The following is a 115,343-nucleotide window of genomic DNA, read 5'->3' as shown; positions in this document are numbered from 1 at the left end:
CGGCTTGCAGGTTATTGGTCAAATTCCGTGATTGGCGTGTTTCTCGGTCGTAGAGAAAAATAGCCGATCGCCCCTGACGGCTAGCCGCAAATACAATATAACGACCATCTTGTGAAACGCTAGGATGATTTGCGATCGCATCAAAGGAATTTAAACCTGGCAAATCAACCAAATCACGATTTACCGTATCAAACATATAAACATCTTGGCTACCGCGTCGGTCAGTAATAAAAACAATGTATCTCCCAGAAATTTGGGGGTTTAATTCCGACGCTAAACTATTGAGACTCCGACCCCCTGGATCAAAGGGATAACTCAAAAGGCGAGGGTAGCCAAAACACCCAGTCAATAAACTTAAACAGAAAAATACAGGTATAAAAAAAACACGTTTCATATAATTAGTCATTAGTAATTAGTCAATAGTCTCACAACTCCTAACTCCTAACTCCTAACTTTCTCCCCTACGGAGGTGAACCTACGGTTGCACCGTTGGGAATATCTAACTCAATATTTGGCCCCCGGTCTAAGACTTCAATATCCCACTGACCACGAGTGGCAGTTTCAAAGACAACATAACGTCCATCTGGACTTATATTTGGTTTTCTAACCCAGCCGCGATAAATTGGTGTGACAATTTGCGACTGTTGCGTAGCGCGATCGTAAAGCGCTACCACTGGTCTACCTTGATCGCTAGTAAGATAAGAAATATAACGCCCTGTGTAGCTCAAACTTGGACTTTCGGCAATTGTCTCCTGTCGGTTTATCCCAGGTGTACCAATAAATACTTGCCTCTCCAAATCGTACACTAGTAGCTGCTGATTACCATTCCGATTAGATACAAACGCTAAAAAGCGCCCATTTCCACTCAAAGCAGGTTGCTCCTCGGTGTAGCGACTGTTAAGAGAAGTAGGCCCTATGGGAATATCGTTAGTACCACAAGATACAAGCAAACTTGTTAAACCAAAAACCAGGCTCCAATGAATTGGTCTTTGGAGCCAAAATGTAGGCGTAAATTTTTCCACCTCAACTGTTTTCCGTCGCCTCTAAACTTACTTGCACGCCAACTGTTTTAAACATCGTCATCAAAATCGGTCAAATTATCTGGTCCGTCATTTGGTTTTTCCATTGGGCTGTATGGCGCATAATCAGTTGGGATCGCATCATCATCTTCGCGCGGTCTTCGAGGAGTTGAGTCAGTGGGTGGACGACGCCTTCTCGGTCTGGAAGAAACATCATCTTCACGACTTTCGGGACGCCCAGACCCGTTATTACTACGACGAGAAGGTTTTCTGACTTCCCCACCCGAACTTTCCCAATCATCAACTTGCCTAGATGAAGAACCCCAATTTTCATCTTCAGAGCTTTCAGAAGGGCGATTCACGGGACGACCAGAAGTCCGCCGACGCGTTCTATCAGATGGAGGCTGTCTTTCACTACTGCTACTGTTGCGGCGTTCTGTGCGACGGGGGGGTTGTTCCTCGTAATAGTCATCACGAGTTGAAATCTCATCCCTGCTACCGCGAATGCGGGCACGCACTGGGCGTTCTTCCTCGTCTTCATAAGGCAGTGGATCTAAGTCTGCCTCCATCTCAGCCCCATACCTCTTGCGGTTACGGTTCATTGAATAATTTCCGCTTACCTCTCGCTCATCGTCCACAATCGGAGTGTTACGCTTTGCTTGCTGGGTAGCTATACTCCGCAGGCGAATACTTTCAACTGCAAAAAATACAGTTGTGCCCACTAAAAGCAGTTGACCAAATTGTAAAATTGGGTCAAGCCGCCATCCTTGAAAGACAAGAATGAAGCCGCAAAGCAAGCCGACTGCTGCAAAAAAGATATCTTGATCTCGTGACAATTCTGGGCGCACAGTGCGGAGAAAATACAGTGCTGCCCCAGCCACAGCCAGGAAAATTCCTAGAATACTGGCTGAGTTTGCCCCAAAATTAACCTGAGCCAGAAAACTGGCTGAGTTCAGCCCAAAATTTATCATTGCTGTTTTCCCAATATCAAATCTATGTTAGCGAGTCACAATTAAAATCACTACTCTAATTAGTCACGATATATTGAAGCTTCAAAGCCTCTAGCAAAGAAGCTCTGAAGCTATTCACCGAAAAGTAAAAATACCTATGTCTGTCATCTATAACTGCCACCAGCCGCAGTTTATGCTGCTTTTGGTGAAATAAATGTAGATAGCTGACAGACAATCGATTGTGAGAGTTAAATTAACTCTCATAAGCATTATGAACGCTGTATTTTATCTTTTTGGCTAATGAAAATTAGACCAACTGTAACGGGTATTACAACAATTGCTGTACCCCACAGCAGACTCCAAAGAAAATTTGCTAAAGAAGGCGTCATACTTCTCAACCTTTTTTTACACAGTTCATCCTAATTTTAATAGTGTATTACTTTCTTGAGAAGCCTCTAACTCGGAACTGCCAAACTTGGTAACTACTTTCACCATTTGTTGAATTAACCACGTGGGCGAGTTCACTTTTCTATTTCAGAAGGAAGTGACAGCATTTGGTTAAAATGATGATCGGAGTGCTTTACAAAGCTTAAAACTTTTTAGCGATGTCTACGATGGGCTAATCGGCGTCGCAAAATGCACATAGCCGTTGCCTAAGTTTTTTCTTTCTTTACAGATAGATAGTACCTGAAACCGATGACTGGTGTTAACCTGACTGCTTGGATTCTTGGCCCTGTGTTAGGGGTGATGACATTTTTATTTATATTTCGTATCATTCTCACTTGGTATCCGCAAGTGGATCTAAATCGTTTGCCGTTTAATTTAATAGCTTGGCCCACTGAGCCATTTTTAATCCCGTTGCGAAAGCTGGTGCAACCTATAGGCGGGGTAGACATTACACCTATTATTTGGGTTGGTATCTTTAGCCTGCTGCGAGAAATCCTACTAGGTCAACAAGGATTGCTGACTATGCTATCTCGTGTAAATTAGGTTACAGGATATAGGTTACAGGCTATAGCTTATGAACCCTGTTCCCTGTAACCTATACCCTGTAACCTTCCTACTTCCCTAACCGTTCATTTCCTGCACAAAATTTGTATAGACGTTACCCTGTAAAAACTGTGGATTTTCCATAATTTTTTGATGAAACCCAATGGTGGTAGGTAGTCCAGTGATGGCACATTCTCTCAGTGCGCGTTTCATCCGGTTAATCGCAGTGGGCCGGTCTGGTGCCCAAACAATTAACTTGCCGATCAAGGAATCGTAGTAGGGTGGGATTTGGTAATCTGTGTAAACGTGGGAATCAATCCGCACACCAGGCCCTCCAGGGGGGAGATAGCTACTGATGCGTCCAGGAGAAGGGCGAAAGTCATGGTCGGGATCTTCGGCGTTGATTCGGCATTCGATCGCATGACCTCGTAATACTACTTGCTCTTGGGTCAGCTTGAGTCTTTCTCCTTGGGCAATGCGGATTTGTTCAACAACTAAATCAATCCCCGTAATCATCTCTGTTACAGGGTGTTCTACTTGAATCCGGGTGTTCATTTCCATAAAGTAGAATTTACCGGATCTATCCAAGAGAAACTCAATAGTACCCGCCCCACTGTAGTTAATGAATTGGGCCGCTTTGACAGCAGCTTGTCCCATTTTCTCACGTAGGTCTTGGTCGAGAGCCGGACTAGGAGCTTCTTCTAACAGCTTTTGATTCCGGCGCTGAATTGAACAATCTCGTTCACCCAAGTGGATGACATTACCGTAGTTATCCGCCAAAATTTGAAATTCGATGTGGCGGGGACGTTCAATAAATTTTTCTATGTAAACGCCAGAATTCCCAAAAGCTGCTCCTGCTTCGCCTTGGGCTGCGAGAAAAAGTTTCACAAATTCGTCTTCAGAACGAACTAGGCGCATACCCCGTCCACCGCCACCTGCTGTAGCTTTGATCATCACTGGATAGCCGATATCCTTGGCGAATCCTAATCCTTCTTGCTCGGATTCTACCAATCCCTCACTACCTGGTACTGTCGGGACTCCAGCTTTTTGCATGGTTTCTTTGGCAGTGGATTTATCGCCCATCCGTCTCATAGCTTCTGGAGTTGGGCCGATAAAAGCAATATGATGGTCGGCACAGATTTCCGCAAACCGGGCATTTTCTGCCAAAAAACCATAGCCTGGATGAATGGCAGTAGCATTGCGCGTCAGTGCAGCAGCAATAATATTGGGAATATTCAAATAACTTTTACTGCTAGCAGGTTCGCCAATGCAAACCGCTTCATCAGCAAGTTGGACGTGCAGAGCATTACGGTCAACGGTGGAGTGAACCGCAACTGTGGCAATTCCCATTTCTTCACAGGCGCGGAGAATGCGAAGGGCGATTTCTCCCCGATTGGCAATTAATATTTTGTCAAACTTCATTTTTTAGTTTCGATATCATTACCAGTAGATTGACATTTTCTCTGATCCAACTTGAAACAACGCTTCCGCATTATTTCAAATTATTGCAGGAGATTCGCCACCCTGATCCTAAGCAAACTTGCATATTGCAGGCTTGCTGCCTCTACGGGTCTTACTACACTAACAACATTGCTGCTGTAAGTCTTGGCTAGACTACCAAGCTGGGCTTTTGCATAGGCGTAGCCCGTCGTAGACATCGCCTACAGCAGACGGATACGCGATCGCACCCCGCCGAATACAGTCGCTCTAGTAGCTCTAACCCTTTTCAATATCACTTGTACAACTGCTAAATTTCTGTCAGTCTGATACCGCCTTGAGAAAATTTATATTTTTGAGCAACTGAATTTAGATATCACCTTACTATAATTATTTTCTTATGCTATAGTCTATTCTTAGAGAAACCATGCGGATGTGGCGGAATTGGTATACGCGCACGCTTGAGGTGCGTGTGGCTTTGCCTTGGGAGTTCGAGTCTCCCCATCCGCATTTTTGCTTGTTTAAGCATAGGGTCAATAGTCACAGGTCAAAAAACCTTAGACTATTGACCCTTAAATATTAAGTTTGTAGTGAAGACTTTAGTCCTTTTCGGAACCACTCAGTGCTTACTACATATTAAGCATTGCCTTGTCAAAGTACTAGTTTTTTATGCTTTTATAGAAATAGGTGAAGTTTTGTAAAAAGCATTGACTATTTCTTTTCCGCCGACAAACAACCTAACACTGCCACCAGCTTGGCATCGCCTCACTCCGATTTGGCAAGGAGGGGAGGAAATAATTCAACAAAGTTTACCTCACACTCAGCTAGCACCTGCATGGCAGCTAATGCTTTTGGGTGACGGCTCTCCAACACGTCACTTAGAATTGCTCACAGGTGAGCCTGTAGAAGTAGATGTTATTGATATGTCATTGATTGGCATTGACTTGGATGCTGCTCCTGAGTTAATCCAAGCTGTCCCAGAACCGCGATTACGACGACAAGTATGGCTGCGTACCGCTTCTGGTCAAAGATTAGCCTATGCTACTTCGTGGTGGGAAGCCAGTCATGTCGATGAGTATTTACAAAACCGTTCATTACCAATTTGGGCAAGTTTAGCTCGTCTTCGCACAGAATTGTATCGAGATGTTCGAGGAATTTACTACGGTGACTCATTGGCTCTAGAGTCCGGTTTTGGTGTAGCTGGGCCTTTTTGGGGTCGCCACTACTTGTTTTGGCATCATGGGCAGCCACTGACATTAATTTATGAAGTTTTTTCACCTTATTTGACCAAATATTTGGGGGCTATGCAATTAAATTCCAAAAATCAGTAAGAAGCCATGATGTAGTCCGATCGCTATCGAGTAAAACTAAGTAGCTGAAATCATGGAATGAAATTATCAAAGGAACGTTGAATTATTGTTGCAGCGATCGCTTCTGGTAGTAGTGCCGTTAAACTAATGAGTTTTCGGTGATGGTTTGCCGTTGTTTAGTGATCGCACTGTGCCAGTTGCGTAAGTCCTCTATGATTCAACTCAAAACCCAACTCACCCTCAAAGAATTTCTCGCACTTCCCGACAAATTACACCTCAAGAAATCTTCCAACAAGCAATAATTTCCCACTGATGTTAGCAAGAAAGACACGAGGAAAGGTTTAATGAATACTGTTGTGCTAAATCTAGAACCGATTGCTCATTTAACCGATGAGCAATTTTATCAATTGTGTATTGCCAATCGTGATGTAAGCCTGGAAATGAACGCATCTGGAGAATTAATAATTGTGCCACCAGTAGGAGGAGAAAGCGGAAATCAGGAAGCTGGACTGATTGCTGATTTAGAAATTTGGAATCGTCAAGCTAAATTAGGGAAAGTTTTTAGTTCTTCAACTATCTTTATACTTCCCAACAGTGCAAAACGTTCTCCTGATGCTGCTTGGGTAAAATTGGAGCGGTGGGAAGCTTTAACACCAGAACAACGAAAAAAATTTCCGTTGTACCCGACTTTGTGATTGAACTGCGTTCGGACACAGATCGCCTTGCACCAATTCAAGAGAAAATGCAGGAATACATTAAAAATGGTCTGTGCTTGGGTTGGCTGATTAATCCTCAAGATCGCCAGGTTGAAATTTACCGACTTTTAAAAGCTGTAGAAGTTGTACAAATGCCAGCGATTGTTTCTGGAGAAGATATACTACCTGGATTTGAGTTGCAAGTATAGGTGGGCGATCGCTACCGAGCAAAGACAAGTAGCTCAAATTGGCTTGCAGCTTTGTCCAGTTAGTTATATCTGTATGTTCGCTTATTTTGAGATGGCAAGAGGCATTAATGCCTTGAGAGGAAAGCAATAGTGGTAGTGGGACTTAGACAAAAAATACCCAAAAAAGAGCTTCAAACCTATGTACAGAAAGTCTTTAACATCCTTTCGCTTAGTTTCTTGATATATCTGGGTTTGGGCTGTTTTTGAGTATTTGGTGTATTTCCCTTGCTCTACATGGGTTTGAGGCTTGTTTCTGCCTCCAAAGTGTTTAAGTCCCGATAGGACGATTTTCCAACCAAATCGCATAAAAATAGAGTTCTTAGAGCGGGGTAATACTTTAAGGTAAATTGAGAGCAATCGCTAAAACCATTACAATACCTAGAGTTTTCTGTTCTGATTGTATATAAGGGACTTCCAAATAAAAAAATATCCAACTATTTATTGTGGGGTGGGCGTCTCGCCCGCCCAGTAACCAAAAGCGGGCAAGATGCCATTGGTGTCAACTTAAGCCGAAAACTATATCGGACAGGCATTTTGCAAATCCCTCACGCCCTCATCCCCTAACCCCTTCTCCCTTGGGAGAAGGGGAATTGAATGTCTAGCTCCCTTCTCACGGATGGGAGAGGGGCTGGGGGTGAGGGCAAAACGTTGTCACCAAGCGGGTTTAGCGTTAAGTTGACACCTATGGCAAGATGCCCACCCCACAAGATTGGATAATTTATTTCTTGGAAGTCCCTAACCCTCTTCCATCACTCTTGGAGAAAGCAATCGCTGCAAGGCTTACGAGACTTAACTTTCCAGGTTTTGGCTACATTTTTGAATTTATATTAGAAAATAAAGCCTCAAACCTTCATTTAGTCATAGTTTCAGTTTTCTGCTTCGATTATTGTTTTCTGAGAGTGATGGAAAGGCGCTAATTTCTGTAACTCCGAAAAAAATGTTATATTCCCTGAATTGCTTGGAATACTTGGAATAACAGATTTACTTGTGGAAACTTTCCGACAGAGGAATTAATCTCTGGGAAACGTCCTACGAAATTCAACAAAGCGTGTTAAAAATGGTAACTGAGCCAAAAACATAGCTTTTAAAAGACTACGGAAAGTTAATTATCGAAGTACCATCAGCATCTAGGGTAGAAAAATTTAATATAATTAACTGCTCTAAAGAATGGGTAATACTGTTGGTGTACTTGACTAATCAAGCAAGTAATAAGTTTGCAAGTATAAGGTACAGGTTTCAATGGCACCGCCTCTTGTGTCTGTTCAGATGAAAAAAAATAAGAACCCGTCTCTGGTGCTGACGCTCTCGGCTGCTGGGTTATTGATTGGTGCGGGGAGTGTGGCCTACTGGTTGTTAGCTCAGAGACAAATATCTTCTAGCGATTTGCTAGTAGGTGCAAATATTATTCCTGGTGATGCCCTGTTTGCGGTTTCCTTAACAACAGATCCCCAGCAGTGGCAGAAATTGCGGCAGTTTGGGACAAAAGAAACCCAAACAGAACTGGACAAAAATTTAGTTCAGTTACGCGATCGCTTTCTGACTAATAATGGTTATGACTTCCAGAAAGATATCGCTCCTTGGGTAGGCGATGACATTGCGATCGCAATTCTTGCCCCAGCTACAGGGAATAAACCTGCACCCAAACCAGTTACCACCAATGAAGATGCTGCTAGCGATCAGCAGTCGATGGTAATGGTATTACCAGTAAAAAATTCAGAAATCGCCAAAAGCATTTTGGCACAACCCAAAACCCTTAAACAAGGCAAATGGATTGACCGTACTTATCAAGGGATCGCCATTAAACAAAGTGAGGGGCAAACGGGGCAAAACTTCTCGGCTGCATTACTAGATGGGCGTTTTGTAGTCATCACTGATAGCCCCAAAGCCACAGAACGAGCGATCGATGCTTACAAAAATAAAACATCTCTAGCCACAACTGGAGGCTTTGCGGAGAATTTCCCGAAAATTGCCAACTATCAACCCTTTGCCCAGTTTTATGTAAATGTGCCAACAGCAGCGAAAATAGCCGCAGCTTCTCCAAACCGCCCTTTACCTGCTCAAGTTTTGGCTCAACTGCAAAATAACCAAGGTTTAGCCGGGACAATAACTTTAGAGTCAGAAGGAATCCGCTTCAAGGGCGTTTCTTGGTTAAATCCTAATAGTCAACGTGTGCTGGTGGTGGAAAACAAAGCTGGGAAAATGCAAAGCCGCATACCAGCGGAAACCTTAATGATGCTGACTGGTGGTAACTTACAGAGGTTGTGGAGAGACTATGTTTTAACATCTCAAGGAAATCCTCTATCACCGATCGCACCAGAACAGATTAGAGGTGGTATAAAATCTCTTACCGATCTTGATTTAGATAAAGATTTGCTTAGTTGGATGAAAGGGGAGTTTTCGTTATCAGTAATTCCTGCTACTCCAAAAGAAGGTTCACCAAATGATTTTCGTGCGGGTTTGCTGTTCATGGTACAGACAAGCGATGCCGACGGCGGGCAAAGCCTACGCAAATCAGCTGAAACATCCATCAGTAAGCTGGATGAAGTGATGAAAAATCAATACCAGTTCCAAGTACAACCGGGGAAAGTTGCAGGTCAACCCGTTGTTAACTGGATATCACCTTATGGTACATTAACTGCCACCCACGGTTGGTTAGATGGAGATGTCGCCTTCTTGGTAGTCGGCGCTCCCATCACCGATAAAATTGTTCCCAAACCTAACTACACACTAGCTGGCACTCTTCCCTTCCAAAAAACAGTTCCTACAGAACCCAATCCGACGAATGGTCAATTTTTCTTGGACGTGGAACGAACTGTGAAAAATTTCCCTTTACCAACTCTAATTCCCAATCAACAAACTTTGCTAGATGCAACGCGCTCAATTGGGATGACATCTGCTGTCAGCGACAATCGCAGTAACCGTTACGATATTTTTATCGAACTTAAAAAAGTTACTAACGCGACTACATTGCCTAGTCCAGAAGGGAGTAAGAGTAACTCTGTTAGATAGGGGAGTGGGAAGTAGGGAAGCAGGGGAGAAGTTGCAGTAAGTTTTTCCCCTCTGCCCCTTGTACCCAATCCCCAATGCCCCATTCCCGATTCCCCTCTTAACATATAGGATCAAAACAGTCAGAATCGATATTTTAAATCATCCACGGAGAGAAGACTTTATGAATTTGGTTGTACTCCAGAACTGGCTGGACAATGCGTCCTTTGCCATATTATTCCTAACAATGCTGGTGTATTGGGGAGGAGCGGCTTTTCCGAATCTGCCTTATCTAGCCGCTTTGGGGACAGCTGGGATGGCGATCGCAAATTTGGGCATTGCTACTCTATTAGGGGCACGATGGATTGAAGCTGGTTACTTTCCCTTAAGTAATCTCTATGAATCTCTGTTTTTCTTAACTTGGGGAATTACCGCCGTCCATCTGATTGCTGAAAATAGTAGCCGTAGCCGTTTAGTAGGAGTTGCGACAGCTCCGGTGGCAATGGCGATCGCAGCTTTTGCTACTATGACACTACCATCGCAGATGCAAGCGTCAGAACCCCTAGTACCTGCCTTGAAGTCCAATTGGCTGATGATGCATGTCAGCGTCATGATGTTGAGTTATTCTGCTTTGATGGTGGGTTCGTTATTAGCGATCGCTTTCTTAATTGTCACTCGTGGTCAAAACATCCAACTACAAGGTAGTTCTGTTGGTACTGGTGGCTATCGCAGCAACGGCTACCGCTTGCACAAAGCATCTGAACTAATTTCTCAACCACCAACCCCTGCTGTCGAAAATAACGGCTTTGCCCGTTTTGAAACTAGTAGCAACGGCAACAGTAACGGTAACACTGCTGTTTTGAATTTAGTAACTACCCCTGAATCTCAAACCGTTGCATCTACTGAACCTCTTTCACCCCAACGCCTTAGTCTTGCCGAAACCCTCGACAACATCAGCTATCGGATCATCGGACTAGGATTTCCCCTGCTGACAATTGGCATCATTGCCGGTGGCGTTTGGGCTAACGAAGCCTGGGGTTCCTACTGGAGTTGGGACCCGAAAGAAACTTGGGCATTAATCACCTGGTTAGTGTTCGCCGCCTACCTTCACGCCAGAATTACTCGCGGTTGGCAAGGGCGTCGTCCCGCAATTTTAGCCTCTACCGGCTTGCTTGTGGTTTGGGTTTGCTATCTCGGTGTAAATCTTTTGGGTAAAGGTTTGCATTCTTACGGTTGGTTTTTTTAAGAACCTCACTAAGACAGTACTGAGTATTGAGTATTTTACTTTTACTCATAACTCAGGACTTAGTAAAATCCCGCGTAAAACTATGGTGAGTTAAGTATTTAAGTTGAAACGCAGAGGGGTGAAGAGTTTTTCTTTCCCCCTCTGTGCAATACACAAATTATTACGATAATAACCAAGGACTAATGACCAATGACCAATGACTAAATTATCATTTTATTTCGGATGAACTGTTATATCTCTGGAAAATATAGATTTATTGACAGGAGATTTTTATGGAAGATGGATTCGAAAGACTAAACCATGATGAAGTTGTGTCTATAGAACCAGACACTTTTAATAAGTTAAATATTGCTAAAACCTTTAAAGTCCGTGATTTGATTACAGCAATTAAAGAATATGTTGGAGCAGAAGAAACAGATGAAGTAAATTTGTATACCCAAGGATTAAATTGTGAAGTTTTACAATTTAGTACTTTGGGATGGAAAAAAGGAAAAGTTAGACTTGCTTTAGAATTTTGTCCTGATGAATCTGAGTCACCACTTGATGAAATTTTTCAAAAACTCAAACAAGTGGAAAATTAATATCCAATGAGCAAAACATCCCTGGCTTCTTAAAGAAGTCGGGGATGTTTTGCTCTCTATGTTTGCAAATAAAATTAAGATGTGCTGAATTGCTATCAAAATTCATTAATAAAATAAAGATGTACTAATAACTGAGAAACGGTAAACCTATCATGCTAAATTACGATCCATTAGCTTGTTTGCCCTCATCCGAGGAACTGCCAGACTCTGACGATACCCCTGTGGATAATGAATTACAAGATTTAATTCCCGGTTTACTCAAAGCAATACTCGCAATGGCATGGCCAGAAAGAATGGATTGGTTTTTTGGTATAGATATGGGGATTTATTATGACCCAGATTTACCGCCAATCGTGCCAGATGGATTTTTGAGTTTGGGGGTAGAGCGATTTTATGATGAAAACCTCCGTCCCAGTTATGTACTTTGGGAAGAGAAGAAACTACCGATATTAGCACTGGAAGTGGTATCTCAGACATATCGCGGTGAGTATTCGACCAAAAAAGCAGAGTATGCAAGATTAGGGTTTTTGTATTATGTGGTTTACAATCCATTTCGTCGTCGTAAGCCACGTTTAGAAGTTTACAAATTAGTTAATAATACTTATGAATTACATGATGGTAATCCCGTTTGGTTGCCAGAGATTGGTTTAGGAATTGGCATGGAACGGGGAACTTATCTAGGCATTCCGCGCGAGTGGTTGTATTGGTACGATCGTCAATGGCAAAGGCTTTTAACACCACAAGAACAGGCTCAACAAGCTGAAAGACGCGCCCAATTATTAGCAGAAAGATTGCGATCGCTCGGCATAGATCCTGATTCTCTCACCTGAATTGCTGTAAAGACTCATCAACGAAGCTCCGAGGTTCATTAATGAAGCGCAAAGGTTCATCAACGAAGCTCCGAAGTTCATTAATGGAGTTCAAAGGCTCGTCTGCGAGTATCAAAGACTCGTCCGTGAGTATGAAAAGCTCATCCAAGAGTATAAAAGACTCGTCCGTGAGTATGAAAAGCTCATCCAAGAGTATAAAAGACTCGTCCGCGAGTATCAAAGACTCATTCACGAGTATCAAAGACTCATTACAGCAATTTTCATGTACTTAAGTCCCACTCTTGCCTTCTTCTTTGCGCCTCTGCGCCTCTGCGTGAGACAAAAATCTTTCAGTAATTACGAACTTGTACTGAGCGTAGCCGAAGTATTACGAATTACGCATTACCCTATCAAGACTTGCACGCACACCTTCAGCGTATGATGACTTCAATCGCTGCAAAATCTCTAAAGCTGGTTGCAAATAGGATATCGCTTTAGTGTATTCACCCTTCTGTTCTGCCAAATATCCTAAGCACCACAGAGTCATTGCTTTGCCTTCGACATCTCCAATGCGTTCAGTTATTTCCAAAGACTGATTGAAAAGTGCGATCGCTTGATCCACATCCCCTTTGTTGGCGTAGATACCTGCCAGTTCGTGCAACGTCCCTGCTTTAGTTTGGACATTACCAATACGTTCAGTTATTTCCAAAGACTGATTGAAAAGTGCGATCGCTTGTTCCACTTCCCCTTTGTTGGCGTACATACGTCCCAGTCTGTCCAACGTCGCCGCTTTGCCTTGGACATTTCCACTGCGTTCATCAATTTCAAGGACTTGATTGTAGAGTGCGATCGCTTCATCCACTTCCCCTTTGTTGGCGTAAATCATTCCCAATTGGTGCAACGTCGCCGCTTTGCGTTGAACATCTCCAATGCGTTCAGCTATTTCCAAAGACTGATTGAAAAGTGCGATCGCTTCATCCACTTCCCCTTTGTTGGCGTAGATACCTGCCAGTTGGTGCAAATTCGCCGCTTTGCCTTGGACATATCCAATGCGTTCATCTATTTCCAAAGACTGATTGTAGAGTGCGATCGCTTCATCCACTTCCCCTTTGTTGACGTAGATATTTCCCAGTTGGTGCAAATTCTCCGCTTTGCCTTGGAAATTTCCAATGCGTTCATCAATTTCAAGGACTTGATTGAAAAGTGCGATTGCTTGCTCCTCTTCCCCTTTATCAGCGTAGATACGTGCCAGTTGGTGCAACGTCGCCGATTTGCCTAGTACATTACCAATGTGTTCATTTATTGACAAAGACTGATTGAAAAGTGCTATCGCTTCATCCACTTCCCCTTTCTTGGCGTAGATACGTGCCAGTTGGTGCAACGTCGCTGCTTTGCCTTCGACATTACCAATGCGTTCATTTATTGACAAAGACTGATTGAAAAGTGCCATCGCTTCATCTACTTCCCCTTTGGTCGCTTTTAGTATCCCAAAATGATGATAAATTGATGCTAATTCTGCTACGTCTTCTGCAGGACAAAGATTTAAAGCTTGTTGGTAATAGTTTAATGCTCGATCAACCTCACCCATTTGGTGTTCACAATAAGCAATTTGGTTGAGAACACTATAGTTTGTAGTAATTTCTAAGGTTGATTTGTACAGATGTATTGCTTCCCGAAAACGGCTTTTATTTTTCCAGTTCTCTGCTAAAGAACTGGCAATGTTCGCCGCAATTTCTTCATCCTTCCCCAACAAGCCTAAACGATGAATTTCTAACTCTTGTGCTTCCGTAGCAGCTTCCGCCTCTTCCCACCACAGGCGATACAAAATTTGTGCAGCTTGTTTATACAACTCTTCACCCTTGGGGTTTTCTGGAAACTCTAGCAACGGTGACAAAATCCGGGGAACACGATACAACCTCTCTGTGTTATTGGTGAGGGTAACTTCCAACAAACCCAAAATTTCAGCGCGTTGAATATGACTTTCCCAACTTGAGATATCCTCACAAATCGGGGAAATAGCAGCTAGAGGAACAGGTAACTCATACACCAACAACTTCCCCAGCATTTGACGCAAAGCTGGAGTTTGCTGCTTCAGCAATTCCTGTGCCAAAATATCCTCACGAAATTCCTTTTCCTTATCTGCCATCTTTTGCAGAATCATCTCAACTCCGCTCTCGGCTGACGGCGACTGCGGGGAATTTTGCAAAATCTTATCTAACCATTCCAACAGCCGAGGATTTCCATCTGCTGCTTTTTTGGCACGTTCGGGCAAATCTGGCTGAAATTGCCAACTGCCATTAAACGAATTGAGACGATTATACTTTTTAATTAAATCTGCCCCACCCAAAGCCCCCAGAGGTTCGCGGTACAGACGATGATTCAGTTCCGACAAAGTGAAATTGTAGCGACAGGTAATAATTACCTTGTGGGGAAGTTGGGAATTTTGCATCGCCTTCAGCAACGCCAGCAGTACATCCACAACTTGTGGTTGCAAGACATAAACCCCATTTCGTAATTCCAAATTAGCCTCAAAGTCATCCAGCACAAAGGCAAAGCGCTGTTCTGTGGTATTCAGTCCTTCACTGAAAAACTTGGTGAGGCGCTGCATCAAGGGTAACTTGCCATTGAGAATTTCATGCCCCCGTTCCGAGGTACATTGTTCAGCAAGGGTTTTGAGCAGTTTATCCTCATCCAGTTGCCGAAAGTTCACCAGCCTGTCATAGCCAACCATCCTTTCCAGAAGTCGCGCCGTCACAGTACTCTTACCCACACCCCCCAGTCCGTGAATTAGTACCCCTAATGAAGTGCGAATAGCTTTGAGACAACGTTGCAAAGTCCGCCGTCTCCCAACAAACTCAGAGGGTTTCGCCACCCGCACCTGTTGGGTATCGGGATCTAAAAAATGTTGGTATGCAGGTTCCGGCGCTGAGGGTGGCATATCTCCCAACACTTCCACCAACGCACCCGGACATTCTCCCTGGACATATAACCGCAACAAATGCCAGTCACGCACATTCTGTTTAAACAACTGCTGGTAAGTGCTAGCGAGTGCTTCAGCTAATTGATATCCGGCTGCCAATTTCCCGTAGAGGTGCGCGGCGGCGGCTGTGGCAGTCCGGTCTTCCACAGGCCGCCCCCAACTTAAAACCGCCCTAGCCCCTTGGGAAATTAGTGCCTCAGCCATTGAAGGGACAGCCCCTTTATCTGGTGCTTGTCCAGTCCGACACCCAGATAAAAACACCAACTTGGGAAAGCGAAACCGGAAGACTTCGGCCAGTTCTGCGGCTGTGGTTTCGTGGCGATCCCCAATTTCCGTCTCAGTAATAAAGTAAGGCGTATTCGGCTCTAAACCTGCTCCCCTCTCGAAAAGCGGGGAGGGGTTGGGGGTGGGGTTCTTTTCCGCTTCAGCAGGAGTAATTGACGCGTGTCCTGTGAGGTGAAACACATCAAAGTCATTAAAATAGCGACTCCACACCTTACCCAACTCGCTAACGCAACCGCTTTCTTCCACCCGCAAATCTAAATTAAAATCTCGCGTATCTGCCAGAATTCTCGCCTCTTCCTGTTCAAAGTCTAACTTTGGTTCCACATCTTCCGGGTCGGTTGCCATAAACAATACTCGCAATTGTCGTGCTTCCACAGAAAACCCTTCCGTTTCTTTCTCAATCCAGCGCAGAGGCAAAACCACTGGATTAACCCGCTTTACCAAAAAATCCTCACCATCATGCAGCACTTCCCAAGGTAGATGTGCCAGTTTTTGATCAGTATCAATAGCAATTACCAACCCCTCACCGCGACAGTTAGCAATTCCCCGACTCAACCACCGTCCATCCCCATCCAACCAAAAAAATAACTGCTGCCCGATTCCTGGTAAATTGGGCAGCAGTTTATAGTAATCTCGTTCGCCTTGCTTGAGTAAATCAGCAATTTCTGCCAATTTCAGGCGACGTGATTCATAGTGATTTTTTTGAGGTAGCCAATACCTGAGTTCAACTGTTTCCTGCGTACATTCCCGAAGTTGAATGCGGATAGTTTGCACTTATTTGCTGATAGATTTGAGGATTTCCGTGATTTCCTCTATAGTAGCTTCTTCGAGTAAAATCCTATTTCCAGTCTCAGGGTCAAGAATTACCACATCAAACTGCTTTCCTGGATGAGATTTATGCCATTCTTGATACCATTTGCGAATTTGTTCAGCTAAAGCCGCAACACCACCCACAATACCGATAATAGTAGCAACAGCCGCCAAAGTTCCCTCCCTTTGCGTCGGTACTTCATAGCTTCCCGATATTCCAGGAATTTCTAGCAAAGCCTCGGCTGCTGCTGGTGCGCCTTCACCCTCAATACCTACTTGAATTTCTGCCATTAAATCACCTACGAATTTATCCAAGATTCTGTATATTATCCGTTTGATTGGGGATAAGATTCCCGCTCATACACAGAGACAATTGCAAAATTATTTACTTAGTGTTGTACCAATTGTCTAAAATAAGACAACAGACCCAAACCTGGAAACCCAGATTAAATCTGACTTTCAAAAATTACGAATTACGAATTACGAATTACGAATTACGAATTAATATGTCTCTTGCTCCTTGGCGAGGTGCGATCGCTCATGCACTCCATCGCAACCGCAGCCTTGTTTATGCTCGTTACCTGCAACTAGCAACGCTACAAGCGAATGGTCGCCCAGCTAATCGTACCCTAGTCTTTCGCGGCTTTCTGGAAGATACAAACCAGCTAAGATTTATCACCGATAACCGTAGCGCCAAAGCCGACCAAATACAGCAACAACCTTGGGCAGAAATTTGCTGGTACTTCCCCAATACACGAGAACAATTCCGCATCACTGGTTGTTTGACTCTGGTAAGCGGTGATAATTCTCACGAGGATTTACAGCTAGCACGGATTGCAATGTGGCAAGAATTAAGTGATGCGGCGCGTTTACAGTTTGCTTGGCCGCATCCTGGAAAACTCAGAGTTGAAAACCCAGAAGCTTTTGCACCACCAGCACCCGAACCCGTGCAGCCAGTGCCTAATTTTTGTTTACTGCTACTCGATCCAGTGCAGGTAGATCACTTAGAATTACGTGGCGAACCACAAAATCGATGTCTTTACCACCGTAACGATCAGCAAGAGTGGTCTAGCCAAGCGATAAATCCTTAAATATTGGAATAGAGACGCGATTAATTGCGTCTCTACAGGAGTTAGGAGTTGGAAACTGCAAACCTGCATTTATGATTTTTATTCCTCACTCCTCACTCTTAACTTCTCACTTTTTAAATGCCAGCACCATCTAGAAATTGCTGGATGGTCTTATCTTTGAGGTTGCACCAGCGAGGATCGTGGGTTGGCTCATCCTCTTTCGCTGCTAAACAACCCACTAAAACAGGAGTTTTTTCTGAAGAATTGCGCTGAAGAGTTTGTATTTGTTCTTCCAACGCCTCAATGCGGTCTACTAAAGCACGAATTACTTGAGCTTCTGAATCTGGTAAGTTATTGTGTTCAAGAGGTGAAACTCTAACTCCAGAACGATACATAATGCGCCCAGGCACACCTACCACAGTACAGTCTGAAGGCACATCTCTTAAAACAACAGAACCCGCACCAATACGGACATTATTGCCAATTTGGATATTGCCCAGTACCTTCGCTCCAGCTCCGACTACGACGTTTTCACCCACAGTAGGATGGCGCTTACCACATTCTTTACCAGTACCCCCAAGGGTGACACCTTGATAAATTAGGGCATAGTCTCCCACGATCGCAGTTTCACCAATTACTACACCCATCCCGTGGTCAATAAACACACTTTGCCCAATTGTTGCACCAGGGTGGATTTCAATTCCAGTCAAAAACCGAGCCAAGTGAGAAATCAGGCGCGGAATAAAGGGAAGACCAACACTATACAGCCAGTGAGCTAGCCTATGGAATAACAGGGCTTGCAAACCAGGGTAACAAAATAAAACTTCCAACCAGTTACGGGCAGCTGGGTCACGTTCAAATATGATACGAAAGTCAGCACGCAGTATAGATAGCACGAGATAGCACCCTCGGAAAGCACAACAAGCTACTCTCCCATATTATCCTCTCAGGTGTTACACCTAAAAATTGGGAATGGGGGATTGGTGAAGAGGACAAGGGGAAAGACTTGTTGGAAGTTTTCACTCAAGTCACCTTGTCTCCTCTGCTCCCCTGCTTCTCCTAATCCCCACTCCCTACTCCCCAATTCACTGTTGCTCCACTTTCAGAGTATAATCACGCTTAACTCCAGGGTTAAATGTACCTACCCAAATCCGATACGTGCCCCTTTTCCAGTCGCGATCGCTAACACTAGCATCTTTACTTTTACCAGTGTCATCGCCGCAACGAATTGTTGTTTTATCTGGGCCTTGGATGATTAAAGTGGTGTCGTTGTTGTTGCTATCGACTTGGATTGTTAGCTGGGAAAAGTCCTTTTCCAAAACCATAATATGATCTGGTTTGGGATCGGCAAAGCCAATACAGGCTTTTTGATCGCGATCGCGGTTACTTATGGCAGACAATGAGTAAGAACCACCTGTAAACCCCTGCACTGTTCCTTCTGCTGAATTAAAGTTTGTTGATAAATTTAAAGTGGCAAAGTTTGCTGTCTGTGCTATTGCAGGGGTAGCTGTAATGGCGGTAAGTATAGCCAACAGCCAACCGCCGCGAAACTGAAGTCGGGGGCAACAGTATTTCATAGTAGCCCTCCAACAGGCTTTTAAATTAGTGATGATATATACATATTCTAGTGAAAAAATTCCAGTGAAATTTCAGTTGGTTGTGCCACATTAAAATGTGCCACAGTTGATGTTTGGGAAAGTGGACAGCTAATTGCTAGGTTGTTTCTCGATCTAGACAGCAGCATTAAATCGCGCTCGTTGATAGTGGAGCATTTTGGCAATCAAACCATTGATTAGCAAATGCTACATAAAATTCAAGTAAATATCACGAGGCAAAAAAGTACAGAAGATAAAAGAATTTTTTACCTTCTGTACTTTCAGCTTCTATGAAAATCTCACGAATTATGGAGTTTGAAGAAAACGCCACCTTTGAGTGATCGCGTGTCAGTTCCATAACTACTGACTGTGAGCGATCGCAGGTTGTTAAAAAATGGTTTACCTAAGACTTCCACTAGTTTGAGAATCGGTACTTGACGCTCTAACAAATTCTGGCTCTTTGTCCAGTCAAGATATACATAACCTTGGTTTGGTAGGGGAATTGCCGCGATACTATCTTTGAAATTAGCATTGTCAATTATGGAATTATTCTTGGTTGTGAGAATTTCATCCATCGTCTCCAAGTCAGACGCGAAAATTTCGTAATTTCCTAAAGTTGTATGCAATCCCTGTACTTTTGTTTCAATACTGAAGGATGTTCCCTCTTTAACATCACTTTTTTTTGTAGCTGTGGTTAACTCTGTCCAAGCGGAGATTTTTTGCTGATCTATAGTCAGGGGATTAATACTGAGTCCATTGGATGAGGCGATCGCATCTAAACGAGCAACACCTTTTTCCACACCCTCGGATTTTTCTACCACAAAAATCCAATGTGGGGTTGTATGCTCTTTATCAGGTAACAATCCTATGGCATATTCTCCTTGTACCCAGCTAAAAATATCCTCTGGTAAGTTTATACCCCAGCGTTTTTGAACATCCGCCAAAGGTTTTGCTAACCGAGAAACCACATCTTCCCCAGAACCATATATAGTAGCTGTGGCTTGTCTCCAGAGTTTGGCTAGATCGCTATCAGCCAAATTACTCAAATTTGAGCCGGAAATTGCTAAACCTGCGGATGCTGGAACATACTGTAATGCTCCCACAGGTTTAGATAGTGGTGCAGATGGAGGGACAATTTCCGATGAAGTCAAAAAGGTAGTTTCTGCCAGCAATCCTTTAGGATTTAACACCAAGGATATAATTTGGCTATTATAAAGTTGTTCTGGTAACTCTAAGCCTTGCCATTTTGCCACGATGGGAAGATTCAAGAAAGCTACAGCTAATACCCCTTTGAGCCGTTCTTTGGTAGCTTTTTGGTATTCGGGTGAGCTAGTTAAATTCAAATCGGGCGCTTGGACGTTATTGATAGCATCTCGTAGTACTTTCGGATCGTTGGCAAATAAGACGAAGCCTTCACCGACAACAGCACCAGCAAGCAAGTCTTGTTCTGGTTGAGAATTGTCAGAAATCAGTTTTACACCTTTATATTGTTCAACAGCTAAGGTTGCTCCGGCTAACGCTCGTTTAGAAAACAACAATTCGACAAACTCGCGGCTTTTCTCCGGTTGCTTGGTTGCTAGTGCCAACAAATACCCTGGCTGTTGTCCGTTTTCTGGATCGCGATCGATATCTAAGGTAGCGATCGCTAATGTAATTTCATCCCCTAACCAGGGTTGAATGTCTTGTTTGTAATCTATGCCACTCTTGGCGAATAAACTGGTTTTGAGTTTAGATAGTTCCTCTTCGCGCTCCAACGCCTGCAAACGGTCAGGATTTGTCAATAATGAAACCATTGCAGGGGAAAGCTTTGACACGAATATGGCTGCACCAGGCCCAGAGCTAGAAGCAATGAGGTTAGCCGGACTTTTAGCGAAAAACCAGTAAAAGCCTGCGATCGCAATTACTAGCAGGGCGATCGCCCCAGCGACGATAAAACCGATAAATGAACGTTGCCTATTCACATTAAACCTATTAAAAAAGACGGTTTACAGCCATTTAAGCAGAAAGCCTAGCAGAATTAATCAACCCCCTTGATTATGGATGCTGATGTCAAGGCAGAAATTTTCTGTCACCATAAATAGTATTAGGACTGTTTACGAAAACCTCATGACAGGGAACTCATGAATCAAATTAGTGTAGAAGAACTGGCGCAACGTCTTTCTTCTAGTGATGCAAGTATTCAGCTAGTAGATGTGCGTGAACCACAAGAATTGGCGATCGCTAGCATTGAGGGCTTTGTCAACCTACCTTTAAGTCAATTTACCGAATGGGGAGATCAAGTACCTACCCTCTTCAATCCCCAAACTGAAACCCTTGTGCTATGCCACCACGGCATCCGCTCTGCCCAAATGTGCCAGTGGTTGATTGCTCAAGGTTTTACAAATGTGCAAAATATTTCGGGTGGTATTGATGCCTATTCCCAATTAGTAGACCCTTCAATTCCCCAGTATTAGCTTCTGCTCGGATACATCATTCAGATGGAACTTACTCTTCCATCTGACTTTTGCTATGCTAAAGATAGAAGTACATCAATTTAGAGGCTTGCCGGAAAGTTTGAAATTTGCGCATCAAGTACATCTGCACAAAAAATGTTGGATTGCTCTAAATTAGAGTTCGGTAGTAGCCTCTGAAGAGAATACGTATCTAATAATACTGTTGCAAGCAGGAATTTATGCAAAAGTACGGTTAGAAAAAAGCATCGGAAGGGTACATTATAACTAGCAGCTTTTGCAAAAAAATTGAGCTACTATTTCAACCCTAATCTTAAAAAATGCTTTGTACATAAACTTTAAAAATACTTATCATAATATAGTTATATAATTTGATACCTTAATAAATTATTAATATTTTCTGTTTTCGATTAAATCCACAAATTTCTTGAGAGTTTGATTAAAATTTGCCTTCAGCAAAACATACCATAATGGAAGTTCAGTTAACAAATCGACAACAGCATATACTTTGGGCAACGGTACGTCACTACATTGCTACGGCAGAGCCAGTTGGTTCAAAGGCTTTGGTTGAGGAGTACGACCTGGGTGTAAGCTCGGCGACAATTCGCAATGTAATGGGTGTTTTAGAAAAGTCTGGATTGCTCTACCAACCACACGCTTCTGCTGGACGTGTACCTTCAGATTCAGGCTATCGCATTTATGTTGACCAGCTAATTACACCTTCTCTGCGTTCGCGCAGCGTCCCGCAGGGAAGTAGTGCTGAAACTTTAGGGCGAGAAGTAGAGGTAGCACTGCAAAAGCATCTCCAGTGGGAAGATCGGAGTTTAGAAACCCTACTACAAGGAGCTGCGCAGATTTTAGCAACCTTGAGTGGTTGCATTAGCTTGATCACAATGCCGCAAACGACTACAGCGTTATTGCGACATCTGCAATTAGTGCAAATTGAAGCCGGACGGATCATGCTGATTGTCGTAACAGATGGTTACGAGACACATTCCAAATTGATGGATTTGTCGCCAACACCAGAAGAAACACAACGAGATTCAGAGGTAATCGATCGCGAGTTACAGATTGTTTCTAACTTTTTGAATACCCACTTGCGGGGGCGAAGTCTGTTGGAATTAGCCAACCTCAACTGGAGCGAACTAGATCAAGAATTCCAACGCTACGGGGAATTTTTGAAAAACTCAGTTGCCGAATTGACTCGTCGGACTCTTGCACCGACTGCAACCCAAATTATGGTTCGGGGTGTGTCAGAAGTTTTGCGCCAGCCAGAATTTTCACAGTTACAGCAGGTACAAACGATTATCCACCTGTTGGAAGAAGAACAAGACCAACTGTGGCGATTAATATTTGAAGAACCAGAACCAGAGGATGGTGGAAAACCAAAGGTAACAGTTCGTATTGGTGCAGAAAATCCATTAGAACCGATACGTACCTGCACCTTGATTTCTTCTAACTATCGCCGAGGTTCAATACCCGTAGGAAGTGTGGGAGTTTTGGGGCCAACGCGCCTAGATTATGAAAGTGCGATCGCAGTAGTAGCATCTGCTGCTGATTACCTCTCAGAAGCTTTCAGTTATTTCAATCCTTAAATCGTGTCAGGTGATATTTTAGGGATAAGCGACTACGGGTCTAACCGAATAGACAATATAATAGCAGGCAGATAGCCCAATTTATAGCGGCAAAATCAATAATTAATACTACCAAAATCTTTCATGGTTAGAAAAATTGCCTTTGGCTTGCTGTGGCTGGGATTTGTTGTCTATGCTTTTTTCCTCGCGCCTCCTGAGCAACCTGGTACATTCGAGTTAATTAAAAACCTTTCTATTGGGCAGTGGCAAGGCGTTAACCCGTTAGTCATAGCACTATTCAACCTCATGGGCATCTGGCCTCTTATTTACAGTGCAGTAGTGTTTATTGATGGTAGAGGACAAAAAATACCTGCTTGGCTGTTTGCTACTGTCTCTTTCGGAGTTGGTGCTTTTGCCTTGTTGCCGTACTTAGCCTTTAGAGAACCAAATAATCAGTTTGTCGGTAAAAAGAATATCTTGCTCAAATTACTAGATTCTCGTGTAACTGGTTTTGTATTGACAGTAGCCACGGTTGTTCTAGTCACCTACGGTTTAAGAGGTGGAGATTGGGGCAGTTTTGTGCAAGAGTGGCAAACTAACCGCTTCATCCATGTGATGAGTTTAGATTTTTGCTTACTCTCCCTATTATTTCCCACATTGCTGGGGGATGATATGGCGCGTCGCGGTTGGAAAAATCCGCAGTTTTTCTGGTTAATAGCGTTGATACCGCTATTCGGCCCATTGGTTTATTTATCTGTGCGTCCATCTTTACCGGAAGTGGGTATAGAGTCCATATCCAAGCAGCCAGCAACGAATTGAACTAGGGATTGGGGACTGGGGACTGGGGATTAGGGAGATTTAGATGGAGATTCAGATCCGCAACCAAATTTTACTCATAAATTTTAATTATACTTTTCTTGCCCAGTCCCCAATCCCCAGTACCCATTTTTCACAATCCAAAATCTAAAGTCCCCGCTTTTTCAAAGTTTTGGGGATTTTCTGTGGGTGCGTAAATCCCAAGAGAAAGTTTTTTCTGAAAGTACTTTACAAAACGCAATAAATTATTTAAGATGTGTAACAGGTAGTCAAACCTACCTAAATTCATCTGCAAATAATCGCATTTATAAAACAATGACAACAACCTTACAACGTCGCGAAAGCGCCAACGTATGGGATCGATTCTGCGAATGGATCACCAGCACCAACAACCGGATTTACATCGGTTGGTTTGGCGTAGTAATGATTCCAACCTTGCTAGCGGCTACCGCTTGCTTCGTAATCGCCTTCATCGCTGCTCCTCCAGTAGACATTGATGGTATTCGCGAACCTGTTGCAGGTTCCTTAATCTACGGAAACAACATCATCTCTGGTGCAGTTGTTCCTTCCTCCAACGCTATCGGCTTGCACTTCTACCCAATTTGGGAAGCAGCTTCCTTAGACGAGTGGTTGTACAACGGCGGTCCTTACCAATTGGTAATTTTCCACTTCCTGATTGGCATATTCTGCTACATGGGTCGTGAATGGGAATTATCCTACCGCTTAGGTATGCGTCCTTGGATTGCGATCGCATATTCTGCTCCAGTAGCAGCAGCAAGTGCAGTATTCTTGGTATACCCCATCGGACAAGGATCATTCTCTGATGGTATGCCTTTGGGAATAAGCGGAACATTTAACTTCATGATCGTGTTCCAAGCAGAACACAACATCTTGATGCACCCCTTCCACCAATTAGGTGTAGCTGGTGTATTCGGCGGAAGTTTGTTCAGTGCAATGCACGGTTCTTTGGTTACATCTTCCTTGGTTCGTGAAACAACTGAAACCGAATCTCTTAACTACGGTTACAAATTCGGTCAAGAAGAAGAAACCTACAACATCGTTGCAGCCCACGGCTACTTCGGTCGTCTAATCTTCCAATACGCTTCTTTCAACAACAGCCGTTCACTGCACTTCTTCTTAGCAGCATGGCCTGTAATCGGAATCTGGTTTACCGCCTTGGGTGTAAGCACAATGGCGTTCAACTTGAACGGTTTCAACTTCAACCAATCAATCATTGACTCTGAAGGTCGTGTGATTGCAACTTGGGCGGATGTAATCAACCGCGCTAACCTGGGTATGGAAGTAATGCACGAGCGCAACGCTCACAACTTCCCTCTAGATTTGGCTGCTGGCGATTCCGCTCCTGTAGCTCTAACCGCTCCTGCTATCAACGGTTAATTCTGAAGTTTAGCTAAATAAGAAAGCGCCCTCTGGTAACGGAGGGCGCTTTCTTATTTGTATAGGTATAGGTTATACGTCAAACATTCCGAGTGCCAAAGCATAAAAATTAACTTTTGCACAAACTCTAGGTAAAATACATAAGCCTCATCCTTTTTCTTTAAGATCATGGGCAACACTTTTGGTCATCTATTTCGTATAACTACTTTTGGTGAATCTCACGGCGGTGGTGTGGGGGTTGTGATTGATGGTTGTCCTCCACAACTAGAAATTTCGGCAGAAGAAATTCAACTGGAATTAGATAGAAGGCGTCCAGGACAAAGTAAAATTACGACACCTCGCAAAGAAGCGGATACCTGCGAGATTTTATCAGGTGTATTTGAAGGCAAAACACTAGGAACGCCTATAGGAATTTTGGTACGGAACAAAGATGCTCGTTCGCAAGACTACGACGAGATGTCCGAAAAATATCGTCCTTCTCATGCCGATGCAACTTATGATGCAAAATATGGCATTCGTAATTGGCAAGGCGGGGGTAGATCGTCAGCGCGTGAGACAATTGGAAGAGTAGCAGCAGGTGCGATCGCTAAAAAAATTCTCCGTCAAGTTGCCAATGTTGAAGTTATCGGTTATGTCAAGCGCATCAAGGACTTGGAAGGTGTAGTCGATCCAAATACTGTCACCTTAGAACAAGTAGAAAGCAACATCGTTCGTTGTCCTGATGCTGAATGTAGCGATCGCATGATTGAATTAATTGAGCAAGTTGGTAGACAAGGTGATTCTATCGGCGGTGTCGTAGAATGTGTAGCGCGTAACGTGCCGAAAGGTTTGGGTGAACCAGTATTTGATAAATTGGAAGCTGATATCGCTAAGGGTGTGATGTCTCTCCCTGCTAGCAAAGGCTTTGAAATCGGTTCCGGTTTTGGCGGAACACTGTTAACCGGAATTGAGCATAACGACGAATATTATATTGATGAAAATGGTGAAATTCGCACTGTAACTAACCGTTCTGGTGGTATTCAGGGGGGAATTTCCAACGGGGAAAATATCATTTTACGAGTTGCATTTAAGCCGACGGCGACAATTAGAAAAGAGCAAAAAACAGTAACTCGTGAAGGTGAGGAAACGCTATTAGCTGCTAAAGGACGACACGATCCTTGTGTGCTACCGCGTGCAGTTCCAATGGTGGAGGCGATGGTGGCGCTGGTATTGTGTGACCATTTGTTACGGCATCATGGACAATGTAAGCTGTTGTAGGGATTATACTTTGACTTTCATAAAATATTTATGCTTCGAGGGTGGGTGTCTGACTCGCCCTTTTTTATCTGTATTGCTATAGTAGCGGATAACACATTTAACTACGTGCGATCGCATCTACTATCAATATGGATAAAGAGTCTCAAAATCGCTTAGAACACTTTGCTGCTTTAAAGTCCAAATACCAAGCAACTCAATATGAGGATTCATTACCCCCTAGTTTGCTGTATCTCATACTACGAAAACTTGACTTAGGAATTGAACTTCTTGACTTAGAATCTAATTGGTTGGGAGAGTCTCAGCTTGAGGAGACTTTAGAAGCTATCAAGCAAGAACAGCAATATAGATTGCAAGAATTCGGAAATCTAGAATTTGAATTTTCTAAATTAAAGTCTAAGTATAAAGCTACAAAGCATAATGGTTCCTGGCGATCTAGTCATTTGTATTTCATACTTTTGAAACTTGAATCAGGAAATTTACTCACTGATTTAGAAGTTCAATGGCTGAGAGCGACCGGTTTATATGAAACAAATCAAATTGCTCAAGAAGTAAAGCGATTTACTCAACTTAAATCTCAGTACAAAGCTAGTCAATATCAAGACTCATATCCTGATAGTTTCCTGTATCAAATACTAAAAAAGTTAGAGGTTACAGAACGTTTAAGTGATTCTGAATATCATTGGCTGATCAATAATGAACTCTTTGAAACGGCAGAAATTTTTCAACAACAAGAGTTAGTAAAAGAAAGTCACTTTGCTCAGTTAAGAGAGAAATATCAAGCGAATCTACACTCTGATTTATCATTATCCAGTCCACTATATCTAATACTCCAAAACATTGACGCTAAAAATAATTTGAGTGAGTTAGAAATTAACTGGCTGGAACAGCAAGGACTTAGCGAAACAATTGCCATTGCTCAAGAATTGCAACAAACACGAGAATTTGCTGCCTTGAGACTTAAGTATAAAGTAACTCATTATGAGGATTCATCGCCTAAGAGTCACCTGTATAAAATTCTCAAAAGGCTTGAGTTGTCCAATCAGTTAGGTGAACAGGATATTAACTTTCTCAAAAAACGCAAGCTGACTGAGATTATAGAAATTGCAAATGAAAAATACGCCTCTACCCTAAAATCTAAGATCGATTTAGGAGAACTACCTAATGAATCAGAAATTGATTGGCTGAAAAATAATAGACGTGAAGATATAATTGTTCTCGCTCAACAAAAGCACTTCGCTATTCTCAAGAGAAAATATAGATTGATATATCTTTCACTTGCGCTAGAGCCATTTTACGCGATCATGGTCAAATTAGAGAAAAAAGAACGGCTAGATCCTAAGTTGGTTTTGCAGCTTATGGAAGAGGAACTATTATCTCCTGGCGGGAAAATTGCTCTTGCATATTACAGGCTAGAAGCAGAGTTTTATGAGCAGGAATTTCACCGCACTGGAAATAAATGGGATATTCCCACCGCTAGTAGTTATTGGCGCAAAGCAGATGAACCTGAACAGGCATTAAAACTTACTAACTTAGACTTAAACCAAATCAAAGAAAGCAAGCTAAAATCAGCAATTTCAGTTACTAGAGGTGCAGCATTCAGAGATATGGGTAACTTAGCTGATGCAGAGATTTGTGCGAAAAAAGCTATGGAGTATCACCCTGATAGTCATCAACCTTATACCTTAATGGGTGCTATATGTTATGACAAAAGTGACTATCCAAAAGGAGATTATTGGTATGAACAAGCAATTAAACGCGGTGCTAAACCTGAAGATATAGATGATGAGAGAAAACGAGTAGTCAGGAGTACAAAAGATGAGAATAAACGACATGAAGCAGCAGAATATTTACTGAAAAAAGATTCACAACGATATGCTTGGGCTAAGTCTTATCTCAAAAAATCGTCAGACAATGGTAAATAAACTGGTTTGCATCACCAAACTACCAACATGACCAGATTCATCCATGACCAATTTGCCAAAGACTACCTCGAACAATTACTCACTCCTTACGGCGAAGTCCAAGCACCTAGACGAGTCGCAGGAGAAGTTAGACAGATTGATGTTTATTTCATTCCCAAACCACAACCAAGAGACATACCAGGAACACTCGGATTATTAGGTAAAATTGTCACTACCCCTTCTCTACTTGAACCCTTTCGTAACGCAGCTTCAGCTACAGAAATTTGCGATTGTCTCTTAAAATTATTAGAGGTGCGTGGCGATTTACAACGACAAGCAAATCGGAATAAAACTCGTATTCTAGAATCTGATTTACCAAAATTATGGATTCTTACCCCCATAGCATCCACATAACTCTTATCAGGATTTGGTGCTAACCCAAAAGATGACTTTTTTTAATTAAAAATTAAGAAGAATAATTTTTAATTAATTTGGGGTACAAGCCCCCACTGATTGCAATTTTTAATTAATAATTTTTAATTTTTAATTGGAGCGAAGCGACTTGACTACCTGCCTGGAATATACTTCATGCCAGAGTATTTGCGTACCGCGATAGTAACAATTCATCAGTTGCCATCTATCTCAGAAACCTTATGGCTGATAATCATCGGTAAGGGAAACGTTCAAAAGCAAGCAATTGACGAACTAGAAGCACTTACTCCTGATAATCCTTTCCGAAAAGCAGCGTTAAAATTGCTGTACAACTTGCAACAAAACTTACAAGTCACTCAAAATCAAGACGAGGAAGATAGGGAATTACTTATGCGATTAAGCTATTCCACATTTAAGTTGCAATAGTAATATTACCCTTATTCTTAATTTTTCTTCCCCATTTAATAATTAATTCTCCTTGATTTAACAGCTTATCAAGTAAATTTTTTAGTTCATCGACTGATTTAAATAACCTGTGGGCTACATATTCTTTAGCTGAATGCCATACCAATTCTACTAAATTCATATCTGGGCTATATGCCGGCAGAAAATATAGTTGAATGTTTGGCAACTCTTTCTCAATTGCCTCTATAATTACTTTCTTTTTATGGTAACTAGCGTTATCCAGAATAATTAAAATTACTGGGCCATTCTCGGAAAAATTAGATTCTAGATTTCCTGCTAAAACCCATTCTTTTTTCACAAATTCATTTAATTTTTTTAACTGCGCATAAAAAATTTCACCATTCCCTTTCTCAATGAAATAACACATTCTCTTGCTGTCGTGATATCTTACTCCTCCCATTATATTTACACGCCCGCGACTCCTCTGACCTGTTACTTTTTTACTCGAACCTTTTTTGCTCCAATTTTTACGTCTAATTACCCTGAGACTAAAACCACTCTCATCCCAAAACCAGACTTGTAACCTTTCAGGGCAAGACTTTGAAGCTTCTAGATATCCAAGCAGTTTTTCTTTAAAGACCTCTCTTTTTATCGGATCTTGCTTATCCTCTAGACTGTATTTTGCCCAAAGGTAAGCATACTTTTTTTGCTTTAATATTCTCCTGACTTGTTCTCCGCTTAACTTAATATCAGTTCTTTTGTCTAAATATGTAGCTAATCTTGCTGTTGTCCATCGTCCAAATTCATAGCCTAATTCACTTGGTTCTTTGTCAATAACTTCCATTAATAATTTAATATATTCATTTGTTGCTTTCTGGTAATTTCCTTTTCTCCTGCCATCTTTTAGACTTTCTAAATTGTCTGGATCACCATGAACACACCAATATGCTACACTTCTACATGAACAGCCTAAAAATTCACTTATCTCCTGATAAGTTTTTCCATCATTCATCAGAAGTAACATCAATATTCTCTGTATAAATTGAGAGCGATCGCTATCTTTTAAAGCTTTTTGTAAATTGTCTTTTTGAGATTGAGCTAGAAACCCTTTAGCAGGCATGATAACGCTATAGACACGGATATATCTATTTTACCATTTATGCAATTTAAATGTGGAACAGCTTAGCACCACTTTACCAACAAGACCGAGAACAGGCGATACAAGAAGGAGAACAACGGGGACTCCAAACAGGACTCCAAACAGGAATTCAGCAAGGAGAACGCTTGGTGGTGGAAAACTTGCTCAAAGTTCGCTTTGGTGACATAGATAATGAGCTTCAAGCAATTATTGAACCTTTATTATCGTTACCGCCAGAAGAGTTTACGCCTTTACTGTTGCAGTTGTCTCGTGAAGAATTAATCCATCGGTTTTGCTAGTGTTTATCACATATCCTTTAATGAGTTTTATTTTGTCATGCTAATTGCATTTATAATTGGTCTTTTTTGGTGGTTAATATACATAAATTACAATTTTTACCGATTATTCTTGCTAAGACCATGATACATTTTTAGATTACCGACTGATTAAATAAGTCAGAATCTTGTTGTTAATCTGTTGTAGCGATCGCTCAACAGTGTAAAATGTCTCAGATAGCGTTGTATTAAGCAGGCAAGGGCGATCGGTGATGTATAATATTGCAACTTAATATAAATAATTAAACATGGATTTTCTGACAGTTCTAGGATTAGCTGCCGCCACAATAACCACAATTTCTTTTTTGCCACAGATGTTTAAAACTTGGCAAACAAAATCAGCAAAAGATGTTTCTTTGGTTACGCTGATGACATTTATAAGTGGTGTTTTTTTGTGGCTAATCTATGGAATTTATTTACAATCCTTGCCAATTATTCTTGCTAACGCCATAACATTGATTTTTAACTTAATTATTCTATGGCTTAAAATTAAATATAGATAAACTTGCCTCTAACAAACACCTGTGACATCATCTGTATTTGACTCTGAACGCCTCCTTTTTATACCCACCACCCCAGACACCAACGCTATCCCCATAATCTTCGCCTTTCCCAACGAGTACAGCGTAGGTATCACTAGCCTTGGCTATCAGGTGGTGTGGGCAACCTTGGCAATGCGTGATGATGTGCAGGTTAGTCGCCTGTTTACAGATACTCGCGAACAACTCCCTAGAACGCCGGAAATTGTGGGATTTTCGATTTCGTGGGAACTGGATTATGTGAATATTTTAAATTTACTGGAATCTTTAGAAATTCCTATTCGAGGAACCTCTCGTGATGATTCTCATCCGATAATTTTTGGTGGTGGCCCAGTTCTCACTGCTAACCCCGAACCTTTTGCAGATTTTTTTGATGTCGTTTTACTGGGGGATGGCGAAACCCTGTTAGGGAATTTTATTGAGGCTTACAAAGAAGTAAGAAATGCCTCCAGACAAACTCAACTAAAAAGACTTGCACAAATACCAGGAATTTATGTACCCAGTTTGTATGAGGTGGAATATCACACAAAAGATGGTGAAGTAAAGTCTATTAAACCAATTTCTCCCGAAATTCCCGCAGTGGTGCAAAAGCAAACTTACCGGGGAAATACTCTATCGGCATCCACTGTAGTCACCGAAAAAGCCGCATGGGAAAATATTTACATGGTGGAAGTGGTGAGAAGTTGTCCAGAAATGTGCCGCTTTTGTTTGGCGAGTTATCTCACACTGCCTTTTAGAACAGCTAGTCTGGAAGATTCATTGATTCCAGCGATCGCAAAAGGTTTAGAAGTCACAAATCGGCTAGGATTATTAGGGGCTTCAGTCACTCAACATCCAGAATTTGAGACTTTGCTAGATTATATTAGTCAGCCAAAGTATGATGATGTCCGTCTCAGTATTGCTTCAGTGCGAACTAATACTGTAACAGTGCAGTTAGCAGAAACTTTGACGAAACGAGACACGCGATCGCTTACCATTGCAGTAGAGAGTGGTTCCGAGAAAATCCGCCAAATCGTCAACAAAAAGCTGCATAACGATGAAATTATTCAAGCAGCGATAAATGCCAAAGCTGGCGGATTAAAAAGCTTGAAACTCTACGGAATGGCAGGAATTCCTGGTGAAGAAGCTGAAGATTTAGAGCAAACTGTGGCGATGATGCGTAATATCAAAAAAGCTGCGCCGGGATTGCGCTTAACATACGGATGCAGTACCTTTGTACCCAAAGCACACACACCGTTTCAATGGTTTGGGGTGAATCGGCAAGCAGAAAAGCGGTTGCAGTTTTTGCAAAAACAGCTAAAACCACAGGGGATAGAATTTCGCCCAGAAAGCTATAATTGGTCGATTATACAGGCTTTGTTATCGAGAGGCGATCGCAGACTCTCCCAACTTCTCGAACTTACTCGTGACTTTGGCGATTCCTTGGGTAGCTACAAACGTGCTTTCAAGCAACTCAAAGGACAAATCCCCGACTTAGATTTCTACGTCCACGCCGAATGGTCAACAGAACAAGTATTACCCTGGAGCCACTTGCAAGGGCCTCTGCCACAGTCTACACTACTAAAGCATTTGGCTGATGCTCAGAGTTATATCAACCCATCCCCAAAAGAATTACAGCCAGTATTGGGGATTAGGGACTAGGGACTGGGGAATAGAAACTAGGAATTAAAAGTTAATACCCAATACCCAGTACCCAATACCCAGTACCCAGTACCCATGAATTGATGCAAAACACAGCTGAGTATTACTGCGCCTATTGCGGCGAACCAAACTTAACTTTTATTGATTTGAGTGCTGGAGGACAGCAATCTTACGTTGAAGATTGTCAAGTTTGTTGTAACCCAAATATTTTGTATGTGCGGGTTGATGAAGATACCCTAGATATCGAGATTGATACTGAATCCGAAAGTTGAATTTTAGGTTTTTCTTTCCATGCTGCACTTTAAACATTCCTCAATCATTAATGCCTCACCAGAAGTAGTTTGGAAATTTCACGAAAGGCCAGATATTTTGCAACTGTTGAATCCACCTTGGCAGCCAGTCCAAGTGGTTCGTCGTGAAGGAGGACTGAACGTGGGTGCTATCACCGAATTTCGCTTGTTTCTCGGGCCATTACCCTTAACTTGGTTAGCGCGTCATACCGAATGCGAACAATATCGCCTGTTTACCGACGAACAGATATCTGGCCCCTTTGAATCGTGGGTACATCGACATGAATTTGAATCAGAAAATGGCAAAACCAGATTAACTGACGCTATTTCCTTCTCTATGCCTGGTGGAGGAACTGTTGAATTTGTCAGTGGTTGGTTAGTGCAAGCGCAATTAGAAGCGATGTTTCGTTACCGCCACTATGTGACTAAACGAGAATGCGAGTAATTATGAGCATTCTCTTGTAGTAAGTGGCTCCAGATTTTGAGCTTACTAGGAGCCATACTTATTATTTTATCTTTGTTAGTTTGGATAATAAAAATCAGTAAATTTTCTAATTGACATTATAAATACTATTTCGCTAACTTCAAAGTGTTTCCTGAAAAGCTTGGAAATCTCATCCTTAGAGTTAAGGTTTAATCCTTGGTCTGAACGTTGGAGCGATCGCTTGTCAAAGATCGGTTTTTAGCCTACATTAGTTTGGGATCTCAACGGCTACAGCATCATGCAAAAATTACTCCACTTCATGCCCTACTCTTGACGCTAATTATGTTACCGCCTTTTTCCCAGACTTCGGCTGTTTAAAAAGCCCCATTTTAAAAACACTAGTTTTTATAATCACCAAAGCTATCAGTACTATGACTTACATAATCCAACCGCCATACCAAAAACAGTTGTTGGTATGGCGGTTGTATGTGTAATAATAGTTAAAGTATCTTAATATTTCTAAATATATTAAGGTGTTGGCACCATCCAATGCAAAACACTGACCACTAATAGAGTTTTCTGGCTGGTGGTTAGTGCTTTTTATGGTGACTATATTTTAGGGATTTTCACCTGAATACTAGGCGGAGTAAAAGCGTGATTCAATTAGAACAACCACCCAGTCATCAAACAAAACTGACTCCAGTAGTGAAAAGTAAATCTCAGTTTAAAGCACTTTTCATTGCTATTGTCATTGTTAGTGTATGGATCATTAGCTTGAGTTTATTACTTCCCCTTGACATCTCCAAGTTAAAACTTTGGATGCTATTGCCTAGCATCGCTTGGCAAACATTTTTATATACAGGATTATTTATTACATCTCATGATGCTATGCATGGGGTAGTGTTTCCCCACAACAGCAAAATTAATCATCTTATTGGGACATTAACCCTATCTCTTTATGGTCTTTTACCATATAAAAAATTATTGAAAAAGCATTGGTTACACCATCAAAATCCAGCAACTCAAATAGACCCAGATTTTCATAATGGTAACTACAAAAACTTCTTTGCTTGGTATTTACATTTTATGAAAGGTTACTGGAGTTGGGGACAAATAATTGCTCTTTCTATTATTTATAACTTTGCAAAACATATACTCCATATACCCAGTGATAATTTAAATTATTTCTGGGTATATCCTTCAATTTTAAGTTCATTGCAATTATTTTATTTTGGTACTTTCCTCCCACATAGTGAACCTATTGGAGGTTATATTCAGCCTCATTGTGCCCAAACGATTAACCGTCCAATTTGGTGGTCATTTATCACGTGCTATCATTTTGGCTATCACGAAGAACACCACGAGTATCCTCATATTCCTTGGTGGCAGTTACCAGAAATTTACAAAGCAAAATAGTTCTTGTTCTTCTAATAAATAAGTGGGCGTGAATAATTAAAGGTTTGTAGTCAGTGTCTCCAGCCCTTAAAATAAATCTGGGGCTGCTTACTAAGAGCAAATTTATTCTGCTTATGTCAATTAATAATTCTCGTCTTGTCACCTATAGCCCTGCTTATACAATCGTTCCCACTTACGAGTGCTTTAATCGATGTAGTTACTGCAACTTTCGCAGCGAACCGGGTAAAAGTCCCTGGATGAGTCTTTCAGATGCAGACAGTATTTTAAAACCACTTCAAAACGAAAAAGTCTGTGAAATTCTCATACTTAGTGGTGAAGTACATCCCCATTCGCCAAAGCGTCAGGCGTGGTTTGAGCGGATTTATGATTTGTGTGAATTAGCGCTTTCAATGGGATTTTTACCTCACACAAACGCGGGGCCACTGAGTTTTGAAGAAATGCAAAAGCTCAAGCGTGTAAATGTTTCGATGGGGCTGATGTTGGAACAGTTAACGCCAACATTGTTAAATAGTGTACATCGGCACGCACCGAGTAAATTACCAGAAGTTCGTTTACAACAATTGCAATGGGCGGGAGAGTTGCAAATTCCCTTTACAACTGGGTTACTGTTGGGAATTGGGGAAACGGCTGATGATTGGTGGGAAACATTGACAGCTATATCTGAACAGCATCAACGTTATCACCATATTCAAGAAGTTATCTTGCAACCTCATAGTCCAGGATATCAGCAAACCTTTGATGCACCACCTTTTGATCCTCATCATTTACCAGAAGTAATTGCTAAAGCACGTCAGATTTTACCGCCAGATATTACGATTCAAATTCCGCCCAATTTAGTTAAAGATGACCGATGGTTACTCGCTTGTATCGAAGCTGGTGCGAGAGATTTGGGTGGAATAGGGCCAAAAGATGAAGTAAATCCCGATTATCCTCATGTTCAGGAACAGGCATTGAGAGAAATTTTACAACCTGCGGGGTGGGAATTGGTAGCGCGTTTACCGATTTATCCGCAATTTGATAGTTGGTTGTCGGGAGAATTACAAACAGCGGTGAAGCGCTGGCGCAAGACTCTAACCCCAGTTTGTCTTTTGTAAGAATAAGTAAGTAGAAATTTTTCCATCTCGTAGTAGTTTTTTGCTGACGAGTATTTGAGGTGCGTTCATCCACCTTTGAACTCCGTTAACGAGTATTTGAAGTGGATGAATCCACCTCTGAACTCCGTTAACGACTATTTGAGGTGCGTTCATCCACCTCTGAACTCCGTTAACGAGTATTTGAACTGGATGAATCCTCCTCTGAACTCCGTTAACGAGTGTTTGAACTGGATGAATCCACCTCTGAACTCCGTTAATGAGTCTTTGAACTGGATTCATCTACCTCTGAACTCCGTTAACGAGTCTTTGAACTGGATTCATCTACCTCAATTCTGTATGATCTCAATTATTATGAGCATCATTGCTATATTTTTTACCTATGGTTAATAGTACTGACCTACTCGCAAACCTCTACAACGCCTTTAACCCCTTTGAACCCTTACCCGCAGGCGATCCAAAATATGTAGATTGTCAGGATGTGCGGGGAGATGCCGATATTTTGCAAGAGTTGGGAAATCGGATGCAATTGGCAAATACAAATACTTGCCAATTATATTCTGGTCATCGAGGTGCGGGGAAGTCTACAGAATTACTCAGGTTAAAGAAGTATTTAGAAAATCGGAAATTTTATGTTGTCTATTTTGCGGCTGATGAAGAGGATATCGATTCTGAAGATGCCCAATATACAGATATTCTCCTCGCCTGTACCCGCCGTTTGCTCAAAGATTTAAAAGGAATTGCTAGTCCTCGTCCAATACTCGACTGGTTGAAAGATCGTTGGGTAGATTTAAAAGATTTGGCGCTGACTCCCATAGAATTTGAGAAGATGGCTGTAGAAGTGCAGCTTGCTCAATTCGCCAAGTTGACTCGCAAATTTAAGAGCTGTTCCTGAATTACGCCAGAAGATTCGCCAGAAAATTGATCCTCACACCGTCACTTTAATTCAGGTGTTAAATGAGTTTCTGGTGGATGCAAAACAGCACTTACCTAATGGCTACAATAAACTGGCGGTAATTGTCGATAATTTAGACCGGATGGTGTTAGTCAAAGACGGGGACGGCCGCACCAACTATGAGGAAGTCTTTTTAGACCGTAGCGAACAACTCCAAGCTTTAGATTGCCATTTGATTTACACTGTCCCGATTTCAATGGTCTATTCTACCAGGGCAACAGACCTCAGAGATATCTACGGCGACCCCCAACTTTTGCCGATGATTATGGTAAATACTCTCAAGGGAGACATTTACCAGCCAGGACTGAAGAAAGTTAAGGAAGTAATTAACAAACGAGTCCGGCAAATTGCACCCGAACTATTACTAGAAACAGAAATTTTCGACAGTCCCCAAACCTTAGACAGACTTTGTTTAATGAGTGGAGGTCATGTGAGAAATTTGCTATTGTTAACTCAAGATGCTATTGGACGCACTGAAGAGTTACCTGTTTCAGAAAAGGCGGTGCGACGAGCAATTACTCAAGCCAGAGATACTTATCGCCGCGCTGTGGAAAATCATCAATGGTGTCTGTTAGCGGAAGTGTCTTGTTCTAAGCGGATTATTAATGATGACTTGTATCGGAGTTTGATGTATAACCGTTGTCTTTTAGAATACCGCTATTTAGATGATGATGGAGAGATGCAGCGTTGGTATGATATTCATCCATTGATTCAAGGAATTCCAGAATTTAAAGAAGCCGTAGCAAAACTTTCATGAACCCAAATTTAAGTGATTGGGATGATGATTTACCCCCAGAACCAGAAGAAGCTTATCAAGACTTGCTTCGCGCACTGAAGCGAAAATCAGGATTTGGTTTGTTTTTCGTCCAATGTACACCTGTGGAAGCAGACAAGTTTATCGTCAAACTTCCCCAAGAGATTCCACAGAAGAAGATTGCAGTTTTGCGCTTTGTCGAGTCGATTGATAATTTATATCAGCCAGTAGCAGAGTTTGTTAAAGACAAGCAAGTTGATATTTTACTAATTAAAGGTCTGGAATATTCTTTATACAAGTATGAAAAAAGAAGTTTTGGCGAAATTACGGAAGGACAATTTAGTAATTTAACCAGTGTTCCGCATATTTTAAATCACTTAAACCAACAGCGAGAACGCTTTAGAGATGACTTTACCATTAGCTTTGTTTTTCTTTTACGTTCATTTTCGTTAAACTATTTTATTCATCGTGCCCCAGATTTTTTTGATTGGCGTTCTGGGGTATTTGAATTACCTACAACACCAGAAGTGGTAGATGAAGAATCATCTCGCTTATTAGATGAAACAGACTACGAGGAATATTTGAAACTCAGCCCGGAAAAAAAGATAGAGAAAGTACTGGAAATTCAAGAACTGCTGACAGAAAAACATCAGATGGATAGTCGAAAGGCAAGCCTGTTACATAGACTAGGAAGACTATTAGTTACTTTTAAGGAATATGAAGCCGCTCTTATATCCTATGAGCAAGCAGTTAAAATTAGACCTGATTTTCACGTAGCTTGGAATAGCCAGGGAATTGCGTTAAGAAATTTAAGACGCTATGAAGAAGCAATTATATGCTACGACCAAGCAGTGACAATTAAACCTAAATTGTATGCAGCTTGGATCAATAGGGCCTATGCGTTAGGAAGTTTAGGACGTTATGAAGAAGCCATCGCATCCTTTGATAAGGTACTGGAAATTAAACCAGATGACCACCAAGCTTGCTATAGCCGGGGCATTGCACTACGCAGTTTAGGACGCCATGAAGAAGCCATTACATCCTTCGATAAGGTATTGAAAATTAAACTAGATGACCATCAATCTTGGATCAATAGGGGCATTGCACTAGGCAATTTAAAACGCCATGAAGAAGCAATCGCATCCTACGACCAAGCACTGAAATTTAAACCAGATTTTCACGAAGCTTGGTACAATCGCGGCAATGCGCTGCGTAATTTAGAAAGCAATGAAGAAGCAATCGCATCCTACGACCAAGCACTGAAATTTAAACCAGATTTTCACGAAGCTTGGGGCAACCGAGGCAATGCGCTGCGTAATTTAGGAAGTAATGAAGAAGCCATCGCATCCTTTGATAAGGTACTAGAAATTAAACCAGATGACCACCAAGCTTGGGGCAACCGGGGCATTGCACTACGCAGTTTAGAACGCCATGAAGAAGCAATCGCATCCTTTGATAAGGTAATAGAAATTAAACCAGATGACCACCAAGCTTGGGGAAATCGGGGTATTGCGCTAGGCAATTTAGAACGCCATGAAGAAGCTATTACATCTTTTGATAAAGTATTAGAAATTAAACCAGATGACCACCAAGCTTGGGGGAATCGGGGCATTGCGCTAGGCAATTTAGGACTCCATAAAGAAGCGATCGTATCCTATGACCAAGCACTAATAATTGAATCGGATGATTATGTAGCTTGGAATAATCGAGGTTTTTTGCTGTGTGATGAGCTGCAACGTTATGAAGAAGCTATCGCATCTTTTGAACAAGCACTGAAATTTAAACCAGATGACTACGAAGCTTGGAACGGTAAAGGTAATGCGCTATTTAACTTAGGACGCAATGAAGAAGCGATCGCATGTTTTGACCAAGCGCTAAAAATTCAATCGAACTACCACTATAGCTGGGAGAATAGAGGTTACGCTTTATACAGCTTAGTTCGTTATGATGAAGCGATCGCCAGTTTTGACAAAGTACTAGAAATACAACCAGAACACTACCAATCCTTAAATAACCGAGGCTATTTATTGCTTAAAAAATACTCTTGTGAAGGAATAATTTCTATTTATGAGAAAGGGCTGGAAATAGGGTTTTCACTTGACAATTTTAATAATCAAAAAGTGTCTGTAATATTCGATTTAGGAAGAGCTGAGGAAGCTATTTTAAATTTTGAAAAAGCTCTTAAAATTAAACCAGATTTTGAATTAGCCTGGACAAACAGAGGTTTTGCACTTTATTACTTAGGTCGATATGAAGAGGCTATAGAAAGTTACAATAAAGCTCTTGAATTTCAATATGAGGACTACGTTTGCTGGTCTAATAAAGGCTTTGCACTAATGAAGTTAGAGCGCTATGAAGAAGCTATTGCCAGTTTTGATAGAGTTATAGAGATTAAACCTGATAATCATACCGCTTGGTACAACAATGCTTCCTGTTATGCTTCACAGAACAATGTCCAATTAGCAATTGAAAATCTACAGCAGGCTATCAACATAAATCCTGACGAATATCGTGAGATGGCAAAAACTGACTCAGGTTTTGATGGTATTAGAGAAGATGAGCGCTTTCAAGTTTTAATTCAACAAAAGATGTAGCGATAGTTTTAGACAGATGAAATTAAAAGCGATGCCGATAGATTACTAAATATAAAGTTAACCCATCTTCAGGAACACAAATCAAATGTCAGAAAACGCCCAAGAGCAAAAAAAACTATCTCTTCAAGAAATTGCTAGCCTATCTTTGGCAGAACGTCACAAAATATTAGAACCTTTTATGGCCGCCACAGGCGAAGATTTTTTGAACGACCCTGAATTAACAGAATTCTCGGTTTTGGATGGTGAAGATTGGGAAACTGAGAATGACAACATAATTCATGTGGAAGAACCCGAAAGCACTCGCAGTCATGATGCTTTTTTGAACGGCTACGCAGCAGAAGACGAAGGACTTTATGACGACTGAAAATTAAATGCGATCATCGTGATAAAAATCATGTCCCAACTTAAAATTGACTATCCAGAAACTTTACCAGATGCCTTACAGCAAACGCGAGAACAGTTTGAACAAGAAGCAAAAATGGCAATGGCAGTTAAACTATTTGAAATGAAACGTATTTCTTCTGGTTTAGCTGCACAGTTAGCAGGTATAGATAGGGTAACTTTTTTACTTAATTTACACTGCTATGGTGTCGCGATGATTGATTTAACAGAAGAGGAACTTATATCTGATTTAGCGAATGCTTAAAACTAATATATTTCAATCTTACTCCCCTTCCCTTGTAGGGAAGGGGTTGGAGGTTAGGTCTCTATTGGACTCAACTAAGAACCGCCATAGCGTCAAATAAATACCCACCGCGAACAAATTCATAACGCATCCCTCAAAGGAGAGAGATAGGAGCCTAAACCCTGTTGTAAAATAGACATATAAGGATTCGGGGGGCCATTTTACTGGTCATAAACGCCTATAGAAACTATTTTTGGAAATCTCCAAGGTCTGAAGTCCAGCCAGCTGAAGCAACTACAGCGGCTGTATCACCAGCGCATACCAGGCGATCGCATCACCACGCCTGAGTTTTCCCAGCGTCTGGCAGCAATTAGCACAGAAGTCAATCAGCCTGTGTGCGCCTACATCAACCGTCGCGGACAAGTGATTCGCGTCGGGGTAGGCACACCGCGTCAAACGCAAATACCACCGATGGAATTGCCCCGTTATGGTGCAGAACGACTCAGTGGTATTCGTTGTATTGCCACCCATCTCAAGCCAGAACCGCCTAATGAAGCGGCGCTCACGGCAATGGCACTACAACGCTTAGATGCCCTAGTTGTCCTAAATATTACCGGAACGGGATTTACACGGCGGGGAGGCGGTGCAACTGGGTATGTCAAAGAAGCTTATCTAGCTCATCTGACACCCCAAGACTCTCGCACCCTGATTCCTAGTCCTGCTGCTGTCAAAGTAGAGGAAAGCCAATTCGGCTTCGCTCACTCTAAACAAATCCAATCCCCAAGTTGGAATATATCGCCACCTCTGGACTTGGACGATCTGGCAGACCAGGATTTAGTAGACTTGGTAGAAAATCTGGAAGCGGAATTCCAGCGCGAATTTATCGCCCAGGAAGTAGATGCTGACCACGATCGCGTGCTAATTGTGGGGCTGATGACCAGTGAGGTGACTCCCCTACAATTCCAAGATACCCTAGTGGAATTGGCACGTTTAGTTGATACCGCTGGGGGAGATGTATTACAGACAATACAACAAAAGCGATCGCGCGTTCATCCCCAAACTGTAGTTGGCGAAGGTAAAGTGCAAGAAATTGCCCTAACTGCCCAAACACTAGGAGTCAACCTCGTTGTCTTCGACCGCGACCTCTCACCCTCCCAAGTCCGCAACTTAGAAATGCAAATTGGTATCCGGGTGGTTGACCGCACCGAAGTAATTTTGGATATCTTTGCCCAACGCGCTCAGTCTCGTGCCGGTAAGTTGCAAGTAGAACTAGCACAGTTAGAATACATGCAACCGCGACTGGCTGGTAGAGGTCGCACCATGTCCCGATTGGGTGGTGGTATTGGGACTCGTGGCCCTGGTGAAACCAAACTGGAAACTGAACGCCGTGCCATTGGGCAGCGCATTTCTCGACTGCAAAAAGAAGTAACTCAGTTGCAAGCCCATCGTTCGCGGTTACGGCAGCGACGGCAGCATCGAGAAGTTCCTTCAGTGGCTTTAGTTGGATATACCAACGCTGGCAAGTCCACTTTGCTGAATGCTCTCACGAATGCAGAAGTTTATACAGCCGACCAGTTATTTGCCACTCTCGATCCCACTACCCGTCGCCTAGTGATTCCTTATGGCGAAACCAATGAACATCAGGAAATTCTGATTACAGATACAGTAGGGTTTATACACGAACTGCCTGCATCGTTAATGGATGCCTTCCGCGCCACCTTGGAGGAAGTCACAGAAGCTGATGCCCTACTACATTTGGTAGATTTGTCTCATCCTGCTTGGTTGCGTCATATTCGCTCAGTCAGAGAAATTTTGGCACAAATGCCAATAACTCCTGGCCCGGCGCTAGTGATTTTTAACAAGATCGATCAAGCCAATAGTGAGACACTAGCCCTAGCTAGAGAAGAATTCCCCCTCGCGGTATTTATTTCTGCGAGTCAGCGCTTGGGATTAGAAACCCTACGTCAGCGCCTTGGCCAGTTGATTCAATATGCTGTTGACTCTCGGTAAATACGGAAAATAAATTTTTGAATTAGCATTATTAATGCCGTAGTTGTCTTGACTACGGCATTAACTTTTGAAGATGAATAATATTACTACTTCAGTAAGCTTTAGCAGTTTATGCAGTTTATGTGGAATTTGCTGAATGACAATATTAGAAAATACGTGCTAGAACCATTGATTACTGGGCATTTTATATGTTTGGAATTGGAGCGCTATATTAGCCTTTCAGTATGACTTTTAATAAGTGTCCCAGCTATTAACATCATAGCAGGCAAAGTTTATGCAATCACCTTCGCAGGAGTTGGGAGAGTCTAAAGATGTCAAAGTTCAGCTTCTTTTAACTGGAGGACATCAATATACTGTTTATTTAAAATCAGATGCACCTGTACTACATAGTCTGTTAACAACAATTGTGGGTCGTGCTTATAAACAAGAGTCTGCTTCTCACACTTTATTTCAACTTCCCATAAATGAAGGTCATTCTGCTTTGTGTTTTTCAAGCGATCGCCTTGTGGGTGTAGTAACAGAACCTCCTATTTGGATACAGCAAGTAGAAGATGTGCAACTTCCATCTACTGATATTTTAAATTCTAATTATATACAAATAGATAACTTTTTATCTCAGAAAGAATATGAACGATTAATTAAATATGTGTTAGACAAAAAGTCAGATTTTTTGCCGACTAATACTTCTACCCAAGATAAAGATTATCGCCAGTCAATGGTTCTCTACTCGTTTCCCGAATTTGCTGATCTGATTATCAAGCGTATTCAGGAGATGATTCCTGATGTAATTAGCAAATTAGGGCTACCATCATTTTCGGTATCTCAAATAGAAAGTCAACTGACAGCACACAATGATGGTAATTATTACAAAATTCACAATGATAATGGCAGCCCAGAAACGGCTACAAGAGAACTCACATACGTTTATTACTTTAATCGAGAGCCAAAGCAGTTTTCTGGCGGTGAATTGCTAATTTATGACAGCAAAATTGAAAATAACTTTTATGTCAATGCAGAGTCTTTTAAGACTATTGAAGCGCGCAACAATAGTATTGTATTTTTCATCAGCCGATATATGCACGAAGTGAAGCCTGTGATTTGTCCGTCTAAAGCTTTTGCTGATAGCCGTTTTACAATCAACGGCTGGATACGTCGATAAGCGAATTTAAGCAGTTAGACAATACCTTCGGCAATTACCAGAGGGTTGAGTTAGGTAAATACACCTGACTCAACCCTCTGGTAAAATCTATGGTTGCTTAAATTAGTTCTACTTTTTGTGGAAAGCATTTTTATTGTCTCGTCCACACATAATCTTTAAAAGCTCTTATGCGATAGGCATTGAATAAGCCTACTTTGCAGTGCAAACTTTTTTCAATTTATAAAGCCAATATTAAACGGTATTTATTCTTATAGTATTTGTTGCACATGCAGTATATGGCAAAAAAAAATTAATATTTTTAGTGATAAACAAACTTGTTCATCTAAGTGTTAATACTGTCTATTCAATAATTACTTATATAAATAAACCCATAAATAAAGATATCAATAAATCTGTGAAAAACAGCAGACACTTAAAAAATATAAGGAGAAAATTGAAGTTGAAATTAACAAAAATTTCTGCATATAACGACTATTATTTAGTACATCACATCATGGCAAGAGTATTTTCTATTCGGCTAGGATCTTCTTTGATAGCGGCTGCGGGTATAGCTGTATCTACCTCTTCGTTCAACCCTGCTAATGCCGCCTCTATGAGTTTCACTGCCACTAACTTTACAGGCGATCCGCTGCAAGTTAGATACACTCTAGATGACACTGTAGCGGGTGCCGGAAATGTTCAGTTTAAAGTGGAATTTTTAACTGACTCAACCTACAAAAATATCGGCGACATACGCGGAGTCTTCTTCAACATTAAAGATAACTCGCTTCTATCTGGCCTCAAAGTCACAGGTTTGGGCGTACCCATAACGGAGACTGCATATAACACCAACGGAAAGCTTGAAAGTGTCGGTCAAGCCAATCTAAAGGGTGATAAAAATACCCACACATTTGAATATGGTGTAGAAATTGGTCACCAAGGTATAAACGGCGGTGACGACTTTCAAACAGCGACCTTTGTCCTATCTCACAGTACAGCAGCCTTAACTCTCGATCAATTTTTAAATCAAGACTTTGGCTTGCGTGTAATGAGTGTAGGACTTCCAGGTTCTAGCCGTGAGGGAAGTAGCAAACTCGCAGGTATATCACCAACATCAGCACCAGCACCAACTCCAGCGCCTGCTCCCGCACCAGCACCAGCACCAGCACCCGCACCCGCACCCGCACCAGCTCCTGCTCCCGCACCAGCTCCTGCACCCGCACCTGCTCCGGCACCAGCTCCTGCACCAGCTCCTGCTCCTGCTCCGGCACCAGCTCCGGCACCAGCTCCTGCACCAGCTCCTGCTCCGGCTCCGGCACCTGCACCTGCACCCGCACCAGCTCCGGCACCTGCACCTGCACCTGCTCCGGCACCAGCTCCTGCTCCTGCTCCGGCACCTGCACCCGCACCAGCTCCGGCACCTGCACCAGCACCAGCTCCGGCACCCGCACCAGCTCCGGCACCTGCACCCGCACCCGCGCCAGCTCCCGCGCCTTACTATCAACCTCCTGTATCTGAACCTCAACCGAGAAAAGTACCTGAACCTAGTGCAACCGCAGCATTAGGATTATTAGGCTTGGGTGTTTTCGGACTCCAGAAGAAAAACAAAAAAAATCTTTCCTAAACTTAAACCGCACAGCTAAGTTTTAGTAGGAAGGGTCTTAAATACATGGGTTTAGAGGAGCATAAGCACTTCTAAACCCATATTTGTTAGAGGTAAGAAATGCGAAATTAAAACTCGCCTAGAAAATTCCTGCTTTTTAACTAGCGCTTAGTACTCAAAAAAAGTTGAATGATAGAAACAATCTCAATACAATTACTGGTATTCCCAGCATTTAAACTGAAATATTATTAGTTTTTTAAGTCGGATAAAAAATAACAACTCTCACATATTTGGCTAGCATTAACTTTGCAGTCCATATTCACTGCTTCTGTAGATTAGGTTATGAAGGGATAAAGCAGCCACAGTCAGTGGCAAAGCTCTAAAATTAAAAAGTATTAAATCAAGTTGAGGACATCATGGCTGCAAAAGTAGAAATTTACACCTGGAGGACTTGCCCGTTTTGTGTCCGTGCCAAAAGTTTGCTGAAAAACAAGGGTGTTGAATTTATCGAATACAGTATTGATGGAGATGAAGCAGCCAGAAATAAAATGGCTCAAAGGGCAAATGGACGGCGCTCTTTACCGCAAATTTTCATCAATGATAATCATGTAGGTGGTTGTGATGATATCCATGCTTTAGACAGTCAAGGCAAGCTGGATGAGTTACTAACTTCTAGCAATAGCGTATAGATTCAGAAGGTATTGCACTAGCGACAAGCCGCTGCAAATATACACGGCAGTCGCTACAACTATAGAAAAACAACGTGCTGCCTTGTCTACGGGCTTTTTCCCGACAAAACCGATATCTGTCCACAAGACTTTACCCTCCAGTTCTACTCAGTAGTACAGATGTACATCAATTGCTAAGATCATCAAGGGATAATAATTGAATAACGATTTAATTTCTTGGTGATTGAGGTATAAAGGGTGAAACTGGCTTTTATCATTGATTCCATCCATCTACTTGACCCGTGTCATGATACCAGTGTTGCCCTAATTGAAGCAGCGCAAATTCTGGGACATGAAGTTTGGGTGACTCAGGCAAATCTGCTGAGTGTGGTGGAGGGCAAAGCTTGGGCTGTCCTACAGCGAGTCGAACTTGTACCAGTGCAGTTGGTGGAGGGACGCTGGGTAGCGGCGAATCCTTGGTATAAGTTGAGCGAATCCTTATTAACTTCTTTAGAGACAATGGACGCCGTATTTATGCGGACAGATCCACCTGTCAATGATTCCTATTTATATGCCACCTACATTCTGGATTACATTGACCAAAATAAAACCCTGGTGATTAACAGTCCCAGTGGCATCCGAGGGGCAAATGAAAAAATGTATGCCCTCCAGTTTACCAAAGCGATTCCAGAAACGATTGTCAGTGCTGATAAGCAGTTTATCCGGCAATTTGTGGAAGCAAAGGGGGCAGGGGTTCTCAAACCACTGGGTAACAAAGCTGGGGAAGGTATTTTGTTTTTGCAATCAAGCGATCGCAATTTTAACTCCATTGTTGAACTCAGTACCCTCCAAGGTAAAGTGCCAGTAATGGTACAAACCTATTTACCGGAGGCAAAAGAAGGAGATAAACGAATCATCTTGCTCAATGGCGAACCAATTGGTGCGCTCAATCGCCTCTCTAGTGGAACTGATTTTCGCAATAATATGGCAACTGGTGGTACAGTTGCTCAAACTGAAATTACCCCAAGAGAGTATGAAATTTGTACCCAACTAGCCGAACGCTTACGCCAAGACGGCTTAATTTTTGTGGGTATTGATGTTATCGGTGGCTACCTAACTGAAGTTAACGTCACTAGTCCTACCGGGATTCGTGAGATTGACCGCCTAGATGGTACTCGCCTTGGTCATCAGGTTATTCAATGGATTGAACAGACACTAAAAATTCAAAAATAATTTACATTTATTTTTTTGTTTGATGTCCTATTCCCCAGCAAACAGACTTCTTTCGGACACTTGCGTGGGCTGGTTCCCTACGCTACGTGTTTTAAGTAAATATATTTACTTGTACGGAATATGAGTTTAGTGGATCGCGAGGGGTAGATGTATTGATGTCTAGAATCGGGTGTGACGCTCTATGACTCGCTAACACTGCGCTATCGGTGATGCATCCATAGTTGGGCAGGTATTCCTATTGTTTTGTTCTGAAAGCATAGCTGGACACGCAAGCCAGTAGACTCCTGCCCAAATTCATTCTATAAAGTAGCGTTGACAAGTTTTTTTACCAATTGGCAAAATTGGGTACAGCAAAAGATTGCTTATCCCTACCCTTGGTAAAACCCTGGTGGAAGTAGCAAATTTTATACACCGTTCAGCCTGACCTGAGACTGCTAAGTTAATCTAAAATCCCAAATCTTTTAATTCCTTGGTGTACGTCGGTTTCTCAGAAAATCAGGGATATCTAATCCAGGTTTTTCCTTTGGTTCTGGAATTGGAGTTGGGGTTGGAGTTGAACTTGGAGTTGAGGTTGGGGTATTAACTGCGGGTTGCTGTGTTGTTGGACGCTTCGAGGTATTAGGTGCTACTCGAACGTTAGCCACGCTTTGTTGTACCGCAGCTTGCACTTCACCTGTAAATCCGGTGGCAATTACAGTAATTCTTACCTCTCCTTGAAGCCTGTCATCAATTACAGCCCCAAAAATAATATTGGCGTTGGGATCAACTACCTCATAGATTGCTTCTGCGGCTGCATTCACTTCATGCAAAGTCAGATCAGTACCACCCGTAATATTAAATACAACTCCTCTAGCGCCTTCAATAGAACACTCTAGTAATGGTGAAGAAATAGCTGCGATCGCAGCTTCTCTAGCTCTAGATTTTCCAGAACTAACGCCAATTCCCATCAATGCCGATCCCGCATCTGCCATAACTGCTCGGACATCAGCAAAGTCAACGTTTACTAAACCGGGGATCGTGATGATATCAGAAATACCTTGCACCCCTTGACGCAGCACATCATCTGCATAACGAAAAGCTTCTTGCACAGGCGTTTGTTCGGGGATTACTTCCAGCAGTTTGTTGTTGGGGATAATGATCAGTGTATCTACTCTACTTTTTAGTCCTTCAATACCTTGTTCCGCTTGACTGGTGCGGCGGCGTCCCTCAAAAACAAATGGACGTGTGACTACACCAACAGTGAGAGCGCCCATTTCTTTGGCCACTTCTGCCACGATTGGTGCTGCACCCGTCCCAGTACCACCCCCCATACCAGCAGTGATAAATACTAAATCTGCACCCTCTAAAGCCGTAGCAATTTCGTCCCGTGATTCCTCAGCTGCCTTTTGACCGATCGCAGGATTACCACCTGCTCCTAAACCCCGTGTTAGCTTCTGCCCAATTTGTAATCGACTTGGAGCGCCAGCTAAGGTAAGAGCTTGGGCATCAGTGTTAATTGACCAAAACTCTACCCCAGATACATCAGACTCGATCATGCGGTTAACAGCATTGCCACCGCCACCACCGACACCAATCACTTTGATGTTGGCGACCCGACCAGGAACAATCTCGCCAATTCGGCTATTTTCCGCAGAAATTTTCTTATTATCGTGATTTTGCCCGAAGTTCAGCCCAGAATTATTAAAGGGATTGGTCGAGTTAACTGCCAGAGAGAACCCTGGCTGTCCCGTAGATTGGGAATTTTTATAGTTAAGTCCTTGGTTATTATCAAGTGTCATTGGATTTGTGAAAGGGTAGATAAACGACTTTTTCAGGTGTTATTCACCTAAGAGTCAACTTTAGTTTGACAATGCCACAATATTATGGCGTTGTTCTTTATTGTTTTCACTACTGCCAAGCCTAACAGAATTGGCAGTGCGAAAATTTGCTATGGGATAAGCTTTTAACACAGCCGATCGCACAGCCAATTCTAGAGAAGTATACCTATATTTATCTAAAACTGACCTGTATAACTTCAACCAGACATTAATCTCTTCATTATTCTCAGCACCGGGCATAACTTGTAAAGACACACTACAGCGTATCTTCTCTGCCTCAATAATAATATTGTTAATAGGTTTCACCATTGGGGATGATTGCAACTTTAGACACAAAATTTACCTTCTACTTACTTATGCTTAAGTTAAACTAAGCAAGAATTTACTTGTCAGACTATACCTGATTAATTCGTTGTTTGGGTCGTCTCAATGGACACTTTGTTGGAGCAATAGTCTATCCTACAAGAACCCTCACTAGTGCGGCCAACAAATCAAGATTTCCTAAGAGATTTCGTCACCTAATAGGAATTACGGCACAGATTAGTCCAAACTTATTGCCCAAAAACAATGCTTACGCAACTTTGGGCGGATCGTTACAGATTGAAACTTCGGTAAACTGTCTTTGGAAGTGTCCTCAACAGACCAAAGCCAGAGCCTTTTTGCCTCTGCACTTGGATGGCGGCATAAACCGTTCTCATCAGTGACCTCTGTTCGCGAGTCTGAATCTGAATGAAAAGCTCAAGCAACTTTCTCTTTTTTGCACTGGGTTTAGTCAAAGAATGTATGGGCAGAAGGCGTTTTGTACGCTATAGACCATCATTAGACTGTCTGACATCTTGCACCCTACTATTAGATGTTAGGGTAACAATTGAGAGTCTGTTACTCGCAATAGAGATTTTATAATTGATCTTCTCATTTTAATTAGAAGTTAATGCCGATTTTCGGGCCATTTGCTGGAAAACTGAAAATAATAAATATATTTATCAGCATAAAGCTTCTTAATTTACTAGGAGCTATCAAAATAATAAACATACTAAATGTTTTTAGGGATTTTGGGAGTTAATTTTTGGTCTTTTTGGTTCATCTGTACTAATGGAAATTCGGGATTTTTCAGATCAATATACTCTATTTGACTGGAATTAAATTTTGTTGCTAAATGGCGCATTTGGGCGAGTACCTTAATTTGTTCAGATAACTGGGGGCCTGGAACACCGAGATGCACATTTCCTAATTCTGTTTTCAAAATTAAATTTGTTGGATTTTGGCAATCAATTTCCATCACTTTCACGGGACTTTGGCTCACAGCTTCATGGAGTTGAGTCCAGTAGAGGCAGTATTCATTTGGCGAACCAATTACTCTGAGATTGGGTAATTTTCTATTGGGATTCAGTGATGTGTATTTTTCTAAAGGCATCCAGGCCCCACTTGCATCTAGCAAGCCGATTGTTACTTTTTTGTTGCCACGTGTTTGAGTTACCGCGACAGGTATTCGTTCTTGGATTTCAATGATTAATCCAGGAGGAAATAGGCGGCGTCTGACGATCGCTTGGGCAATAGTTGGTTGTTTCTTCAAAGAATTAGCGATCGCTGACGGTTCAATCCGCCACAAAGACTGAGGGTAAGACAGCACCAACAATGACTGAGTTGTTTGATCCGACAGCAATTTATTGCCTGATTTCATCACTATTTGTTTGGGAGCCTTTAGCATCCACACCGGTTGGACTGCCACCCAGAACAATCCACCCGCCAAACCAGTAATGGCAAAGGTTCGCCAAATAGCTTGAATAATTCTCATCTGCCGCTGCCGACGCAATTTCTGACGACGCTGGGCTAGATGCGTGCGGGAAACTGATATTATGCCAGCCATTCACACCCCTTTTTGATTGCAATCTAAATTCCTTGACAAGCTCGTATCATTATTAATTTCAGTAAACACTGTTGGCATCTTTGAGCCGCTCTCCTCAAGACTTTTTTTATTTTTAGTAACACTTTACAGTAACTACACAATGATTATGGCGCTAGTCATTATTCCTATTAAAGTTTCCGGTGTCCATTTTTAACTGACTGTAGTCTTTTTGACAAGTTATTTTTGAAGATTTTTCCTTAAAGATTACAAAATATTAATTGAGAGATGTGGGATTTTGCTTGCTTGACAAATAGAATGTGAAATGATAAACAAGTATTCCTGGATCTCTGTATACCTTGCTATAATTCATACCATTCAGACTCATCAGCTATCTAAACTGAGAACAATGAAAAATTGTAGCTTTTTTTACTTACTCCCTCAGCCATATAATTTTGTGGCAGGTCAAACAGAAGGGAGAGATTGTCAAAACCTCAATAGCAGGTGTAAAAAGGACAGATATGCTTAAGACCTGACGGGTCGAATGGCACGAATAAAAGATGAAACCCTTGCCAGCTATGGATATAGGGGACAGGGTGTAGGTTCGGAAAAAATCAAAAAAAGTAAAAATAAGTGCGAACATAAATAAAGTTATTCGTCACTATACCCCACACCCTACACCCCACACCCAAAAGCTTTGTAGATAATGGGTTTGCATTATCTTAGTGCCATTCGCTATTAGGATCAATTAAATCTCTACCATACTACTGACAGTAATCTGGAAAAAAGTGCTGTCTTTTGCAAGACACTACCACCTTGTGAGTCAATCCTGTATCTACATCCTAGATAGGGATTAATTGTATAAAAAATTCAAACTAAACTGCATCTACATAAATCTCTACATACATGAAAACGACATTAAATTTGTCACGTTTTTATAAAGCATGTAACCCTAGCTACACGCTAAATATAAGTAACGTACTAGATCGGCAGTATTACATAGATTTTGCTGATGTACGTGGTTGCAAGATTGTCGAAGAATTGCAACGAACTATCATTCGGATTTCTCCTGATGAGCCAACCTGTCAGTTATTTACGGGTCATATTGGCTGCGGTAAGTCAACGGAATTGCAGCGCCTCAAGACAGAATTAGAGTTGGCAGGATTTCATGTGGTTTATTTTGAGTCCAGCCAAGACTTAGACATGGCGGATATTGATATCAGCGATATTTTGCTGAGTGTAGCCCGTCAAGTCAGTGCCAGTTTAGAAAGTATTAGCATCAAACTCAAGCCTGGTTACTTTACTAATTTGTTTAAAGAAGTAGGCGATTTTTTGCAAAGCCCCATAGAGCTTTCTGGACAAGCAGAGTTGTCCTTGGGTATTGCCAAAATTACCGCCAAAACCAAAGATAGTACCCAGATGCGGAATCAACTAAGACAATATCTAGAACCACGTACCAATAGTATTTTGCAGGCGATTAACGAAGAGATTTTAGAAAAGGCTGTTGAACAGCTAAAGCTAAGGGGTCAAAAAGGACTGGTAGTGATTGTAGATAATTTGGATCGAGTGGATATGCGTCCTTTAGCATCCGGGCGATCGCAACCAGAATATCTCTTCATTGACCGAGGCGAACAGTTACGCCGACTTAAATGCCACCTAGTTTACACAATTCCCCTAACATTAATTTTCTCCAGTGAGTATGAGACACTGAAAAATCGTCTGGGGGGAGGAATTGCACCAAAAGTACTGCCGATGGTATTAGTGCGGCAAAGAGATGGCAGTGATTACGAACCAGGAATGTCACTAGTACGCCAGTTAGTTCTAGCTAGAGCTTTTCCAGAAGTTCCTTTGAGTAGCAGACTTTTATTAATTACAGAATTATTCGATCACTCCCAAACCTTGGATCGTCTATGCCGCGTTAGTGGTGGTCACATTCGTAACTTATTGGGCTTACTTTATAGCTGCCTGCAACGGCAAGATCCGCCTTTTTCTAGAGACTGCTTAGAAGCCGTGATTAAGGACTACCGCGACGATCTGCTATTAGCTATTGATGAGTCCCAGTGGGAATTATTGTTTGAAGTAGTACAGCAGCAGAGAGTTAAAGGTGAGTCTGACTATCAGAGCTTACTAAGAAGCATGTATCTGTTTGAATATCGCGATCCTACGGGGCGCTGGTTTGGTATCAGTCCAGCCTTGGCAGAAACAGAAAAAGTTTTGGCTTGGCAACAAAACAAGTAACAGTCAATTGTCATTTGTCATTGGTCATTTGTTAGTGAACTAATGACCAATGCCCCATATCCAATACCTAATGTCTAGCCCCATATCCAATGACTAATGACAAACAGCTACGCGTCTACACCAAAGAAAATCAACATACTTTGCAAAGATTGATTAGAGCGATCGCACTTTCAGAAGGTCAATTTGCTCTGATTTTAGTTCGATGCAACTATGGGCGATTACGCGAGCAAATGTTAGAAAATATTCGCTCGATCGCTAAAGAAATTAATATCAGAGAAATCGTTCTCAATCCATCAACTGCTTCTTTACATAGCACAATAATCTCAGAACTATCTTTAGATAATCCTGCCGTCCTTACAGACTCTTTACCGTCTGCTGTAATGATTTTCGGTATTGAGTCAACTACCGACCTAGAAAACTTACTTACAGGTATCAACCAAGCACGAGATATCTATGCTGCTACTTTTCCATTTCCAGTGGTGTTGTGGCTACAAGATGAAGTAGCATCATTGCTTTCAAGATTAGCGCCTGATTTCAAAAGCTGGGCTGCAACCACTATTAAATTTGAAATGACCAAAGCAGATTTAATTGCTTTGATCTCTCAAGAGGAAGAATCTCTATTTGACAAAGTTTTAGAAGCAGGTGCTGAAACGTTTTTATCTAACGCCTTCCTAGATTTAGATCCTAAGTCACAACACCGCCACGAAATAGAATCAGCCCGTAATGATTTACTACGCCTGTATGGCGTTAAATTAACACCAGGATTAGAAGCTAGTTTAGAATTTGTGTTGGGGCGAGATAAATACGCCAACGATCAAATTAATGGTGCTTTAGCAAATTATCAAAGAAGCCTAGCATTATGGCAGCAAGAAGCAAGGAGAGTAGCAGAGTGGGAGAGTAATTCTTCTTTGCCTCTCTCATGTCCTCAACCTATGTCACCCTCATCTTTACTCAAGCAAGCAATAGTACTATTCCACCTGGGGCTTTGTTATCACCGAATGGCAGACTTATACCAGAATACTAGTAGCTATTGCGAACATGCTCTGTCGTGGTTTAAACAATGTTTGGAGCTATTGGAAGAGGTACAAAGAGAAGACTTAGTTGCTAAATTTATTTTGCCTGCTTGTGAAATGCTGCAACGCTTACAAGCCTGGGATGAATTAAAAGAATTAGCTCAAAAGTCATTACACCTACATAAAACCTATGGAACTCCCGCACAAGTTGCTCAAAATTATGGTTTTTTGGCAAATGTGGCGGCTTCAGAATCGAATTGGGTACTGGCTCATGAATTAGCAAATACAGCGCTTTCTATCTCCGAAGAAGTAACACAAGTTTCTCTGCGAGACGCTTTGCGAAGACGACGACAAGAAAGTTGGTATCTTCTCTTGCTAGCACGCACACAACGGCATTTGGGTGAGTGCGAGGAAGCTATCAATAACTTGGAATGGGCGAGGGTAGTTTGTGAGCTACAACATCAGCCATTACTGTACTTAGAGATTTTAGAGGAACTGCGATCGCTTTACTTTTTTGAGTGTCATAACTATACAGAAGCTTTTAAGCTGAAGCAAGAAAAAATTAAAATAGAACATCAGTATGGCTTTCGTGCCTTTATCGGGGCAAGTCAATTACAGCCACAACGCCCTAGAATTAACCCAGTACTAGAACCTCACAAAATACCGTTTATTCCTGAAGAAATTGCTCAAGAAATATCTGCTTCTGGACGGCAACAAGATGTCAATCGTTTAATTGAAAGAATTGCCCGCGCTGACTACAAACTCACAGTTATTTATGGGCCATCAGGTGTAGGTAAAAGTTCAATTCTTAAAGCTGGTTTAGTCCCAGCACTCAAGGGAAAAGTTATCGGTGAACGCATTCCTATACCGATTGTTTTGTCTGTTTATACTGATTGGATAACAATCTTGAGCAACAGTATCAACCAAGCACTAGCATACACAGGAATATCGGTTAATATTGACTCTACACCCACCATAATATTAGAAAGAATTCGGCTAGCATCTGAACGCAATTATACAATAGTTATTATATTAGACCAGTTTGAAGAATTTTTCTTTGTTAGTAATCCTCCTACACAAAGAATAGAATTTTATAAATTTTTTAGTGAATGTTTAAATATTTCTTATGTAAAAATTATTCTTTCATTACGAGAAGATTACTTACATCATTTATTAGAGTTTGAACGTTTGAGTCAAAAAAATAGTACTGGCTTATATGATTTAGGAGTAATTAATAAAAATATTCTTGATAAAGATATTCGTTACTATTTAGGAAAATTTTCTAGCCGAGATGCCAAAGCCATAATTCACAGTCTTACTCAACGTTCACATTATGAACTAAGTGAGGAATTAATTAACCGATTAGTTCAGGATTTGACAGGAGAACTAGACGAAGTACATCCAATTGAATTACAAATAGTCGGTGCGCAACTACAAATAGAAAACATTACGACACTTGCAGAATATAAGCTTTGTGGTGGCTCGGCAAAATTGGTGGAACGCTGGCTGGGGGAAGTTATCAAAGACTGCGGTCAAGAGAACGAAGAGTTAAGTTGGAAATTATTATTTGAGTTAACAGATGAAAAAGGGACGCGACCTTTAAAAACTAAAGCTGATTTAGCGGCTGCATTAGTTAATAATTATGATATAGACACGATATCAAGCTTTGACAAAGTTGGAGAACTGATTTTAGAAATATTGGTGGGTTCAGGCTTGGTATTGCGAGTTAGAGAAGAGTTAGGCGATCGCTACCAGTTGGTTCACGATTATTTAGTTGAACCAATTCGCCAAAAGAACAACTATGGTATGCTCGCCGAATTAGAAAAAATCAAACTTGAAAAAACTAGAGCCGAAGCAGCCCAACAACTTAGTCAAAAGCAACTCAATTCGGTATTGCAACGACGACTGCGGGAAGCGCGGATAGCAGGTGCAATCCTAGCAATTATGGGGGGAACAATAGCATCATTATGGTGGCAAGCCGACTTACAAAAAAGAGCAGCAGTCCGCCAAACTCTACGAGCTGAGCGTAGTGAAACCAACTTGCGAATTAGTGCGATCACTGCTGCTAGTGAAGCTCTGTTTGCATCTAATAAAGAATTTGATGCCCTTTTAGAAAGTTTGCGGGCTTGGAGAGGACTTAAACAAGCAGATGGAGTTCAGCCAGATACCCGAATGCGCGTGGTAACAGCCTTGCAACAAGCAGTTTATGGGGTAACTGAGGTTAACCGCCTGGAAGGGCACACTGATATCGTCTGGGGAGTGGCTTTCAGCCCAGATGGTCAGTTGATAGCATCAGGTAGCCGAGATCAGACAGTGAAACTTTGGCATCCTGACGGTACTTTACTCCAAACCCTCAAAGGTCACACTGATGCTGTTAGTTGTATAAGTTTTAGCCCTGATGGTCAAACCCTAGCCTCCGCTAGCCTCGACAAAACAGTGAGAATCTGGCGCAAAAACTCGGTTACAGGTGAATTTGACCCCAAACCATATAAAACCCTGAGAGGACATGAAGATTGGGTTTATAGCGTCGATTTTAGTCCTGATGGCGAGTTATTAGTTACTGGCAGTAAGGATAAAACTATTAAACTCTGGCGCAAAGACGGTAGCTTAGTAAAAATACTGAGAGGACATCAAGGGTGGGTTAACTGGGTAAACTTCAGTCCTGATGGTCAATTCATCGCCTCAGCTAGCGACGACAAAACAGTGAAAATCTGGCGGCGGGACGGTAGCCTCGTAACAACTTTGCAGGGACATAAGCAAGGCGTGATTGTGTCTATTTTCAGCCCAGACAGTAAATTCCTGGCATCAGCCGGTCGAGATAAGACAGTGAAACTTTGGCGGCGGGAGAGTAGCAACACTAAAGACGGTTTTGACTTTTTTCCTTACAAAACTTTACGGCAGCATAACGGTACGGTGTGGAGCTTGAGCTTTAGTTCGGATAGTAAAAAGTTAGCTTCCGCAGGCGAAGACAATACCATAAATCTTTGGAGTATCACTGGTAATTTACTCAAAACCTTCAAAGGACACAGTGATGCTGTCGTTAGCATCGCTTTTAGTCCAAAAAACAAATTGTTAGCTTCAGGAAGTTTCGACAAAAGTGTGAAACTATGGAGTTTAGATGCTCCAAGACCGTCTATGCTTCAAGGGCATCGAGATCGAGTTTTGAGCGTTGCTTGGAGTCCCGACGGTCAGATGCTAGCTTCTGGTAGTAGCGATCGCACTGTCAAACTTTGGCAACGATACACCAGCAGTGGCGAGGTCAAAACTCGACTTTACAAAACTTTGGTGGGACACACAAATAAAGTTCCTAGTGTCAGTTTTGACCCAAAAGGTGAAATGCTGGCTTCAGGAAGTTATGACAAAACTGTGAAACTTTGGCGGCTTGACGGTACTTTAATCATGACTCTCCACGGACATAGCGATAGTGTCATGAGCGTCAATTTCAGCCCTGATGGTCAGTTCTTAGCATCAGCTAGCAAAGATAAAACAGTGAAACTTTGGAACCGTGAGGGCAAGTTGCTCAAAACCTTAGTGGGACATCAGGGTTGGGTAAATAGTGTCAATTTTAGCCCTGATGGTCAGGTTTTAGCCTCTGCCAGTGACGATCAAACTGTGAAACTTTGGCGGCGGGATGGTACTTTGCTCAAAACTTTCTCACCTCATGATAGCTGGGTATTGGGTGTCAGCTTTAGTCCCACTGACGAGTTGCTGGCTTCTGCTAGCTGGGATAACACCGTGAAACTGTGGCGACGGGATGGGACGTTGTTAAAAACTTTATTAAAGGGGTACAGTGATAGCGTCAATGCCGTGACTTTCAGCCCCAATGGTGAATTACTCGCCGCCGCTAGTTGGGACAGTACAGTGAAACTCTGGAGCCGTGATGGCAAATTAATTAAAAGTCTCAATGGGCATCGCGCTCCGGTATTAAGTGTCAGTTTTAGCCCAGATGGTCAAACACTAGCATCAGCTAGTGCTGACAACACGATAATTCTGTGGAATTTACATCTTGACGATCTGCTTGTTCGTGGTTGCGATTGGCTAGGTGATTACCTTAAGCACAACCACAATCTTGAAGAGCGCGATCGCCTTCTTTGTGATGGGATAACCCGTACAAACCCTTTTTAATTACGAATTATAAATTAGGTTGAAGCCTCAATGAGCAACCGCTCTTGGTTTAGCGGTTGATGAGGCGATCGGAGTTATTAATTCAGAGCTAGAAATAAATTTCGAGCTAATCAGTCAAAGGAGCGATCGCTCTCCAACACTTCATGGCTATTTTCTTCGGGAGCCTCTTGTGGCAAATTCGCTAAAAAGGCTTGTAACCTCATCCGCTCAATATAGGGCCAGCCTCCCTCAGACTCAATATCTTTCAGCAGTGAGTAAAGTTGGCGGCGGTTAACAGGCAAACTCTCTTGAAAAACCCCATCCCGGATCTCTCGGTGTAACTGCTCTAATTGCCTCAGCAAAGCCAAAAGAGCAACAGTATCGCCTTCACAAGCTGTAGCGGCATCATACACTACAGTTGCGATCGCTTGCAGTTTACCAGACAACTTCTCTGATTCAATATTTTTGTGATCGTTCATGCCACCTTTTCCGTATAAATGAGGTCAACTCAAATTTACCGGAGATTTTTAATTTTCCCTAGTTTGTCAGTTGTCTCCCTGTTATCCCATCTCCTGACTTGCCCTAGTCAGGGGTGAATATAACTAGATTTGTATCTTTATCAAAAGCAATTGCGATCGCTCCAAAAAGAGCGTAGTAACCTTTAGCATAGGCTCTACAGAAGCTAGATGCGATCGGGACGAGACTTTCTTGGATTTTGAGAACTTTGATTTTGAGTTAAAAAAAATCGTATGATCTGGCTGATTTACCCATCTAACAATGGGCTGTATGTAGTGGCGTCACATACATGATACAAAAAGACTTGGGCGACGCCGCTTTTGCGATCAGCAAAAGCAAAGTGCGAAGCAGACACCACTGTTCGCATTTTTCAAGGCACAAGCATTTATGCTTCTCTGTGTGAGGCTTACTCATACACTCGCCCAACTCTAAACAAATGCCACCAACAGTAAAACTGCTGGTTTTTTGCTCCCCTAGTGACACACATCCAAAATGGATGCACTGTGCTACTTAGTCTGGGGTCTACACCCCAAGCTCAAGATAGCGACACGTTTAACTACGTTTAGCAGAGAAAAGTTTGAGCAGCGTCTGATAACTAGACACCCGAACACTTGCTTCAACTCTCTTAATCAGAGCAAAGCCGTGTTTGAACAAAGGTAGCTTTTCGCAGAGTAGCGGCTTCTCATTAGAGATAAAAGCTTCGATGCAGTTTTACAACTTAGATATTAATTTTTGAGATTGAGGTTGACCATGAGGTATCGCGCTTTAATTGTTGCATTCTTGGCTTTGTGCCTGGGGCTAATAACCGCTTGTAGTGATGCTCCTGCTAGCAGTAGTGGTAGAGATGTACTGACTTACGATCAAATTCGCGGCACTGGCTTGGCTAACAAATGCCCCCAACTAGCAGAAACAAGCCGTGGTTCCTTTCCCATTGATTCTAGCCAGTCTTATACCATCAAAGAACTTTGCTTGGAACCAACTAGCTTCTTCATTAAAGAAGAACCTGCTAATAAACGGCAAGAAGCAGAATTTGTTGCTGGCAAATTGTTGACCAGATACACTTCCACTATTGACCAGGTGCAAGGTAATCTGAAAGTCAACGCAGATAATAGCCTGACTTTTACGGAAACTGATGGTCTTGACTTCCAAGCCATCACTGTGCAACTTCCTGGTGGTGAACGAGTACCTTTCCTCTTCACCATCAAAAATTTGGTTGCTCAAAGCCAACCCAGCTTGACTAGTATTAACACCTCTACGGACTTTGAAGGCAGCTTTAAAGTTCCTTCCTATCGTGGTGCTGCCTTCCTAGATCCCAAAGGTCGTGGTGTAGTCAGTGGCTACGATAATGCCGTAGCTCTCCCCGCCCAAGCAGATGATGAAGAACTTACCCGCACTAACGTCAAGCGTGCTGAAAATCTCAATGGCAAGATTTCTCTGCAAATCGCTAAAATAGACAGTTCTAGCGGTGAAATTGCTGGCACTTTCGAGAGCGAACAGCCATCTGATACAGATTTAGGTGCTGGCGAACCTAAAGAAGTCAAGATTCGTGGTCTATTTTATGGACGGGTTGAATCGACTCGTGGTTAAATCCTCGAATGTAAGGCAACTGACTGGCACTCAAAACGACAATTCTGTAAGTATCAGACTTGATCGCAAAAGTTAAACTATCCACCCTCTTTAAAAAAGAGGGTAGATAGATTTCTTACAAAAATGGGGATAAAGTTAAATCTGAGTAAAATTATGGGCAAAATAGCCCTGGCAATTGGAAAAATTTTTATCCCTCAGTCTTATGGGTCACTTGATTCATCCCCTTAACCTTTTTCCTTTCATTAAAACACTATAGACTTAAGTACAAAAAAGGGTGAGATGCCCTTTTTTTATTGGTTTGCGTAAATATACATAATATTTTTCTAAATTATTAGTAGTTTTTAACTATTGGATAAATCTCAGTTGAATGAGCACGTAATTTTACTGTAAATCCAACTTTTGCTTATCAAACAAAAGCTCGACTACTGTTGTTTCGTTTTCTAAATTAACTTCATCATTAATTAATTCAAGTTAAGTACAATCTCGGTTTGATATTTAGTGATTAATTTTATATTTTATTTCTATGTGGTTCTAAAAAAGCTACAGGTCATACCAAAGATAAATAACCAACTAAATAGCGATTTCGCTCATTTAAATTTTGCTCGATTGTCAAGTAACCTATGGAGTTTTGATAGAAAGTCTTTATTATCTACCATAGTATTTGCTAGGAAATATAACGCAATATTTCCTTTGATATCGTGCGATCGCAGCTTAATTTAAAAAGCGAATAATTGATTCTTTATTTGCTCAATAAACCCGGTGCTATGCCTACCACAGTCACCAATGAACTAAAGCACGAAATTTGGCAGTTGTTGCGAGAATATCAGCAATCTCCGTCAGAAAATACCCGCAATCAACTGGTAAAACTCAATTTTGGACTTGTGAGAAAAGAAGCTCACTATTGGACAAATCAATGTCATGAAACCTACGATGATTTGCTCCAAGTTGGATGTTTGGGTTTAATCAGAGCTATTGAAAGATTTGAAATTTCCAAGGGACATGCCTTCAGTTCCTACGCTCTTCCCTATATTCGGGGTGAAATTCAACATTATCTCCGAGATAAAGGTGTCACCGTGCGAATTCCTCGGAGATGGTTAGCGCTCCAACAGCAAGCAATAGGAGTATCACGTTCTTGGCGTGAAAAACACAATCGTCAACCAACCGACTCGGAATTAGCAGCAGCACTGGAAATTTCTCCAAACGAATGGCAAGAAATCAAATTAGCATGGGTCAATCGCGCTCCCTTGAGTCTTGATGTACCAATCCAAGATGGAGAAGAAGGTTCTACCTGCTTGGGAGAATTGGTTCCAGATCCTCACTATCGCAGCTTTCAACTGGCACAAGAAGATCAACTTCGCTTACAACAAGCGTTGGTTCAGCTAGAAAAACGCACCCGCGATGTGTTGGAATGTGTGTTTTTGCAAGATTTGACCCAAAAACAAGTTGCAGAACATCTGGGCATCAGTGTAGTAACGGTTTCCCGTAGAGTCAAGAAAGGACTGGATTTGATGAAAGAGCTTATGGGTGTGGCAGAAGATTGACTGCAAACAAACAACAGACCGCAGTTATACTGGGTATGCAGTGCTAAAAATAACCCTTAAAATGTAAAAAATTAGGTTATAAAGGGAACATACTTTGCCTTTAATCCAAATTATAGGCATTGTTTATTTCCACTTTTCAATTTTCCAATGGCTTTTGAGAAAGGCTCATGGGCATAACTTCAAAAATTACAATTGCAGCTATTCTAACTTTGGCGATCGCCGGATGTGCTTCTGAAGATACACAACAAGCTATCAATCCTGTGCCAATTCCCAAAATAGCAAAAAAGTCGCCACCAGCGGCTCAATCCTTTAAGAATCCAGTGATACCGGCTAAACAGGTCTCACAAGTTAATCTTGCATCTGTTAGCTTGATTCAATCCACTAATGCTACAGAGCGGAGACGGGAACTTGTGGTATCAAAAGCTCGAAGCGATCCTTTTGCACAACTTTTCGGGCAGACTGTTCTGGGAATGTCTAAAACATCTGGAAGACCAGTTCCCGTGTTGCCTAAGCTACCTACTGCATCACTAACAGTACGAAAACTACCAACACGCAGCATCGCTTTAAATCCAAAGAAAAATAACCTTTCTTCCCTACCAAAAAAAGTCAATCCTAAAAAAGTCAATCCTACCTTGACTTCAGTGTTGCCTAAAGTTTTGCCTCAAGTTGTCCCCAACCCCACTTTAGTCTCTGTATTGCCACCACCAGCACAGCCTGATTTAGCAAGGGCAGTGGTTGTGACTGGTGTAGTTCTAATTAGTAAAGAACCACAAGCAATTATCAAAGTACCGGATGAGCCGACAAGTCGGTATGTACAGGCGGGACAGCGATTAGCAAATGGCGTACTGATTAAACGTATTGAAATGAATCAGGGCTACAACCCCATCGTGATTTTGGAACAATATGGTATTGAAGTTGCCAAAATGGTAGGGGAAGGGACTGTCAAATCAACGTCGTCAGCTGCATCTGCTACCGGCAATGCTATTTCAGTGACAACGCCCCTCCAAAATACCTTTAATGTGGGAGCTTCATAAAGATGGAGACTAAGGAAAAAGTTGAATTCGCTGGTTTGCCTTTAGCTGTTTATAGAGAAATAGCAGCTCATTTACGTCAAGTCGAAGGGGTGGAAGTGGATTTAATTCCCCAGTCATCCCAACAGTTTGATTACAATCAAAGTCAAATTGATGGCTTGAGCCTTTCGTGGACACCAAACTCTAGCTTAGAAAATCGGCAACGAGTTAACCAGATTTTGGCTTACTATCAAAATCGCTATATGAATCCTATTTGATTTTTTGATTTGTGAGAATTGCAGCCCACAGAACCCCGACTTATTAAAGAAGTTGGGGTTCTTGTTGTTCGCAAATCATTCTGAAGTTGATTCCACAAAGCAGCGATGTCTCCGACGGGCTACGCCTACGCAGTAAGCATTATTTAACATAGGTTTATAAAGAATACTGTCTAACGACCTCACAACACCCAGCAAGGTGAGGATTTCAAAAAGCAACGTTATGATAATTAATGCATTAATCGAGCTTGGGTCTAATAATAAATAAGTTGGCAGAAATTTACCTCCAGAGTACGGAGACGATTAATCGCCTCTGTACAGCAGTCAAAAGCCATTGCTCTTGAGTGTATATTTAGGTGCTGCGTCCAACCAAAATCAGCCGTTGTACAAATTTCCATAAGGATAATTCAAGTGACTAGGACTAATTCAGACTTTCTTTCTTCCAGCGATCCGGCGATCGCAGGGTTAATCAACGACGAACTACAGCGTCAACGAGATCACTTGGAGTTGATTGCTAGTGAAAACTTTACGTCTGCTGCTGTACTGGCGGCTCAAGGTTCGGTACTGACAAATAAATATGCTGAGGGTTTACCTGGCAAACGCTACTATGGCGGTTGTGAGTTTATCGACAAAATCGAGCAACTAGCGATCAATCGCGCTAAACAGATATTTGGTGCTGCTCATGCGAATGTGCAACCCCATTCTGGCGCACAAGCCAATTTTGCTGTGTTCCTGTCTCTGTTGGAACCAGGGGACAAAATTATGGGGATGGATTTGTCTCATGGGGGACATCTTACCCACGGTTCTCCTGTAAATTTCTCAGGTAAGTGGTTCCAAGTTAGTCATTACGGTGTCAGTCAACAAACAGAACAACTTGACTACGATCAAATTCGCGAGCTGGCGCTGAGGGAGCGTCCTAAGCTCTTGATTTGTGGTTATTCGGCTTATCCCCGTGTAATTGACTTTGAAAAGTTCCGTAGTATTGCTGATGAAATCGGCGCTTACTTACTTGCCGATATTGCTCACATTGCTGGTTTAGTTGCCACTGGTCTTCATCCCGATCCCATTCCTCACTGTCACGTAGTAACAACAACTACCCATAAGACTCTACGCGGGCCTAGAGGTGGTTTAATCTTGACCGGCGACGCAGAACTAGGTAAAAAGCTAGATAAATCTGTTTTTCCTGGCAGCCAAGGCGGGCCATTAGAACACGTTATTGCTGGTAAGGCAGTAGCTTTTGGAGAAGCCCTCAAGCCTGAGTTTAAAACTTATTCTGCCCAAGTGATTGAAAATGCTCGTGCTTTGGCCGAACAACTCCAAAACCGTGGTTTAAAGTTAGTATCTAACGGCACTGACAATCATTTGATATTAGTAGATTTACGCTCTGTAAGTCTAACTGGTAAGCAGGCAGATCAGCTAGTCAGTACTGTGAATATTACTGCGAACAAGAATACTATTCCCTTTGATCCGCAGTCGCCATTTGTTACCAGCGGTCTGAGGTTAGGTTCGCCAGCAATGACCACACGGGGCTTAGGAGTAGCAGAATTTACTGAGATTGCCAATATTATTAGCGATCGCTTACTTTCTCCAGATTCCGACGTAGTAACCCAAGATTGTCGGCAACGGGTAGCAGCATTGTGCGATCGCTTCCCCTTATATCCTCACCTGGAAATTCCTGTACCAGCATTAGCCTGACATGATAGTTAGGAGTTAAGAATTAGGAGTGATGAGTTTTAAATATTGAACTCCTAACTCCTAACTTCTAACTCCTAACTTTTAACTTCTAACTCCTAACTATTCCTTCTAATGAGTGCAGAAATTATTTGTGTTGGTACTGAACTATTGCTAGGAGATATCCTCAATGGCAATGCTCAATTTTTGGCGCAACAATTAGCGCAATTAGGTATTCCCCACTACTATCAAACAGTGGTTGGAGATAATCCAGAACGGTTGAAGCAAGTTATAGAAATTGCTATTTCCAGAGCGCAAATTCTCATTTTCACTGGTGGACTTGGCCCCACACCAGACGATCTAACTTGCGAAACCATCGCCGATTTTTTTAAAGTTCCATTGGTAGAACGTTCTGACATCATCGAAGACATAACCCAGAAATTCGCCCAACGTGGTCGGGTTATGTCACCAAGTAACCGCAAGCAGGCTTTGATTCCCCAAGGTGCAGAAATTCTACCCAACCCCACTGGAACAGCACCCGGCATCATTTGGCAACCTCGTCCTGAAATCACGATTTTTACCTTTCCCGGTGTTCCCAGTGAAATGCACGTGATGTGGGAAGAAACAGCTGTGCCATTTCTCAAAAGTCAAGGTTGGGGTAAAGAAATTATTTACAGTCGGAGTTTAAAGTTTTGGGGTATTGGTGAATCTGCTTTAGCGGAAAAGGTTGCTTCCTATTTAAAGTTGCCAAATCCCACAGTCGCCCCTTATGCAGGTAAAGGGGAAGTAAGATTGCGAGTTTCTGCAAAAGCAAATTCAGAAGCAGCCTCAGAAGCCCTAATTGCGCCCATTGAAAAACAACTTAAAGAAATTGCCGGACTGGATTTTTATGGCGTTAATAATGATACTCTGGCTTCCGTAGTCGGTCAGTTGTTGCGGGCATCAAAAGAAACGCTTTCAGTGGCAGAATCTTGTACAGGCGGCGGTTTAGGGCAAATGTTGACCGAGATTTCTGGGAGTTCTGATTACTTTTGGGGTGGAGTAATTTCTTATGACAATTCGGTGAAGGTTAGGCTATTGGGGGTTAACCAGGAAGATTTAGATAAATTTGGGGCGGTAAGTGCTACTGTTGCAGAGCAAATGGCTGTTGGAGTCAAAACCCGCCTTGCAACAACTTGGGGACTGAGTATTACTGGAATTGCTGGCCCAACCGGAGGGACAGATACGAAGCCAGTGGGTTTAGTTTACATTGGTTTAGCTGGGCCAAAGGATGAAGTGACAAGTTTTGAGTATCAGTTTGGTACTGTGCGAGGACGCACTCTAATTCGTCATGTGAGTGCGAATGCAGCGTTGGATAATCTGCGCCGGAAGTTGTTGACGAGGTAGCAGGTATATTATGTTATCGAACAGAATTCAGGAGTCAGGAGTCAGAATGGGCTAAACCTTAGCTATCCGCTAACAGCAATGTTTTCTGACCGAAAAAGCGGATAGCGCCGCGTTAGCGAGTCCGCGTTCGCTTTTAGCGTCTCGTAGAGAGCGTCTGAATAATCGGCGTTTTTGCACCACCACCAAATTGAAAATTGGGTAGTGCAACAATTCCTGCATCGGTCTGAATCCCCGACTTATAGCGACGCGGAAAGCGAGTCTTCTCCCTTGGCGCTAGCCTCTCTCTTTGGGAGAAGGGGAGAGGCTAGCGCCAAGGGCGAACGAGCGTCACGAGCGTCTTGATTCTGACTCCTGTTAGCGCAGCGGGGCGTAACTTATATCTTGCACCTCTACGTATGAACCCAGGTGAACTAAAAAGATGCGCGATAAAACTACCTCGTTTTTATGAGTTTTCAACGCTAAATCAAGCCTTTTAGTTTTTTACTGAGTAATAAAATTACATCAAGTTTTCTTGGTGCAAGATATGAGGTAAGCCCATTCTGACTTCTGAATTCTTCTTCAATTCTGTGATTTCTGCACCCCTTTTCCAAGGGATTTCTAATTGAAACTCAGCATTGGCTTTGTAGTAGGTGTAGCACTCATCAGATGCTGGACTGAAGAAAAAATTAGAACGCAAAGGCCCCAATCGTAAAAAGTCAGTTGCGATGGCGTAACCGCCTGCTGGAAGCGATCGCAAGTGGATTCACTCAAGGGCGATCGCTAACTTTCCTCTGGGTGCGTTAGCGTAGCTCACCGTAAGTATCGCCCATATAGAAAAACTGTAAACTGTTGAATTCGATCTTTAATTACCAGGAAATAATCTTTACTCAAAATTCAATCTATCAAAATAGTGAATTCTTTTCATAACTATTGATGCGAGAACTTCTATCTAGGGATCGATATGACTCATAAGCTAAATGAAGTAGAAATAGTATACTAAATCACATGAGATTGTATTGTATGAAATCCAATTATGTTGCAAAACAGCTTTCCACCGTAAAACGCTGGATGGCGACAACGCTGTTTTGTATGTTAGCAATCGCTTTCGTTTGGCAAGGTGCATTTTTCTCGAACACCTCAGCAATGGCTGATCCCGCAGCAACCTTGATTGCATCATCAGACGCAGGCGATCGCGCTCAAGATAAAGCCAGTAGAGATGCTGGACGAACCAAAAATTTCATTGATGATACGGCAGATAAAGTTAAGGACGCTGCCAAGAGCAATGCCAGTAAAGTTGATCAATCAACAGACAATGGTAGTTTTGTTGAGCGCAAAGCCAAGAAAGATGCCGCTACAATTCAGAAAAGAGCAAATGAAGATGCATCTCGGACTAAAGAAGCAGTAGACAACACCAAGAATGTTGTTGAACGTACTGTTGATAGCATCAAAGATGCTTTTGGTAAATAGAGATATAGATATAGCAATCCTATTGGATTTGTAAAAATCGAAAGCTTTAAATTTCCGACTTCTTTAAGAAGTCGGAAATATTGTTGTTTACGAATAATTTTGAAAAGTCTGAGGTTATGTGAATATTATTACAGCAATTTGCAGGTAGTTAAGCATTATGGTAGGGTAACACAGCTAGCTCTGCTTCACTACAGGGAATTATAGTTAAAATCTACTAATTACCCAAATATGATATTTAGATAACATAATCGAGTAGCTTTAGATACATATTTTCATAGCTATAGGAACTTGCGATCGCTGATAAAATTAGCTGTTGTCACCGCACAAGAGAAGCAACTATTGTTAAATATTTGCCAGCAATTATGCTAGATATATAGTTATAAATAAAATATTTGACTTTCTTTTGTACTAACTTAAGATGGCGAAATCGAGTAATCTGCTTAGGGAACTACCGCAAATTACTCTTAGAAAAATTGTTTTTCTATACGGACTAAAAACAATTTTTAAGTAGCATTACTTATAGCCAAATGTGTTATAACATTAACTGATTGCAATTTAATTTGACGAATTGTTAATGTATAACAAACTTTTCGCCATTAACAATTAAGAAGTTATACTTTCCACTACAACTTAGTAACAATGTAAGAGTTTGATTCTGTGGACAACCCGACCGTGGGAAAATCAAAATACCGAGACTCGAAGTTAGAGAGGAAAACCTTATAATATGCATCTGAGCGAAATCACCCATCCTAATCAGTTGCACGGTTTATCTGTTCGCCAACTGCAACAGATTGCCCGTCAGATTCGAGATAAGCATCTTCAAACAGTAGCAGTTAATGGTGGACACTTGGGTCCAGGGTTGGGTGTTGTCGAATTAACACTAGGACTTTACCAAACACTGGATTTAGATCGGGATAAAGTGATTTGGGATGTAGGACACCAGGCTTATCCCCACAAACTGCTTACAGGACGTTACGATCGCTTCCACACCCTCAGACAAAAGGACGGAGTTGCAGGCTATCTGAAACGGGGTGAAAACAAGTTTGATCACTTTGGGGCTGGACACGCTTCTACAAGTATTTCAGCAGCATTGGGCATGGCTTTAGCGCGAGACTTGAAAGGAGAAAAATTTAAAGCTGTTGCTGTGATTGGGGATGGCGCACTGACTGGGGGTATGGCTTTAGAAGCGATCAACCATGCCGGACACATGCCGAAAACTAACTTGTTGGTTGTTCTCAACGACAACGATATGTCCATATCTCGCAACGTCGGCGCGATTCCCCGCTATCTCAACAAAATGCGCCTCAGCCAACCGGTGCAATTTATTAAAGATAATCTTGAGGAACAGTTTAAGCAAATTCCCTTCGTGGGTGAATCCCTGTCACCCGAACTCGGACGCATCAAAGAAGGTATGAAGCGCTTGGCTGTTCCGAAGGTAGGTGCAGTTTTTGAAGAACTCGGCTTTACCTACATTGGGCCAGTGGATGGGCATAATCTCGAAGAATTGATTGCCACTTTCCAACAAGCACATCAGATAATAGGCCCAGTCTTGGTACACGTGGCAACAGTGAAAGGCAAAGGTTATGAAATTGCCGAACTAGATCAAGTTGGCTACCACGCCCAAAGCCCCTTCAACGTAGCAACTGGCAAAGCCATTCCTTCTAATAAACCCAAACCCCCAGCTTATGCCAAAGTCTTTTCTCACACTCTGGTAAAACTTGCCGAACAAAACCCCAAAATCGTCGGCATTACTGCGGCTATGGCAACAGGGACGGGTTTAGATAAGCTTCAAGCAAAACTGCCGCATCAATATATAGATGTCGGTATTGCGGAACAACACGCGATTACTCTAGCAGCAGGACTTGCAACTGAAGGGATGCGACCTGTAGCTGTTATTTATTCTACCTTCCTGCAACGCGCCTACGACCAAATAGTTCACGATGTCTGCATCCAAAACCTGCCAGTATTTTTCTGCTTGGATCGGGCAGGAATTGTCGGTGCTGATGGTCCCACTCACCAAGGTATGTATGACATTGCCTATCTGCGTTGCATTCCCAACATAGCAATAATGGCACCCAAAGACGAAGCAGAACTGCAAAGCATGATAGTAACTGGTGTTAACCATACCAGTGGTCCCATCGCAATGCGTTATCCTCGTGGCAATGGCTACGGTGTCCCCCTGATGGAAGAAGGTTGGGAACCTTTGGAAATCGGCAAAGGCGAGATTCTGCGTACAGGCGATGATGTGTTAATTGTTGCTTATGGCACAATGGTCTATCCAGGAATGCAAGCTGCTGAAATTCTCAGCGAACATGGCATTGAAGCAACTGTAATTAATGCCCGTTTCGTTAAGCCGTTGGATACCGAGTTGATTTTACCTTTAGCGAAGAAAATCGGCCGTGTTGTCACCTTAGAAGAAGGCTGTGTAATGGGTGGCTTTGGTAGTGCGATCGCGGAGGCTTTACTAGATGCAGATATTCTTGTTCCTGTCAAGCGATTTGGTGTACCAGATGTATTGGTAGATCATGCTGAACCCAATGAATCTAAGACAGAACTAGGTTTAACTAGTCATCAAATAGCAGAGAGAGTATTGCAAGCTTTCTTTAAGCAGCAAGTATCTGCATCTGCTGTAGTTTAGTTTACTTATCAACAGTATTATCTAAAAATAACCCCTATAACAGGGGTTATTTTTGTGAGAATATTAGCGATCGCTATTTCTACTCACTCTTCACCAATTGCAATAATTTGATAATTACATCGTTTCCTGTGTCTGGGGATTGAACATCAAATCTTTCCCCGCCTTGTTTTGTTCCAGACGCAAACAATAGCTGATTTTACGGTAGGGGCAATTCATGAATTGCCCCTATCTGGCTGGAAAAAATTTTTACTTATATAACAGATGTACGAAATATTTATAGAGTTTTAAATAATGCCCCGGATTTTTGACAATATTGATTTATCATTGCTACCGATTTTACGAGAAACCCTCAAAATCTCTTATCGGGCAGATTTTTGCGTTGGCTACTTCAACCTCAGAGGTTGGCGAAGAATTGATGATTTAATTGAACAGTATGTTGGTAGTGAAAATGCTTGTTGTCGTTTGCTAATAGGGATGCAAAGCTTACCCAGTGATGAAGTTCACGCGGCATTTTCTCTTAGTAATGGTGATGGACGGATTGACAACAGTAGCATTGTGCGGTTTAAAAAACGCATGGCGGCGGAATTTCGTCAGCAGTTGACTATCGGTGCGCCGACTAATCAGGATGAAGCGGGGTTGCGGCGGTTAAGTCATCAGCTAAAAACTCAGAAACTAATTATTAAACTGTTTTTGCGCCATTCTCTCCACGCCAAGTTATATCTTGTGCATCGCCATGACCCTAACACTCCCACAGTGGGATTCTTGGGTAGTAGTAATTTAACCCTTCCGGGACTGGCGAAACAAGGGGAGTTGAATGTTGATATTTTAGACCACGATGCGTGTAATAAACTGCAAAAGTGGTTTAGCGATCGCTGGCAAGATTACGGTTGTGTAGATATTTCTCAAGAATTGGCGGAAATTATTGATCAGAGTTGGGCTAGACAAGAACTAGTTTCGCCTTACTACATCTACCTGAAGATAGCTTACCACTTATCCCATGAAGCGATCGCCGGACTTTCAGAATTCCGCATCCCCCGCGAATTTAATAATTTATTTGATTTCCAAAAAGCTGCCGTACAGCTAGCAGCCCGTCATGTAACTAGGCGTGGTGGCGTATTAGTGGGTGATGTGGTCGGTTTGGGCAAAACTTTAGTTGGAACTGCTTTGGCGAAGATATTACAAGAAGATTGTTTTTTAGAAACACTAATTATTTGCCCAAAAAACTTAGTGTCAATGTGGCAAGAATATGTAAATAACTATCGGCTACTTGCCGAAGTTATGCCAATTAGTCAAGTACAAAATAAGTTACCAAAACTCCGCCGTTACCGAGTTGTGTTAATTGATGAAAGTCACAACTTACGGAATCGCGAAGGCAAACGTTATCGAGCAATTACAGAATATATTGCTACTAACGAAAGTAAATGTATATTATTATCAGCTACTCCTTACAATAAAAGTTATCTTGACCTTTCCGCGCAACTCCGGCTATTTGTGCCAGAAGACCAAGATTTAGGATTAAGACCAGAAGCTTTAATTAATGAACTTGGTGGCAGTTCTATAGGAGAATTAGAGTTTATTAGAAAGCATCAATGTTCTGTGCGTTCTTTAGCTGCTTTTGAGAAAAGCGAACACCCTGATGACTGGCGAGAATTGATGAAGCGTTATATGGTGCGACGCACTCGCTCTTTTATTAAAGATAATTATGCCCACACAGATGAAACAGGGCGGAAATATTTAGAATTTGCTGATGGGAGACGTTCTTATTTTCCCCAGCGTTTACCTCGCAGTCTTAAGTTTCCTTTACAAGGTTCTAACACTGACTTTTATTCTCGTCTTTACTCGGAGTTAGTAGTAGAAGTTATTAATCAACTTAATTTACCTCGCTATGGGCTAGGAAATTACGTTATTGCTAAACCCAAACTGCCACCCACAGACACAGAGCAGCGTTTTCTTAATAGCTTATTTCGTGGCGGTAGGAGGTTAATGGGTTTTTCTCGCACTAATTTATTTAAACGTTTAGAAAGTAGCGGTGTTGCTTTTATTCAATCAATTGAACGTCATATATTACGGAACTTCATTTATTTATATGCCCTAGAAAATGGGCTTGATATTCCCATTGGAACTCAGGAAGCTGAGTTATTAGATACAAGTAATAATGATGAAGATGCTGATTCTGTGGCAGCAGCTTTGTTTGATACAGAAACCGAAGAAGATGATTCTGACCTAACCCCCCAACCCCCTTCCCTACTAGAGAAGGGGGAGAATTCAAAGCCTCTCTCCTTGCAGGAGAGAGGTTTGGAGAGAGGTTTTCCAGATGAAGATGAGAAAGCATCTAAAACAGAAAAACTTTTTCGTCAAAGAGCAGAATCAATTTATCAAGAATATACAACTCGATATCAACGAAGATTTAAGTGGTTGAGGTCTACACTTTTTGATATTAAAAAACTGAAACGGGATTTGTTAGAAGATGCCAAAGCACTGATTAATATACTGCAACAGTGTGGCGAGTGGAATCCCCAAAAGGATGAAAAACTTGCAGCTTTAATTAAACTGCTAACAAAAACTCACCCTCAAGATAAAGTACTAATTTTCACTCAGTTTGCTGATACAGTCCGCTACCTTGAAGATAATTTGCAGTCGAGTCATATTACTAATGTAGCTGGGGTAACGGGACAATCTAAAGACCCCACAATAATGACGGGAAGATTTAGCCCTGTGAGTAATGGAAAACGCGAGCAAATTTCATCATCAGATGAGTTGCGTATTTTAATCGCCACAGATGTTTTGAGTGAAGGTCATAATTTGCAAGACTGTGCAATTATCGTCAATTGGGATTTACCTTGGGCAATTATTCGCTTAATTCAACGCGCCGGAAGAGTAGACCGCATTGGACAAAATGCTGATAAAATTCTTTGTTATTCTTTTTTACCAGCCGAGGGAGTAGAACGCATTATTAATTTGCGGGGACGACTCCGTAAACGACTACAAGAAAATGCGGAAGTGGTGGGAACTGATGAAGCTTTTTTTGAAGATGATGATGCACGGGTAATTCTCGACCTCTACAACGAGAAATCTGGAGTTTTAGATGGTGAAGAAGATACAGAAGTTGATTTGACTTCAGAAGCATTTCAAATTTGGAAAAAAGCCACCGATAATAATCCAGGTTTGAAAAAAACGATTGAAGAAATGCAAAATGTGGTTTATTCTACCCGCGCCCATACTCCGCAGCCTGTGCAACCAGAGGGGGTATTGCTTTATATGAAAACCACCGAGGGAAATGATTCTTTGATTTATGTTGACCGCGATGGAAATAGCGTGACTCAATCACAATTAGCGGTGCTTCGGGTAGCGGCGTGCGAAGAATCTACCCCAGCGATACCGAGAGATAAACAACATCACGAGTTAGTAAACAAGGGTGCTGAATTGATTGCTGAAGATGAGAAAAATGCCGGGGGTCAATTAGGGCGACCATCAGGTGCAAGGTTCCGCAGTTATGAACGACTAAAGAGTTATGTTCAAGAAATGAAAGGAACATTATTTGTTAGTGAAGAACTTTTAAAAGCAATTGATGAGATTTACCGTTATCCTTTGCGACAGTCAGCTATTGATAGTCTTAATCGTCAACTGAGAAGTGGCATTAATAATCAGCAGTTGGCTGAGTTAGTTGTTGCGTTACAGATGGATGACCGTTTGTGTATTGTAACTGAAGAACTAGAGAAGCGAGAACCTCAAATTATTTGTTCATTAGGATTATTTTCTAACTCGTAATTAAAGCAATAGACGCGATAAATCGCCGTCTCTACAAAGGACTAACTATTGTAGAGACGGCGATTTATCGCGTCTTTATTATCCGCAACACACCCTACAAAGGTTTAAAGATATAATTAAAATATTTTATGAGGAATTTTTATGGTTATATTATCATCTAATCTTTCTTTAACAGAGTTTCTGCAATTACCAGAAACTAAACCAGCTAGTGAATATATTGATGCAAAAATCTACCAAAAACCAATGCCGCAGGGAAAACATAGCAGAATCCAAACTCGTTTATCAACCGAGATTAATCAGGTAAGCGAACCTGAGCAAAAAGCTTTAGCATTAACTGAATTACGCTGCACATTTGGAGGACGTTCTTTAGTTCCAGATATTGCTGTATTTGAGTGGTCACGGCTTATTGTTGATGAAGATGAGGAAATTGCCAATAAGTTTGAAACTTATCCAGATTGGATAATTGAAATTTTATCACCTGACCAATTTCCTAACCGGGTGATTGATAAAATTATTTTTTGCATTAATCATGGGACAAAATTAGGTTGGTTTATTGACTCTAATGATAAATCGGTGATGGTATTTCAACCTAATAAATTGCCAGAAGTAAAATATAATAATGATAAATTGACTGTTCTTGATGTATTAACAGATTGGCAAATTACGCCAGCAGATATATTTAGTTGGTTAAAGGTTAAATAATAAAAAAATTGTAGGTTAGGTGGAGGCTTTGCGTAACCCAACATCCTGATATTTGTTGGGTTGCGCTCCGCTCCACCCAACCTACTTCTCCTAACCAATACGTATTTTTCACCCCACCCTAACCCTCCCCTTATAAAGGGGAGGGAACCGGATTTTCTTGTTTCCCCCTTTATAAGGGGGGATTAAGGGGGGTAATAATTTGATTCAAATCACTACATACCACTTTTTAAACATCCTCTAAGGCTTTTGGTAAAATCATAACTCAATCAATAAATCGATAAAAGTTACAAATATCTTTTTCTTGCAATCCTAATTCATACAATCGGCGAATCAAGCTAAATTTCCAAGCTTTACTTTTACTCCTCAACTTACGCGTTACACCCAATGGCAATAGACGCGATGAATCGCCGTCTCTACAATAATCAGCCCTTTGTAGAGACGGCAATTTATCGCGTCTTTGTTATATTACGTAAAACACCGAAATTAGAAAGCAAACTGGGGTTTGAGAAAGTAAAAGCTCATTTTGCTTGCGGAAAACACCAAAATGAGAAAGCAAACTGGAGTTTGAATAAGTCAAAGCTTATTTTGCTTGCGGAAAACACTAAAATGAGAAAGCAAACTGGGGTTTGAGAAAGTAAAAGCTTATTTTGCTTGCGGAAAACACCAAAATGAGAAAGCAAAAGCTTCTTTTGAATAAGTAAAAGCTTATTTTGAGAAAGCATTTCAGTGTTTTGAGAAACTAAACAGACATTTTTATAAAGCAATTAGGCGTTTTGATAAAGTAATCAGCAAATATACTTGACAATAAAAAATCCCGGCTGCACAAATAAACCCAACGTTTAGAAAAATTGATAATTGTTCCGTATAATTTCTCAGCCTAATTAAATGTAAAGGATTTATAAAGTATAAAAAGCATGGTAAAAATTTAACTCTTATAAACAGGGTTTCTTAAAGTCCGCCAGCGCAGACTTAATTTTTAAAGCCACAGATTTATTTTCTGAATGGCAAATTTACCATGCTTGGTTTTTATTTTCCAAGCATGGTAACTTTATGTCACTCAATTTTCAACGAACACGCGATTTACTCTCTAAGTTCAAATTTAGTGATTTATTTATAGAAGAATTAGGTTGGTCTAAACCCTCAAGACAAAAACCTGAAACCTTAAAGATTGATAACAAAACCTATAAATACCAGAAGATTGCTGAACTTTCAGGGGTTGCAATCTTTGAAGTCACCGCAGCAGATGGAAACATACCAGAAGCTAAAGTGAGAGTTGCTATTCATCAAGAAGTTACTAAACTTATAAATGAAAATCTCCTAATTTTTATTACTGAAGAACGCACGCGTAGTCTTTGGTATTGGGTGAAACGAGAAGGAAGTAAAAGCTACGTTCGTGACCATTTATATGTAAAGGGTCAACCAGGAGACTTATTTTTAAGCAAGCTTGGTTCTTTAGTTATTGATATTACTGAATTAGAGCATGGGGAACCGACTGTTGTCGAAATTGCTTATAAACTACAACGCGGTTTTGATGTTGAGCCAGTAACTAAGAAGTTTTACAAGGAATTTCAAGAGCAACACCAGAAGTTTTTGCTCTTTGTTAAAGGAATTGATAATGACACAGATAGACGTTGGTATACATCGGTAGTTCTCAATCGCCTGATGTTTGTTTATTTTCTCCAGCGTAAGGGTTTTATTGATAATAAAGATTTAAATTATCTGCAAAATAAGCTTGAGCAAAGTAAACAAAAAGCTGAAAATCATTTTTATGGTGAATTTCTCAAGGCTTTGTTTTTTGAAAGCTTTGCTAAACCTGAGTTTGAACGCGATTTATCTGTACAAGAATTGGTAGGAAAGGTTAAATATCTGAATGGTGGATTATTTCTCAAGCATCATATTGAAGAGAAATATCAAATTTCTATAGTTGATGAGGCGTTTGAGCAAGTTCTAGATTTATTTGGGCGTTATTCTTGGAATTTGGATGATACGCCGGAAGGAAAAGACGATGAGATAAATCCTGATGTCTTGGGTTATATTTTCGAGAAATATATTAATCAAAAAGCTTTTGGAGCGTATTATACTAGACCGCAGATTACAGAATATCTTTGTGATAGAACTATCCACAAGTTAATTGTAGACCGCGTGAATGATGCGCTGTCTGATAAGTATAAGCCATTTGAAGATATTAACGAACTTCTTATCAAACTGGATACAAATGTTTGTCGTCTACTAATGGATGATATTCTTCCTAATTTATCAATTCTTGACCCAGCTTGCGGTTCTGGTGCTTTTCTTGTGGCGGCGATGAAAACGCTCATCCAAGTTTATAGTGCGGTGTTCGGGACAATTAAATTGATGGATGATGGGATTCTCAAAACTAAGCTTGAAGATATAGAAAATTCCCATCCATCACTACCTTATTTTATCAAAAAGCGGATTGTTTCTGATAACCTCTATGGTATAGATATCATGGAGGAAGCAACGGAAATTGCTAAACTGCGTCTTTTCTTAGCGTTGGTTTCTTCTGCTAACGATGTGGAAGAGTTAGAGCCTTTGCCTAATATTGATTTTAATATTATGGCGGGTAATTCACTGATTGGTTTAATTAAAGTTGATGATACTGCTTTTGATGCGGTGGGAAATTCACTACAAGGAAATCTATTACAGTCTTTAGCCGCAGATAATTATAAGAAGATTTTAGAAGATAAAAATGAATATGTAAAATCATATAAACAACACGCTTTTATTCTTGGAAAAGAACAACTTAGTGGTGGGATAGATGGAAGCTTTCAAAAAACTCGCTTAGAGATGTTACGGACTCCAATTGATCAACTTAACAGGAAATCGCAAGAAAAGTTAAATCTTTTGCTGTTGGATGAGTTTAGTAAGCGTTTGGGTATCAAGTATGAAGAGGTTCAGTTAACTGGAAAATCACAGAAGCGGGTTTTGAAGGTTGAGGATATTGCAGCTTTGAAGCCGTTTCACTGGGGTTATCATTTTGACAAGGTTTTAGAACACGGTGGTTTTGATGCAATTATCACTAATCCGCCGTGGGAGATATTTAAGCCACAGGCGAAAGAGTTCTTTGCACAGCATAATGAACTGGTGACGAAGAACAAGATGGATATTAAGGATTTTGAGAAAGAACAGAATAAACTCTTACAAAATCCCATAATTGCCAGTGCTTGGTTAGAATATCAAAGTCAGTATCCTTATGTCAGCGCTTATTATCGTTCATCTGAACAGTATAAAAATCAGATTTCTGTTGTGAATGGTAAAAAAGCAGGTACGGATATTAATCTCTATAAGCTGTTTACAGAACAGTGTTTTAATCTTCTGCGTTCAGGCGGTGAGTGCGGAATTGTAATTCCTAGTGGGATTTATACGGATTTGGGGACTAAGCAATTGCGGGAGATGTTGTTTAGTCAAACTAAAGTTACTGGTTTATTCTGTCTTGAGAATCGTAAGGAAATCTTTGAAGGAGTTCATCGCAGTTTTAAAATAGTTGTCCTTACTTTTGTTAAAAATAGTACAACAACTGAGTTTCCATCTGCTTTTATGCGTTTGGATGTGCAGGAACTTCAAACTTTTCCTAGTGATAATAGCTTGCAGATTAATGTAGACATGATACGTAAACTCTCGCCTGATTCCCTATCTGTAATGGAGTTTAAGAATGAAGTAGATATCCGCATAGCTGACAAAATGCTTAAGTTCCCTTTACTAGGTGAAAAGATTGAAGGTAAGTGGAATTTGCGCTTAACCCGTGAATTTGACATGACGAATGATAGTCATTTATTTAAACAACAGCCTGTTAAAGAAAGATTACCACTTTATGAAGGCAAGATGATTCATCAGTTCACTCATCTATATGCTGAACCAAAATATTGGGTGGATGAACAAGAAGGCAGGAAAGCTTTATTGGGACGGAATGAAAGCGATACAGGTCAATATTTAGATTATCAAAGCTACCGCTTAGGGTTTAGAGCTATAGCTAGGAATACTGATGCTAGAACACTTATTATAGGAGCAATACCAAAAAATGTATTTTGTGGTAATTCAATTTTAGTTATTTCTGGAATGACTATGATATCAAGTTCTGAAATAGTTTTTGCTCAAGCTATTTTAAATTCATTTACACTTGATTTATATGCTCGGCAAATGGTATCTGCCAATATAAATATGTTTTACATTTACCAACTACCCGTACCACGTTTAACAAAAAACGATCGCAACTTCAACGATATTGTACAACGCGCCGCCAAACTCATCTGCACCACACCAGAATTTGACGAACTCGCGCAAGAAGTCGGTTTAGGTTCCCATCAACAAGGCGTTACCGACGAAGCAGAACGCGCTAAACTTCGCGCAGAACTCGATGGAATGGTAGCACATCTTTACGGCTTAACTGAAGATGAATTTAGCTACATCCTCACTACCTTTCCGATTGTTAATGCAACCGTTAAAGAAGCAGCATTGTCAGCTTATCGTAACTTTGCCCCAATGTTTGGAAACTCAAAAATAATCTCTTGTTCTTAAAGGATGTTTTAAAAGTTGCAAAGTATACTAAAAACCCCTCTCCAAACCTCTCCCCGAAACGGAGAGAGGCTTTGAAACCCCCATTCCCTTGTAGGGAAGGGGGGCTAGGGGGGTTAGGTTTCCGAGGCTTAGATGTTAGCAATAATACTTTTTAAACAACCTCTCAAAGGATGTTTGAAAATGACTTGATTACATTATAGTTTTTAAGTATATTTATTACTTCAATTTATATAGCAATCCGTGTAGGAGTTACGAACAAAAAGATCCCCGACTTCTTCAAGAAGTCGGGGATCTAAGCCTATCGGTGGAGGGCAAATCAAATAAGATTGCTATATAAAACCGATCATATTATTTGTAAGTTACCAAAATTCTTAACTTTAAATTTATAATTGGGAATTTTCTTTGCTGCAAATTAGAAATTATAATTTCTTAAGATTCTATTGAAAATTCCCCGTAGAAGTTAAATAGTATTATATGTTTCGTTAAAATGAAATTGCTGCTATAAATACAAAAATGTATTTAAATAAGGTGTAATAAATTACTATATAAATCCGGCAGCATTTACCTAGTCGTAATTTTAGAACCGTGCAAATTCATCCTGACTCCAAATTTAACCAAAACCGCGATCGCCGCGAACAGGGGTTGCAAAATTTGCTCGATCGCCTTGTCAGGTCAATAGAGCAAAATGAGTTAGTCCGGCAAACAACAAATCAACTCAGAGAATCGCTTCAGGTTGATCGGGTGGTGTTGTATTATTTTTACGGGCAGTGGGAAGGACAGGTGACTTTTGAATCTTTGAGTTCTCAAGAATTCTCAATACTGGGTTCCACTGGCCCAGATGATTGTTTTAACAACGAGTATGCTGCTTTATACTTAGCAGGACGGGTAAAAGCGATCGCTGATATTGAATTAGAGCCAATCGAGGCTTGTCACCGAGACTTTCTCCGCAGTATGCAGGTTCGCGCCAACTTGGTTGCACCAATTGTCATCCCTAGAGGATTATGGGGATTACTAGTAGCACACCACTGTCAAGGGCCTCATGATTGGTCGCCATCAGATATAGAAATGATGCAAATAGGGGCGCAAACCCTAGCAACAGATCGTAATATTCTGGAGAGCTAAAATAATTCGTAATTCGTAATTCGTAGTTAAAAGGGCGGTTAGAAACCGCGTTTACACAAGGCTTTACCCACCTCCGTGGGTTTCAAACCCTCAATTTTTTCTAGATAAGGAGAAAGAATTATGAAATTTGGTTACACGGTCATCTGGGTAGACGATGTAGTTAAAACCGTTGAGTTTTACGAAAAAGCCTTTGGTCTAGTTCGCCGTACTCTCGTGGATAAGGGACAATCTATCTGGGCGGAAATCGAAACCGGAAACACCACACTAGCTTTCTCCTCTAGTAGCGAAGCACAGAAGTTATTTCCTGGTGGTTGCCATCCCAACGACGCTACACAACCACCGACATTAATCCAAATATCATTTATTACTCCTGATGTTGGTAGCGCTTACATGAGAGCGATCGGGGCTGGTGCAAAAACACTAGATGCCCCTAAAAGCCAGCCTGGGGGACAAATGATTGCTCGTGTCCGCGATCCCAATGGTGTGCTAGTGTCGTTGGTGAGTGCCTAAGTAGCAAATTGCCTTTTAGGAGATGTCTTGATCTAGATGGGTGCTTCTAAATTTGGCTTATACTGGCCATAGGAAAACAGTACTGCCTAGATATTAAAATGCTACTTATTCCTACTGTTACCCCGATTCCCCTTGTAACTGATGCAAATGGCGTTGTTAGGATTAGCAAAACCCGCATCACTTTAGATACAGTGGTTACAGCTTTTCTTGAAGGGTCTACAGCAGAAGAGATCAGAGAACAGTACCCATCGCTTCATCTTTGGGATATCTATTTGGTGATTGGTTATTACTTACAACACCAATCCGAAGTTGATACCTACCTTCTAGAGCGTCAAAGACTTGCCACGAAAGTTCAGCAGGAAGCTGAAAAGCGTTTTAACCCTATTGGAGTGCGCGATCGCCTTTTAGCAAGACGAAACCCACAAGGGTAAATTACGATGCTGCGTTTCTTGGTTGACGAGAACTTTAACAATCAGATTATCCGTGGTATTCTGCGTCGTAACAGTAATGTTGATATTGTCCGCGTTCAGGATGTTGGATTAACTGAAGCAGACGACCCAACTGTATTAGAATGGGCAGCGCAAAACAGACGTGTGGTGCTAACTCATGATGTCGCGACGATGACAACTTTTGCTTATGAACGATTAGAAGCAGGCTTGGCAATGCCTGGGTTATTTGAGATCAGTCGTCGTGTTTCAGTTGGTTTAGCGATCGAGGAAATTTTGTTGCTAGATGAATGTAGCTTAGAAGGAGAATGGGAGGGACAAGTCCGGTTCTTGCCTTTGCGTTAACGATTGGAGGCGATTAATTTGACTGACGTTAGCGTAGCCTGTCGTCGTTGATAAGCATTCGTTTTTTGTAGTCCCCAATCTAAAATCTGAAATTTTATGGATTCCAATGCTTTGCTGTGTGCAGCGATCGCCAATCACATTACCACTAATCCTCAACAACGAATTACTTTTGCCCAATTCATGGACATGGCATTATACCACCCTGAATACGGTTACTATTCCAGCGATGCAGTCAAAATAGGCTTTAAAGATAGTGATTTTTTTACCTCTCCCAACCTTTGTTCTGACTTTGGTGAGTTACTCGCAGAACAATTTTTGCAAATGTGGGAGATTTTAGGAAAACCTGTACCCTTTTCTTTGGTAGAAATGGGAGCAGGTCAAGGATTGCTAGCTTTGCATATCCTTAAATATCATCAGCTACACTACCCAGATTTTTTTACGGCGCTAGAGTACATCATTGTTGAAAAGTCTCCAACTTTAAGACAAGAACAGCAGCAACGCTTGCAAGATTTCCCTGTGCGTTGGTGTAATTTAGAGGAGATACCACCAAATGCGATCGCAGGTTGCTTTTTCTCTAACGAGTTAGTAGATGCGTTCCCCGTGCATCAATTCATCCTAGAAACGGGAGAACTCCGAGAAATTTATGTAACCACAGATAGTAATGAGAAAGAAACCTGCTCATCATTTGTGGAAGTCACAGGGGAACCTTCAACGCCCCAACTAGCTGAATATTTAGACTTAGTGGAAATGAACTTTACCCAAAGTGCATATCCCGATGGCTACCGTAGTGAAATTAATTTAGCTGCTTTAGACTGGTTGAGTATAGTAGCAGACCGCTTGCAGCGCGGCTATGTGTTAACAATTGATTATGGCTACCCCGCCAGCCGTTACTACAATCCCAGGCGATCGCAAGGAACGTTACAGTGCTATTATCACCACCGCTTCCATGACAATCCTTATATTAATATTGGGCGACAAGATATAACTGCCCATGTTGACTTTACAGCTTTGGAACGCTGGGGCCAGAAGTGTAATTTAAAGAATGTTGGTTTTATCCAGCAGGGATTATTTTTGATGGCATTGGGGTTAGGCGATCGTATTGCAGCCCTTTCCGAGCAAAAGCAACCTCTCTCGCAGTTACTACAGCATCGGGACGCACTACACCAACTTCTAGATCCCACAGGACTCGGCGGCTTTGGAGTCTTAATTCAGAGCAAAGGTCTGGACAAGACAGAAATCTCTCAACCATTAAAAGGATTGATCCTGCCAGAGTAAGCGTAAAGTTGAAAAGTTAAAACTCTATTTAAGAATGCAGTATCAGTCTTATTTGGACTAGCATAACAGTGATTACAGTAAAGTTAAACACACTACCAAAGTAATAATTATGTCCACTCATGACCTATTAATGCTAGTAACACTACTTACCCCTGGTATATTACTTTCAGTGATAATTATGTTAACTTTTGCTGCTGGTGGTTGATTGCCAGAGTTAGGAAGTAAGAAAACTGGGATTTAGGACTGTATTTTAAATTTCAAATAACTACTTCCCAACTAAATTTGAATCAAACAATGCGCTGTTCGCGATAGGCTATAACGCTCAATGACTCGCTCTAAGCGTTGGCGTAGCCTCTCTAAGAGTTGCTATGTCAAAAGCTTTACGCAACGCTTACGGTGATGCTGTACTAAAGGAACGTAAAAAATGAAGGTGGCATTTCTGGGAATTGGACTGATGGGACTACCAATGGCTCAAAGGTTATTAGCCGCAGATATACAGCTCGTTGTCTACAATCGTACCCCAGAAAAATTAGCACCACTACAAGCAGCTGGGGCTGAAATTGCTACACATCCCCGCCACGCCATTCGTGCTGCTGAGTGTGTAATTCTCATGCTGACTAATGCCCCAGCCATTTATAATGTGTTGCTTTCAGATACTGCTTGGCAAACTTTGAAAGGGCGCACAATCATCCAAATGGGAACAATTACGCCGACAGAAAGCCAGGAAATTAGAGATGCAGTTGTTGGGGGTGGTGGTGAGTATTTAGAAGCGCCCGTATTAGGGGGTATCCCAGAAGCAAAAGCTGGCAAATTGAGTGTTATGGTAGGGGCCGAGCCAGAACAATACGAACATCACTTGAAATTACTCCAAAATTTTGGGACAGAACCTTTACTTATCGGGCCAGTGGGATCTGCGGCGGCGCTTAAATTGGCACTAAATCAACTAATAGCTTCTCTAACAACTAGCTTTGCTCTGAGTCTAGCTTTTGTCCAGCGTCAAGGTGTAGATGTAGATGTGTTTATGCAAATCTTGCGCGATAGTCCCTTCTACGCACCTATCTTTGACAAAAAGCTACAACTGATGTTAGATGGCAATTATGCCGATCCCAATTTCCCTACAAAATACTTACTCAAAGATACGGAATTATTTATCTCGGAAGCAAAATCTCAAAGTTTGGATCTCAGCAGTATTAAAGGAGTGCGGCAAATCTTGCAAACAGCCGTAAAAATGTCATTTGCTGATGATGATTACTCATCACTATTTTCAGTCATTAAGGAATGGGGAGAAGCGATCGGCGAATAAAGACTTTAAGCTCATCTCACGCCTGAAGTCAGTGGGGAGCTGGGCGCTAACTAACACTGGGTTTCCTGACTTGTACCCCTGTCCAGAAGCAAGCTACGCGCATCATCTTCCTTTTAAAGAAGGAACTGTTGTTAGTTTCGCCGACTTATTCTCACGTCAAGTGGCGTTTGACGAACAAAGCCCAACAAATACCTTGGTCATGTTGCAATACGCTTGAGTTAAGGCTAAAAACTAAAACTGGTGTAGTAACGCGGCAAGCTTAATTTATTGGGTTGAGTAATTCTCTTAATCATTGGATTTTGGTTTTGTTCCTAAACCCAACATTGGGTTTAGGAACAAAACCTAACACGATCAAGACTTTGTTGGGCTTCGCTAACACTCAAGACAGTAAGTGCAATTTTTCTTAACCTAAACGCATCGCCTGATACGCTCCTCGAAAAATATAAATTAAAACTTTTTAAAATTAAAATATAGTCAAATTCCGAATATACTTTTGGGATTAAGACTTTTGTCTTAGTATTTACACGCAATTAAATAATTTAAAAGGTATTAAATGAGGCTTTTTACAATTGGCGACAGTGTTTCTCAAGGCTTTATGTCTTTGGCAGCAGCCCGGACAGACCTTTGTTTTTCAACTTTGATTGCTAGGTCAATGGGGCAAACAGTTGGTACTCAATATCTCTATCCTGAATGGTTAGTGGGCGGACTACCAGCCAATATTGAGAAGATTCTACGGCGTTTGGAAAAAAAATATGGCTCAGATATCAACGCCCTAGATTGGCTGACCATATTGCCAACTCTTGAGAGTGTACTTGATGAAACTGAAGATTTCTTTGAACGGGGAGCAGGTAGTGCTGAACACTCTTATCCAGGAGGAATTGAATTCTTCCACAATGTAGCAATTCAGGGCTTTGATATTGCTGATTCTTGGATGATAACACCCAACATTTGCAAGTATCAAATTAAACTTAGTAACGACAAAGGAGATGGCAAGCCTGGTTTCTTGACTCTGCCCAATGCTGCCTTCTATCGAATTGCACTTAAAGTTCTCAACCCATCTTTAAATCCTCTTTTTAATGACTATAGCCAACTTGATTGGTTGAAGCATCATGCAACCGCTCCAGGGGGAGTTGAGAATTTAATTCTCTGGTTAGGAGCAAACAATGCACTTGGAACTGTGATCGGTTTAGAAATTAATCAAACTCCCAACGATCCAAATCAGACTCTTAACAACCCAAGCCAAGATCCCAAATCATTCCGTGAGGTAAGAGAACAATGGAACCTGTGGCATCCCAAAGATTTCGAGGCTGAATACCGAGAATTGCTCAATCGGGTTGATGGAATCATGCAAAACAACACCAACCCTAATTGGAATGTCTTCATTGGGACAGTACCGCTTGTAACTATTGCGCCATTGGCAAAAGGCGTAGGTTCAACTACTGAAATTGATGTGCCGGGAGAGGATAAACCTTCAATTTACTACAAATACTACACTTATTTCCCCTTTGAAGAGGATACGGTTAGAGAGACCGGAACCTTATATCTGACGCTACAAGATGCCCTCTACATAGATGACTGTATTCGCACATACAATGAAATAATCAAAGAACTGGTCAAGACTAAGAACAGTCAGCATTCGCAACCACGCTATCACATAGTCGATCTTGCCAATGCTTTACAACAAATTGCCTTCAAGCGAAATGCTGGACAAGTGCAGTATGAATTCCCAGAAGAATTCAAGTTTGCCTATCCCCAGGTCAATACAAAATACTACCATGCAGACACAACTGGACGACTACGGCAAGGTGGACTATTTAGTTTAGATGGGATTCATCCATCTGCCATTGGTCAAGGGTTAATTGCTTATGAATTCCTCAAAAAGATGAAAGATGTTGGAGTTGTTAATAATACCCAACTAGATTGGAAGTCGATCTTTTCTAGCGATCAACTTTATTCCCAACCTATTACTTTGATGCATGAATTTTACGACAATAAAGAATTTGCTGAAACCATCATCAAGCTATTTGGCAGAAATCCGCTTGGCAGAAATCCAGTTAAGAATTGAAGACTTAATCCTAGATTGTCTCTGGTTATAGCTTCGTGCTTATTTGAGTAAGAAAATTTAAAGTCTTAAAGGATGTTTGAAAAGTATTTTTGTAACATCTAAGCCTCGAAAACCCAACTCTTCCTCACCTCCATTCCCTACAAGAGAATGGAGTTTTAAACCCTCTTGACCTTTCGGGGAGAGGCTGGGAGAGAGATTTTGAGTATATGTACTTTACAACTTTTCAAACAACCTCTTACTGAGGATAAAGATTAGTAATACTGCTCACTATCGACGATTTTGAGATGCTTAGTGAGTAGACAGACTGTGGTCTATTGACTCGAAAATTGCTCTAATAGACGATCACTGACCATTAATAGTAGTTGAGCGGGGAAATGGTAGAGATTCAGGCACAGACGAAGGCTGAGGTTGAGGTTCAGGTTGAGGATTGAGAAAATCTTGCCAAGCCTTAATTTGCTCTTGCGCTGCACTGTAAGCAGCACTACCGCGTGGAACCGATTTGGCAATGTCAATGCCTCTAGCAATATCAGACTGACCTTGAGTGCGTGCTATTTCTAACAATTGCTGACTCCATTGGTCAATAGCCTGATTTACATCCATACGTAAGATGCTATTGTTTGAAACTCGATCCGCCAGTCGTATTGCCTCAACCAAGGCTTCTGGAGTGCCAGCCGCACCCACTTCCTGAGCTTTTTTCCAGTTTTCTCTAGTGCGGATTTGCCCTTCCCAGTCATTTATCGCAGTTTGTGCTTCTTGTGAAAGCGCCCTTCCCGATGAAGCAATTTGTTGAGCTGTGCTAATGGCGGCGGTGAGATTGCCACTTTGGGCCAGTTCTTGTGCTTGATCTAAGTAAGGTTGGTCTTGAATTCGCTCAATCTTTCCTACCCAAGTACGAATTTTTTTCCGTGCTTCTGGATATAATGCGCGACCTCTACGAATTTCGCTGGCTTGAGCGATCGCAGCTTGCAAGGAGTTAATATCCTCGAATATTGCTATCTGTTCGGCACGGTCTAAGTAAGGTTGGTCTTCAATTGTCTCCACTTGGGCATTCCAGCGACCTATCTCTTGCCTTGCTTCTACGCCTCTAGGGTTACTAGCAGGAATAAGCTGTACTTGGGCGATCGCTGCTGTTAAATTCGGGACTGTCCCCTGGCTAGCCAATATTCTTGCTTTTTCCAAATGGGCAACATCTTCAATTTCCAACTGCCAACGAGCAATTAGTTGCTGTGCTTCGTTATACACTGGTCTAGAAGGATCGATTTGTTGTGCTTGAGCGATCGCTGCCTCTAAACCAGAAACATTACCGATCCAAGCACTCCTTTTGGCGTCAGCTATGGCAATAAAGTCATCAGTTTCGCCTTGTAATTTCGTACTTTCCGGTATTTGCCTAGCAATATTCAGCGCTTCATCCGCATCCTTTTTATCTAGTTTTGCCTGTGCCAATTCCAGCATTTTGCGTCCAAATGCCGGAACCGCTTCCTGAGCTTTTTGGTAAAGGTAACTTTCCTGCCCAATGGACTCGGCTAACTTGATCGCTTCTAGGATATTATCGACTACTTTGCTGTTTGCTAAACTTTCGGCTTTTCCTAACTTATCGCCATCTTCCCGTGCTGTGGCAATTAGACGATTCAATTGGTCGTATTTAGTACCCGCCCAATATTGATTGTCTACGCGCAGCATTTTAGCGGATAACATGAACGCCGATTGCCAGCGCCGTTCCTTTACTTCGGCGATCGCACCGTTGTATGTGGCTTCAGCCTTCGACCAAATTGACTGCCATTTGTCAACTTGTTCATCGACTAATTTATAAGCTGCTACATCTTCGGGTATCTTACGAGCAGTAGCGATCGCTTCCTCTAAACTTCCGGTTTGGAAACTTTGATCGGCTAGCTTCAAAATATCCCGCGACCATTCTTCGATGAAACGATCGATTTCTCCATGCAACGGGTGATTTTGTGGTAGTTGCTTCACCAGAGCGATCGCTTGCAATAGGTCGTTCACTGTTTGCTTAGAAGCCGCTAACTGAGCGCAATGTAGCCGCACAGAAGCACTAGCTAGCGGCCAGAAAATCGATGGGCAATTAGGAGCAGTTGGCAACTTTAGCAGCATTGCCATTGCCAAGAATCCTACACTGCCGGGAATCAACATTAGTAGTACTAGCCACAATGTCCAGCTTTTCATCCAGCGTGGCCATTTCCTAGAAGTACTACTGAGTTGGGCAGTTTCTTGTGAATGACTATTTATAGATGATCCTTTCGTATGGTTTTTTTTTCGCCGCTTCACTGACTTGGAGTTAGAACCAGTAGCTGGGACATCAAATGGCTGAGTTTCACCGAATTGTTCTGTTCGGGATAATCTTTTGTTTTGATCTGGCTCTCTTCCACTGGCTGAAGACCAACTGTCTGGAATATCCCGCTCTGTCATCTCTCACACCAAAATAATTGAATAGCGCTCTGTTTTAGATTGATAATTCCATTGTTGACATAGTAACTTTCTCATCATTAAAAAGCTACTTTTTTGATTATCTCTCTCCCCAGAGTACCATTATCAATCTCAAAAATCAGTGCTATTTTATACTGTATCCTCAAACAGCAGATTCGGCTTGCAAATCGGAAATTAGTTGAGCTAACTGATCGCTACTTGCCTGGTAGACGTTGCCGCAAAAGTCGCAAGTTGCTTCAGCACCATCATCTTTAAGAATCATATCTTGCAGTTCAGCTTCTCCCAAAATCTTCAGTGCCCCCAAAACGCGATCGAAAGAGCAACCACAGTGGAAGCGCAACATTTGGCGTTCGGAAAAGATTTCCAACCCCATATCTCCCAATAAGTCACCAAAGATTTCAGGTAAGGTCTTCCCAGCTTGTAATAACGGCGTAAATCCTGCTAGACCAGCAACCCGTGATTCCAACGTTTCTACTAAGGCTTCGTCTCTGGCGGCTTTGGGTAATATTTGTATCAGTAATCCACCCGCAGCAGTTACTCCGGTTGCTCCCACAAACACACCTAAAACTAAAGCCGAAGGTGTTTGTTCGGAATTCACGAGATAATGAGCGACATCATCACCAATTTCGCCAGAAACTAGTTCTACCGTACTAGAGTAAGGATAACCATAACCTATATCCCGCACAACGTAGAGGTAGCCGCCACCCACAGCACCACCAACATCTAATTTCCCCTTGGCATTGGGAGGCAATTCTACAGATGGATTCCCAACATATCCGCGTACCGTACCATCTAAGCCTGCATCTACTAATATGCCACCCAAAGGCCCATCGCCCTTCACCCGAACATTCACCCTCGATCCAGTTCGCTTCATACTAGAAGCCATTAACAAACCCGCCGTCATAGTCCGACCCAGTGCTGCCGTTGCCACATAAGAAAGCTTGTGACGCTGCCGTGCTTCTTCTGTTAAACGTGTGGCGATCGCACCTACGGCACGAATTCCACCTTCGGCTGCTGTTGCACGAATTAACTGATCCGCCATGAATAACCTTACATTTCTTAACAAGTTCACTTTTTCTATTCTAAGTTCTCTGCTGCGAGAAAAGTCACCTAGTCATAATCAGTGATTGTATTTGCAATATTAGAAATAGCGATGTCTTATCTTTAGGTAATCCGAGAAAAATGCTGGGTAATTTTCAACAAAGCCAACTGCGGATCGAAATCGAAGCATCAACAGATGCAATTCGTGACAGTCTTCTGCATCCCGTGCAACTAAAAAAATGGCTTTTAGGGCAACGTTTTGCCCCAGGTATGCCAGAAGAACTGCTTCCTGGATTCCAGTTTACAACCTGGACTGGGCCAGTCGCGATTCATCATCAAGTAAACGTTGTCAAATCCAATTGTCTCCGCTTAGTACTCAGCGGAGGCATTGATGGGTTCCACGAATGGTACTGGGGAGAAGGTTGGGTACAGTCCCGCTTGGAAGGAATTTCAATTTTGCCCTTGAATTTGGGTCAAACACTCAGCTTGTTGAGCTTGCGTCAGTTTTTAGCAACTCAAGAACGTTGAATGGACTGAAGTAGAAAGGGGATTTTCCTTGTCTCTATGGCTAGCCCTTTCAAGGTAACTCGAAAAATCTCTTTTTCTCTCTGCGCCACGGACACTTTGCTCAAGTAGGGAAACCCACTCACGCAAGTGTCCTCCTCTGTGCCTCTGCGGTTTAAAAGTAATTTATCTAACCACTCCAGACGCAGAGAACACAGAATTGGATGGGTTAAAATTCTTAAACCCTAATGCACAATGTTGACCACTTTCTAGACTTATGGAAATTTAGTCTTGGGCTGGTTATAGCCATTGGTTCCCATTGCAAATCTTTACCTTGGTTTTACGACCAACACTGAACAATTAGCCTCTTCTACAACTTGACTGCTAACAGAACCCTGAACAATTCGTTTCATCCCCATCAACCCCCGACTGCCAATTATAATCAAGTCAGTTTTATAAATATTGGCAAGACGAATAATCTCTTCAGCGGGATCGCCAGTTACTAACTCTAACTCACTTCTGACTGATAAGTTTTCCTGATATAATTGCAGTTGTTTTTCAATATGAAAATAAGAAAACGTTGGGGACTCTGGCTGAGGGCGATCAGCAGGTAGTTCCATTTCTGACTCTGGTGTGAGAAACACATGACAGAGAATAACCTTGGCGTCTTTTGAAAACACCAAATTATCTAAAGCTTGAATTACTCGTTCTGAAATATCCGAACCGTCCAGAGCTACCAAAACACTATTTAGCACTGCTCTCGTCTCCTAAAGAGTAGACCCCTTACATACATAAGTATCTAGCAAAATTAGTCGGCAGTGACACTAAACTAATTTTTTATCTGACAACTTAGTTTATAGATTTAAAGCCACGCCATAGGTCAGTGAGCTTTACGACACTTTAATAAGAACGGGTTATAGCAACTTTTCTGGAGAAGCTTTTCATAAGTTTATAGGAGAGGAAAAGCCTATCCTATAAACTACTGTCTATTGGCAATGCCCGACTTGTGGACGCTTAAAGCGTGACTCAAGCCAGTCTCGATGAAACGAGTTTCACAGCCACGCATGAAAATGTTCTAGAGACTGGGATTTTTACTCAGCACTGGCTTATCAGAAAAAATTAAGCATTCCAAATCACTCTTCTTGCTGAATTCGGCGTCGGACTGAATCAGCATGGGAAGGTAAACCTTCTGCTGTTGCTAGCACATCAATAGCACCAGCCACATTTTGCAGTGCGGTTTGGGAGTATTGAATAATACTAGAGTGTTTAAGGAAAGTTTCAACACCCAATGCTGAGGCATAGCGGGCAGCACCAGAAGTTGGCAAAGTATGATTAGGACCTGCCAAATAGTCTCCTACAGCTTCTGGTGTTGAGTAACCCAAAAAAATTGCCCCAGCATGACGAATCTGTGGTAGGAGTGCCCAAGGGTCTTTGATTTCTAATTCCAGATGTTCGGGGGCAAATTCATTCGAGAGTTCTGCTGCTGCTTCGAGCGATTCCACAACGATAATTAAACCGTAGTGAGCGATCGCTTTTTCTGTGTCTATTCGCCGTGGATGATCTACTAGCTGTCTTTCCAAGGCTAATTGCACGTTTTTCGCCAAAGCAGCATCAGTCGTCAACAAAATTGCTGCCGCCATTGGATCGTGTTCGGCTTGGGCCAGCAAGTCAGCAGCGACATGCACCGGATTTGCTGTTTCATCGGCAATCACCAGCACTTCGCTGGGGCCTGCCAAAGAATCAATACCGACGGTTCCGTAGACAAGTTTTTTCGCTAGGGTGACATAAATGTTACCAGGGCCAGTAATCACATTCACTTTCGGAATTGTTTCTGTGCCATAAGCTAAAGCGGCGATCGCTTGTGCGCCCCCAATGCGATAAATTTCTTGCACCCCTGCTTCTTGGGCAGCTACCAAGACTGCTGGGTTAATAGCACCCCCTGGTCCTGGTGGTGTTACCATCACCACGTGCGGTACAGCAGCAACATGAGCCGGAATTGCATTCATTAGCACTGTACTGGGATAGGCGGCACGGCCACCAGGCACATACAACCCTGCTCGGTCTACAGGGGTGTAGCGTTTGCCCAGTACTACTTCATCGTCACCAAAGTGTACCCAGCTTTTTGGTACTCGCTGACGATGAAACGCTTCAATTTGGCGGCAAGCTAGCCGAACTGCACTCAACAACTCTTTTGATACCTGTTGATAGGCTGCATCCAGTTCCGAGCCTGTAACTCGGAGTTCTTCTGCTTTCAGGGTTTGTTTGTCAAATTCGTCCGTGTAATGCAATACAGCTTTGTCGCCTTGGCGCTTCACTGCTTGCAAAATTTCCCGCACCGTTGCTTCTTTGTGAAGTACCTGTTCGTCATGGGTGCGATCGCAGATCCGTTGTAGTTCTGCTCTAACGTCTGCCTGCTGAGTAATAATTCGCAGCATGGAGTAAGGACAATGCCAAAATTATAATATTGCCACCTGAGATTTAGTATTGCTCTTGACCCACTAGGGTGTGCAAGCTGACTCTAATTCTCTTCTCTAGCTTAACCTGGATTTTTTTGATACTCTCAAGGCTACCAGCGTATAGTTTGCTTGAGAAGGCGACTTAATTGCTCAATCCGACAAGCCTTGAATGGCTACCGACAGGAAGCAGGTGTGCCATTTCCCGCTACCCTTACACCCTTTCCCTCAATTCTTATGGGGTGTAGATGGTGTGTTTACACATCCAGTCCCCTGAATTTACAGGGGGTAGGGTCTGAGTATAATTTTTACCTAATTTCCCTAACTTTTAGTAGTTAATGTGTGTACAGGCACGATATATCGGTTCTATACTTGAGAATCCCTGAAATTTAGCTCTTTACAGTTTCTGCCTCTAAACAATACATCTGGTTTACGGACAAATTATATTTATTGGCAATCACATTGCTTAATCAGGTTGTGATGAGTTAGGGTGACAGTTATTTAGAAGATGTACTTTATTTTAACGCATTTCCTCAATTGACGAAATACTGAATTGGCGAGTAAAGAATATAGAAATAATACTAATATTGATCTTCATTCATCCCCAAGACCTAATTCCATATTTTTTTTAGGAAATTATAACATTGGCAATTTGGATGCTATATTAGTAAGTCTAGTAGTGTGTGTACATAATTAATAATCGTATTTTTGGAATTGACTGTGGCGAATACAAAGTCTGCTCTTAAGCGTGCCCAAATCGCAGAACGTAACCGACTGCGTAATAAATCTTACAAATCAGCAGTCAAGACGCTGATGAAGAAATACCTCAATGCTGTAGCTGCTTATACAGCTAATCCTAGCCCAGAATTAAAACAAGAAGCACAGGCTCGGTTATCCGAGGCTTACGGCAAAATTGATAAGGCGATCAAACGAGGTGTTCTTCACCCAAACAATGGGGCAAGGAAAAAATCAAGATTGGCTCACAGACTAAAACCCGTCACACAAACAGCTGAGTAGTCATTGGTAATTTGTCCTTAGTCATTAGTCATTGGTAACAAAACAAACGACAAATGACGAAGGACAAACAACATAGACGCGCCAGCGGTGAAGCAGCGCTGTCTTGGGGGTTTCCCCCATGAGCGACTGCTGAACCCGTTGGCGCAGCCTCTCGTAGAGAAGGGCTTCCCGTAGGGTAGGACAAAAGATGCAACTGATAGACACGCACGTACATCTCAACTTTGATAGTTTTCAGCCGGATTTAGCAATAGTGCGATCGCGGTGGCAAGAAGCAGGTGTAGTGCGTTTAGTGCATTCCTGTGTTCACCCGGAGGAGTTTTCCAGTATTCAATCCATAGCCCAAGAGTTTCCCGAAATTAGTTTTGCTGTAGGATTACATCCTTTAGATGCTGAGAAATGGAATAGCGAGACAGCCGAGAAAATCAAAACTTTAGCGAGTTCTGACTCGAATGTGGTAGCAATTGGAGAAATGGGGCTGGATTTTTACAAAGCTGATAACTATGAGCAACAGTACATGGTGTTCGAGTCCCAGCTGGCGATCGCATCTGAACTAAACTTACCAGTGATTATCCACTGCCGTGATGCTGCCGTGGCAACCAAAGAAGTGTTGCAAAAATGGCGGCAACTCAAAGGAGAAAGAGTGCGGGGTGTGATGCATTGCTGGGGAGGAACACCTGAAGAAACTCAATGGTTTCTCGATTTAGGCTTCTATATCAGCTTTAGCGGTACGGTAACGTTCAAAAATGCCAAAGCAATCCAATCCTCGGCTGCAATGGTAAGTAGCGATCGCCTCCTGATTGAAACAGACTGCCCATTTCTCGCTCCAGTTCCAAAACGGGGTGAGAGGCGCAACGAGCCTGCCTACGTACTTTATGTAGCCGAGCAAGTAGCTAAACTGCGTCAGGAAACGGTAGAGGCGATCGCCCATCAAACCACCCAAAATGCCTGTGAATTATTCGGGTTGTCAATATCAGATGTGTTCTAGTATCTTTTGTTAAGTTGTGTAAAAAAAAATAAATCTATAGGGGGACAAAAATATGCTAATATTATTCCCTCAAAAACATTTTGCTTGCGCCATAATGATAAAAGAAGGAGCATAAAACTTCTGATCTTAATCTTCCATGCTGTTATGGCTTGGCCATCCTCAAAATCTCTACAAGCGGATGCTCTTCACACATGACTAACTGTGCCAACCTGAATTGAGCTAGACTTTTGCACAACGTCGGTTTACTTTGTATTGAACCTATTCAAAATCGTTAAACAAAAATTGCCTTGTGAGTACAATCCAGCAAAATGAATTGATTCTGATTCAAAACCGACAAGGTGCGGATCGTTCCCTCAGTCTTAGGATATCTAAAATATCACTGAGAGTATAAACATCGGGGTGGATTTAAAACACACTGTGTGGAGCTGCGTCAGCAAATTAACGCGCTTTTTGGAGGGGAAGTGAAGAAAGTAAATCAAATTCAGGAATATTTTAACTGGATATTCTATTTGAAATGGACATTGGGGAGCCAGGGCGTTGGGCGGCTCTGCCGACTTTTCTCCCTGCTCTTAAGCAAGCTACGCGCAGCATCTGCTGTCGGAGAAGTTAATGGCTCCATTGGGCATGAGATGCAAAGGGAAAAGACTTTCAGTAACTTTTCCCATACTTTCATAGTACCCATTAGCCATTACTTAGTCCCTTATTAGGGGCAATTTCTTCCTTGTGAAAATTGCTCGTTCCAGCCAAATTCAATGGCTGCTTTTGCCCACAGACAGATGTAAATCACAAGTGTGTAAGAAAAAGTTCCCAAACAGCCAAGGGCACTGGCTAGCAGTGGGAAGCGTCAAACAGCAGTGTCCAAGGGAAAATTTAACCAGGTTGACAAAGGTAGAGGCATGACTAAAGAAACATATATGGAACCCGCCTTTCTGTTACCCGACTTGATTGAAATCCAGCGATCAAGCTTTCGCTGGTTTTTAGAAGAAGGGCTGATAGAAGAACTTAACTCCTTTAGTCCTATTACAGATTATACGGGTAAATTAGAACTGCACTTTTTGGGTCATAACTACAAACTCAAGGAGCCAAAGTACAGCGTCGAAGAAGCCAAGCGGCGGGATAGTACTTATGCTGTCCAAATGTATGTTCCCACACGTCTAATTAATAAAGAAACCGGGGAAATCAAAGAGCAAGAGGTATTCATTGGGGATTTGCCTTTGATGACCGATCGCGGCACGTTTATTATTAACGGAGCGGAGCGGGTAATTGTCAACCAAATAGTGCGATCGCCAGGGGTCTATTACAAATCAGAAATCGACAAAAACGGGCGACGTACTTATTCGGCTAGCTTAATTCCCAACCGGGGAGCATGGCTGAAATTTGAAACAGACCGTAACGATTTGGTCTGGGTACGCATCGACAAAACCCGCAAACTCTCAGCACAGGTACTCCTAAAAGCTTTAGGTTTGTCAGACAACGAAATCTTTGATGCCTTACGCCACCCCGAATATTTCCAAAAAACCATCGAAAAAGAAGGGCAGTTTTCTGAAGAAGAAGCCCTAATGGAGTTATATCGGAAACTGCGTCCTGGTGAGCCACCTACAGTCTTAGGTGGACAACAACTCCTTGACTCCCGTTTCTTTGACCCGAAACGTTATGACCTTGGCCGCGTCGGACGCTATAAGCTCAACAAAAAATTGCGTCTTTCTGTCCCAGACACAATGCGCGTGTTGACTGCTGGCGATATTTTAGCAGCCGTAGATTACCTAATTAACCTAGAATATGACATCGGTAACATCGATGACATTGACCACTTAGGCAACCGTCGGGTGAGAAGCGTCGGTGAATTGCTGCAAAACCAAGTGCGGGTGGGCTTAAATCGTCTAGAGAGAATCATTCGGGAACGGATGACCGTATCCGATGCTGAAGTGCTAACTCCCGCTTCTTTGGTGAACCCCAAACCATTGGTAGCAGCAATTAAAGAATTCTTTGGTTCCAGCCAATTAAGTCAGTTCATGGATCAAACCAATCCTCTCGCAGAACTGACCCACAAACGTCGTCTGAGCGCCCTTGGTCCTGGTGGTTTAACCCGCGAACGCGCCGGTTTTGCCGTGCGGGATATTCACCCTAGCCACTATGGACGTATTTGCCCCATTGAGACACCAGAAGGCCCCAACGCCGGATTGATTGGCTCCTTAGCAACCCATGCGCGAGTTAACCTGTACGGATTCTTAGAAACGCCATTTAGACCTGTGGAAAATGGACGAGTCAGATTTGACTTGCCACCAGCCTACATGACAGCCGATGAAGAAGACGATCTACGGGTTGCTCCTGGGGATATTCCTGTAGATGAAACTGGGCACATCATTGGGCCACTAGTACCAGTCCGTTATCGCCAAGAATTTTCCACCACAACACCAGAACAGGTGGACTACGTAGCAGTATCTCCCGTACAGATTGTGTCGGTAGCAACCAGCATGATTCCCTTCTTGGAGCATGATGACGCTAACCGAGCGCTGATGGGGTCGAACATGCAACGGCAAGCAGTACCCCTGCTTAAGCCAGAGCGTCCTCTAGTGGGTACTGGTTTGGAAGCGCAAGGAGCAAGAGACTCCGGGATGGTGGTTGTATCGCGTACCGATGGCGATGTTACTTATGTGGATGCTACAGAAATTCGCGTCCGTCCTAAACCCAACACCTCCGAAATTAGATACACCCTTTCCAAGTACCAACGCTCAAACCAAGACACCTGCTTAAATCAGAAACCTCTTGTCCGCATTGGTGAACGGGTTGTTGCTGGTCAGGTATTGGCTGATGGTTCCTCCACCGAAGGCGGTGAATTGGCGCTAGGACAAAATATCGTCGTTGCCTATATGCCTTGGGAAGGCTACAACTACGAAGACGCAATTTTAATCTCTGAAAGACTGGTGCAGGATGATGTCTACACCTCAATTCACATTGAAAAATATGAAATTGAAGCTAGGCAAACGAAACTGGGACCAGAAGAAATTACCAGAGAAATTCCCAACGTCGGGGAAGATGCATTGCGTCAGTTGGATGAACAAGGAATCATTCGTATAGGGGCATGGGTAGAAGCTGGAGATATCTTGGTGGGTAAGGTAACACCCAAAGGTGAATCTGACCAACCACCAGAAGAAAAACTATTACGGGCGATTTTCGGTGAAAAAGCGCGGGATGTGCGGGACAATTCCCTGCGAGTCCCCAACGGTGAAAAAGGTCGCGTAGTTGATGTGCGCTTGTTTACTCGTGAACAAGGCGATGAACTGCCACCAGGAGCCAATATGGTAGTCCGGGTGTACGTTGCCCAAAAACGCAAAATCCAAGTTGGCGACAAAATGGCAGGACGGCACGGTAATAAAGGGATTATTTCTCGGATATTACCGGCGGAAGATATGCCTTATTTGCCCGATGGTTCCCCAGTGGACATTGTACTTAACCCCTTGGGTGTACCCAGCCGGATGAACGTCGGACAAGTATTTGAATGCCTCTTGGGTTGGGCTGGTCAAACCTTGGGAGTCCGATTTAAGATTACTCCCTTTGATGAAATGTACGGTGAAGAGACATCTCGCCGAATCGTGCATGGCAAATTGCAAGAAGCACGTGACGAAACAGGGAAAGACTGGGTATATAACCCAGATAATCCAGGCAAAATCATGGTGTATGACGGTCGTACAGGCGAACCCTTTGACCGAGCAATTACCATCGGTGTGGCTTATATGCTGAAGCTGGTGCATTTGGTGGATGATAAGATCCACGCCCGTTCCACAGGCCCATACTCGCTGGTGACTCAGCAACCCTTGGGTGGTAAAGCACAACAAGGTGGTCAACGGTTTGGAGAAATGGAAGTGTGGGCATTGGAAGCCTTTGGTGCAGCTTACACCTTACAGGAATTGCTGACAGTTAAATCTGACGATATGCAAGGACGGAATGAAGCGTTAAATGCGATCGTTAAAGGTAAGGCAATTCCTAGACCTGGAACGCCAGAATCCTTTAAGGTGCTAATGCGCGAGTTGCAATCATTAGGGTTAGATATTGCCGTACACAAGGTAGAAACCCAAGCAGACGGCAGTTCCCTAGATGTGGAAGTCGATTTGATGGCAGACCAATCAGCCCGTCGCACACCTCCTCGACCAACTTATGAATCTCTTTCCCGCGAATCGCTGGAAGACGACGAATAATTCGTAATTGATAATTCGTAATTCGTAATTGAAGAATTAATTACGAATTACGAATTAGAAATTGTTAATTACGAATTAGAAATTGTTAATTACGAATTACGAATTACGAATTACGAATTAAGTATGAGACCTGCCCAAACTAATCAGTTTGATTACGTAAAAATCGGCTTGGCTTCCCCCGAACGCATTCGGCAGTGGGGCGAAAGAACATTGCCTAATGGTCAAGTAGTCGGTGAAGTTACCAAGCCAGAAACGATTAATTACCGAACTCTCAAGCCAGAAATGGATGGCTTATTTTGTGAGCGCATCTTTGGCCCAGCGAAAGATTGGGAATGCCATTGTGGTAAGTATAAAAGAGTTCGTCATAGAGGTATTGTCTGTGAGCGCTGTGGGGTAGAAGTCACCGAGTCACGGGTGCGTCGCCACCGCATGGGCTATATTAAACTCGCTGCACCAGTAGCTCACGTTTGGTATCTCAAAGGCATTCCTAGCTATATTTCCATCCTGTTGGATATGCCCTTGCGGGATGTCGAGCAGATTGTCTATTTCAACTCTTATGTTGTCCTGAGTGCAGGTAATGCCGAAACTTTAACTTACAAACAGCTACTGAGTGAAGACCAGTGGTTGGAAATAGAAGACCAAATTTATAGCGAAGATTCTGTGCTGCAAGGCGTAGAGGTAGGTATTGGGGCTGAAGCGCTGTTGCGTTTGCTTGCCGATATCAATTTGGAACAAGAAGCCGAAAGCCTACGCGAAGAAATTGGCAACGCCAAGGGACAAAAGAGAGCCAAGCTAATTAAGCGACTGCGGGTGATTGACAACTTTATCGCCACTGGTTCCAAACCGGAGTGGATGGTAATGGCAGTCATTCCCGTGATTCCCCCAGACTTGCGCCCAATGGTGCAGCTAGATGGCGGACGGTTTGCCACGAGCGATTTGAATGATTTATATCGGCGGGTAATTAACCGCAACAATCGTTTGGCACGCTTGCAAGAAATTTTGGCACCAGAGATTATCGTGCGAAACGAAAAGCGGATGCTGCAAGAAGCAGTGGATGCTTTGATTGACAATGGTCGTCGGGGACGCACTGTGGTAGGGGCAAATAACCGACCCCTGAAATCTTTGTCCGACATTATTGAGGGTAAGCAAGGACGTTTCCGACAAAACTTGTTAGGTAAACGGGTTGACTACTCTGGACGTTCGGTAATTGTGGTCGGGCCAAAGCTGAAAATTCACCAGTGCGGTTTGCCTAGAGAAATGGCAATTGAGCTATTTCAACCATTTGTGATTAACCGCCTGATTCGTAGCGGTATGGTAAATAACATCAAAGCTGCGAAAAAACTGATATCCCGCAATGATCCCAGTGTTTGGGATGTGCTAGAAGAGGTAATTGAAGGACACCCTGTGATGCTAAACCGGGCACCAACATTGCACCGCTTGGGTATTCAGTCTTTTGAACCAATTTTGGTAGAAGGTAGAGCGATTCAGCTGCATCCTCTGGTGTGTCCAGCGTTTAACGCCGACTTTGACGGCGACCAAATGGCGGTACACGTCCCTCTGTCGTTAGAAAGTCAGGCTGAAGCGCGGTTGTTGATGTTGGCTTCTAACAATATTTTGTCACCAGCCACAGGTAAACCAATCATCACGCCTAGCCAAGATATGGTGTTGGGAGCCTATTATTTAACAGCAGAAAATCCCGGTGCGACAAAAGGGGCAGGAAATTACTTTTCTTCGCTAGAGGATGTAATTATGGCTTTCCAGCAAGACCAAATTGACTTGCACGCCTATATTTACGTAAGGTTTGACGGCGAAATAGAATCAGACCAACCGGATACAGAACCCGTGAAAGTGACGGAAAACGAGGATGGTACCCGCACATTACTCTATAAGTTCCGTCGAGTCAGACAAGACGTTAAGGGAAATGTACTTTCACAGTATATATACACAACTCCTGGCCGCGTTATTTACAACAATGCCATTCAGGAAGCACTAGCAAGTTAATTCGTAATTTCTAATTCGTAATTCGTAATTAATTCTTTAATTACGAATTACGTAGCTTGCTTCTCGGGTTTGGCGAGTATTACGAATTATTAATTATTGATGACTCAGGACTAATGATTAATGACTAACGAAAAAATGATTTTTCGCAATCGCGTGGTTGACAAAGGTCAACTGAGAAATTTAATTTCTTGGGCTTTCACGAATTATGGTACAGCGCGAACCGCAGTGATGGCGGACAAATTGAAAGATTTGGGATTTCGCTATGCTACCAAAGCAGGGGTTTCCATCAGTGTAGATGACTTGATGATACCACCAACTAAGCGATTGCTCTTAGAAGCAGCCGAGGAAGAAATTCGCGCTACTGAAACCCGTTATCAACGGGGAGAAATCACTGAAGTAGAACGCTTCCAAAAGGTAATCGATACTTGGAATGGTACCAGTGAAGCCTTGAAAGATGAAGTAGTCGTTCACTTCAAGAAGACTAATCCCCTAAACTCCGTATATATGATGGCATTCTCCGGGGCACGGGGTAATATCTCTCAAGTGCGGCAATTGGTTGGGATGCGGGGACTGATGGCAGATCCTCAAGGGGAAATTATCGATTTGCCCATCAAAACCAACTTCCGTGAAGGGTTAACTGTGACGGAATACATTATTTCGTCTTACGGTGCCAGAAAAGGATTGGTGGATACTGCCTTACGGACGGCTGACTCTGGTTATCTCACCCGCCGATTGGTGGACGTTTCCCAGGATGTAATTATTCGGGAATTTGACTGTGGCACCACTAGAGGTCTTGCGATTCGACCAATGACAGAAGGTGCCAAAACCTTGATTCCTCTGGGAACCCGCTTGATGGGACGGGTAATTGGCGAAGATGTGGTGCATCCGGTAACAAAAGAAGTGATTGCAGCACGCAATTCGCCAATTCCTGAAGACTTGGCAAAGAAAATTGAAAAGTCTGGGGTGGGAGAAGTTGTGGTGCGATCGCCCCTAACTTGTGAAGCGGCACGTTCTGTCTGTCAACACTGCTACGGCTGGAGTTTGGCACACGCCAAGATGGTAGATTTGGGTGAAGCTGTGGGGATTATTGCCGCCCAAAGTATCGGCGAACCTGGTACCCAGCTAACCATGCGGACATTCCACACTGGTGGGGTGTTTACTGGAGAAGTGGCGCAACAAGTTCGTTCCAAAATTGATGGGACTGTCAAACTTCCTCGCAAACTGAAAACCAGAACATATCGTACCCGCCACGGGGAAGATGCCCTCTATGTTGAGGCTAATGGCATCATGCTTTTGGAGCCAACAAAAGTAGGTGATGTTACTCCAGAGAACCAAGAGGTTCATCTTACCCAAGGTTCAACACTATATGTATTTGATGGAAATAAGGTAAAACAAGGTCAGTTGTTGGCAGAGGTTGCCCTTGGTGGACGTACAACTCGGACTAATACAGAAAAAGCAGTTAAAGATGTTGCTTCTGACTTAGCAGGGGAAGTGCAATTTGCCGAAGTTGTTCCAGAACAAAAAACTGACCGTCAAGGCAATACCACAACCACAGCCGCACGCGGTGGCTTGATTTGGATTTTGTCTGGGGAAGTTTATAACTTGCCGCCTGGTGCAGAATTGGTGGTGAAAAATGGTGATGCGATCGCTTCTAATGGAGTTTTAGCAGAAACCAAGTTAACTAGTTTGCACGGTGGTGTGGTGCGCTTGCCAGAAGCTACCCCAGGTAAGAGTACCAGGGAAATTGAGATTATCACCGCTTCTGTGGTCTTAGACCAAGCAACGGTGACAGTCCAAAGTTCCCAAGGTCGCAATAACTACTTAGTTTCTACTGGCAACAACCAAGTCTTTAACCTCCGAGCTACACCAGGCACAAAAGTGCAAAATGGTCAAGTAGTAGCTGAGTTAATTGATGACCGCTATCGCACAACCACTGGTGGATTCCTAAAATTTGCAGGTGTCGAAGTCCAGAAAAAAGGCAAAGCCAAGCTGGGTTATGAAGTCGTGCAGGGCGGTACACTGTTGTGGATTCCCGAAGAAAGCCACGAAGTTAATAAAGATATCTCCTTGTTGTTGGTGGAAGACGGTCAGTTTGTGGAAGCTGGCACAGAAGTGGTGAAGGATATCTTCTGCCAAAACAGTGGTGTGGTAGAAGTGACCCAGAAAAACGACATCCTGCGGGAAGTGGTGGTGAAGCCAGGGGAACTGCTGATGGTGGACGATCCCGAATCAGTTATCGGGCGAGATAACACCTTCATCCAACCAGGTGAGGAATTCCAAGGCAATGTCGCCACGGAATTGCGTTATATCCAGTATGTGGAGACACCAGAAGGCCCCGCCCTATTGAGTCGTCCAGTGGTTGAGTTTGCCGTCCCTGATAATCCAGATGTGCCATCAACGACATCGGTAAGTCAACAAACCGGGCGATCGATCCAATTGAGAGCGGTGCAGCGACTACCTTATAAAGATTCAGAACGCGTCAAATCTGTTGAAGGTGTGGAACTGCTACGAACCCAGCTAGTACTGGAAATTGAGCAAGAAGGGGAACAAGACCATAATGCTTCACCCCTGGCAGCAGATATTGAATTAGTAGAGGATACTGAAGATCCAGAAGTTCAACGTTTACAACTGGTGATTTTGGAATCTTTGGTAATTCGTCGAGACATTACCGCCGATGCCACCCAAGGTAGTACCCAGACGACACTTGAGGTACACGATGGACTAACCATTGCCCCAGGGTCTGTAGTCGCACGTACCCAAATCTTGTGTAAAGAAGGCGGGGAAGTGCGGGGTGTACAAAAAGGAACCGAAAACGTGCGTCGTTGCTTGGTATTGCGCGACGTTGACAGGCTCACCATTAATACTAGTACTCAGCCAAAAGTGAAAGTGGGTGACTTGCTAGTAGAAGGTACAGAAGTTGCTCCTGGAGTTTTTGCCCCAGAATCAGGACAGGTAGTAGATATTAAAAATGCTGCTGCTGCATCTGGTGGAGAATCAGCTCTGAGTACTAAAAACTACGTTATTACTACCCGCATTGGTCGTCCTTATCGAGTCAGCCCTGGTGCTGTGTTGCAAATAGAAGACGGCGATTTGGTACAACGGGGTGATAATTTGGTGTTGCTGGTGTTTGAACGCGCCAAAACCGGAGATATCATTCAAGGTTTGCCCCGGATTGAGGAACTACTTGAAGCTCGTAAACCGAAAGAAGCGTGCATTTTATGTCGGCGGGGTGGAGAAGTTAAGGTAGTTTACGCTGAAAGTGGTGATGAAGCGATCGCTATTAAGGTCGTAGAATCAAATGGCGTGGTGACAGATTATCCTCTAGGCCCTGGACAAAATTTGATTGTTCCAGATGGCTCAATGGTAGTAGCGGGACAACCGTTGACTGATGGCCCATCCAATCCCCACGAAATTTTAGAAATCTTCTTTAGCCTTGGTTCTGAAGACGGAATCTATGCTTGTGCCAGCATCGCTTTGCAGAAGGTACAAACCTTCTTGGTGAATGAAGTGCAAATGGTGTACCAGTCTCAGGGGATTGATATTTCCGATAAGCACATTGAAGTAATTGTTCGCCAGATGACCAACAAGGTCAGGATTGATGATGGTGGTGACACCACCATGCTCCCCGGCGAATTGGTGGAACTGCGCCAAGTTGAGCAAGTAAACGAAGCTATGGCAATTACAGGCGGTGCGAGGGCACAGTATACCCCAGTATTGTTGGGTATCACCAAAGCATCGTTGAACACTGACAGCTTCATTTCCGCTGCATCCTTCCAAGAGACAACACGGGTACTCACCGAAGCAGCTATCGAAGGCAAATCTGACTGGCTGCGCGGATTAAAGGAAAACGTGATTATCGGCCGATTGATTCCGGCTGGTACTGGGTACAATACCTATGAAGAACCCGGAGCGATCGATGACTATACTGCTGAAATTACCAGTAGTGTGTTAGATGAAGTTGATGATCCCCTAGATATGGTCCTAGACGATCGCACAGCTCGCACCTATAATTTAGATTCTCCTACTCTTGGGGAATCTGGCTTTGGCAGCAGACGTGCAGAAAGGTCAATTCTAGATGAAGAAGATGAATTAATTGCTGATGAAGTAGTAGACGACGACGATTTCGAGGAAGAAGAAGAAGATGACGAGGATGACTTCGACGACGAATAGAGACTTGAAATTTCGCGTCTAAAAGGTAAAAGGTAATATCGAGTCTGCTCAATTACCAATAACTAAAGTACCTTACTTGTGCTAGCGTGCTCCTTGCCAAAGGGGTACGCTAGCTTCAGTTTTACTCCTAGTGAGCAAATGCCGTCATATTCAATTAAAATAAGCGATCACAATCAGTAGACTGAAATTTTCTCTTTTACAGAGTCTAGTCATCTACATCGCTTAAAATCTTTAGGACTTACGCACACTCTACGAATTCTCGGCGCTCTTGGCGTCTTGGCGGTTCGATAAATTAAGCTTTTGAGCAATTTTTGCGTAAGTCCTAATCTTGTATTGAGTCCTCTTGAGAAGTCTTTAGCTATTAGCTTTAGAATTTATTCCCAATCGGGATAGCAACGAAGTGAGTAATTGAAAAGATGTTGGTAGTGACAAGCCTTAAAAAAGACGGAATTAAGCATTAGCTGTGATTTTGAATTTCGTCTAACTTGGCACGCACTGCCTTGATATCCTCCCACATCAACCATTTTGGCGCACCTCTTTCCTTAGAAGGGTTACGTAGCAAGTAGGAAGGATGAAAAATTGGCATACATAAACGCCCTTCCCACTCTAGCCACTGGCCGCGAATTTTCGTAATTCCCCGCTTATCCCCAGTGATCCCTTTGACAGCAGTCGCACCCGTTAACAAAATTATTTTGGGGTCAACTAAGCGAATTTGTTCTAATAGATATGGTAGACAAGCCGCCACCTCTACAGGAGTGGGAACTCTATTATCTGGTGGGCGACATTTATTGATATTGGCAATGTATACATCATGCTCAGTAGTCAGATTCACCGATGCCAAAATTTTCTCCAACAATTGTCCCGATCTGCCTACAAATGGTAAACCCGTTTCATCTTCATTTTGACCTGGTGCTTCTCCCACAACCATAATTGGTGCTTTGAGATTACCACGCCCGACAACAGTGTGAGTGCGAGTATCTCCCAATGCACAACGGTGGCAGCGATCGCAATGCTGTGTCAACTCCGTTATGTCAGAATAAGTTCCGGGAGCGATCGGAATTTTCGCGTCTGTAGGAATCAGTTCTCGTTGGTTAAAAGTTGAGTCGTCGAAGAGGCTAAGTTGGGTTTCGCTGCTCATGAAAATCAGGATTTTGGCATCAGCGCTAGCTGTTATATCTGATTTAAATAGCCCTCTGGCTGGATATTTATCAGAACAATAAACTTTTGCTGAATACTTAATTATTTATACAAATCTTATTGTATCAGTTAATTTGAGACAAAATTCAGTCATGATAAAAGCAGTGCCGTCCTAAGATGCTGGGGGAAAGCATGTCACATACCCCACTTTTCGCCGATCGTACCCATGCGGGTGAAGTATTGGCGCGAGTAATTTATGATGTTTTGACTCAGCAAACTATTGATTCTGGGGTAAAGCCTGTACCAATTGTTTATGCTTTGCCAAGAGGGGGTGTACCAGTAGCAGCACCAATAGCACGTCTTTTAGATTGTCCGTTGACAATTGTTGTGGCAAAAAAGATTAGCCATCCAGAAAACCCAGAGTTAGCAATTGGTGCAGTGACTACTTCTGGAAATGTTCTTTGGGCCAATCAAAAGCTATTTCGCTCTAAATATGATGCGCGGTGGCGAGAAATAGCTTTAAATAAAGCGATAAACCTTGCTAAGTCTCTTGAGGCTCAATTAATTCCTGCTTGTCCGCAAGTAAATGCAGAGAATGCTACGCTCATCTTAGTTGATGATGGCATTGCTACAGGTATGACAATAGCGGTAGCAGCAACTGCCATGAGAGCGCTTTCTCCAGCAGCAGTTTGGTTATGTACTCCAGTAGTGCCACAAAAATTGCTACCTTGGTTAGAACAGTGGGGCGATCGCACAATAGTCTTGGAAACACCGGAACCCTTTTGGAGTGTGAGTAATTTTTACGCGGAATTTCCCCAAGTAGATACATTAGAAGTTCTTGTATATCTTCAGCAACAAAACACAATAGGAGGAATTGACCTCTGCGAGTAATTTTGAATTGTTTCCCTGTCTTGCTTTTTAACTATTTGGAGACGTTTTCGGCTGGTATTGCATAGCTTTGGCATAATCACCCAAGGCTTCGTAAGCAGCTTTCAGACGAGCAAGAGTTTGTTCTTCACTGCGACGATCTTTGATATTCCTAGCTAAGATCAAACGTTCTTCATAATATATAATTGCTTTGTTATAGTCACCCAAAGCTTCACAAGCAATTACTAAACTACCTAAAGACTGTTCCTCGCTACGCTGGTCTTGAATTTCTTTGGCCAATTGCAACCGTTCCTCATTATACTGAATGGCTTTGGCATAATCACCTAATGTATAACAAGCATGACCCAGATTCTTTAGCACCTGAGAAGCACTGCGAACATGTTTTAAGGAGCGTGCTATAACTACACATTGCTCATAATAGGCGATCGCTTTTGGGTAATTGTCCAAAGCATACCAAGCATTACCTAAATTCTTGAGTACCTGTTCCTCCCCCCAATTATCTTTGAGTTCCCGCACAATCTCTAGGCTTTGCTGCTGATACTCAATTGCCTGTGTAAATTTGCCCCAAGCTTTATAAACCAATCCCAAGTTATTCAGTGCTGCCACTTGACTGCGTTTATCTTGCAGCTGCTGGGTTATTTTCAAACACTTTTCCAGAAACTCAATTGCCTTTTCATGGTCATTCAGGTGACGGTAGGCATTACCTAAATGGGAAAGTGCTTGCATTTGCAATGTTAAATCTGAGGTGTTCTTGAGCAAAGACAAACACTGTTGGGAGTAAGAGATAGCACCTTTATAGTCTCCAGCGCTGTAAGTTACCAATCCTAAAAAAGAAAGTACCTGTGCCTGTTTTTGCAAATCTCCAACTGCCTGAAATAGCCCCAAGGATTGTTGTAAAGACTTCATCGCCGCTATTAATTCACCAGCTTGCTGCTGTTGAGTTCCTTGCCGTAGTAGCTTGGATGCTTCCGATGAATGGTCATCACTTTCCTGTGGAGGTAGTATTTCTGCTTGTGAACCAGAGTCAAATTCATGGGTAATTGTATTACGCTTCACTGGTTTTAGATATGTTATGGGTAATTGCAAGGGAACTGTATTTTTCGATCTGGTTATTCCATTCGCCTTTAGACATCAACTCCTTCTTGTGGAAGTCTAGTGCTAAATTTAGTGTTCCCAAAACCAGGATGCATCTTTCACCAGTCTGGTTTACCACAGCGTCAGTTTAGGAGAGGTGAGAGTTTATATAGCGATCGCTTTTGAATTTTAATCGAGGTTTTTAGATTACTACTCATGAAGATTAATAACTATATAGCAGTATTAAATTATTTGCTTGCTATCGAGATTATCTAACAAGTTTTATTATCAATATCTTTACTGTGTCTATGGAGTAGGATATCCCGCACCTCCATTAAAATTTTTCCTAGCATGTTTTTACCACTGCCATCGGCTCCGCAACCCCAGTAAAAATCGATAGGCGAATTTTCAACAATTTCTGCATTTCCTGTAGAAAGTAAAATATCTCTAATATCTCTATGAGTTTGAAATTTACATAGCACAGCTTGCCGCATAATATCGTCTTTAACTTGTTCCCAATCTTGACGTAAGGGACGGGTTCTCTCACGCCCCATTCTTGCCGCATCTTTAGGTGTTTTAACTAGGCGTATTTGTTCTACATGAGGTGTACCCACAAACTTTTGCGCTTGAAAGTAGTGTTCGCTAGTTGACCAATATAATCTATCTAATTCAAAGCCGTGGGATGAAAAGTTAGAGAAACACCCATATTCTTCACGAGTGCTATAAAAGTAGATTGTCATAGATTTAATACAACTCGAATTTACTGAATTTATGAGTTTTTTATAAAACAGATGATTTATTTTCTGTTGATTCAATAAACGCCTCAAACTGACCATTAGGAGTCCATTGAATAGCCCCATCTCGTCCTGTAAAGAACAGTTTAGTTTGGCTTTGATTCAGTTCAGATAAAGTTTTTGGATCAAAGTTGGCAGAAGAAGCGATCGCTACTTGTGGTTGCAGAGCAATAACTAAATCTTTCAATGATTCAGGGGCACACCAAAGCACTTGCGGGCGAGGCAAACTTCCATTTTTTACTAGTTGCTGCACCTCTTTAGATTTAACATTACCTACTAATAACCAATTTTGACCTAAAATTTGCAATTGTAAAATTGGTAATTGGTCGTTGATTAATTGCGCTACTATCGAACCAGCTTTTACAGATTGACCAACTGCCAATGGTTGATAAATTCCTTGATTTTTTTGTAGTTCCTGTTGAATTGCCTGAGTCGTAATAGAATTATCTGTTTGGGGTGAATATTCATAAAAATTCTTGATTGGTAAACGTTGCATTAATTCAAACCAAGCATTGCTTTGATTACCTTGAAAATCAGTTGCGATCGCCCAATTTATTTGATTTACACCCTGCTGTTGTAAAAACGGTAGAATCGTAAAACGTCCTGTACCTTCATCACCACTATTAATTACAGTTACAGTACCTCGATCTTGAACAACTACAATTGGTTCCGTACCCGATTCTAAGACAGTTATTCTAAACAATGTATTTTTAGAATGCCAAAGTGGGATGAATACTAAACCAATCGCAATCATATTAGCAAACCACCACCGTCTCTGCCACCAACGCACTAACCAGACCAATATAATGAGTATATAAATCGCCAAAAGCTGCCAAGTAGATATGCTACCCACAGCAACAGAATTTCCAGGTAACTTGCTAAAAAATTCCACTAGTTTAATTAGCCAATCAGTAGGGTAATGTAACACCCCAGCTAAGAAACTTCCTGCTTCAGTCCACACTAAACCTACTAACGCACTGATAATTCCACCTATACTAATGATCGAAATTAATGGTGTACTAACTACATTCAACAACAGACTATAAGATGGTACAACTCCAAAGACAAAAAGTTGCACAGGTAAAGTCCAAATAGTTGCAGCGAGGGGAACAGCAATCAAAGCAGCGATCGCAGGTGGTAGCCATGCTAGGCGATTGACTAATGCGGGTACTGTTACAACTAATCCTAATGTTGCTAAAAAACTCAATTGAAAACCTAAATCCCAAATCCATAGAGGATTAAACACTAATAGCAGAGTTGCTGCTATTAGTAACGAGCCAAACTGTTTTACCTTTCTTTTTAATAGCAGACCAACTAATGCCGCAAAACCCATAATTACGGCTCTGAGAACCGCAGGTTGAAACCCTGTTAAACTCAGAAAAATGATTAAACCCAAAAACCCAAGAGTAAATTGTGTTCCTTTTCTTGCCCGTCTCGTTAACTGTAAGATCACACTCAGAATCAAAGAAGTTTGGAACCCAGAAGCTGCTAAAGCATGAGCTAATCCAGCTTGTACAAATAAGTCTCGGATATCGTAGGGTAAATCAACAGCTTTGCTACCTAAAACCATTGCGCTGACAAGAGGCCCTTCAGGAACGCCCAACCAACGAACTTGCGATCGCACAATTCGCTCCCGAATTTGCCACCATCCCCATTTACGTTCCTGATCTAAAACATTTATTTGTCGCCCAATTAGACCGGCAAACGTTCCTTCCTGCTTGAGAAACTTCTGAAAATCGAAACCACCAGGGTTGGAAGCCGCCTTTGGTTTGTACAAAATCCCAGTCACGGCAATTTGTTGACTAGGGTATAACCCAGTAGCCTGAAGTATAGGGACTGTCACATACAATTTGCCTGTAACCCCTTGTGGGACACCTGCTGAACCTTTATCATTTTTAACTTCATCTAACTGAGTTGTTTCTAGCCAAAATTGTCCTCGCTGACTGCGAGTTAAGCGGGGATTACTCGCCACTTCGCCGCGTACAATCACAAGCTGTTCTTGATTGCTGCTATTTCCAGGCGGGACAAACTCACTAATATCTTTTGCACCTGGTTGTGGCATTCGCCATTGAAAATATAAAGTTGCCAATAATCCCACCAAGCCAGCAGCTAGCCATATTCGAGGATGGGGAATAGTTTGCCAAATATTAGGCACTGCCTTATTTTTGCTTCCACTATTTTCTGGTTTCTGAGCAAATTGCTGTAGTGTGGTGCGTCTTCTAAAAACAATTGCTCCCACTATCCCCAGAACCAAAATCCCCACACCACCCCAAGGAACTGCTGTAAGCAGCAACCCAAAAATGTAGCCAAGACAAATAATTACACCACTGGTTTGAATCATAAGATTTTTGTAAAAGCACCTGGCAACCCGAATTTGCAGCTAACTTAAAAATAACTAGAGCAGCAATAAAGAAAATCCGCGTTACTGAATTTGGTTATTAAATTCAAAAATTAAATATTCCAAACTCTTATTATCTGCACCTGGAGCGCCTCTGCGCGAGATTTTCATCTTTTTAATCAGCGGCAACGAAAAATTTTGATCCTTGTGGTGAAGTATAGTCCATCAAGTTTATACAAACAAAGCCCGTCTGTGCGGGCTTTATCCTTGTAGCTTTTATGTTCAAGGCTCAAGATTTAATGGTATTTCCGATCTTTAGCAATAGCCACATTATCAAGATATACCTAGCTTAGAGAATGCAAAATCAAGAGTTTGCTAACCTGCGGAGGCAGGTTTTGTTTGTGTAGCCGCGACTTTTAGTCGCCCAGGTAAGTAATAAATTAGACTTTACAAACATCCTCTTACTAGGTAACAAGTATCTGGATGGTCTATATTGTTTGATACATAAACTTTTCTACCGAAACAATGAAAGTATTAGCCAAAGGACATAAGAGATAATTGGAATCAAAAACAGCCAATCAATAATATATTGATAACGAGATTTAACTGTAGACTCTGAAACAGCTTGTACTAAGACTGGCTGTGAATCAAGTTGCTGCACAACTGGCTGTAAAACAGGTGGCTGTATGACTGGTTTTAAATTTTTGAGCAACGGAAAACCCAACTTCTCCCTTTGCTCAACATATAAATGAGCTACCTTCCTAGCCAAATGCCGAATCCTAGCAATATAGCGAGTTCTCTCCGTCACCGAAATCACACCTCTAGCATCCAGCAGATTGAATGTGTGCGAACATTTCATTACATAATCTAAGCTAGGCAATACCAATCCTCGCTCCGTCAATTGGGTAGCTTCCTGCTCATACAAATTAAATAATGTCAGTAGCAACTCAGGATTTGACGCTTCAAAGTTGTATGTGCACTGCTCAATCTCACTTTGCAGGAAAACATCGCCATAAGTAATGTTGTCTGTCCACTGGATCTTAGTAAATGCTTCTACTTGCTGGAGATACATTGTCAGCCGCTCTAACCCGTATGTAATTTCAATTGACACCGGACGGCAATCGATTCCTCCACACTGTTGAAAGTAGGTAAATTGAGTAACTTCCATCCCATCTAACCATACTTCCCACCCAGTACCCCAAGCTCCCACTGTTGCATCTTCCCAGTTATCTTCTACAAACCGAATATCGTGGTCTTCAGGACGGATACCTAAAGCCCTTAACGAATCAAGATAAATCTCCTGAATATTATCTGGTGAAGGCTTGATCAAAACTTGGTACTGATAATAGTGTTGGAAGCGGTTAGGGTTTTCACCGTAGCGTCCATCAGTAGGTCGACGACAGGGTTCAACATAAGCAACAGCCCAGGGTTCTGGTCCCAATGCTCTTAAAAAAGTCTGTGGATTCTTAGTACCAGCCCCCTTCTCAATATCGTAGGGCTGGGCAATAAGACAACCGCGATCGCCCCAGAAATGATGCAATAAACTTATTACCGACTGAAAATTCACGCTTGTTCCATCCTTACTCAACACAGTGCATAAACCATTGTTGCCTAGAACCCGGCACTGTGGGCAGTTTCAGGAGACACAGAAGCGGTCCAAAAATATTTTGGGAAAAATAGTTGACACAATGAAGTAAGTTCGCTATATTGAATAAGTGCTTGAAGCGGAGCGCGAAAAAGCGACGCTTAAAGGACACCGAACCTTGAAAATATTATAGTTTGAAAGCGATTATACAGCAAGTGTATTGCGTCAAGCAAATAAAAATAACTAAGCTGAAGTTAAAAAAGAGCAGCTAATTGAGCTATAGAGCTTTCCAAAACAAAACGGAGAGTTTGATCCTGGCTCAGGATGAACGCTGGCGGTATGCTTAACACATGCAAGTCGAACGAAATCTTCGGATTTAGTGGCGGACGGGTGAGTAACGCGTGAGAATCTGGCTTCAGGTCTGGGACAACCACTGGAAACGGTGGCTAATACCGGATGTGCCGAAAGGTGAAAGATTAATTGCCTGAAGATGAGCTCGCGTCTGATTAGCTAGTTGGAAGTGTAATGGACTCCCAAGGCGACGATCAGTAGCTGGTCTGAGAGGACGATCAGCCACACTGGGACTGAGACACGGCCCAGACTCCTACGGGAGGCAGCAGTGGGGAATTTTCCGCAATGGGCGAAAGCCTGACGGAGCAATACCGCGTGAGGGAGGAAGGCTCTTGGGTCGTAAACCTCTTTTCTCAGGGAAGAACACAATGACGGTACCTGAGGAATAAGCATCGGCTAACTCCGTGCCAGCAGCCGCGGTAATACGGAGGATGCAAGCGTTATCCGGAATGATTGGGCGTAAAGCGTCCGCAGGTGGCAATGTAAGTCTGCTGTTAAAGAGTCTAGCTCAACTAGATAAAAGCAGTGGAAACTACATAGCTAGAGTACGTTCGGGGCAGAGGGAATTCCTGGTGTAGCGGTGAAATGCGTAGAGATCAGGAAGAACACCAGTGGCGAAGGCGCTCTGCTAGGCCGTAACTGACACTGAGGGACGAAAGCTAGGGGAGCGAATGGGATTAGATACCCCAGTAGTCCTAGCCGTAAACGATGGATACTAGGCGTGGCTTGTATCGACCCGAGCCGTGCCGTAGCTAACGCGTTAAGTATCCCGCCTGGGGAGTACGCCGGCAACGGTGAAACTCAAAGGAATTGACGGGGGCCCGCACAAGCGGTGGAGTATGTGGTTTAATTCGATGCAACGCGAAGAACCTTACCAAGGCTTGACATGTCGCGAATCTTCCCGAAAGGGAAGAGTGCCTTCGGGAGCGCGAACACAGGTGGTGCATGGCTGTCGTCAGCTCGTGTCGTGAGATGTTGGGTTAAGTCCCGCAACGAGCGCAACCCTCGTTTTTAGTTGCCAGCATTAAGTTGGGCACTCTAGAGAGACTGCCGGTGACAAACCGGAGGAAGGTGGGGATGACGTCAAGTCAGCATGCCCCTTACGCCTTGGGCTACACACGTACTACAATGCTCCGGACAGAGGGCAGCAAGCATGCGAATGCAAGCAAATCCCGTAAACCGGAGCTCAGTTCAGATCGCAGGCTGCAACTCGCCTGCGTGAAGGAGGAATCGCTAGTAATTGCAGGTCAGCATACTGCAGTGAATTCGTTCCCGGGCCTTGTACACACCGCCCGTCACACCATGGAAGCTGGTAGTGCCCGAAGTCATTACTCCAACCATTCGTGGAGGAGGATGCCTAAGGCAGGACTGGTGACTGGGGTGAAGTCGTAACAAGGTAGCCGTACCGGAAGGTGTGGCTGGATCACCTCCTTTTTAGGGAGACCTACACCCCTTAGATATCGAAAAGCAAACAGCTATATAGATAGTAAGTTGGTCTAACCTAGGTCGGTCG

Annotated in this window: 82 protein-coding genes, 1 tRNA gene, 1 rRNA gene and 6 pseudogenes (1 of these 90 running past the window's edge); 63 read left to right on the top strand and 27 right to left on the bottom strand. The window is 42.3% G+C overall.

The annotated features are described in order from the left end of the window. From CDG76_RS16665 to psbX, 4 genes are all read right to left on the bottom strand, one after another. Positions 1–394, bottom strand: the 5' portion of a protein-coding gene (locus tag CDG76_RS16665) for a TolB family protein (RefSeq protein WP_094350104.1). The gene continues 131 nt to the left of window position 1, outside the view; the window shows 394 of its 525 coding nt (coding positions 1–394); its start codon is at positions 392–394; its stop codon lies beyond the left edge, outside the window. A gap of 67 nt (positions 395–461) precedes the next feature. Continuing rightward, entirely contained in the window at positions 462–1,022 is a 561-nt protein-coding gene (locus CDG76_RS16660; RefSeq protein ID WP_094350103.1) for a TolB family protein, read from the bottom strand. Between the two features lie 47 nt (positions 1,023–1,069). Next, positions 1,070–1,990: a Ycf66 family protein gene (locus CDG76_RS16655; RefSeq protein WP_094350102.1), complete on the bottom strand. Its 921-nt coding sequence runs from the start codon at positions 1,988–1,990 to the stop codon at positions 1,070–1,072. Positions 1,991–2,238: 248 nt separating this feature from the next. Then, positions 2,239–2,358, bottom strand: coding sequence for a photosystem II reaction center X protein (gene psbX / locus CDG76_RS16650; protein ID WP_012412183.1), 120 nt, complete (start codon positions 2,356–2,358; stop codon positions 2,239–2,241). 307 nt (positions 2,359–2,665) lie between these two features. On the opposite strand from psbX, the gene CDG76_RS16645 reads away from it, so the two are divergent. Further along, entirely contained in the window at positions 2,666–2,959 is a 294-nt protein-coding gene (locus CDG76_RS16645; protein WP_094350101.1) for a YggT family protein, read from the top strand. A 78-nt stretch (positions 2,960–3,037) separates the two neighbouring features. On the opposite strand, the gene accC is transcribed toward CDG76_RS16645, so the two are convergent. Then, the gene (gene accC, locus CDG76_RS16640) at positions 3,038–4,381 is read right to left on the bottom strand and encodes an acetyl-CoA carboxylase biotin carboxylase subunit (RefSeq protein ID WP_094350100.1); all 1,344 of its coding nucleotides are present in this window, start codon (positions 4,379–4,381) and stop codon (positions 3,038–3,040) included. Positions 4,382–4,825: 444 nt separating this feature from the next. Between accC and CDG76_RS16635 the strand changes: the two genes are divergently transcribed. The 8 genes and pseudogenes from CDG76_RS16635 (at position 4,826) to CDG76_RS16600 (ending at position 12,291) form a co-directional block, all read left to right on the top strand. Further along, a tRNA-Leu gene (locus tag CDG76_RS16635) sits at positions 4,826–4,906 on the top strand. A gap of 197 nt (positions 4,907–5,103) precedes the next feature. Then, positions 5,104–5,727, top strand: a complete 624-nt coding sequence (locus tag CDG76_RS16630) for a chorismate lyase (RefSeq protein ID WP_094350099.1) — start codon at positions 5,104–5,106, stop codon at positions 5,725–5,727. Positions 5,728–5,867: 140 nt separating this feature from the next. Further along, a complete protein-coding gene (locus CDG76_RS37360) occupies positions 5,868–6,008 on the top strand; it encodes a hypothetical protein (protein WP_190240871.1) in 141 nt (46 codons plus the stop codon). A 42-nt stretch (positions 6,009–6,050) separates the two neighbouring features. After that, positions 6,051–6,610, top strand: a pseudogene (locus CDG76_RS16625) (Uma2 family endonuclease). 1,278 nt (positions 6,611–7,888) lie between these two features. Next, on the top strand, positions 7,889–9,658 hold the full coding sequence (locus tag CDG76_RS16615; protein WP_094350097.1) for a DUF3352 domain-containing protein: 1,770 nt from the start codon (positions 7,889–7,891) through the stop codon (positions 9,656–9,658). Between the two features lie 160 nt (positions 9,659–9,818). Continuing rightward, on the top strand, positions 9,819–10,880 hold the full coding sequence (gene ccsB, locus CDG76_RS16610; protein WP_094350096.1) for a c-type cytochrome biogenesis protein CcsB: 1,062 nt from the start codon (positions 9,819–9,821) through the stop codon (positions 10,878–10,880). A 272-nt stretch (positions 10,881–11,152) separates the two neighbouring features. Beyond that, positions 11,153–11,461 (top strand): KGK domain-containing protein, encoded by a 309-nt coding sequence (locus CDG76_RS16605; RefSeq protein ID WP_094350095.1) that lies wholly within the window; start codon positions 11,153–11,155, stop codon positions 11,459–11,461. A gap of 152 nt (positions 11,462–11,613) precedes the next feature. Next, on the top strand, positions 11,614–12,291 hold the full coding sequence (locus tag CDG76_RS16600; RefSeq protein ID WP_094350094.1) for a Uma2 family endonuclease: 678 nt from the start codon (positions 11,614–11,616) through the stop codon (positions 12,289–12,291). Between the two features lie 367 nt (positions 12,292–12,658). Here the strand turns inward: CDG76_RS16600 and CDG76_RS16590 are convergent, their stop codons facing one another. Beyond that, positions 12,659–16,309: a tetratricopeptide repeat protein gene (locus CDG76_RS16590; protein WP_094350092.1), complete on the bottom strand. Its 3,651-nt coding sequence runs from the start codon at positions 16,307–16,309 to the stop codon at positions 12,659–12,661. Further along, positions 16,310–16,636 (bottom strand): hypothetical protein, encoded by a 327-nt coding sequence (locus CDG76_RS16585; RefSeq protein WP_094350091.1) that lies wholly within the window; start codon positions 16,634–16,636, stop codon positions 16,310–16,312. 215 nt (positions 16,637–16,851) lie between these two features. Here CDG76_RS16585 and CDG76_RS16580 point away from each other — a divergent pair, with 215 nt between their 5' ends. Then, positions 16,852–17,436: an Npun_F5749 family FMN-dependent PPOX-type flavoprotein gene (locus CDG76_RS16580; RefSeq protein ID WP_094350507.1), complete on the top strand. Its 585-nt coding sequence runs from the start codon at positions 16,852–16,854 to the stop codon at positions 17,434–17,436. A 113-nt stretch (positions 17,437–17,549) separates the two neighbouring features. Here the strand turns inward: CDG76_RS16580 and cysE are convergent, their stop codons facing one another. The 3 genes from cysE to CDG76_RS16565 all read right to left on the bottom strand — a co-directional run bounded on the left by cysE (position 17,550) and on the right by CDG76_RS16565 (position 20,971). Continuing rightward, a complete protein-coding gene (gene cysE / locus CDG76_RS16575; protein WP_094350090.1) occupies positions 17,550–18,311 on the bottom strand; it encodes a serine O-acetyltransferase in 762 nt (253 codons plus the stop codon). A gap of 189 nt (positions 18,312–18,500) precedes the next feature. Next, complete coding sequence (locus CDG76_RS16570; protein ID WP_094350089.1) at positions 18,501–18,992, bottom strand: hypothetical protein; 492 nt, start codon at positions 18,990–18,992, stop codon at positions 18,501–18,503. A gap of 317 nt (positions 18,993–19,309) precedes the next feature. Next, on the bottom strand, positions 19,310–20,971 hold the full coding sequence (locus CDG76_RS16565; RefSeq protein ID WP_094350088.1) for a DUF3352 domain-containing protein: 1,662 nt from the start codon (positions 20,969–20,971) through the stop codon (positions 19,310–19,312). A 159-nt stretch (positions 20,972–21,130) separates the two neighbouring features. Between CDG76_RS16565 and CDG76_RS16560 the strand changes: the two genes are divergently transcribed. The 8 genes and pseudogenes from CDG76_RS16560 to CDG76_RS16525 all read left to right on the top strand — a co-directional run bounded on the left by CDG76_RS16560 (position 21,131) and on the right by CDG76_RS16525 (position 29,264). Then, complete coding sequence (locus CDG76_RS16560; RefSeq protein WP_094350087.1) at positions 21,131–21,463, top strand: rhodanese-like domain-containing protein; 333 nt, start codon at positions 21,131–21,133, stop codon at positions 21,461–21,463. A gap of 467 nt (positions 21,464–21,930) precedes the next feature. Then, complete coding sequence (gene hrcA / locus CDG76_RS16555) at positions 21,931–23,055, top strand: heat-inducible transcriptional repressor HrcA (protein ID WP_094350086.1); 1,125 nt, start codon at positions 21,931–21,933, stop codon at positions 23,053–23,055. Positions 23,056–23,178: 123 nt separating this feature from the next. After that, entirely contained in the window at positions 23,179–23,853 is a 675-nt protein-coding gene (locus CDG76_RS16550) for a DUF2834 domain-containing protein (protein WP_094350085.1), read from the top strand. Positions 23,854–24,165: 312 nt separating this feature from the next. Then, the gene (gene psbA / locus CDG76_RS16545) at positions 24,166–25,248 is read left to right on the top strand and encodes a photosystem II q(b) protein (protein ID WP_094350084.1); all 1,083 of its coding nucleotides are present in this window, start codon (positions 24,166–24,168) and stop codon (positions 25,246–25,248) included. A gap of 168 nt (positions 25,249–25,416) precedes the next feature. Then, complete coding sequence (gene aroC / locus CDG76_RS16540) at positions 25,417–26,505, top strand: chorismate synthase (RefSeq protein ID WP_094350083.1); 1,089 nt, start codon at positions 25,417–25,419, stop codon at positions 26,503–26,505. A 128-nt stretch (positions 26,506–26,633) separates the two neighbouring features. After that, on the top strand, positions 26,634–28,427 hold the full coding sequence (locus CDG76_RS16535) for a hypothetical protein (protein ID WP_094350082.1): 1,794 nt from the start codon (positions 26,634–26,636) through the stop codon (positions 28,425–28,427). Positions 28,428–28,454: 27 nt separating this feature from the next. After that, positions 28,455–28,817: pseudogene (locus CDG76_RS16530) on the top strand (hypothetical protein); the annotation flags it as partial. A gap of 177 nt (positions 28,818–28,994) precedes the next feature. Then, positions 28,995–29,264 carry a hypothetical protein gene (locus CDG76_RS16525; RefSeq protein WP_190240870.1) on the top strand — a complete coding sequence of 90 codons (270 nt, stop codon included), beginning with the start codon at positions 28,995–28,997 and terminating at the stop codon, positions 29,262–29,264. Here the strand turns inward: CDG76_RS16525 and CDG76_RS16520 are convergent. After that, on the bottom strand, positions 29,251–30,363 hold the full coding sequence (locus CDG76_RS16520) for an IS630 family transposase (protein WP_094350081.1): 1,113 nt from the start codon (positions 30,361–30,363) through the stop codon (positions 29,251–29,253). The genes CDG76_RS16525 and CDG76_RS16520 overlap by 14 nt on opposite strands. Positions 30,364–30,413: 50 nt before the next feature. Here CDG76_RS16520 and CDG76_RS16515 point away from each other — a divergent pair, with 50 nt between their 5' ends. Continuing rightward, complete coding sequence (locus CDG76_RS16515) at positions 30,414–30,680, top strand: hypothetical protein (protein ID WP_094350080.1); 267 nt, start codon at positions 30,414–30,416, stop codon at positions 30,678–30,680. Positions 30,681–30,836: 156 nt separating this feature from the next. Here the strand turns inward: CDG76_RS16515 and CDG76_RS37355 are convergent, their stop codons facing one another. Then, complete coding sequence (locus tag CDG76_RS37355) at positions 30,837–31,028, bottom strand: hypothetical protein (protein WP_190240903.1); 192 nt, start codon at positions 31,026–31,028, stop codon at positions 30,837–30,839. Between CDG76_RS37355 and CDG76_RS16510 the strand changes: the two genes are divergently transcribed. From CDG76_RS16510 to gshB, 15 genes and pseudogenes are all read left to right on the top strand, one after another. Next, a complete protein-coding gene (locus tag CDG76_RS16510; RefSeq protein WP_094350079.1) occupies positions 30,965–31,219 on the top strand; it encodes a SemiSWEET transporter in 255 nt (84 codons plus the stop codon). The two genes, CDG76_RS37355 and CDG76_RS16510, sit on opposite strands and share 64 nt — an antisense overlap. A gap of 21 nt (positions 31,220–31,240) precedes the next feature. Continuing rightward, on the top strand, positions 31,241–32,896 hold the full coding sequence (locus CDG76_RS16505) for a radical SAM protein (protein WP_094350078.1): 1,656 nt from the start codon (positions 31,241–31,243) through the stop codon (positions 32,894–32,896). Between the two features lie 83 nt (positions 32,897–32,979). Next, complete coding sequence (locus tag CDG76_RS16500; protein WP_012411100.1) at positions 32,980–33,168, top strand: CPXCG motif-containing cysteine-rich protein; 189 nt, start codon at positions 32,980–32,982, stop codon at positions 33,166–33,168. A 19-nt stretch (positions 33,169–33,187) separates the two neighbouring features. Next, a complete protein-coding gene (locus CDG76_RS16495) occupies positions 33,188–33,631 on the top strand; it encodes an SRPBCC family protein (protein WP_094350077.1) in 444 nt (147 codons plus the stop codon). Between the two features lie 633 nt (positions 33,632–34,264). Beyond that, complete coding sequence (gene crtW / locus CDG76_RS16490; protein WP_094350076.1) at positions 34,265–35,026, top strand: beta-carotene ketolase CrtW; 762 nt, start codon at positions 34,265–34,267, stop codon at positions 35,024–35,026. Positions 35,027–35,139: 113 nt separating this feature from the next. Beyond that, entirely contained in the window at positions 35,140–36,120 is a 981-nt protein-coding gene (cofG, locus tag CDG76_RS16485) for a 7,8-didemethyl-8-hydroxy-5-deazariboflavin synthase subunit CofG (RefSeq protein ID WP_094350075.1), read from the top strand. A 379-nt stretch (positions 36,121–36,499) separates the two neighbouring features. Continuing rightward, positions 36,500–37,829: pseudogene (locus tag CDG76_RS16475) on the top strand (ATP-binding protein). After that, positions 37,826–40,420 carry a tetratricopeptide repeat protein gene (locus CDG76_RS16470; protein ID WP_094350073.1) on the top strand — a complete coding sequence of 865 codons (2,595 nt, stop codon included), beginning with the start codon at positions 37,826–37,828 and terminating at the stop codon, positions 40,418–40,420. The pseudogene CDG76_RS16475 and the gene CDG76_RS16470 overlap by 4 nt, the downstream one beginning before the upstream one ends. 85 nt (positions 40,421–40,505) lie before the next feature. Next, positions 40,506–40,784 (top strand): hypothetical protein, encoded by a 279-nt coding sequence (locus tag CDG76_RS16465; protein WP_094350072.1) that lies wholly within the window; start codon positions 40,506–40,508, stop codon positions 40,782–40,784. Positions 40,785–40,811: 27 nt separating this feature from the next. After that, positions 40,812–41,066 carry a UPF0175 family protein gene (locus tag CDG76_RS16460; protein ID WP_190240898.1) on the top strand — a complete coding sequence of 85 codons (255 nt, stop codon included), beginning with the start codon at positions 40,812–40,814 and terminating at the stop codon, positions 41,064–41,066. Positions 41,067–41,285: 219 nt separating this feature from the next. Continuing rightward, entirely contained in the window at positions 41,286–43,055 is a 1,770-nt protein-coding gene (hflX, locus tag CDG76_RS16455; protein WP_094350070.1) for a GTPase HflX, read from the top strand. Between the two features lie 274 nt (positions 43,056–43,329). Further along, positions 43,330–44,214 (top strand): 2OG-Fe(II) oxygenase, encoded by an 885-nt coding sequence (locus tag CDG76_RS16450; protein WP_094350069.1) that lies wholly within the window; start codon positions 43,330–43,332, stop codon positions 44,212–44,214. A 439-nt stretch (positions 44,215–44,653) separates the two neighbouring features. Further along, the gene (locus CDG76_RS39105; RefSeq protein WP_143854106.1) at positions 44,654–45,817 is read left to right on the top strand and encodes a PEP-CTERM sorting domain-containing protein; all 1,164 of its coding nucleotides are present in this window, start codon (positions 44,654–44,656) and stop codon (positions 45,815–45,817) included. Positions 45,818–46,212: 395 nt separating this feature from the next. Next, positions 46,213–46,485: a glutaredoxin 3 gene (grxC, locus tag CDG76_RS16440; RefSeq protein WP_094350067.1), complete on the top strand. Its 273-nt coding sequence runs from the start codon at positions 46,213–46,215 to the stop codon at positions 46,483–46,485. Positions 46,486–46,722: 237 nt separating this feature from the next. Further along, positions 46,723–47,697, top strand: coding sequence for a glutathione synthase (gene gshB / locus CDG76_RS16435; RefSeq protein WP_094350066.1), 975 nt, complete (start codon positions 46,723–46,725; stop codon positions 47,695–47,697). A 461-nt stretch (positions 47,698–48,158) separates the two neighbouring features. On the opposite strand, the gene ftsZ is transcribed toward gshB, so the two are convergent. The 3 genes from ftsZ to CDG76_RS16420 form a co-directional block, all read right to left on the bottom strand. Beyond that, on the bottom strand, positions 48,159–49,475 hold the full coding sequence (gene ftsZ, locus CDG76_RS16430) for a cell division protein FtsZ (RefSeq protein ID WP_094350065.1): 1,317 nt from the start codon (positions 49,473–49,475) through the stop codon (positions 48,159–48,161). Positions 49,476–49,535: 60 nt separating this feature from the next. Further along, positions 49,536–49,823: a hypothetical protein gene (locus CDG76_RS16425; protein ID WP_223265257.1), complete on the bottom strand. Its 288-nt coding sequence runs from the start codon at positions 49,821–49,823 to the stop codon at positions 49,536–49,538. Between the two features lie 724 nt (positions 49,824–50,547). Next, positions 50,548–51,381 carry a cell division protein FtsQ/DivIB gene (locus CDG76_RS16420; RefSeq protein WP_094350064.1) on the bottom strand — a complete coding sequence of 278 codons (834 nt, stop codon included), beginning with the start codon at positions 51,379–51,381 and terminating at the stop codon, positions 50,548–50,550. An 882-nt stretch (positions 51,382–52,263) separates the two neighbouring features. On the opposite strand from CDG76_RS16420, the gene CDG76_RS16415 reads away from it, so the two are divergent. Continuing rightward, entirely contained in the window at positions 52,264–53,595 is a 1,332-nt protein-coding gene (locus CDG76_RS16415) for a P-loop NTPase fold protein (protein ID WP_094350063.1), read from the top strand. 89 nt (positions 53,596–53,684) lie between these two features. Continuing rightward, positions 53,685–58,733, top strand: a complete 5,049-nt coding sequence (locus tag CDG76_RS16410; RefSeq protein WP_094350062.1) for an nSTAND1 domain-containing NTPase — start codon at positions 53,685–53,687, stop codon at positions 58,731–58,733. Positions 58,734–58,843: 110 nt separating this feature from the next. Here the strand turns inward: CDG76_RS16410 and CDG76_RS16405 are convergent, their stop codons facing one another. After that, a complete protein-coding gene (locus CDG76_RS16405) occupies positions 58,844–59,191 on the bottom strand; it encodes a hypothetical protein (RefSeq protein ID WP_094350061.1) in 348 nt (115 codons plus the stop codon). Positions 59,192–59,978: 787 nt separating this feature from the next. On the opposite strand from CDG76_RS16405, the gene CDG76_RS16400 reads away from it, so the two are divergent. The 6 genes from CDG76_RS16400 (at position 59,979) to CDG76_RS16375 (ending at position 66,698) form a co-directional block, all read left to right on the top strand. Continuing rightward, the gene (locus tag CDG76_RS16400; RefSeq protein WP_094350060.1) at positions 59,979–60,815 is read left to right on the top strand and encodes a photosystem II manganese-stabilizing polypeptide; all 837 of its coding nucleotides are present in this window, start codon (positions 59,979–59,981) and stop codon (positions 60,813–60,815) included. A gap of 764 nt (positions 60,816–61,579) precedes the next feature. After that, positions 61,580–62,356: an RNA polymerase sigma factor SigF gene (locus CDG76_RS16395; RefSeq protein WP_094350059.1), complete on the top strand. Its 777-nt coding sequence runs from the start codon at positions 61,580–61,582 to the stop codon at positions 62,354–62,356. Between the two features lie 167 nt (positions 62,357–62,523). Next, positions 62,524–63,390, top strand: a complete 867-nt coding sequence (locus CDG76_RS16390) for a hypothetical protein (RefSeq protein ID WP_094350058.1) — start codon at positions 62,524–62,526, stop codon at positions 63,388–63,390. Between the two features lie 2 nt (positions 63,391–63,392). Further along, on the top strand, positions 63,393–63,644 hold the full coding sequence (locus CDG76_RS16385) for a hypothetical protein (protein ID WP_094350057.1): 252 nt from the start codon (positions 63,393–63,395) through the stop codon (positions 63,642–63,644). Between the two features lie 408 nt (positions 63,645–64,052). Continuing rightward, a complete protein-coding gene (glyA, locus tag CDG76_RS16380) occupies positions 64,053–65,336 on the top strand; it encodes a serine hydroxymethyltransferase (protein WP_094350056.1) in 1,284 nt (427 codons plus the stop codon). A 111-nt stretch (positions 65,337–65,447) separates the two neighbouring features. Continuing rightward, positions 65,448–66,698, top strand: a complete 1,251-nt coding sequence (locus CDG76_RS16375) for a competence/damage-inducible protein A (protein ID WP_094350055.1) — start codon at positions 65,448–65,450, stop codon at positions 66,696–66,698. 496 nt (positions 66,699–67,194) lie between these two features. Here the strand turns inward: CDG76_RS16375 and CDG76_RS16370 are convergent, their stop codons facing one another. Continuing rightward, on the bottom strand, positions 67,195–67,434 hold the full coding sequence (locus tag CDG76_RS16370; RefSeq protein ID WP_094350054.1) for a hypothetical protein: 240 nt from the start codon (positions 67,432–67,434) through the stop codon (positions 67,195–67,197). Positions 67,435–67,697: 263 nt separating this feature from the next. On the opposite strand from CDG76_RS16370, the gene CDG76_RS16365 reads away from it, so the two are divergent. The 4 genes from CDG76_RS16365 (at position 67,698) to CDG76_RS16350 (ending at position 75,252) form a co-directional block, all read left to right on the top strand. Next, entirely contained in the window at positions 67,698–68,144 is a 447-nt protein-coding gene (locus CDG76_RS16365; RefSeq protein ID WP_094350053.1) for a hypothetical protein, read from the top strand. A gap of 724 nt (positions 68,145–68,868) precedes the next feature. After that, on the top strand, positions 68,869–70,782 hold the full coding sequence (gene dxs, locus CDG76_RS16360) for a 1-deoxy-D-xylulose-5-phosphate synthase (protein WP_094350052.1): 1,914 nt from the start codon (positions 68,869–68,871) through the stop codon (positions 70,780–70,782). Positions 70,783–71,073: 291 nt separating this feature from the next. Beyond that, positions 71,074–74,550 (top strand): helicase-related protein, encoded by a 3,477-nt coding sequence (locus CDG76_RS16355; RefSeq protein WP_094350051.1) that lies wholly within the window; start codon positions 71,074–71,076, stop codon positions 74,548–74,550. 141 nt (positions 74,551–74,691) lie between these two features. Beyond that, the gene (locus CDG76_RS16350) at positions 74,692–75,252 is read left to right on the top strand and encodes a Uma2 family endonuclease (RefSeq protein ID WP_094350050.1); all 561 of its coding nucleotides are present in this window, start codon (positions 74,692–74,694) and stop codon (positions 75,250–75,252) included. Between the two features lie 265 nt (positions 75,253–75,517). On the opposite strand, the pseudogene CDG76_RS39630 reads toward CDG76_RS16350, so the two are convergent. Then, positions 75,518–75,604: pseudogene (locus tag CDG76_RS39630) on the bottom strand (DUF4351 domain-containing protein); the annotation flags it as partial. Between the two features lie 47 nt (positions 75,605–75,651). Here CDG76_RS39630 and CDG76_RS16345 point away from each other — a divergent pair. The 9 genes from CDG76_RS16345 (at position 75,652) to CDG76_RS16300 (ending at position 86,854) form a co-directional block, all read left to right on the top strand. Further along, a complete protein-coding gene (locus CDG76_RS16345) occupies positions 75,652–75,882 on the top strand; it encodes a hypothetical protein (protein ID WP_143854105.1) in 231 nt (76 codons plus the stop codon). Positions 75,883–76,302: 420 nt separating this feature from the next. Further along, positions 76,303–79,788 (top strand): Eco57I restriction-modification methylase domain-containing protein, encoded by a 3,486-nt coding sequence (locus CDG76_RS16340; RefSeq protein WP_094350048.1) that lies wholly within the window; start codon positions 76,303–76,305, stop codon positions 79,786–79,788. Between the two features lie 585 nt (positions 79,789–80,373). Continuing rightward, the gene (locus tag CDG76_RS16330) at positions 80,374–80,910 is read left to right on the top strand and encodes a GAF domain-containing protein (RefSeq protein ID WP_094350046.1); all 537 of its coding nucleotides are present in this window, start codon (positions 80,374–80,376) and stop codon (positions 80,908–80,910) included. Between the two features lie 120 nt (positions 80,911–81,030). Next, on the top strand, positions 81,031–81,420 hold the full coding sequence (locus tag CDG76_RS16325) for a VOC family protein (RefSeq protein ID WP_094350045.1): 390 nt from the start codon (positions 81,031–81,033) through the stop codon (positions 81,418–81,420). Positions 81,421–81,518: 98 nt separating this feature from the next. Continuing rightward, positions 81,519–81,851 (top strand): DUF433 domain-containing protein, encoded by a 333-nt coding sequence (locus CDG76_RS16320; RefSeq protein WP_094350044.1) that lies wholly within the window; start codon positions 81,519–81,521, stop codon positions 81,849–81,851. 6 nt (positions 81,852–81,857) lie between these two features. After that, positions 81,858–82,211 carry a DUF5615 family PIN-like protein gene (locus CDG76_RS16315; RefSeq protein ID WP_094350043.1) on the top strand — a complete coding sequence of 118 codons (354 nt, stop codon included), beginning with the start codon at positions 81,858–81,860 and terminating at the stop codon, positions 82,209–82,211. 96 nt (positions 82,212–82,307) lie between these two features. Further along, positions 82,308–83,486: a class I SAM-dependent methyltransferase gene (locus CDG76_RS16310; RefSeq protein WP_094350042.1), complete on the top strand. Its 1,179-nt coding sequence runs from the start codon at positions 82,308–82,310 to the stop codon at positions 83,484–83,486. 424 nt (positions 83,487–83,910) lie between these two features. Beyond that, positions 83,911–84,789 carry an NAD(P)-dependent oxidoreductase gene (locus CDG76_RS16305; protein WP_094350041.1) on the top strand — a complete coding sequence of 293 codons (879 nt, stop codon included), beginning with the start codon at positions 83,911–83,913 and terminating at the stop codon, positions 84,787–84,789. 553 nt (positions 84,790–85,342) lie between these two features. Continuing rightward, on the top strand, positions 85,343–86,854 hold the full coding sequence (locus CDG76_RS16300; RefSeq protein ID WP_094350040.1) for a hypothetical protein: 1,512 nt from the start codon (positions 85,343–85,345) through the stop codon (positions 86,852–86,854). Between the two features lie 342 nt (positions 86,855–87,196). On the opposite strand, the gene CDG76_RS16295 is transcribed toward CDG76_RS16300, so the two are convergent. After that, positions 87,197–89,278, bottom strand: coding sequence for a chromosome segregation ATPase (locus tag CDG76_RS16295; protein ID WP_094350039.1), 2,082 nt, complete (start codon positions 89,276–89,278; stop codon positions 87,197–87,199). Positions 89,279–89,438: 160 nt separating this feature from the next. Then, on the bottom strand, positions 89,439–90,338 hold the full coding sequence (gene hslO, locus CDG76_RS16290; protein WP_094350038.1) for an Hsp33 family molecular chaperone HslO: 900 nt from the start codon (positions 90,336–90,338) through the stop codon (positions 89,439–89,441). 140 nt (positions 90,339–90,478) lie between these two features. Here hslO and CDG76_RS16285 point away from each other — a divergent pair, with 140 nt between their 5' ends. Then, positions 90,479–90,865, top strand: a complete 387-nt coding sequence (locus tag CDG76_RS16285; protein ID WP_094350037.1) for a hypothetical protein — start codon at positions 90,479–90,481, stop codon at positions 90,863–90,865. Between the two features lie 305 nt (positions 90,866–91,170). Here CDG76_RS16285 and CDG76_RS16280 read toward each other — a convergent pair whose 3' ends face one another. Then, positions 91,171–91,596, bottom strand: coding sequence for a universal stress protein (locus CDG76_RS16280; RefSeq protein WP_094350036.1), 426 nt, complete (start codon positions 91,594–91,596; stop codon positions 91,171–91,173). Between the two features lie 378 nt (positions 91,597–91,974). Further along, positions 91,975–93,276 carry a histidinol dehydrogenase gene (gene hisD / locus CDG76_RS16275; protein WP_094350035.1) on the bottom strand — a complete coding sequence of 434 codons (1,302 nt, stop codon included), beginning with the start codon at positions 93,274–93,276 and terminating at the stop codon, positions 91,975–91,977. A gap of 738 nt (positions 93,277–94,014) precedes the next feature. On the opposite strand from hisD, the gene rpsT reads away from it, so the two are divergent. From rpsT to CDG76_RS16245, 5 genes are all read left to right on the top strand, one after another. Continuing rightward, complete coding sequence (gene rpsT, locus CDG76_RS16270; RefSeq protein WP_094350034.1) at positions 94,015–94,311, top strand: 30S ribosomal protein S20; 297 nt, start codon at positions 94,015–94,017, stop codon at positions 94,309–94,311. Between the two features lie 187 nt (positions 94,312–94,498). After that, positions 94,499–95,296: a TatD family hydrolase gene (locus tag CDG76_RS16265; protein ID WP_094350033.1), complete on the top strand. Its 798-nt coding sequence runs from the start codon at positions 94,499–94,501 to the stop codon at positions 95,294–95,296. Between the two features lie 896 nt (positions 95,297–96,192). Next, entirely contained in the window at positions 96,193–99,492 is a 3,300-nt protein-coding gene (gene rpoB / locus CDG76_RS16255; RefSeq protein WP_094350031.1) for a DNA-directed RNA polymerase subunit beta, read from the top strand. Between the two features lie 123 nt (positions 99,493–99,615). Then, on the top strand, positions 99,616–101,493 hold the full coding sequence (locus CDG76_RS16250; protein ID WP_094350030.1) for a DNA-directed RNA polymerase subunit gamma: 1,878 nt from the start codon (positions 99,616–99,618) through the stop codon (positions 101,491–101,493). 120 nt (positions 101,494–101,613) lie between these two features. Next, positions 101,614–105,663, top strand: coding sequence for a DNA-directed RNA polymerase subunit beta'' (locus CDG76_RS16245; protein WP_094350029.1), 4,050 nt, complete (start codon positions 101,614–101,616; stop codon positions 105,661–105,663). 457 nt (positions 105,664–106,120) lie between these two features. On the opposite strand, the gene CDG76_RS16240 is transcribed toward CDG76_RS16245, so the two are convergent. After that, entirely contained in the window at positions 106,121–106,801 is a 681-nt protein-coding gene (locus CDG76_RS16240) for a uracil-DNA glycosylase (protein ID WP_094350028.1), read from the bottom strand. A gap of 191 nt (positions 106,802–106,992) precedes the next feature. Between CDG76_RS16240 and CDG76_RS16235 the strand changes: the two genes are divergently transcribed. Beyond that, positions 106,993–107,691: a phosphoribosyltransferase gene (locus CDG76_RS16235; RefSeq protein WP_094350506.1), complete on the top strand. Its 699-nt coding sequence runs from the start codon at positions 106,993–106,995 to the stop codon at positions 107,689–107,691. Between the two features lie 27 nt (positions 107,692–107,718). On the opposite strand, the pseudogene CDG76_RS16230 reads toward CDG76_RS16235, so the two are convergent. The 4 genes and pseudogenes from CDG76_RS16230 to glyQ all read right to left on the bottom strand — a co-directional run. Continuing rightward, positions 107,719–108,820: pseudogene (locus tag CDG76_RS16230) on the bottom strand (tetratricopeptide repeat protein). A 214-nt stretch (positions 108,821–109,034) separates the two neighbouring features. Beyond that, entirely contained in the window at positions 109,035–109,502 is a 468-nt protein-coding gene (locus CDG76_RS16225) for an NADAR family protein (RefSeq protein WP_094350026.1), read from the bottom strand. Positions 109,503–109,542: 40 nt separating this feature from the next. Next, positions 109,543–111,897 carry a ComEC/Rec2 family competence protein gene (locus tag CDG76_RS16220; RefSeq protein ID WP_094350025.1) on the bottom strand — a complete coding sequence of 785 codons (2,355 nt, stop codon included), beginning with the start codon at positions 111,895–111,897 and terminating at the stop codon, positions 109,543–109,545. A 694-nt stretch (positions 111,898–112,591) separates the two neighbouring features. After that, positions 112,592–113,461 (bottom strand): annotated as a pseudogene (gene glyQ, locus CDG76_RS16215) (glycine--tRNA ligase subunit alpha); the annotation flags it as partial. A 314-nt stretch (positions 113,462–113,775) separates the two neighbouring features. Between glyQ and CDG76_RS16210 the strand changes: the two are divergent. After that, a 16S ribosomal RNA gene (locus CDG76_RS16210) occupies positions 113,776–115,264 on the top strand. Positions 115,265–115,343: the final 79 nt, after the last annotated feature.

Origin of the sequence: Nostoc sp. 'Peltigera membranacea cyanobiont' 210A, assembly GCF_002246015.1 — a bacterium.
GTDB lineage: Bacteria > Cyanobacteriota > Cyanobacteriia > Cyanobacteriales > Nostocaceae > Nostoc.
Note: the sequence above shows the minus strand (reverse complement) of the source record. Positions and strands in the feature narration are given on the sequence as shown.

Excerpts from the sequence above, each read along its gene's own strand:
- CDG76_RS16340 (WP_094350048.1), top strand. The coding sequence starts at position 76,303 with ATGTCACTCAATTTTCAACGAACACGCGATTTACTCTCTAAGTTCAAA.
- dxs (WP_094350052.1), top strand. The coding sequence starts at position 68,869 with ATGCATCTGAGCGAAATCACCCATCCTAATCAGTTGCACGGTTTATCT.
- CDG76_RS16315 (WP_094350043.1), top strand. The coding sequence starts at position 81,858 with ATGCTGCGTTTCTTGGTTGACGAGAACTTTAACAATCAGATTATCCGT.
- CDG76_RS16415 (WP_094350063.1), top strand. The coding sequence starts at position 52,264 with ATGAAAACGACATTAAATTTGTCACGTTTTTATAAAGCATGTAACCCT.
- CDG76_RS37360 (WP_190240871.1), top strand. The coding sequence starts at position 5,868 with ATGGTTTGCCGTTGTTTAGTGATCGCACTGTGCCAGTTGCGTAAGTCC.
- aroC (WP_094350083.1), top strand. The coding sequence starts at position 25,417 with ATGGGCAACACTTTTGGTCATCTATTTCGTATAACTACTTTTGGTGAA.
- CDG76_RS16500 (WP_012411100.1), top strand. The coding sequence starts at position 32,980 with ATGCAAAACACAGCTGAGTATTACTGCGCCTATTGCGGCGAACCAAAC.
- hslO (WP_094350038.1), bottom strand. The coding sequence starts at position 90,338 with ATGGCGGATCAGTTAATTCGTGCAACAGCAGCCGAAGGTGGAATTCGT.
- CDG76_RS16560 (WP_094350087.1), top strand. The coding sequence starts at position 21,131 with ATGAATCAAATTAGTGTAGAAGAACTGGCGCAACGTCTTTCTTCTAGT.
- CDG76_RS16250 (WP_094350030.1), top strand. The coding sequence starts at position 99,616 with ATGAGACCTGCCCAAACTAATCAGTTTGATTACGTAAAAATCGGCTTG.
- CDG76_RS16310 (WP_094350042.1), top strand. The coding sequence starts at position 82,308 with ATGGATTCCAATGCTTTGCTGTGTGCAGCGATCGCCAATCACATTACC.
- CDG76_RS16220 (WP_094350025.1), bottom strand. The coding sequence starts at position 111,897 with ATGATTCAAACCAGTGGTGTAATTATTTGTCTTGGCTACATTTTTGGG.
- CDG76_RS16420 (WP_094350064.1), bottom strand. The coding sequence starts at position 51,381 with ATGGCTGGCATAATATCAGTTTCCCGCACGCATCTAGCCCAGCGTCGT.
- accC (WP_094350100.1), bottom strand. The coding sequence starts at position 4,381 with ATGAAGTTTGACAAAATATTAATTGCCAATCGGGGAGAAATCGCCCTT.
- CDG76_RS16265 (WP_094350033.1), top strand. The coding sequence starts at position 94,499 with ATGCAACTGATAGACACGCACGTACATCTCAACTTTGATAGTTTTCAG.
- CDG76_RS16355 (WP_094350051.1), top strand. The coding sequence starts at position 71,074 with ATGCCCCGGATTTTTGACAATATTGATTTATCATTGCTACCGATTTTA.
- CDG76_RS16245 (WP_094350029.1), top strand. The coding sequence starts at position 101,614 with ATGACTAACGAAAAAATGATTTTTCGCAATCGCGTGGTTGACAAAGGT.
- CDG76_RS16600 (WP_094350094.1), top strand. The coding sequence starts at position 11,614 with ATGCTAAATTACGATCCATTAGCTTGTTTGCCCTCATCCGAGGAACTG.
- CDG76_RS16495 (WP_094350077.1), top strand. The coding sequence starts at position 33,188 with ATGCTGCACTTTAAACATTCCTCAATCATTAATGCCTCACCAGAAGTA.
- CDG76_RS16320 (WP_094350044.1), top strand. The coding sequence starts at position 81,519 with ATGCTACTTATTCCTACTGTTACCCCGATTCCCCTTGTAACTGATGCA.
- CDG76_RS16375 (WP_094350055.1), top strand. The coding sequence starts at position 65,448 with ATGAGTGCAGAAATTATTTGTGTTGGTACTGAACTATTGCTAGGAGAT.
- CDG76_RS16295 (WP_094350039.1), bottom strand. The coding sequence starts at position 89,278 with ATGACAGAGCGGGATATTCCAGACAGTTGGTCTTCAGCCAGTGGAAGA.
- CDG76_RS16615 (WP_094350097.1), top strand. The coding sequence starts at position 7,889 with ATGGCACCGCCTCTTGTGTCTGTTCAGATGAAAAAAAATAAGAACCCG.
- CDG76_RS16285 (WP_094350037.1), top strand. The coding sequence starts at position 90,479 with ATGCTGGGTAATTTTCAACAAAGCCAACTGCGGATCGAAATCGAAGCA.
- rpoB (WP_094350031.1), top strand. The coding sequence starts at position 96,193 with ATGACTAAAGAAACATATATGGAACCCGCCTTTCTGTTACCCGACTTG.
- CDG76_RS16400 (WP_094350060.1), top strand. The coding sequence starts at position 59,979 with ATGAGGTATCGCGCTTTAATTGTTGCATTCTTGGCTTTGTGCCTGGGG.
- CDG76_RS16585 (WP_094350091.1), bottom strand. The coding sequence starts at position 16,636 with ATGGCAGAAATTCAAGTAGGTATTGAGGGTGAAGGCGCACCAGCAGCA.
- ccsB (WP_094350096.1), top strand. The coding sequence starts at position 9,819 with ATGAATTTGGTTGTACTCCAGAACTGGCTGGACAATGCGTCCTTTGCC.
- CDG76_RS16535 (WP_094350082.1), top strand. The coding sequence starts at position 26,634 with ATGGATAAAGAGTCTCAAAATCGCTTAGAACACTTTGCTGCTTTAAAG.
- hrcA (WP_094350086.1), top strand. The coding sequence starts at position 21,931 with ATGGAAGTTCAGTTAACAAATCGACAACAGCATATACTTTGGGCAACG.
- CDG76_RS16365 (WP_094350053.1), top strand. The coding sequence starts at position 67,698 with ATGAAATCCAATTATGTTGCAAAACAGCTTTCCACCGTAAAACGCTGG.
- CDG76_RS16645 (WP_094350101.1), top strand. The coding sequence starts at position 2,666 with ATGACTGGTGTTAACCTGACTGCTTGGATTCTTGGCCCTGTGTTAGGG.
- CDG76_RS16580 (WP_094350507.1), top strand. The coding sequence starts at position 16,852 with ATGTCTCTTGCTCCTTGGCGAGGTGCGATCGCTCATGCACTCCATCGC.
- CDG76_RS16520 (WP_094350081.1), bottom strand. The coding sequence starts at position 30,363 with ATGCCTGCTAAAGGGTTTCTAGCTCAATCTCAAAAAGACAATTTACAA.
- CDG76_RS16395 (WP_094350059.1), top strand. The coding sequence starts at position 61,580 with ATGCCTACCACAGTCACCAATGAACTAAAGCACGAAATTTGGCAGTTG.
- CDG76_RS16425 (WP_223265257.1), bottom strand. The coding sequence starts at position 49,823 with ATGGTGAAACCTATTAACAATATTATTATTGAGGCAGAGAAGATACGC.
- CDG76_RS16465 (WP_094350072.1), top strand. The coding sequence starts at position 40,506 with ATGTCAGAAAACGCCCAAGAGCAAAAAAAACTATCTCTTCAAGAAATT.
- CDG76_RS16410 (WP_094350062.1), top strand. The coding sequence starts at position 53,685 with ATGACTAATGACAAACAGCTACGCGTCTACACCAAAGAAAATCAACAT.
- CDG76_RS16405 (WP_094350061.1), bottom strand. The coding sequence starts at position 59,191 with ATGAACGATCACAAAAATATTGAATCAGAGAAGTTGTCTGGTAAACTG.
- ftsZ (WP_094350065.1), bottom strand. The coding sequence starts at position 49,475 with ATGACACTTGATAATAACCAAGGACTTAACTATAAAAATTCCCAATCT.
- CDG76_RS16525 (WP_190240870.1), top strand. The coding sequence starts at position 28,995 with ATGCCAGAGTATTTGCGTACCGCGATAGTAACAATTCATCAGTTGCCA.
- CDG76_RS16240 (WP_094350028.1), bottom strand. The coding sequence starts at position 106,801 with ATGAGCAGCGAAACCCAACTTAGCCTCTTCGACGACTCAACTTTTAAC.
- CDG76_RS16470 (WP_094350073.1), top strand. The coding sequence starts at position 37,826 with ATGAACCCAAATTTAAGTGATTGGGATGATGATTTACCCCCAGAACCA.
- CDG76_RS16605 (WP_094350095.1), top strand. The coding sequence starts at position 11,153 with ATGGAAGATGGATTCGAAAGACTAAACCATGATGAAGTTGTGTCTATA.
- grxC (WP_094350067.1), top strand. The coding sequence starts at position 46,213 with ATGGCTGCAAAAGTAGAAATTTACACCTGGAGGACTTGCCCGTTTTGT.
- psbA (WP_094350084.1), top strand. The coding sequence starts at position 24,166 with ATGACAACAACCTTACAACGTCGCGAAAGCGCCAACGTATGGGATCGA.
- CDG76_RS16300 (WP_094350040.1), top strand. The coding sequence starts at position 85,343 with ATGAGGCTTTTTACAATTGGCGACAGTGTTTCTCAAGGCTTTATGTCT.
- CDG76_RS16350 (WP_094350050.1), top strand. The coding sequence starts at position 74,692 with ATGGTTATATTATCATCTAATCTTTCTTTAACAGAGTTTCTGCAATTA.
- CDG76_RS16450 (WP_094350069.1), top strand. The coding sequence starts at position 43,330 with ATGCAATCACCTTCGCAGGAGTTGGGAGAGTCTAAAGATGTCAAAGTT.
- CDG76_RS16390 (WP_094350058.1), top strand. The coding sequence starts at position 62,524 with ATGGGCATAACTTCAAAAATTACAATTGCAGCTATTCTAACTTTGGCG.
- CDG76_RS16235 (WP_094350506.1), top strand. The coding sequence starts at position 106,993 with ATGTCACATACCCCACTTTTCGCCGATCGTACCCATGCGGGTGAAGTA.
- CDG76_RS16510 (WP_094350079.1), top strand. The coding sequence starts at position 30,965 with ATGGATTTTCTGACAGTTCTAGGATTAGCTGCCGCCACAATAACCACA.
- CDG76_RS16570 (WP_094350089.1), bottom strand. The coding sequence starts at position 18,992 with ATGAAATACTGTTGCCCCCGACTTCAGTTTCGCGGCGGTTGGCTGTTG.
- CDG76_RS16325 (WP_094350045.1), top strand. The coding sequence starts at position 81,031 with ATGAAATTTGGTTACACGGTCATCTGGGTAGACGATGTAGTTAAAACC.
- CDG76_RS16225 (WP_094350026.1), bottom strand. The coding sequence starts at position 109,502 with ATGACAATCTACTTTTATAGCACTCGTGAAGAATATGGGTGTTTCTCT.
- CDG76_RS16345 (WP_143854105.1), top strand. The coding sequence starts at position 75,652 with ATGAATCGCCGTCTCTACAATAATCAGCCCTTTGTAGAGACGGCAATT.
- CDG76_RS16655 (WP_094350102.1), bottom strand. The coding sequence starts at position 1,990 with ATGATAAATTTTGGGCTGAACTCAGCCAGTTTTCTGGCTCAGGTTAAT.
- psbX (WP_012412183.1), bottom strand. The coding sequence starts at position 2,358 with ATGACGCCTTCTTTAGCAAATTTTCTTTGGAGTCTGCTGTGGGGTACA.
- CDG76_RS16515 (WP_094350080.1), top strand. The coding sequence starts at position 30,414 with ATGTGGAACAGCTTAGCACCACTTTACCAACAAGACCGAGAACAGGCG.
- CDG76_RS16385 (WP_094350057.1), top strand. The coding sequence starts at position 63,393 with ATGGAGACTAAGGAAAAAGTTGAATTCGCTGGTTTGCCTTTAGCTGTT.
- hisD (WP_094350035.1), bottom strand. The coding sequence starts at position 93,276 with ATGCTGCGAATTATTACTCAGCAGGCAGACGTTAGAGCAGAACTACAA.
- CDG76_RS16550 (WP_094350085.1), top strand. The coding sequence starts at position 23,179 with ATGGTTAGAAAAATTGCCTTTGGCTTGCTGTGGCTGGGATTTGTTGTC.
- CDG76_RS16305 (WP_094350041.1), top strand. The coding sequence starts at position 83,911 with ATGAAGGTGGCATTTCTGGGAATTGGACTGATGGGACTACCAATGGCT.
- cofG (WP_094350075.1), top strand. The coding sequence starts at position 35,140 with ATGTCAATTAATAATTCTCGTCTTGTCACCTATAGCCCTGCTTATACA.